Here is an 86,247-nt window from a genome sequence, read left to right on the forward strand (position 1 = left end):
CGCTACTGAGTCCGGCCAGACCATTGCGGTGACCGGTAAAGTTGGCAATGAAGTTAAAGCGGGCGATGCGGTGACGGTGAAAGTCGGCACCGAAACCTATCAAACGACGGTAAATACGGACGGCAAGACCTGGAGTGTCAATGTTCCGGGTTCTGTTCTTGCCGCGAATAGTGATGTCTCGGCGACAGTCACGACGCGCGATATCGCAGGCAATGTCACCACCGCCAATACGACTCACGCTTACGGCGTCGATACCGTTGTACCGATTGCTTCTATTTCTATCGATAATGTCACGTCGGATAACGTGATTAACGCTAATGAATCCAGACAGACAATCTCTGTTACCGGCAAGGTCGGTAATGAGGTTAGAGCGGGCGATAGCGTTACGGTAAAAATTGGCACCGAAACCTACCAGACAACGGTGAATACTGACGGCAAAACCTGGAGTGTCAACGTTCCGGGAACCGTGCTGGCGGCCAATAGTGACATTAGCGCCAGCGTGACCACACGTGATAACGCGGGGAACGCCACCACGGCGAATACTCATCATGCCTACAGTGTGGATACGACTGCCCCAGAAATTGATATTACGAATTTTGCTGGTAACGATGGGTATGTCAGCCAAAGCGAGTCGAAAAATACCGTAGTCAGCGGCACCAGCAATGAGAAGAAGGTCGATCTGGTCTTTACCGATGTGAATGGTAAGTCGGTTACGCTGCATGACGTGCCTGTGACGAACGGAAAATGGCAGACGAATGTCGATCTAAGCACGTTAGCGGAAGGCAAGATTACCGCTGGGGCGACGGCGACCGATGCGGCAGGCAATCAGGCGCATGATAACAGCCAGGCCATCATGGATATTACGCCGCCAGCCGCACACAACAACACGGTGTCGGGAACAGAAGATACACCGCTGCACATTGGCTGGAGCGATCTGGGTGTATCGAGCGATACCACAAGCATCGTGATTTCGTCTCTGCCGCCTGCTGCCGCTGGCACGCTCTATTTTAACGATAGTGGAAGTTGGAAAGCGGTCACCGCTGGCCAAACCTTTACGGCTGGCAACACCGATCTACGCTTTACGCCCGCGAGTAATGTCTCTGGTTCATCGCTGGGGGACATTGCTTACCGACCTGTCGATAGCGCAGGGAACACGGGCGATAAGGCTGCGCTGCACATTGGAATTACGCCAGTAGCCGATGCGCCAGTCGTAAGCTTGAGCACCTCCAGCGTTACCACGACGCCAGCTTCTGCGGAAGTCATTAAGGTGAATGGCGGAAGCGCGAACGGTGGTTTTGACGTGCAGAATGGAAAAATCGTCGCGGTGGGCAACGGCGTTCGCGTTTGGCTGACTGAGGGGGATCCGGTGCCTACTGTGGTCGGCAACGGGAAGGTGGCGTACTACAGTCAGGGCAATACCAGCGGGGATGGCAATTACAGCGATATCTTTGTTGTGCATTCCAACAGCGGCTATTTTTATCGTCAGAGCGACTGGGCGGCCGATCGTAAGGATCACCGCGATCTGGATTCATTCAACGGTAACCGGACTAATAACGGCAGCAACGCACATTCTGACTATGTTTTCGTCATTAAGGAAACGGGCTACACCTATAACGCAACCTACAGCACGAACAACAACGCGAATACGTCGGTCAACACGCTGGATGGGCTGAAGGTCAACTATACCGATAGCAGCGGCAAGTCGGGCTCGTTTACGCGGCAGGTCAGCAACAATATCGAAGGCGTGATCTACAGCGATGGCACGACGTATACCCCCGGCACCAATAGCGCGACGGTGGAGAAAGTCCCCGGTCAGGCGGGAAAACAGACCTATACGCTCGATGTTTCAGCGGCATTGACCGACCGTGACGGTAGCGAAACGCTGTCTGGGATTCGGTTGACGGGGATCCCGACCGGAACGGTGCTGACCGACCAAATCAATAACGTGAAGTATACCGTCGGTGCCGATGGCTCGTATCTGATTCAAAATGCGCACAATGCCCAGACGCTGGCCGGGAAGATTACGCTTGAGGTGCCGGCCGATGCGGGTAAATTGAATGTCGTGGCGCAGGCGACATCGACAGAAATGGGTAACCACGATACGGCAACCGGCTATTCGGCAGAAGGCGCTGAACAGTATGGACTGAGTGTCGGTGCGGCGGGCAATGACACGATGTCCGGCACGTATAATGATGATGTGCTGTTCGGCGATGTTGTCTCGTTCCCTAATACCGACGGAACTGGCATCGCGGCTTTGCAGAACTACATCGGCAAGCAGTTAGGCATGCAAACGGGCGTCCCGACGACGAAAGACATGCATAACTACATTGCCGCGCACAGTTCAGAGTTTGATCTGTCGTCGTCGAAGGGAGGGAATGACATACTCAATGGCGGCGACGGAGATGATATTCTCTTCGGCCAGGGAGGAAATGACACCCTCTATGGTGGGGCTGGGAATGACCTGCTCTACGGCGGTAGCGGAGACGACATCCTGATTGGCGGCGCAGGGGGCGATACGCTCATTGGCGGAGCTGGCGCGGATACCTTCAAGTGGCAGGCTGGCGATATCGGCAACGATGTGATCAAAGACTTTAACGCCAAAGAGGGCGACCGGATTGATTTAAGCGATCTGGTGGGCGAATTGGAGGAAGGAACCGATATCAGCCGCTATATTCGTATCACCGATAATCATGGTTCACCAACGATTGAAGTGAGCACCGCGGGGAACTTTACGGCGGATAAGGGCGGAACGGTTGCAGTGTCGATTACGTTGGAACATTATAACGGCGCATTACCGTCGCTTGAGAGTCTGGTCAGCAAGCCTGAATCGTCTAGCTGACAGGAAAGGGGAAAAGGAGCCGATCTGGCTCCTTTCTTTATCAAAAACTTAAAAGGTCTCCGAACATGTTTTATATCCAGCGCGACAGTGATGGTCACCTGATGAAGGTAGAAAAGAGTCCTTTTCCTGAAATGAATGGCGAACTGACGGATGATTCGCGCGAGGCGCAGGCCTGGTTCCGCAGCCATCAGGCAGCGATGTCCAGCCTCCAGCAACTGCGGCAAAGCGATCTGGAAATGGTGCGCGTGCTGGAGGATTTAATTCAGGTTTTGATTCAGAAAGGTGTGGTCAGCATTACCGATTTCCCTCAGGCGGCACAACTGAAGTTGATCAACCGTGCGCAGGCGCGTGAAGCGCTGAATGGCGGGTTAAACAAGCTGATTGGCGACGATGAAGAGACGATGTTTTGAATAAATGATGTTGTAGAGAGATGATATCTTAACGTCGATCCTCGCTTTTCAATACAACCCCAGCTTCTCAATATCGTAGCGAGAAGCCGGGGCCGTTAAACGCGGTTAGCCAAAAATAACGCCGTTAGCCAAAATAATGTCGCATCAGACTCTGACCGCTGGTGCTGGTTCACCCAGCAGCCGTCCCATCGCGCCCTGTAATCCCATCTCCTGAAGCACTTTCAGCTCACCTGCGGTTTCAACACGTTCGGCGATAAGCGGCAGGGCAATACTGTTGGTGGCGCGATACAGCGCTTCGATAAACATTTGCTTATCGTCTTCCTGATCGATGTTGCGGATGTAGCTGCCATCGACTTTCAGATAAGCCAGCCCCCATTGGGACAGGTTGCCGATCATATTAAAGCGCCCGCCAAAATGCTGTAGCCCCAGCGCACAGCCATGTTCATTCAGCAGCTTGATTAAGGCTTCCAGTTGGGCACTGTCTGGCAATTGGTTCTCATCCAGCTCCAGAATCAGTCGTCTGGCGACGTCAGGTTGATGCTTCAATGGGGCAAGCAGATCGGCGAGCAGATGAAGATTCAGTACCGTGGTGCCGGACAGGCTCAGCGCCAGATTGCCGTCGTGCTGACGGAGGTAGTCCAGCACTTCGCGCAGCATCGTTTGATCCAGACGGGTATCCCAGCCAAAGCGTTGAATCCACGGTAGGAAGCGGCCTGCGGCGATGCTGTTCCCTTGCGCATCCTGAATACGAGCCAGTACCTTGTGATGCAGCACCTGACTGGGATCGTCACACGCTACGACCGGTTGCAGGAAAAGCTGCAAGCGTTCCTGTTCCAAAATGGGATCGAGCAGGTTAAACCACATATGGCGATCGGTTTCGACCTGTTCGGCACTGACGGACGGCATCTCGTGAGGCGCGGTGGTATCGGTATCGCTTTCGGCCCGCGTGAGCGCCTGATCGCCCTGAATAAATAGGGATTGCGCGGTGTCGCCGGGGCGGAAAGGCACCATGCCGAATTGGGCGACAGGGGAGACATCGGTTTCGCCTGTCAGGTGCAAGGTTTCAATGTTGCGCGTCAGTTCGCCAATAAGCGCATAGGCTTCTTTATCGACCAGGCCTGGGCAGAACAACGCAAATTCCCCACCGCGGATACGTGCCAGAAGGCTCTCAGCATTCGTATGCTGCTTTTGCGTTTTACGCAGAATATGGCCGACGGAGGCTAATAGTGCATCGGTACGCTGACCGCCCAACCGTTGGTTCATCCCTGCCAGATCCTGAACGCGAATCATGATAAGAAAACCGGGGGCGGTTTCCTCATCGGCGAGTTTGTCGTTGAACTGCATGTCAAACGCACGGCGGTTATTCAATCCGGTTTGAGGATCCTGATAGGCTTCCTGACGTAGGCGCTCGCTCCGCTCCGCTTCCTCTTCAAACAGCGTTTTAAGCTTGCTGACCATCAGGTTCATCGCCTGCGCGACGCGGCGAAATTCGGGCGTATTGGGTAAATCTGGCTGGCTGAGGAATTCACGACGGGTAATCGCCAGCGACTGGTCGACGATATAATCGAGCGGACGTAGCTGGCGGCGCAGGAACAGCGCGCCGAGGAACACGCCCAGCGTGCCACAGCCGAGCAGCCACAGGAAGGTGGCCGTGCTGCTGCGCCACAAACGGGTGACTGCGAACATCGGGTGGCTGACCACTTCAACTTTTGCCGCCTGTTCCCAGCCGCGCATCACGATAGCTTCGCCCGCGCCGGGTTGCAGGTTCACCAACCGGACAAACCAGAGCGGGACGTCAGGGATATCCGGCGATGCGGTACGTTCCAGCGTGACGTTGCCGGTTTTTAAATCCCGCACGCGAATACTGGAAAAATAGCCGCTGTCGAAAATCGAGCTGACCATCAGCTCTACCATCGCCGGGTCATCAATATTTGGCGTCAGGGAAAGCCCCAATGCGGTAGCGGCATCCTGCGCGTGAGAGTGAAGCTGGTTATTGTACTGTTCACGCGAATTTTCCAGGCTGACGAAAAAACTCCCGCTGAAAATAATTAGCACAAACAGGCAGATGGCTATCAGTAATTGTTTGTATAGAGACATAGCCTACCCTTACTCCTCAATTGAAAACCCTTCGGCACGCATTTTGGTTAATACATCCTGCCAGCGTGAAAGTCGTTTACTGTCACCGACGCGTTTATTGCTGCCGCTCGCGCCCGGCAGCCAGAGACCACCGCCGTTAAAGGCGTACACCGGAACTAAATCGTTGCGTTCTGTCGCAGGTTGGATCTTGTCGGTCAGATTGTCCAACACCAGTGGAATCGAGGTTGGCGTGGGATAATAGGTCACTACCATGTGCGCTTTATTCAGACGCAGGGCTTTAACATAGGTAATGCGTAATTTGTCCGCTGAGACGCCTAAATGGCGCAGCGTAAAATACTTCGCAAGCGCATAATCTTCGCAGTCCCCGGCACCTTTACGCAGCGCTTCAATCGGCGTAGCCCAGTAATCTTCCTGATTCCAGACGACAATATCATCGCGAAACAGCATACGGTCATTGAAAAATTGGTTCACGCTGCTCAGCAGCGCCTTTTCCTCTTTATTGCGGGAATTGACCAACAGCGTCTGCCATTCATCTATTCGGCGGCGAGCATCAGGCGTAGCCGGACCATAAAGCTGCTCGGTTCTCTGATTAATGGTAATAAAATCCCAGTCCGCACGTAGGGAACCCGCCAGCAGAAACAGCAGACAGCTAATAAAGAAAAACCTGTAACTGGAAATTCTGAACCCGGGGAGCCGCACTGAGGTTTCTCTGTTTACCTTGCGAGATGCATGTGGAGAGTGAATTCGATGCAGAATAGCGTACTTTCATAGGTCTCAAAAGCAGTATATACCCGTCATACTTCAAGATGCATGTGCGTTGGCAATACTCGGCTCATCTCTGAGCCTCGCCCCGAAGGGCCGCCGTAAACGGCGTTCAAATTGGCTGAGCCAATTTGTCCTCGCTCACCCCAGTCACTTACTTGAGTAAGCTCCTGGGGATTCTCTGCGTTGCCGCCTTCCTGCAACTCGAATTATTTAGGGTATAGTGGTGAAAATGATTGTTTGTCATAAGCGTGTAGCGCGCTGATATAAAGCATGAGGTAGCTGAATGCGTTCAGATGTGATGGATGGAGATAATCTTAATTTAGGGAGACTGGTTTCCGAAACGCGCAATCCGGCAACGATGGCGCTGGATCAGCTCTCTACGCTGGAGATGATGCACGCGTTTAATCAGGAAGATCGGAAAGTGCCTGAAGCCATTGCGCTGGTTTTACCTGCGATTGCCGAGGCTGTCGATCTGGCTGCGGCGTCGTTGCAGGAAGGCGGGCGACTGATCTATCTGGGGGCGGGGACCAGCGGCCGTTTGGGCGTGCTGGATGCTTCGGAGTGTCCGCCGACGTTTGGTGTACCGCACGGGCTGGTTATCGGCCTGATTGCTGGTGGGCCGGGCGCACTGCTTAAAGCGGTTGAAGGCGCGGAAGACGATCCCGCACTCGGTGAGGCGGACTTAAAAGCGCTGAATTTAACCGCTGCAGATATGGTTGTCGGCCTTGCGGCATCAGGCCGGACGCCGTATGTGATTGGCGCGTTGCGCTATGCGCATGACGTTGGCTGCCGGACGGCGGCGATCTCCTGCAATCCCCATTCTCCCATCGCACAAGAAGCACAGGTGGCGATTTCTCCGGTGGTTGGTCCGGAAGCGTTAACGGGGTCGACGCGGTTGAAGTCAGGAACGGCGCAAAAATTGGTCCTAAATATGATTTCTACCGGCGCAATGGTTAAGCTGGGGAAGGTGTACCAGAATTTGATGGTGGATGTGAAGGCAACCAACGTGAAGCTGTTAGACCGGGCTTGCCGCATCGTTGTTGAAGCAACGGGAGCCGAGCGGGAGCAAGCGCAGCAGGCGCTGGTGCAGGCGGATAATGAGGTTAAGCCTGCAATTCTGATGCTTCTGGCTAATATTGACGTGGCAGCGGCGCGTGAGCGTCTGAAACAACACAACGGTTATCTGCGTGAGGCGCTAATTGGCGGATAAGATTATCTTGGTGTAAGTCGGGAGAAACGTTTTGAGTGATAAGCGAGAGCAACGCATTGTTTTTTTTGATCTGGATGGCACGTTGCATCAGCAGGACATGTTTGGCAGCTTTTTGCGTTTTTTACTTCGTCGGTTGCCGTTAAATCTCGTTCTGGTTATCCCGCTATTACCGATTATCGGGCTGGGGTTATTGATTCGCGGTCGCGCGGCCCGATGGCCGATGAGCTGGCTGCTGTGGGCGATTACGTTTGGCCGTGATGAAGACGAACTGGTGCAACTGGAAAAGCAGTTTGTCGGCGCGTTTCGTCATGATGTCATTCCGTTTCCGCAGGTTCAGCAGCGGCTGAAAACCTATCTTGAAGACAGCGAGGCTCAGGTCTGGCTGGTGACGGGATCGCCGCAGCGGCTGGTGGAACAGGTCTATCATGATTCGCCTTTTCTGCCCGGCGTGCGCCTGATGGGAAGCCAGATTACACGCCGCTATGGCGGCTGGGTATTAACGCTGCGCTGTCTGGGACATGAAAAAGTGACGCAGATGGAGCAGCGTCTGGGCGCGCCGCTCAAGCTCTACAGCGGTTACAGCGACAGCAAACAGGACAATCCGCTGCTCTATTTTTGCGAACACCGCTGGCGAGTCACCCCCGAAGGTAGCCTGCAACAGCTGGAATGATTTTTTCATTTCTTCATATAGGTATAATGCGCCGCCAAAATATGAATGTTCGAGAGAGGAAACGTGGTTAGCCTGCCTAACGATGAATACTGGATGCGCTATGCATTAACGCTGGCTCAGCGTGCTCAGGATGAAGGTGAAGTACCGGTTGGAGCGGTGCTGGTGCTGGATAATGAAGCGATCGGCGAGGGGTGGAACCGGCCGATTGGGCATCACGATCCTACCGCGCATGCTGAGATTATGGCACTGCGGCAGGGAGGGCAGGTGTTGCAGAATTACCGCCTGCTGGAGACAACGCTGTATGTCACGCTGGAGCCGTGCATCATGTGTGCGGGTGCGATGATACACAGCCGTATTGGCCGTTTGGTTTACGGTGCGTCAGATGAGAAAACGGGGGCGGCGGGCTCGCTGGTGGACATTCTGCGCCACCCCGGCATGAATCATCAGATCGTGATTGAATCGGGCATTCTGGCTGATGAATGTTCTGCAACGCTCAGCGCGTTCTTCCGTCTGCGCCGTGAACAGCATAAAGCCCGGCGTGCCGCAGAAAAAAGCGAGAAAAACGCAGCGCAGGAGTAGCAGCGTTTTATGCAGGTTTATTCCGGCACCTTATTGATAGGAACTGCCGGATAGCCTTGTGCGATCTGGATTTGTTGCTGCGCTTTGGTTTCTTTTTCTATCAGATAACCTTCCAGACTCACCATATAACGCCGAATGTTTTCCACGTAGTTATAGGCTTCATGTCCGCGCGCGTAGCCGTAGGTGGTTTGAGTGTAATAGCGCTTCTGGCTCAGCATCGGCAGGCGCATCTTCACATCGACCCAGCTGTCGGGGTTACCCTTCTGTTTTTCGGTCAATTTACGCGCATCAAGCAGATGGGCGTATCCCATGTTGTAGGACGCCAGCGCAAACCAAATTTTTTCATCTTCCGGGATGGTGTCCGGCATTTTCTGCATCATGTGCGACATATATTGCGCGCCGCCGCGGATGCTTTGCTCAGGGTCGACCCGATCGGTGACGTTCAGGCTTTCTGCCGTGTTACGCGTGAGCATCATCAGCCCGCGCACGCCGGTAGGGGACGTCGCCAGCGGGTTCCAGTGTGATTCCTGATAGGAGATGGCGGCCAGCAGCTTCCAGTCGATATCGGTGGCGTATTTTTCAAACAGCGGGCGCAGATCTGGCAGCGTTTCATCAATCGCACTCAGGAACGTGGTGGTATCGACATAGTCAAATTCGCCAACATGGCCGAGGTACTTCTCCTCCAGACGTGCGAGTGTCCCGTCTTCGACAATCTGGCTGAAGAAATCCAGCAGCGCGGCGGACAGGCTGTCATCGTGTGAGCGTCGCATATACCAGGTAACAGGTTCTTCGTCGCTGAGATCGAAGGCGACAGCGAGCTGCGGATGAATTCGCTGCATTAAGCCGATGGTGACCGAATCACCCAACGTATAGTCCAGTTTGCCGTCGGCAACCTGCTTCAGTAAGTCCTGCGTGCTCTGATCGGAAGCCGACTCCCAGCTTAGCTGCGGGTATTTTTCTGCTTTTAGATCGCGCAGGGTAGCGGCGTGGGCCGAACCTGACGTCACGACGAGGCGGCCTTGCAGTTTATCCAGCGTTTTTGGGCGAGGTGAACCGAGGCGGTACACCATCTGTTGTGAAATGGAATAGTAGGTTGGGCCGGCACGGAAGCGTTCCAGACGCTCGTGGTTGTAGATCAGCCCGGCTGCCAGCAGGTCTGCATCGTTACCGTCCAGATCGTCGAACAGTTCGTCAAGGTTCTTGCGTGACGAGACCACCAGCTTGACGCCGAGGTAATCGGCGAACCGTTTTGCCAGTTCATAGTCCAGACCTGTCGGGGATCCGTTGCTCATTGCATAGGTCAGCGGTGAGTTGACCGTGCTGATACGCAACTCACCGCGTGAGAGGATCTGCCTGAGCTGTACATCCTGACTACTGCGCCAGGGAATACTAGGCCATAGCGCTAACGCCAGCAGTAACGTGATAATCCCGATGAAAAAATAATTTAATTTTAACGGCTTCAAATAGTTATCTCTCGGCGGCCGTGTGGCCAGGCTGTCTGTAACGGCAGTTTTTTTATACGTCATTTCCCAGAGTGGGGGCATTTTGCTTAACAAAGCGCCAGTGTGCAACTTTTATTGATTTGGTCACCGATTAATCATTCGCCGGACGCGAAGTGAAATTATCGCCACGCAAACGGTTTCGTCCGAGGGAAGGATTCTCTATAATATGCGCGTTTCCCCCCTGTTGTGCCCAATGGCTGTATCGCAGCCAGTGCATCGAAGACGAGAGAACTTTAGATTATGGAAATACTGCGTGGTTCACCTGCTTTATCGGCTTTTCGTATTAATAAATTGCTGGTCCGCTGCAAAGAGCACGTTTTGCCGGTCAGCGATATCTATGCTGAATACGTACATTTCGCCGATGTCAGCGCCCCGCTGAACAACGATGAACAGGCCAAACTGACACGTTTGCTGAAGTATGGTCCTTCTCTCGCGGAGCACGAGCCGCAAGGCCATCTGTTACTGGTCACGCCGCGTCCCGGCACGATTTCACCGTGGTCTTCCAAAGCAACGGATATCGCCCATAACTGTGGGTTAAGCAAAGTACTGCGTCTGGAACGCGGTCTGGCTTTCTATATTCATGCGCCTACGCTGAGCGATGAACAGTGGCAGCAACTGGGGGCACTGCTGCATGACCGGATGATGGAAAGCGTATTTAGCGACCTGAAACAGGCCGAAGCGCTGTTCTCTCATCATCAACCTGCACCTTTCAAGCGCATCGAAATTCTGCTGCAAGGGCGTCAGGCACTGGAAGAGGCGAACGTCCGTCTGGGGCTGGCATTGGCAGAAGATGAAATTGATTATCTGCTGGAAGCCTTCACCAAACTGGGCCGTAACCCAACCGATATTGAACTGTATATGTTCGCACAGGCGAACTCTGAGCACTGCCGGCACAAGATTTTCAATGCTGATTGGGTGATTGACGGCGTCACTCAGCCGAAGTCACTGTTCAAAATGATCAAAAACACCTTTGAACACACGCCCGATCACGTTCTCTCTGCCTATAAAGATAACGCCGCCGTCATGGAAGGCTCCGCCGTCGGCCGTTTCTACACCGATCCCAACGGACAATATGATTACCATCAGGAAGACGCTCATATCCTGATGAAGGTTGAAACGCATAACCACCCAACCGCCATTTCACCGTGGCCGGGCGCAGCAACAGGATCCGGTGGTGAAATCCGTGACGAAGGCGCGACAGGCCGTGGTTCCAAACCGAAAGCGGGTCTGGTGGGCTTCTCTGTATCGAACCTGCGCATTCCTGGCTTTGTCCAGCCGTGGGAAGAAGAAGAGTTCGGCAAGCCAGAGCGTATTGTCAGCGCGCTGGATATCATGACCGAAGGCCCATTGGGCGGCGCGGCATTCAACAACGAATTCGGTCGTCCTGCGCTGACGGGCTATTTCCGTACTTATGAAGAGCGTGTTGATAGCCACAATGGCACAGAGCTGCGCGGCTACCATAAACCGATCATGCTGGCGGGCGGCATTGGTAACATCCGCGCCGATCACGTCCAAAAAGGCGAAATTATCGTCGGTGCCAAACTGATTGTACTGGGCGGACCGTCCATGAATATCGGTTTGGGCGGCGGTGCAGCCTCTTCTATGGCATCGGGTCAGTCCGATGCGGATCTGGATTTTGCTTCTGTACAGCGCGATAACCCGGAAATGGAACGTCGCTGTCAGGAAGTGATCGACCGCTGCTGGCAATTGGGTGAAGCCAACCCGATCCTGTTTATCCACGATGTTGGCGCCGGCGGTCTGTCCAACGCCATGCCGGAACTGGTGAGCGACGGTGGTCGCGGTGGTCGCTTTGAACTGCGCGATATTCTGAACGACGAACCGGGCATGAGCCCGCTGGAAGTCTGGTGTAACGAATCGCAAGAGCGCTATGTTCTGGCCGTTGCGCCAGAGCAGTTGGCACAGTTTGATGAAATTTGCCGCCGTGAACGTGCGCCTTATGCGGTGATTGGTGAGGCGACGGAAGAACTGCATCTGACGATGAACGATCGTCACTTCAACAACCAACCTATCGACTTACCGCTGGATGTGCTGCTGGGCAAAACGCCGAAGATGCTGCGTGACGTTGAGCGCAAGCAGGTTGAAGGCACGCCGCTACAGCGTGATGAAATCTATCTGGCTGAAGCGGTCGAGCGCGTGCTGCATTTGCCTGTTGTCGCCGAAAAAACCTTCCTGATCACCATTGGTGACCGCTCTGTTACCGGTATGGTGGCACGCGATCAGATGGTCGGTCCGTGGCAGGTGCCAGTGGCTGACTGCGCGGTGACCACCGCCAGCCTTGATAGCTATTACGGCGAGGCGATGTCTATCGGTGAACGTGCGCCCGTTGCGCTGCGTAACTTCGCCGCTTCTGCGCGTTTGGCTGTGGGTGAGGCGTTGACGAACATTGCGGCCACGCATATCGGCCCGCTGACTCGCGTGAAGCTGTCTGCGAACTGGATGGCAGCAGCAGGGCACCCGGGCGAAGATGCTGGGCTGTACGATGCAGTGAAAGCTGTGGGTGAAGAACTGTGCCCGGCGCTGGGTCTGACGATTCCGGTGGGTAAAGACTCCATGTCGATGAAAACCCGCTGGCAGGAAGAGGGCGAAGATCGCGCGGTAACCTCGCCGATGTCGCTGGTGATCTCTGCGTTTGCCCGCGTGGAAGACGTGCGTAACACGGTAACGCCACAACTGCGTACCGGACAGGATAATGTGCTGCTGCTCATCGATCTGGGTGCGGGTAATAAAGCACTGGGCGCGACAGCGCTGGCGCAGGTTTATCGTCAGTTGGGTCGTAAGACGGCAGATGTTCATAGCCCAGAGCAACTGGCAGGCTTCTTTAACGCCATGCAGCAACTGGTCGCGGACAAAGCGCTTCTGGCCTACCACGACCGTTCAGACGGTGGCCTGCTGGTTACGCTGGCAGAGATGGCGTTTGCTGGCTATTGCGGTGTGACTGTTGATATCGCGTCTCAGGGTGAGGATACGCTGGCGACGCTGTTTAACGAAGAGCTTGGCGCAGTCATTCAGATTCCTGCTGCCCGTCGTGCGGAAGTGGAAGCGGTTCTGGCCCTGCACGGTTTAGCGGACTGCGTGCATTACCTCGGTCATGCTGAAGAAGGCACGCGTTTCACCATCAATCAGGGTGCAGAAGCCGTCTATCAGGAAAGCCGTTCAACGCTGCGTCGCTGGTGGGCTGAAACCAGCTGGCAGATGCAGCGTCTGCGTGATAACCCGCAGTGTGCCGATCAGGAACACATCGCCAGACAGGATGATAACGATCCTGGCTTGAACGTGTCGCTGACCTTCGATCCGCAGGAAGATATCGCCGCACCTTATATCGCTAAGAATGTCCGCCCTAAAGTGGCAGTCCTGCGTGAGCAGGGTGTGAACTCTCACGTCGAAATGGCGGCGGCGTTCCACCGTGCAGGCTTTGATGCCATCGACATCCATATGAGTGACCTGCTGGCAAATCGCCGTAATTTGCAGGATTTCCAGGCGCTGGTGGCGTGTGGCGGCTTCTCTTATGGTGACGTGCTGGGCGCGGGTGAAGGTTGGGCTAAATCCATTCTGTTCAACTCTCGCGTGCGTGATGAATTCGCTGAATTCTTCCTGCGTCCACAGACGCTGGCGCTGGGCGTGTGTAACGGCTGCCAGATGATGTCTAACCTGCGTGAGCTGATTCCGGGTGCCGATCTCTGGCCGCGTTTTGTCCGCAATAAATCCGATCGCTTTGAAGCGCGCTTCAGCTTGGTCGAAGTGGAGAAAAGCCCGTCGCTGTTCATGAATGACATGGCAGGATCGCGCATGCCGATTGCGGTTTCACACGGTGAAGGGCAAGTTGAAGTCCGCGATGGTGCGCATCTGGCGGCGATTGAAGAGCACGGTCTGGTAGCGCTACGTTATATCAACCACTACGGTCAGGTAACCGAGAACTATCCGGCTAACCCGAATGGCTCGCCAAACGGTATTACGGCAGTAACCAGCACCAGCGGCCGGGCAACCGTCATGATGCCGCACCCTGAGCGTGTGTTCCGTACCGTCAGTAACTCCTGGCACCCAGAAGAATGGGGCGAGGATGGTCCGTGGATGCGTATGTTCCGCAATGCGCGTAGACAGCTGGGCTAAGTTAAGGTCAGTGAGAGAAAGGGGCTTCGGCCCCTTTTTTACGTCTTTTTTCTCAGTTTGTCGTTTTTTTGCGACGGACCTGTTTTTTGGCGTCTCTAATTGGTGACATTTAACTGTTTGATTTATATGAATGGTGTGATGGCATCATAAAGCTGTCTGTTTTTAGCGACATAAATCGTTTCTTTGGCGTGTATTTTCGTTATTCGAACTCTGGACTATGTGTTTTTTAGCGAAATTTAAATTAAAAATTATTAATAATCAGTGTATTGATTTAATTATTTCAAACTTGGCATGCTAAGTGCATTTTAATGATGGTTGCTCATTCAACTGGTTATGATTGCGTTGCTAACTGGCAAACATTTTCGCTCATAACATCTGGAATGATGCCAAAAGAAAGGGTGCCTATCGTCCACCAGACCGATAATCGGGCGTGAAAACGAACGTTATCAAGCATCGGGCGACACGTTGAGTGAGGCACCGCCTATTCAGTTACGCGGCCAGAGGGAGCGATTCTTCTGGCCGCGTGACGTTTCATACCCGCCACCTCCCCCAGAGAATCCCCCCTGATTGTTTTTTACGGTGCTACTTTTTACGACGTTACTTTTTTACGTCGTTACATGGGTATTCATGCCGTATTGCGAAGTGCTGCGCATGCCGCAAGGGAAAACATTGAAGTTTTATAAGACTCAGTTAGCATCAGAGCGGATTCGATAGGTAACGAGATGATTTCTTTGAAACGATGGCGTTTATTCCCGCGTTCCCTGCGGCAATTAGTGATTATGGCGTTCTTGCTGGTTTTGCTGCCGCTGTTGGTGCTGGCCTATCAGGCTTATCAAAGCCTGAACATGCTGAGCGAACAGGCAGCGGAGATTAACCGGACAACGCTGACGGATGCCCGCCGCAGTGAGGCGATGACCAGCGTCGCGCTGGCGATGGAGCGTAGCTACCGACAGTACTGCGTATTGGACGATCAGACGCTGGCGACGCTCTATCAAAACCAGCGTAAACAGTATTCGCAAATGCTGGACTCTCACGCGCAGGTGCTGCCCGATCCCCGCTATTACCAGACGCTGCGTCAGCTTCTTACTCAGCTTAGCGAAATACGCTGCCATAACAGCGGCCCGGAACAAACAGCATCGAGTCTGTTGGAAGGCTTCTCTCGTGCTAACGGACAGATGGTGCAGGTAACGCGTGACGTCGTTTTCTCTCGCGGACAACAGCTCCAGCAGGCTATTTCTGAACGCGGCCAGTTCTTTGGCTGGCAGGCGCTGCTCTTGTTTCTGGTCAGCGTGCTGTTGGTGGTTCTTTTTACTCGGATGATTATCGGCCCCGTTAATGGCGTCGAGCGGATGATCAACCGCCTTGGAGAAGGGCGATCGTTGGGTAACACCAGCACGTTTAAAGGGCCGCGTGAGATCCGGACGCTGGCGCAGCGCATTATCTGGCTGAGCGAGCGTCTGTCCTGGCTCGAATCACAGCGACATGAATTTTTACGCCATATCTCCCACGAACTGAAAACACCGCTGGCTAGCCTAAGGGAAGGCACCGAATTACTGGCCGATGAGGTGGTCGGTCCGCTGACTGCCGATCAGAAAGAGGTGGTCACTATTCTTGATAGCAGCAGCCGCCATCTGCTACAGCTGATCGATCAACTGTTGGACTATAATCGCAAGCTGGCGGATACACCGACCGAGCTGGAGCGGGTTGAAATCGAAGAGATCGTCGAGATTGTCGTGGCCTCTCACAGCTTGCCTGCCCGCGCCAAAATGATTCATACCGATGTGACGCTGGCCGTTGAGCACTGTTGGGCGGAGACGACACTGCTGATGCGAGTGATCGATAATCTCTATTCCAATGCGGTGCACTACGGTAAGGAATCCGGTAACATTTGGATTTATAGCCGTCAGATTGGCAATCGCGTTCAGATTGATGTCGCCAACAATGGTACGCCTATTCCCGATGCAGAGCGGAGCATGATTTTTGAGCCCTTTTATCAGGGCAGCCATCAGCGCCGTGGTGCCGTCAAGGGAAGTGGGCTGGGGTTGAGCATCGCGCGTGATTGCATTCGTCGTATGCGTGGTGAGCTTAGCCTAATTACCGTGGACTATGCTGATGTGTGTTTCCGCATCGAGCTGCCCTTATTGTCCGATAACGAATAGTCCGAGAATGAATAAATAATGAATGCAGGGTTTATGAAGGGATGGCTTGCGAATAGCGTATTTTCCCGTCTTTTGACGGCGGCGATTGTGTCGTCGCCTCTCGTTTTGGCTGCGTGTAATAGCCATGTGAGCAGCGGCACGGCGTTGCTTGAGGCAGAGGCTACACCGCCGAAAGAGCAGGTTGCCGATTTCCGTATCGCGCAATGCGAGCATCTGTGGCAAATAGACGATCGTGAATCCATGAACAACGCGCTTTATTGGCTGCGGGCGATGGACTGTGCCGGGCGTTTGACGCAGTTCCAGGCCCGTGAGGAAGCCGGGCAGGTTGCGGGAGATAGCTGGGACAGCGTGTTTAAGCAGGGCATCCTGCTGGATAATGCTGGTATCACTCAGGCGGAACGCCGTCAGGTGCTGGAACAGATCAATTTATATCGTCTGGCTTTCCCTGCGGCGTTGCGCCCGCTGATGCAAACCTGGCGTGACAGACAAACGCTGTTTCTGGCACTATCAGATGAGCGCCTGCGTTATAAGCGTTTGCAGGAATCCAGCGACAAACAGCTAGACGTCCTGCGTGTGCAGCAAAGCCACCTGCAATATCAGTTAGAAACGACCACGCAGAAACTGGAAAATTTGACGGATATTGAGCGTCAACTGTCGTCTCGTAAGCAGCTGTCGGGGGAAATGCCGGATAGCGACGGCGATCGTCGCGGTAGTTCCGGTGCGAATAGCGGTAGCGGAAACAAAGACGGTTCGCGCAATTCGGCAACGAAATCCAGAAATGAGCCAGTTGATGCGGATGATACCTATACGCCGCCGATGGAATCACATACGGACAACGCGACGAGGAAGAAGGAGTCAACAAGACAATGACAGCCCGAAAAACGGCGAATTTATTGCTCGTGGATGACGACCCCAGCCTGCTGAAACTGTTGGGTATGCGTCTGACCAGTGAAGGATTTAGCGTGATGACGGCGGAGAGCGGCCAGGAGGCGCTACGGCTGTTAACGCGCGAGATGTTCGATTTGGTGATCAGCGATCTCCGAATGGACGAAATGGATGGCATGGCGCTGTTTTCCGAAATTCAGCGCTACCAGCCGGGGATGCCGGTGATCATTTTAACCGCTCACGGTTCCATTCCCGATGCGGTTGCGGCTACGCAGCAAGGCGTATTTAGCTTTCTGACGAAGCCCGTCGACCGTGATGCGCTCTACAAAGCGATAGACGAAGCGTTGGCATTGTCCGCCCCCGCGGGCGATGAAAGCTGGCGTGAAACCATCGTGACGCGCAGCCCCATTATGCTGCGTTTGCTGGAGCAGGCCAGAATGGTCGCGCAGTCGGACGTCAGCGTGCTGATTAATGGTCAGAGCGGGACCGGGAAAGAAGTGCTGGCTCAGGCGATTCATGCGGCAAGCCCGCGTGCGAAGAAAGCCTTTATTGCGATTAACTGCGGCGCGCTGCCGGAGCCATTGCTGGAATCGGAGCTGTTCGGCCATGCGAAAGGGGCTTTTACCGGTGCGGTCAGCAGCCGTGAAGGGCTTTTTCAGGCGGCGGAAGGTGGCACGCTGTTTTTAGATGAAATCGGCGATATGCCGTTGTCTTTACAGGTTAAGCTACTGCGCGTTCTGCAGGAACGAAAAGTCCGCCCGCTGGGTAGCAACCGCGATTTGGACATTGATGTGCGGATTATTTCCGCCACGCACCGTGATTTGCCGAAGGCGATGGAGAAGAACGAATTTCGCGAAGATCTCTATTATCGGCTCAACGTGGTGAATATGAAACTGCCAGCGCTGCATGAACGTGCTGAAGATATCCCGATGCTGGCAAACCATCTGCTGCGCGAATCCGCCAATCGCCACAAGCCTTTTGTGCGCACCTTCTCAACCGATGCGATGAAGCGCTTGATGACGGCAAGCTGGCCGGGTAACGTGCGTCAACTGGTGAATGTCATCGAACAGTGTGTGGCACTGACCAGCGCGCCAGTGATCAGCGATGCGTTGGTTGAACAAGCATTGGAAGGTGAAAACACCGCGCTGCCAACGTTTGTTGAAGCACGTCATCAGTTTGAGCTTAACTATTTGCGAAAACTATTACAGATCGCAAAGGGTAACGTGACGCAGGCCGCGCGAATGGCTGGGCGTAACCGAACGGAATTTTATAAACTGTTGGGCCGCCATGAGCTGGATGCCAACGATTTTAAAGACTAGCGCAGAGAGAGCGGGTAGCACGCCTGCAGCGTGATGCCGGGTGGATATGGATGGATTGTCCGCCTGAGTTCTGACATGCTGTTCACTTGCTGATGCTCGGCTTTGGCCGCAACATAGATAACACAAAGGTTCCTCCATGAAGAAAATTGATGCGATTATTAAGCCGTTCAAACTGGACGATGTACGTGAAGCGTTAGCTGAAGTGGGCATCACAGGGATGACGGTAACGGAAGTTAAAGGCTTTGGTCGTCAGAAAGGCCACACCGAACTGTATCGTGGCGCAGAATACATGGTCGATTTTCTGCCAAAAGTAAAAATCGAAATTGTCGTGTCAGATGATATCGTCGATACCTGTGTGGAAACCATCACGCAGACCGCGCAGACGGGTAAAATCGGCGACGGTAAAATCTTTGTCTTTGATGTGGCACGCGTTGTCCGTATCCGTACCGGCGAAGAAGACGAAGAAGCGATTTAATCGTTTCGCCAGTATCGCTCTATACTCTAAATAATTCGAGTTTCAGGACAAAACGTTAACGTTTTGAATAATGCGAAGCGTCAGCCCTTTAGGACGATGCTCATTTATGAGCATCGTAACGCGGCAAGAGAGGGAATCCCGATGAGCTTACTCAGGTAAGTGATTCGGGTGACAAATCTGCCGGGAGCAGATTTGAACGCTGCTTTCAGCGGCCCTTTAGGGCGAGGCCCACGACGGGCCGAGTATTTGAACGAAGCTAACGCACATGCAACTTGAAATATGACGAGTATAGAAGCCAGCCTGATGAGGGCTGGCTTCTCCACACTTACTTCCCTTTAGGCGCAGTGGGAACCCAACCCGCCAACACCTTGTCTGCCGTATATTCTGCTGCTTCCGCGTTGCTTAGCTGACGGCGTTGATCGTTTTTCTCTGCACCTGCGCCTTTGGATTTATACTCGAAAAAGCGTGAATCCTGTGGATAGAACCAGATTGTCGCACCTTGTTTATCTTTACCGGACATTTTGTCCCAGCCATAGATGTGATCATCCATGCTGGTGTTCAGGAACACCGTTTGCCCGATGGCATTAGGGTTGGCATAACGTCCATCTGGAAAGGTCGTTGTTGGGTGCCAAGGTCGACCCAGTCCATAACTTTTCGCGGGGACGCCTTTCTCTTTAATCACCCGGCTATTGGTGATGACCAATCCATATTTTTGCTTAATATCCGTGCTGGGTGCGGTGAGATAGCCAAGCGGCTGACCTTTCACGTCGGTGCGGTTGCGTGAGACGATGTCGCAATTGTCAAATAATGCAGTGCCGTCACCAAAGATGAAGTCAACGGTGCCGCTGATTCGACATTGTGAGAAGAAGCTGCGTCCGCCTTTCACATATAACGTGTCCTGATACCCGACCAGGCTGACATCATGAAACCACGCACGATCGCTATTTTCGGCAACCAGCAGCGCAACGGCCTGCGAGTCTTTTAGTTTGGTCGGATCGTCGCTGGCTTTAGCCTGATTGGCAGGATAATCGAAATCATTGCGGATGGTCAGCGAACGGGCACTGAAATCAGGCGCATCGACTTTCACCGTGTTGCTGCCGTAAGTTCCCCATTTGCTGCCATCGGGTTTGAGCGTCCCGGCTGCGGTGGTCGCGGTGATCACGGTGCCGTTACGGCTTTCGCCCTTTAGATGAATGTTGGGGCGCGTAATCGTCAGACGCTCATGGTAGACACCATTTTTCACATAGATAACAAATGGCGAACTGTCTGCTGGGGCGCTGGCAATCGCTTCAGTAATGGTTTTGTAGGCTTTGGCGTCCCCTGATTGGGCGGAAACCAGCGCATTGTAGTCGGCTGCCTGTGCTAACGATAAAGGGGCGGAAATTAACATGGCTAAGGTCAGCGTCTTGCAGAGGTGTGAGGTGTCTATCATGTCCATAGTCCTTTAATTGGTATAGGGAAGGGTACATAACGCGCGGCGCTTAAGTACGCCGCGCGCGATTCGGTCTTATCGTTTTACCTGACTGATGACTATTTGTGCTTGCTGGTCGTTTTTTCCGCCAGCGACGCTAAAGCGGGTTCCTGCCGGATGGCATCAGCAACAATCCCTGCCACGGCGATAGCGCCTTTTTTCTGAAAATGGGTGGTATCCGGCTTGCTCAGGCTACCCGCCTGATCGCGATAAAAAGGGTATTGCTTAGGATCGATCACCAGCCAGTACTGTTTCCAGTGGTCGTTGTTGCCCTGATTCGCCAGCGCGATAGTGGCTGGCTCAACGTCCAGTAAAATCACCTTGTTATCTGCTGCCGTATTCTTGATGGTCTGGCTGTAATCGCCGATAAACGCGTAGCCGTTATCTGCATTTTGCTTGGTGAAGTGGCTATGTACGGCAGGCGTGCCATCTTTGCCTTCAGCTGTTTTCACTCGGGTGGTCGGGGTAAGCAGAACCGGTGTGAGTTTGTGCTGGCGGGCAAAAGTGATGTAGCGCTCCAGCGATGTCTGGAACGACATATCGGCTTTCCCCTGCGGGGCCTGTTTTTTCCCTGCCGCATCGTTCGGGTAAGTACAGAGGTTAGCGACATCGGCTGGGCCACGTACCGCCTTCGCCCCGTTGCAGTTTTGATCGTTATGTCCCATTTGGATAAACAGGAAATCACCTTCCTTCATCAGCGGCTGCATCTGGCGGAACCAGCCTTCGTAGAAATAGTCGCGTGAGCTACGGCCTGAACGTGCTCCATTAACGACTTTTACGCCGCTATTTTTACTGAACTGTTGTTCAAAAACCTGTCCCCAACCCATACGTGGGAAGCGCCCCTTTTCATAGGTGGCTGCAGTTGAGTCGCCGACGATAAAGATTCGAGTTTGTGCTTTCTTAATCGCATCCAGATTCTGACGTGCAGCGCGATAATCCAGCGGCTCATAGTCGCCTTTGTCGTTCAGGCCAACAATCGGGTGAAATGCGCTGTCAGTCAGCACGGTATGGCCGGAGTAACCCGTATTGTTGTGATAATTGCGGTTGTGGTTAATGACGCTGACGATTTTGGTGACCGCATCCTGCTGAGTCGCGGGGTAAGTCAGAGGATCGAAACTCTTGGGCGCACTGACACCCACCTGTTTTAGCGCGTCATTAAAGCCTGCATGAAAATCAGCGTAGGCTTTTTTCCATGCTGCGGCATCCAGTTTCGGTGATGCCGTATCGTCTGTTAGCTGCTGTGGACCAATGTAGCCTGCTGCTACTGCGATATCGGAAGTAATGCGGTCAGTCAGCGGGTTGATATTGGCAATATTCTCTTTACCGTCATGCAATGATGGGGCGACAGCGGACAGGCAGATTGCACGGGAGATATTATTCAGCAGGCAGTTATTGCCGCCAGATTCGACGGCTAAAAGACGTAATGGCGGTGTGAGGCCAGAGATATCAAGGTGATATTTTCCTTGCTCATCGGTCTGTGTCTGCCGTTTCTGGCCCTGTTGGTCTCTGATAATGATGGTGGCAGGCAGATGAATATCCCGTACCGTGACATGACCGGATAAGCCGGTTTTTTCACCCAGCGTTGAACCTGACAGTAAATTAACACTGTCCGGTGCGGCGGTCTGGTGTGCCGCGATGGGAGTTTTAGCGTGTACCAGTGTGAAAGGGGCGGAAAGTATCAGCGCTAAAGCTACACTTTCTGAAAAACGTTTTGCCATGGTCAGACATATCCCTTGTTGGTTAGTCGAAAACGGTTAATGAACCCAGGTGTTATCAAAGGAAGGTCGCTATTTTTTATCGCTCTTGTCACGGCCTTTAGCGAGAACGTCGGGATTTTATTGTGCACCCAAGCTGATTCAAGGGCGATGCCTATATCCGTCATTCTTCAAGTTGCATGTGCGTTAACTGCGTTCAAATACTTGCTTTGGTGTACCAATGCTTTGTGTTGTTCAAAACGCTAACATTTTGTCTAGCACTCGAATTATTAAGGGCATAAATGCAGGCCTGTGATGAAGTAATCACTTATTAAAAATGAAATGTTATTTTAATAATATTTACTTGTCTGTGACCCACCTCTTTTTTAGCGGAGTACTTATGTCGGGGGGATATCGAAAATTATTGTACGTCAAAGTTTTTTTTGTACTCAGGCGGATAATTTCACGCTGGTGTATAGCGATACATGCAGGGCGCACACTATGGATAAATGCCAGGGTAAATAAGCTGACTGGGGGCGGTAGCTGAAAGTACTGTACTACCTCTAGTTTAAGAAACTAAGTGTCAATTAAATGGCGAAGCCACAGGCTACAGTGCTTCGCAGGTATGCCGTATACAGACTCTCTATAAAGATGTTTTCTTGATAGCAAAACTATTTCTGTCTGACGAAAATAAGGTAACAATTTGCCATTTTAGGAAAAAATGATGTTACTTACTGACTTAACATCAGACCTCTCATCAGTCAGCATAACGTTGAAATCCACCAGTAGTCCAAGTCCGGAAGCGTCGGATAGCTGGTTTGACGCCATCGACTACATTGAGATGGAAGATACTTGGTTTGACGCCTGTGAAAGTCATCATGCTCCCCCCACAGATACCCTGATCCCATTTACTGAAGACTGTCGGCGTAGTGTTCAACAACTGATCCGCACTCTGGGGGAACACTGTGAGAGCAAAATGCTTTCCGCCTGCCTTTCGAAAATACTTCCCGGCACCCCGATTAGCCTCGTTATCGCGGCAAACAGCCTGTATACCGCCATTACAGAACAACGGAACATTGATACTGCGGTATTGCATGCCCTCGGACTGGCATCATGGTGTCTTCCTGATGATATTAATATCGTTTCCCGTCTGGCGGAGTTTATCAGAGAGACAGTCACCAGTTGGGCTGATAAGAGTTTTCTGCAACATTTTCTGGGCAACGAGGAAAATCACTTATCTACCTGTCTGTTTACAGCCCTTGCGGTTACAACCATCGTAGCCAGACGTTGGATGAAAGACGAGAGTGCTCCTCAGCGTGGTTTGCTTAAGGTTCCTGCCTTTATAGCTAATATTTTTATCCGTACGAGCCATTACTGGAATACGCTGGGAAATATGGCGCGCAGTCCTCTGTCCGGCGGTGAAATGCCAGAAAATGCCGAACCATCCCGACATGTCCCTGCTTTTGAGGTCGATACCGTGGTGGAAATGACCGAAGATGTATGCGATACGGCTGCTCTTTGTTCTTCCTCTGCACCACTGTTCACCGCATTTTTGTCAAACTCAACCACTAATCCAGGGGCTTACTTCCGAGCGACAGTGCGGGGCAACCCCGTCTCAGCATCCAGGAATAATTATCACCTTCCGGTGCCTGAACAGGCACACTTTCTGGCGATGGACAAACTCCGGCAGGAAAGCAGTCTTTCTGATCTGTTGTACTGTGCGACTCGGAAAACTAAAACCCGTCAGCAGACAAACGAAAAGATCGTCACCGCCGCGCACTTCAATACGAAATGTGACGCGATTGCTTATCCTGAGCCGCTGACTAAAAAGGCTGAGAACTTAGCTGTACATACAGATATACTTGAAATGCCAATGTCTTCACCAGCAGCAGGTCGGGATAGTGGAGATACTTTGCTCCCCTTGGTGATAACGGCAACTGCTGCTGCACCCGTGCCATACATGCAGGCTCTGAAAAGCAAAACTGTTATTGCTACTGGCCTGGCTGCCGGCCTGACTGGGCTTATCGTGGGTGGGAAATTGCTGCGGGATAGGATTTGGGGGCAACAACCTAAAACGCAGCGGGGAATCGAAAAATTATCACAATTAGCTCTTTTAACCAAAAAGAGACTCAATAAAAATTCAAGTTTGATTGACTGGTTAGTTTATAAAAATAAGATAGAGTTATATACCTTTCCCACAGAAAAACTTCCACCACTGGGAGATAATGCAGATTCAGTTATTTTAACTGACGCTTCTGTTTTAAAGACTCAGTATGGATATGTTAAAATAACGAAGCTATTCTTAAATGGTAATGCTGAGTTAAAATTTAATGCACCATGTAGACAGCACGGAAAATCAAGGATAGAAATTGATTTTGATAATAAAAAAATAATGAATCGCAGTCTTGGTTTTATTTCTGAAATTATCATTAACGATATTATTGGCTGTGATTCTAGTGAGTATTACGCCGATCTAAACGAGATTTTTTTTCGTTTGATGAGTGAGTCATTATTTAGAACTCCATCTCAAAATTATTTTGATGTTATTGCCGATTTTCATTGGAGAGTTAAAAATGTATTTATTTCAAATGACGAGAATATTATTAAAAAATTATCAGACATGGAATTTGATACATACCATAAAATCAGAGATGATTTTGATGATGAAATCGCAAGTCCATTTATTTTTACGAGAGGTCCGATAATAGGAGCATTTAATTATCTTAGTTTGAGAAGAGCCAGCGATGTCTATTTCTTTGTCAAAGAAATACTCTCTGATGGGTGGAAGGATCAGGGTTCTATCAGGGAGTTAATGACTGAAAATGAATCAATTCTGAATGTTAATGGTGAGTTTTTTTTGTGTAGAATAGACTCTGAAGGCTTTGGGGAGATTGTAAATAGAAATGAGGAGCTTTTGTCGGTTAAGTTTTATCGGAATATTGGTTGGGGGATGAGTGAGAAGGGTTTTTTTTATATTAAAAACGAAGATGGATTATTTGAACCTAGCTTGGGGAAAATTAAAAAATACTATTTTCCATTTATTGATGATATATCAGGAATAATTCCTGAATTAGATGTAATTATTGAATCGGCTTTTGTGGAAAACAGGGAAAAGACTTATGATGAATTTCTTTGTCTATTTATAAAAAAGATAAAAAAATATATCTCTAATTTGGCTTTGGATTCGGAAAAAGAGGAAGCCGTTGCACTGTTTATTCTGATGGTGTTGGGAGGTAAGTTGTCATCAATAAATTCATATGCTGGTGAAATTTGTTTCAATGGTGAAGATATAATATTTAAGCGTAAATTTGTAAACATACTAAATTTGGCTCAGGCATCTAAGGTGGATGAGTCCTTCTATAACCAGGCAATCTTAGGTGTAAAATTCATAGATAATAAAACCTCTGAAATTTCCAGAGATATTGAAAATAAAAATAAACGAATTGTATATCTGGAAAAAATGAAACGATATGAGACAAGTAGAATATCTCTTTTCATTGTTATCAGCGCTCGACCATTTCTGGTGAAAAGTAATAAGAATGCTCAGAGGGAAATATCAGAAATAAATGATAGATGGGGTGTTAAAATAAATAATGAAAGAGCTGACTTAAAGATGCTCCAATCTGAATTTGATTCATTAAAAAAAGAAAGGTCGTTAATTGAACATAACTTTAAAATTATAAACGAGGTGGTTAGTGAATTTGATAATGCACCACACCAGATAGAGGGATCAGATAGGAACAATAAGATTTCATTCGAGGCATATAGTAAACAATTTCTATCATCGAAAGGTTTAGGGAATTATACAGAGGACGATATTAAAAGGAACTCATATAGAATATTACATTGTAACTATCTTGGTTATTTAAATGAATTATATAATGTAATTCACCCTTTTATTATTGATGACGATATGTCATGGGAGGGGAGAGGGGATTTGCTTGATATAGATATAGCAATGAAAAATGCAGGTGAAATTTACGCGAGAGCTTTTCCCCAAGGAGTCGAAGATGATAGGGGTTATATTATTTATTTTATTGCTGCGTATATATTTTACAAACACGATCACAGGGAAGGAGATTATAATTTACTTGAAATGATGGAGCATTATAATAAAAAAGGAAAGGAATTTTTAGGGAGGGTTTTTTTTACTGAATTTCTAGCACCTGAAGAATACGTACCTTTGGAGGATTTTCTACCCGGGAGTTTTTTCTCCTCAAGGCGTATGTATACAGATCAATTTAGTAATTATCAGGATAATGGATCGGTTGATTATGATACGAAAATTTTTTCAAATACGATTCTACTTAACGCAAAAAACCTTCCTTTAGAAGACTTGATATTGCCACCAAAACGCGTGGCATATTATAATCATAGCGGAGGTGAGATAAAACGTAATTACGGAAAGCAAATTCACCCAGACATTGGATTTTATGGCTTCATTGAATGTCATTCTGGTAATTATCTGGTAATTAATTCTTTCTTTGGGAATATTCAGGTTCGTTATTTAAATTCAAAGGATCTAGGGGGTTATTTTTCCTTAGATGAAAATTCGCGATTTGGTTTTGAAAGACAATACGATGCTTTTGTGAATGGTGAGTATTTTGGCGAGGAGCATATAATACAAACCGATCCTAACAAGAGATATGAAAGTATTATTCATAGGGTAGACTATTTTCAAGAGTTTCATGGTAAAAATTTTATTCAACTCAGGGATGCAATATCATCACTAGTAAGGAAATATATTATCTATTCAGCAAGTAATTTTAAAGACAGCATGGATAACCCATCAGTGCTTGCTAAAGCTGCCGGTTTTACTCTCCCCTTTTTTAGTGAAATATATGGTGGTTTAACGGATAAGTATCACCAGTATGATACTGATAGTATTATAATGGATGCGTTTTGTATTACGAATCTTTTAACTAGTGCGGGTCTTAGCCTCTATAAAGTGAGTAGTCAGGGTATGAAGAGCATTGCACAAACCGCTTTTTATTATAGACGTAGTGGACTTCGAGGTATCAAGCTAGCGGAGGCTGTTTTGGCTGATAGCCAAAAAGTATGGGGTTCTATTGCGACACTATCTGCATTTCAGTTAAAAAAAATAATGATAACTATTGCTGACCCTATCGGAATTGTTGGTTTTATAAAATCAAATAAAGAAAAAATAGCGTATGATATAATCAATGATTATAATAATTCTAAAGGGTTTTATTCTGATTTGCATAACTTCGCCAAACCTGTAACTACAACTACTGATGTTATTGGTGAGGGATATAAAATAATAGATAAAAATGGTAAGTTTAAAGCAAAGTTTGATCCTATTATTGGTGCGTGGCGTCTTGTCGGTGGTTATACGTCTGATGCTCCTTTAAGGTTAAGTGAAAATAATGAATGGGAGGTTGATTATGAACTTTATTTAAAGGAAAAATTAATTTCTATCGATGAGTTAAGTGTTTTTTATTCTCGTGAAAATGGTAATGCCTTGAAAGAAAATAAGTCATACTCACTAAGGTGAGAGATATAGTCGGTTAAGAAATGATAGAGTCGAGATGTTTCATGACATAACTAGTCAGGGGGCCCTCATATGCTAATTAATGCTAAAGATGGTGCCGCCGTCACGAAAAGAGAATTTGGTGGCGATTTCAATTTATATTCATAGAGAGATGAGAATCAAGTAGTTAAGCCAGTAGAAAGAATGTTTTTTACTGCACATGGAGATGCAACAATTTTGAAAATAAAATTCACAGTTCCTGAGGGGGGTTAATTGAATTTTTGGCACCTTATGGAAAAAGGTTGGAATATCTCGGCGTGGATGTTGTTAATATTCCCTATTTGGAATTTAACTCCCAGGTTTCCCACTCTGATTTTAGTGTAGGAAGTATAAAAACGGATGGTAGCCCACACATATATACGGATGTTAAATCAATCACTAGTCTCTCTAATCCAGAAATGGGAGAGGTTAGAGATGATAACTTAAATTATTTGATGGTGATATAGAACAAGGTACAGCCATTGACTATAACCGTTCTGCGAGAAAGCATCCCTATTTTCCAATAATAGATGTTATTACTGTTAAAAATAAGCTATCTCATGAATTAGTTGATCCAATGCTAAGTAATTTAATGAGGGAATTAAAAGAGATTGAGCATCCAGTAACGGTTATTACCGTTTGCATTTGTAGAGAATCTGTATCTCAGAAGAAAATTCCCGTTGAAATTGAAATATATAATTACCATGTTGATGATGGAGTTGTGAAATTAGTATCATCAAACGTATTATATTTACGATAATTATAGACGTATTGATGATGAAGGTTTTCTAACAGTAAGTTTTTCCGAGTCTGTCAGTAATAACGTATAGTTGCTTACTTATTAAAAGTGAGCGCCCAAGCGCTCATCGAATTCGATAATAAAATGAGTTACTGCCAGTCGCCAGTGTTGGAACAGTATACTCCATTATTTCTACGTGGCCTAAATCATGCTGTTCATATATTAGATAGCGCTCGTGGTGCCGATAGTCTCGGAAGTAGCTGAGTAATGTATTGAGGTTTTTCTACTAAACCAAATTGGCAGGTTTATTTTTGACTATTTAAATGACTGCTTAACGGCATTTCCTTTTCCGTTGCGTGCTTTTAAAAAAAACTGGCTAACCGTACAATAATTTTAGGTATCCAAACTGCGCTCATGTATCAGCATATAAAATTGTGATCGATAAAGTGTTTCTGGGAAGGCACGATTATGAAAGATGAAAAAAAGGCCGCAAAAGCGACCTTTGGGTTTGATCCGTTATCAATGAGGGTTAGACAACTTTATGCGGACCAAAACATTCGTAATGCAACTGCTCAGCGGGGATGCCCATAGCCAGCAACTGCTGTGCGATAAACTGCATGAAAACCACAGGGCCGCACAGGTAATAGTGCATATCTGGCGTGGTTAATTCCTCTTTTAACGAGGCCAACTGCATCAGCCCGCTGTGATGATAATCTTCGCCCGGACGATCGGCCTGCTGCGGTTCGCGATACCAAATATGATGCTGGAACTGTGGCAGTGACTGACCTGTTTGCTCGATTTCATCCGCAAATGCATGCGCAGTGCCGTTTTCTGCCGCGTGTAGCCATAGCACCTTCGCCTGATGACCCTGCTGTTTGAGCGTATGCAACATACCTAACATTGGGGTTTGCCCCACGCCACCGGAAATCAGGGCAACGGGTGTGTCGGTTGGGATATCAAGGAAGAAATCGCCGTGCGGAGCCGCCAGATGAATGATATCGCCTTCGCGAGCGGTATCATGCAGATAGCCGGAAACGGTGCCTTGTGCTTCACGTTTAACCGCAATTCGGTAGGACTTTCCATTTGGCGCATGAGTCAGAGAATATTGGCGAATCTCCTGATTGGCAAAACTGTCATGCTTGATGTAAACCGCCAGATATTGGCCCGGCTGAAAATCAGCAATAGGCTGGCCGTCGGTAGGTTCCAGTGTGAAGCTGGTAATCACCGAGCTCTGCGGCTGCTTGTTCACAATACGGAAAGGTCGCACACCGCTCCAGCCGCCGTTTTTCGCTTCTGTGCTGCGGTAGATATCGCCTTCGCGCTGAATGAAGACATTCGCCAGCACGCCATAGGCTTTACCCCAGGCATCCAGTACGTCCTGACCTGGGCTAAACAATTCATCCAGCGTGGCTAATAAGTGATTACCCACGATCTGATACTGATCGGCCTGAATGTTAAAGCTAGCGTGCTTCTGGGCGATGCGCTCAACCGCAGGCAGCAGCGCGGCCAGGTTTTCAATATTCGTTGCATAAGCGCAAATGGCATTGAACAGCGCTTCACGCTGATCGCCATTGCGCTGGTTGCTCATGTTAAAAATATCTTTGAGCTCAGGGTTATGCGTAAACATGCGATCGTAAAAATGTGCGGTCAGTTTTGGACCGGTTTCTGCCAGCAGAGGAATGGTTGACTTAACGATGGCGATAGTTTGGTTATCCAGCATGGTGACTCCTTATTTATTGGTATGATTTATAAGTTGTATTTTATATGCATCTTATTGGGTTTGTCCGCTGCTGTAAATTACCTTTTTGGTGGTAGGGGTTTTTAGGCGGAGCCAAAGGGAATAACATGAAGAAATAGCAGGTTGAGAATGAAGAAAAATCCGTTTACCACTGCGCAACAGATGTTTGCTGAAGCCTTGTGCTGCCTGTAGCTAATCGTTTGCGTAAAAACCTCTGTCAAGACCTATCTTCATTAGGGAAAAACGGTTTACACTATACGCCATTCCCCAAAAGGGTAGCCCAATTCCCAAATGGGCCATTAATTTCCAGTATATTTATGTTAGCTGAGTCAGGAGATCCGGATGTTAAAGCGTGAAATGAACATTGCCGATTATGATGCCGACCTGTGGCAAGCAATGGAGCAAGAAGTGGTGCGTCAGGAAGAGCACATTGAACTGATTGCGTCAGAAAACTACACCAGCCCACGCGTTATGCAGGCTCAAGGGTCTCAGCTGACGAACAAGTATGCTGAAGGTTATCCGGGCAAACGTTACTACGGCGGCTGTGAGTATGTTGATATCGTTGAGCAACTGGCGATCGACCGTGCGAAAGCGCTGTTCGGTGCAGATTATGCCAACGTGCAGCCGCACTCCGGCTCTCAGGCGAACTTTGCCGTTTACACCGCGCTGCTGCAGCCGGGCGACACCATTCTGGGTATGAACCTGGCACACGGTGGTCACCTGACGCACGGTTCTCCGGTTAACCTGTCGGGCAAACTGTATAAAGTCATTCCTTACGGCATCGACGAAAGCGGCAAGATCGACTACGACGAAATGGCTGAACTGGCGCGTACGCATAAGCCAAAAATGATCGTTGGCGGTTTCTCTGCTTACTCTGGCGTGGTTGACTGGGCGAAGATGCGCGAAATCGCTGACAGCATAGGTGCTTACCTGTTTGTTGATATGGCACACGTTGCCGGTCTGATTGCCGCCGATGTTTACCCTAACCCGGTTCCTCATGCTCACATCGTGACCACCACTACGCACAAAACGCTGGCTGGCCCACGCGGTGGCCTGATTCTGGCGAAAGGCGGCGACGAAGAGCTGTACAAAAAACTGAACTCTGCTGTTTTCCCTGGCGGTCAGGGCGGCCCGTTGATGCACGTTATCGCGGGTAAAGCGGTTGCGCTGAAAGAAGCGATGGAGCCTGAATTCAAGGTTTATCAGCAGCAGGTCGCGAAAAACGCCAAAGCAATGGTTGAAGTTTTCCTGTCACGTGGTTTTAACGTCGTGTCTGGTGCAACCAGCAACCATCTGTTCCTGCTGGATCTGGTGAGCAAAAACCTGACCGGTAAAGAAGCTGATGCTGCGCTGGGCCGTGCAAACATCACCGTGAACAAAAACAGCGTGCCTAACGATCCGAAGAGCCCGTTTGTGACTTCCGGTATCCGTATCGGTACGCCAGCGGCAACTCGTCGTGGCTTTAAAGAAGCGGAAGTGCGTGAACTGGCTGGCTGGATCTGTGATGTTTTAGACAACATCAACGACGAAGCGACCATTGAACGCGTGAAACAGAAAGTTCTGGATATCTGCGCCCGCTTCCCAGTTTACGCATAATTCGGTATTTTCTCTGACATCACTGTCGGAACACTTCCCAAACGCCAGCCTGAGTGCTGGCGTTTTTTATGGCGGCCATCCCTGGCCGCCACCCTGCGGGCCGAGATCTCCGTTCGCGTTTAATGACGAATAACGCGTTGCGCCGCCGTGTGCACTCTGACACAGTAATCGGCAAAAAAGAGTAACCGGCAAAAAAGTGCCGAAGCTAGGGGAGTTCGTCACCGAAAGGGAGGAATCATGGTTTTGCAATCGACGCGCTGGTTAGCGCTGAGCTATTTCACCTACTTTTTTTGCTATGGTGTTTTCCTGCCGTTTTGGGGCGGATGGCTGAAAGGCGAGGGGCTGTCCGCTGAGTCCATCGGCATGCTGCTGGGGGCGGGGCTAGTGGCGCGCTTCGTCGGCAGTCTGGTCATCACGCCCAGCGTGAAAGATCCGTCCAAATTGATTACGGTATTACGTGGGCTGGCGTTGCTGTCACTGGCGCTGGCCGTCGGTTTCTGGCTGGGGAATGCCTGGCTGTGGCTGATGATAGTGATGATCGGGTTTAACCTGTTTTTCGCACCGCTGGTGCCGCTGACCGATGCATTAGCCGCGACCTGGCAGCGGCAGGTCGTGATGGATTATGGCAAGGTGCGCGTCTGGGGCTCGATAGCGTTTGTTATCGCTTCTGCTGCAACGGGTGAACTGGTCGCTATCTGGGGACATCCGGCGATTCTGGCAATCCTCAGCGCGGGGCTGGTTGTGATGCTATTAGGCATGCTGCTTCGTCCCAGTGTGATGCCGCAAGCGGCAACGTCGACAGCCCAATCGGTCAACGTCACGCCGTGGAAACGATTGCTGGCCGAACCTGCGGTATGGCGCTTCCTGCTTTGCGTGTCGCTGCTGCAAGGTGCGCACGCGGCTTACTATGGTTTCAGCGTCATTTATTGGCAGGATTCGGGCTATTCCGCCTCGATTATCGGCTATCTCTGGTCGTTAGGCGTGGTTGCGGAGATTGTCATCTTTACTTTCAGCCAGCGCCTGTTCCGACGCTGGAGTGCGAGACAGCTTCTTTTGCTCTCGGCCGTATGCGGCGTGGTGCGCTGGGGCTTGATGGGCGCGACAGTGGCTCTGCCGTGGCTGATTGTGATACAGATATTGCACTGCGGTACGTTCACCGTGTGCCATCTGGCGGCCATGCGCTTTATCGCTGCACGTACTGGTGGTGACATTCTGCGGCTACAGGCGGTGTATTCCGCGTTGGCAATGGGCGGGAGTATCGCGGTGATGACGATGGTGTCCGGTTTTCTGTTTGAACACCTGCAGGGCGGCACGTTCTGGGTGATGGCGCTGTTGGCGGTTCCGGCCCTGTTTATTCGGCCTTCTGTCAGCCACCATACTGCTGTCGAAAAGGCGTAAGAAATGGCGTGTACTGTCAAGATAACGTAGTGTGGTAAAAATAATGTTACATTATAACGCTTTGAAACGGTGGTGCGGACGGATAACGTTGCTGATGCCAGGTTTGGCATTCGGCCAGCCCGTTTTCGCTCACCCACACAGTTTTATTGATATGCAGACGACAGTTGAGAGCAAGAACGACAACATCACCGGTTTACGTATGCTGTGGACGATGGATCCCATCACGTCTGCCGACCTGTTATATGACGCAGGGAAAGCGAAGAAGGACTCTGAAGTCTGGAAAAAGCTGGCGGCGGAAGTGATGGCAAATGTGTTAGGGCAGCACTATTTCACCGATATTTATCGTGATGGTCAGCCCGTGAAATATGCACCGATGCCAACGGAGTATCATCTTTCCCGCAAAGGCAATCAGGCAGTACTGGAGTTTGTGCTGCCGCTGGCGCATCCACAGCCACTGGCGGGCAAGCCTTTGCTGATTTCTACTTACGATCCTACCTACTTTGTCGATATGTCCTACCAGAATGACAAGGCCGTTACGCTCGCACCTGCGCTAGCTTCACGTTGTAAAACCTCGCTCGTCACGCCGGAACCTAACGCTGAACTGCAATCCTATGCGCTGTCGCTGGATAAGAACGATGCGCCGGATGAAGACATGGAGCTGGGGAAACAGTTTGCACAGCGGGTGACGTTGCAATGTCAGTGAACCTAGGCTCGCTGCCGCGTCAGCGCCCGTTGTTGAGCCGATTGCGCGATCTGTGGCCGCTGTGGCTGTTTTTGGTATTGCTGGCCTCGGCGTTGCATTACATCGTCGGATACTGGCCGCAAATCGTGCTGCAAAGCGCGATCTGGCAGAAATCGCTGCATCAGCAGATGTCGCACCTGTTGCAGATGGTGGAACAGCAGCCGCATCAGGCGGGGCTGAGTCTGATGATGTTCAGTCTGGTCTATGGCGTGCTTCATGCCGTCGGGCCGGGGCACGGTAAAGTTGTCATCATGACCTATCTGGCGACGCACCCGTCGAAGCTGAAAAGCAGCCTGAAGTTGACGCTTGCCGCCTCGTTGGTTCAGGGGCTGATGGCAGTCGCGCTGGTGACCGTGGTATTAGGGATTTTGCAACTGTCGAGTCGAACGTTGCATAACAGCAGTTTCTGGATGGAAAAGGGGAGCTTCGTGCTCGTTGCGGGGCTGGGGCTACTGCTCTGTTTCCGCGCGTTGAAACAGCTGTATATCGCCCTTGTTTGGCAGCCTAAGCCCGCGACGATTTTGCGCGTGACGCCTTTGCACGTAGATTCTTTGAATGCAGCCCAGCTCAACGTACCGACCGATACACGTAGGGTACTTCGTCCGATGCCTGTGCTTTCCTCTTCTCCTCATCAGCACGATGCCGACTGTGGCTGCGGGCACCGCCATCTGCCGAGCAATGAGGAACTTGAGCGCGATAGCAGCTGGCGTACGCGTCTGATGATTGTGCTGGCGATGGGGATGCGCCCGTGCTCAGGCGCTATTCTGGTGCTGCTTTTCTCTAAAGTGATTGGCGTGTATTGGTGGGGCGTGGCCTCTGCGCTGGTGATGGCTGCCGGAACGGCAATCACGATCTCGGCACTGGCCGTGTTGGTTTTTTACTGCCGTCGCGTGGTTGAGCGCTTAGGCGCAAACCGTGCCTCGCCCGTGTGGCAACGTGCGGCTTTTTCTCTTCTAGCTTTTGCCGGCGGGCTGATTTTAGTTGGCTCTGGCGTCCTGCTTTACCTCAGTGCACAGCCCGCGATGATGGGCGGCATTCGGCCATTCTCCGGTTAATTTTACCTTTTATTAACGCTGCGTTAAAAACCCATTGCTTCTGTTAATCACGGCAGGATATTATTTCAATAATGATAACTATTATCATTTATAACCATAATCGCAGAAGGGAATAATAATGAAGAAATGGCTGTTTTCAGTCGTTGCTCTGTTGGGGCTGAGTGCTAGCGTTATCGCCAGCGCTAACCCGATTGTTATTGAAGACGTTAGTGGCAGGAAGGTAGAAATCAAATCCGAAGTGAAGCGGATTATCTTAGGGGAAGGTCGACAGATTTATCTGCTGGCTGCCTTTGATACCGAGGCACCGTTCCAGCGCGTCGTTGGCTGGCGTGACGATTTGCCGAAAGCCGATTACGACGGCTATCTGGCTTACGAAAAGCAATACCCGGAAATCAAAAAGCTGCCGACCTTTGGCGGAGCGAAAGACGGCACTTTCAACGTCGAGCAGGCATTGACGCTGAAGCCGGATTTGGTACTGATGAATCTGGAATCAAAAGCGGCGACGGATGAAGGCAAGTTGATTGAGAAGCTCAGTTCGCTGGGTATTCCGGTTGTGTTCATCGATTTCCGCGAGAAGCCGTTTGAGAACGCAGAAAAAAGCATTCACATCATGGGCCAACTGGTTGGCAAACCACAGCGTGCGGAAGAGATTATTAAGTTCCGTCGTGAGCAGATTGAGCTTGTCACCGATCGGTTGAAGAACTATCAGGGCCCACGTCCGAAAGTGATGATTGACCGTGCAGGCGGCTATGACGAAGAGTGCTGCATGTCATTTGGTGATGAGAACTTTGGCCGCATGGTTGAGGCCGCTGGCGGTGACAACATTGCCAAAAACATCATCCCCGGCACGTTTGGTACGCTGAACCCTGAACAAATTATCAGCTCTCGCCCGGATGTGGTGGTGGTGACTGGGGCTAACTGGAAAAACTACAACACGGCGAATGGCTGGGTTGGTGTTGGACCGGGAGCCGATCAGAAGGAAGCGCTGCAACGCTTGCAAAAACTGATGGAACGCTCAGCATTCAAAACCTTGCCGGTAGCAACCGATGGCAACGCGCATGCCATCTGGCATCAGTTCTATGACAGCCCGTATCAGTTTGTGGCGATTCAGGTATTAGCAAAATGGATGCACCCAGAACTGTTTAAGGATATCGATCCTGATGCAACGTTCCGTACCTTCCATGAGAAGTTCCTGCCGCTGCCTTATCAGCCAGGTTATTGGGTTACGCTGCCAGCGAAGAAATAATTCTGCCAGACAGTAAACCAGATAATGCAGTAAACCAGATATAGAAAAGCACTGAACCTCATCGGTCAGTGCTTTTTTTTGTGCTTTTTTCGCTGATTCTATCGTCTATCAACAGCAGCATTGGCGATGTTTATTTCACCGTATTCTTTGCCCTGCCGGAAAATAAAGCAAACGTTTCCCTTCCTACAACCTCATTACAGGATCGTTAGATGTTTATGACGATCGATTATCTTACTTTGATAGATCTTGACTATTGTTTTGAGATTATTAAGTGATTTTAATGATCAATGCTATCAAGGTGTCCGCTTCTGTGGCGATAATTGAACGTGGTAAAGGTATGTCTGATTTTTATGCAAAACGTCACGTAGGGAGGGAAATACAGGTTATTCGGCATACCGGAATCAGGAAAAAAATACGGTATAAAAATTCAAAAAATGGAGCGGTTATGAATATCACGCAACGCCTGCTGTTGACGTTTTCGCTAATGTCGCTGGCGCTTATTTCATTGGTTATTGTCACTTTATCGTTGTTATCAGGGTTCCAATCTCGTTTCGAATATGTTCAGGATAATGCGATTCCAAGCATTAAAGATTTGAACAACTTAGTAGATAAAAGCAATTCGCTGGTGCTTTTTTTGTACCGTCATCAGACCACGGATGACGATCGCAAGCTGCCCGCGATCGAGCAGGATATTAATAGAACCATCGAGGAAATAAAGGCGCTTAATGAGTATTACCTGATCAATGATGCCTCCAGCGAGGAGGATCGCCAACTGACCCATACAGCGATGGACCTGACCAAAAAATTACAGACGTCGCTACCTGTTTTTCTTAACGCATCAAAGGCGAATCAGAATGACGTCGCACTCGGCCTGCTTCAGGGAATGGACGGTCCGGGAAAGATCGTTCGTGATCTACTCGCCAATTACCGTAAGCAATTCGATCTGAATGTTAAAATGGGCGACGATCTACGTCAGGTGAATGAACAGATCTATGAACAAACGTGGGTTGGCCTGTTGTCCGGTACGTTACTGATCGTATTGTTGAGCGGCTTTTTTGCGGTGAGAACCATTCTGGGCATTAGAAAAAGTTTGAATAACATGAGTCAAACGATGGAAATCGTGAGTACTCATCTCGACCTGACGATTCAAGCGGACGATCGACGTAAGGATGAAGTGGGAAATACCGCCCGTGCCTTTAACAGCTTGATGCAGCGGGTATCCTCTGCGCTGGCTTCGGTGAGTGCTTCATCGCAGTCGGTGAGCAGCGCGGCGACGCAAATTGCGGTGGGGAATGAAGATCTGTCATCCCGCACCGAGGAACAGGCTGCTTCGCTGGAACAAACGGCGGCCAGTATGACGGAAATCAGTGAGACAGTGCGCCAGAACGCGGAGAACACGCAACAGGCGAGTCTGCTGGCAGGCAATGCCAGCAAGATTTCCATCAATAGTGCCGATTCCGTCAACACGATGCTGAATACGATGGAACACATTCGCACCAGCTCAGGCAAGATCACCGAGATCATTGCGCTCATCGAAGGTATCGCGTTTCAGACCAATATCCTTGCCTTGAATGCGGCAGTAGAAGCCGCTCGTGCCGGTGAGCAGGGGCGTGGTTTTGCGGTGGTCGCGGGAGAGGTGCGCACGCTGGCACAGCGGTCGTCTACGGCGGCGCGTGAAATCAAGGATTTGATTGATGCCTCAAACTCGCTGGTGTCGGCGGGCGTTGATCAAGCCAGCGATGTAGGGAAAAACATGTCGGCGATGAAGGATGCGATCCAGCAGGTGACGGATTTAGTCAATGAAATCGCGGCGGCGACTGAGGAACAAAGCCAGGGTATCAGCCAGGTGCATCAGGCCGTTAACCAGATGGATGATGTGACTCAGCAAAATGCCTCATTGGTGGAAGAGGCGTCTGCGGCGTCGCAGTCGTTGCAGGAACAGGCAAGTACGCTGAGCCAACTGGTGGGGCAGTTCATTGTGGGACAGGTTACTCCTCTGGCGCTGGCTTCCGCTTCTGCATCCGCGCTACCTGGAATATCCGCGCCGCGTCTTGCTCCCGTGAGGAAGAAAAGTGCCGTTGCTCAGGATGAAGCGGACTGGCAGCGTTTCTAACCTATCGCGCCGCGTGCTGCGCAGTGAAGCGGCATGCGGCCATAGGCTCGATTGACCAGTGGCGAAAGCCAAGGGAGATACGGTATGGAATCGACTGAGCACAGTGCGGAAAATCTGGGGGATTATGCGTCGTTACTGACGGAATTCGAGCATATGACCGCGTTGCTTACTCAGCTAATGAAAAGCGATTACCGCACGCTTGATCTCTATCTCAATAATTGCAGTCACCTTATTTTGCGATTTACTGCAATTTATAAACTGCTCGATAAACCAGAGTTTGAACATTATCTGAAGCATTATGACGCGGCGCTCTACTACAACGTAAACAGCGTGGGTTTGGCATTGCGTCTGTTTGAGAACATGCTGACGAATATGCGCGATATGCTCGGTTCTGAACGCTTACACTAATTGGGAGTAATTATCCTATCAGTCAGGTCGTTTTGGCCTGACTGAATTACTGAGATGCATCCTTCTTTCCACACTCTCTGGCCAGTTCTTCTGCTATTACTTGTAAGGTGCAGCTAATGGAGTGGGGAAGAAGCACCCAAAGCGAGCGTGTTGGATATCGGTAGCCTTTTGCGTTGTGGTGCAAATCTTCTAACAGGTAAATGGTGTGTGGGAGATGATGCCTGCACTGGGGCTGTTTTGTGGTAAAGCCCAGCTCAGGCTTACAGGGAGGTACTTATAGCATTTTTACGATAGTCTATTAATCGCTCAACGTACTTTGTCAGCAACAGCAGGCTGGGGAAATACGGCCTGCTTGCATGTAGAGATGATTAACGGACCAAGCTTATTGGTTGGTGAATTTATTGACTGATAGCGCTTCCTGGTGTTTCGCCACCGGTTCCCGTCACTGTTTTGTGTTTTGCTAGATATTGATGCTGGAAAATGCACATACGGATTGCATTGCGGTATTCGCCGTTGACGAAAAATTCGTGAATCAGTTTGCCTTCTACCTCAAACCCTAGTTTGCTGTAGATGTGGATCGCTTTCTTGTTTTCTTTATCCACAATTAAATACAGCTTGTAGAGATTCAATACTGAAAAACCGTAATCCATCGCCAGCTTGGCCGCCGCGCTGGCGTAGCCTTGGCCTTGATAGGCGGGATCGATAATAATCTGAAACTCCGCGCGCCGATGGATATGGTTAATTTCCACCAGCTCAACCAGACCTACCTTGGTTTGCTCGTGTTCAATAATGAAGCGCCGTTCGCTCTGGTCATGAATATGCTTGTCGTACAAATCGCTGAGTTCGACAAAGGCCTCGTAGGGCTCTTCAAACCAATAACGCATCACACTGGCGTTGTTATCCAATTGATGCACAAAAGTGAGATCGTCTCGCTCCAGCGGTCGTAGCCGAACGGAACTGCTCGTACCGGACATAGTGAATCCTTAATTGATAAGAGAGACGTGAAACGGCATCGCCGAGATCACGCAGGCATGAATATGCCAACGTTAGTATAACAGCGAAGCGTTCTGTGTCTCATATTCAATGAGAAATGGCGAATATTTAAAGCGTAAAGAGGGAGAAAATAAATGGTGATGATTTGCGAGTAGGTGTCGAAAGTAAGAAGCAAGTGAATAAGGAATGAGCAGTAAGGCTCCACGGGAGAGCCTTACTATTATGACGAACTAACAGTATTACTCGGCGGCATAACCTTGTGGGGGAATACGCACGCTGTCCAGCCAGGCTTCATTATCACGCATCACCAGTCTGCCGTTCAGGAACCAGTTGATGACCATCGGATAAATCGTGTGTTCGTGCGTTTTAACACGCTCACTCAGGCTCTCTTCCGTGTCGTCACTGAACACAGGCACTTTCGCTTGCAGAACCAGTGGGCCGCCGTCCAGTTCATCGGTGACAAAATGAACGGATGTCCCATGCTCCCGATCGCCATTTTCCAGCGCCTTGCGGTGCGTGTGCAGGCCGGGATATTTGGGCAGCAGAGAAGGGTGAATGTTCAGCATTTTGCCGGCAAACTGGGCAACAAATTCTGGGCTAAGAATCCGCATGTAACCTGCTAAGATCACCAGCGCGGGTTCATATTGCTCAATTTCGTTTGCCAGTGCGGCATCAAATGCAGCACGGTCGGCAAAGTCTTCAGGGTTCAGGACGCACGTAGGAATATTCGCGTTCTGTGCGCGTTCTAGCCCGTAAGCTTCCGCATTATTACTGAATACGGCGACGATCTTTCCTTTAAGGCGTCCGTTCTTACAGGCGTCGATTAACGCCTGTAAGTTGCTTCCATGACCTGAAATCAGCACAACGATGTTTTTCATCAGTTAATAACCACTGCGTCTCCGGCATCGGTTTGAGTAATGACGCCGATTTTCCATGCGTTTTCGCCGCTGCTGTTGAGTAATGCAACGGCCTCGTCTGCCTGTTCGGCTGGCAGTGCGATGATCATACCAACACCGCAGTTGAAAGTACGATACATTTCGTGGCGGCTGACATTACCGGCCTGTTGCAGCCAGTTGAAAACAGCAGGCCATTGCCAGCTGGATTCGTCGATCGTCGCCTGCATGCCTTCTGGCAGCACGCGCGGGATATTTTCCCAGAAGCCGCCGCCGGTCAGGTGAGAAATTGCGTGGACATCGACTTTCTCAATCAGGGAAAGTATGGACTTCACGTAGATTTTGGTCGGGGCCAGCAGGTGGTCGGCCAGCGATTTGCCTTCCAGCTCGAACTGCTCTGGATCGGTCTTGCTGACTTCAAGCACTTTGCGCACCAGCGAATAGCCGTTTGAGTGCGGGCCGCTAGAAGCGAGGGCAACCAGAACATCGCCGTTCTGAACTTTACTGCCGTCAATAATTTCTGATTTTTCTACCACACCGACGCAGAAGCCAGCAACGTCGTAGTCTTCGCCGTGATACATGCCCGGCATTTCGGCGGTTTCGCCACCGACCAGCGCACAGCCTGATTGCTTACAGCCTTCCGCGATACCGGTAATTACGCTGGCAGCGGTGTCGACATCCAGCTTGCCCGTGGCGTAGTAGTCGAGGAAGAACAGCGGCTCAGCGCCCTGAACGACCAGATCGTTCACGCACATCGCAACCAGATCGATACCAATGGTATCGTGGCGTTTCAGGTCCATCGCCAGGCGCAGTTTGGTGCCGACTCCGTCAGTGCCGGAAACCAGAATCGGTTCGCGGTATTTTTGCGGTAAGGCGCACAAGGCACCGAAACCACCCAATCCACCCATAACTTCCGGGCGACGGGTCTGTTTCACTACACCTTTGATACGGTCTACCAATGCATTACCCGCATCGATATCCACGCCTGCGTCTTTATAGCTGAGAGAGGTTTTGTCGGTCACTGCTGAGTCCCCACGAAGGTTACGGGTCGTATTCAGAAAACACGGTATTTAGAAAACATACTGTGGTAAAAATAATGCGCGCTAATTCTAACAGTGTAGGCAATCGTTTGCGAGTGATGAGTCATCGGCTGGCTATTTTTCGTCAATGGCGACAATTTCTCTCCTCGGTTGATCTGGATCAGGCTTAATCATATGGCGCTAAGTAAAAAAGGCGGTATAATCCCGCGATTTTTTTTACGACGGGCTCTCATGCCCGCCGCCCTGCGGGCCGCCGCAAGCGGTGTTTAAAAACGCGTTTGGCGTTTTTGTCCGTCCACTAGCCGATGGGGAGATAATGATGAAGATCGTCGAGGTGAAACACCCACTCGTCAAACACAAACTAGGTTTGATGCGTGAGAACGATATTAGTACGAAGCGTTTTCGTGAGCTGGCTTCCGAAGTGGGAAGTTTGCTGACTTACGAAGCGACGGCTGACCTGGCAACCGAAAAAGTCACCATTGATGGCTGGTGCGGTCCGGTTGAAGTCGATCAGATCAAAGGCAAGAAAATTACCGTCGTACCGATTCTGCGTGCAGGATTGGGGATGATGGACGGCGTGCTGGAAAATGTGCCTAGCGCGCGTATCAGCGTTGTCGGCATCTACCGTGATGAAGAGACGCTGGAGCCTGTTCCTTATTTCCAGAAGCTGGTTTCCAATATCGAAGAGCGCATGGCGCTGGTGGTTGACCCCATGCTGGCAACCGGTGGCTCAATGATCGCGACGATCGACCTGCTGAAAAAAGCGGGTTGTCACAGCATTAAGGTACTGGTGTTGGTCGCGGCGCCAGAAGGGATTGCCGCACTGGAAAAAGCCCACCCCGATGTCGAGCTTTACACGGCATCCATCGATAAAGGCCTCAACGAGCAGGGTTACATCATGCCGGGCCTCGGTGATGCGGGCGATAAAATATTTGGTACGAAATAACAGGTAAGCCGACTTGATAGTCGGCTTTTTTTTGGCGTAAACCTCAGTATTTCCTATGGTGCGCCAGAGCCTGTGTTTCGTCACATGCGGTGCTTTATTACATCAGCAGTCAACCTTTTCTTGCTTCATCACCGCTGTGGGGCGGGATAAGTCTGGCTGCCATAAGAAGACACATAAATAGCAACACTACAGAGGATATTGAAGATGACTCGTCGCGCCATCGGGGTAAGTGAACGACCACCCTTGTTACAAACCATCCCGTTGAGTTTCCAGCATCTGTTTGCGATGTTTGGCGCTACCGTTCTGGTACCCATTCTGTTCAAGATCAATCCAGCCACCGTACTGTTATTCAACGGTGTGGGGACGCTGCTTTATTTATTCATATGTAAGGGCAAAATCCCAGCGTATTTAGGATCGAGCTTCGCGTTTATTTCCCCAGTTTTACTGCTGTTGCCGCTGGGGTATGAAGTCGCTCTGGGTGGTTTTATTATGTGCGGCGTGTTGTTCTGTCTGGTGGCGCTGATTGTTAAGAAAGCGGGTACCGGCTGGCTGAATGTGCTGTTCCCGCCTGCGGCGATGGGGGCGATTGTCGCCGTTATCGGCCTTGAACTGGCGGGTGTCGCGGCAGGAATGGCCGGGTTGCTGCCTGCCGATGGCGCTTCTGTCGATTCCACTGCGGTGACGATTTCACTGGCGACGCTGGCGATCACCATTCTGGGTTCGGTGCTGTTTCGCGGCTTCCTGGCGATTATCCCGATTCTGATTGGGGTACTCGCTGGCTATGCGCTGTCGTTCGCGCTGGGTGTGGTCGATTTGACCCCGATTCGTGAAGCGCACTGGTTTGCGATGCCAACATTCTATACGCCACGCTTTGAGTGGTTTGCCATTCTGGCGATTCTGCCTGCGGCGCTGGTGGTGATTGCGGAACACGTCGGCCATCTGGTGGTAACGGCGAATATCGTGAAGAAAGACCTGATGCGTGAGCCGGGGCTGCACCGCTCCATGTTCGCCAACGGGATTTCTACCGTGCTGTCCGGCTTCTTTGGTTCTACGCCGAACACGACCTACGGCGAAAATATCGGCGTGCTGGCGATTACCAAAGTGTACAGCACCTGGGTCATCGGCGGTGCGGCGATCCTCGCGATTCTGCTCTCCTGCGTGGGCAAACTGGCCGCGGCGATTCAGGCTGTACCGGTTCCGGTCATGGGCGGCGTGTCGCTGCTGCTGTACGGCGTAATTGGTGCGTCCGGTATTCGCGTGCTGATTGAATCCAAAGTGGATTACAACAAAGCACAAAACCTGATCCTGACCTCCGTGATTCTGATCATCGGCGTCAGTGGTGCGAAAGTGCATCTGGGCTCGACCGAACTGAAAGGCATGGCGCTGGCGACAGTTGTCGGTATCGGCATGAGTCTGGTGTTTAAGGTCATCAGCCTGTTCCGCAAAGAGGAAGAGATCCTCGATGCGCCGGAAGAGAACGACGCGCGTTCATAGCCGCATCATTCCCCCTGTTGAGGCCGTGAGTATCGCGTCCTCAACAGGGCTCGGTTTCTGTGATAAACTCGATCCGTTTCCTGCCCGTTTTGCTTGAGGTGATTCTGAACACGCCGGCACAGCTTTCATTGCCACTCTACTTACCCGATGACGAAACATTTGCCAGTTTCTATCCGGGTGAAAACGCGTCTCTTCTTGCCGCCGTCAATAATGCTTTGTATCAAGAGCATGGTAGCTATATCTATTTCTGGTCACGCGAAGGGGGCGGGCGCAGCCATCTGCTGCATGCTGCCTGCGCCGAATTGTCGCGTCAGGAGCGTGCGGTGGGCTATGTGCCGCTGGATAAACGTGCCTACTTTGTGCCGGATGTGCTGGAAGGGATGGAGCAACTGGCGCTGGTGTGCATCGATAACATCGAATCTATCGCGGGCGATGAAGAGTGGGAAATGGCGGTGTTTAATCTGTATAACCGCGTTCAGGAAACAGGGCGTGCCCGGCTGTTGATTACCGGCGATCGTCCGCCGCGTCAGCTGAATTTACGTCTGCCCGATCTGGCTTCTCGTCTCGATTGGGGACAAATCTACAAGCTACAGCCGCTGTCGGATGACGAAAAAGGGGAAGCACTACAGCTGCGTGCCAGACTGCGCGGGTTCGAATTGCCGGAAGACGTCAGCCGTTTTCTGCTTAAGCGCCTGGATCGCGAAATGCGCACGTTATTTATGACGCTCGATCAGCTTGACCACGCTTCCATAACTGCCCAGCGTAAGCTGACCATTCCTTTTGTGAAAGAGATCCTCGGACTGTAATTGACGATCGCTTCCGGCTACAGTATTTCCAGCACCTGCTCTGGCGGACGGCCGATACGTGCCTGACCTTGTGCCACGACGATGGGGCGCTCGATGAGCTTCGGATTGTCGATCATCGCCTGAATCAGCTGCGCTTCCGTTAGTGCGGCATCTGACAGCCCCAACTGCTGATAAATTTCTTCTTTGGTTCTCATCAATTCGCGTGCGCTAGTAAAGCCCAACTGTTTGACCAACTGAGACAGTGTCGCGGCATCGGGCGGCGTGTCGAGATAGAGCACGACGTCAGGCGTAATATTGTGTTCTTGTAACAGCGCCAGCGTTTCACGGCTCTTGGAGCAGCGCGGGTTGTGGTAAATCGTCACGGATGTTTTGATTGGAGACGGTGTCATCGTCATGCTCCTTATCAGGATTTTTGGTACTGGCGGAAGCGCTGCTGCAACTGGCGGAGCTGGTCGATACGGGCATCGTAACGCGCCTGTTCCAGACTCCCCAATTTGACCAGTGAACTTGCGTTGCTCAGTAACCGAATAGATTGATCGAGCTGGCCGCTGAGTGCCAGACTCTCCGCTCGTGCGGCCAGTTCTTCTGCCCGCTGTCCTTGTGCAGCAGCGGCTTGTGCCAGCAGATCCCAGCCGTTCGAATCATCAGGGTGTGCGTAGGTATAGCGATACAGTATTTTGCTGGCAGCAGCAGGTTGTTTCCCTTCCACATAGGCATTCGCCAGATTAAGCTGAAGTACCGGATTCGCCTGCATTCCAGGCACGTTTTGTAAGCGGGCGATAGCCTGCGTCGCGCGGCTTTGTCCCAAATCGATGTCCGTCATCATATCCAGAAACCACGGATTTTCAGGCGCGCTGCTTAGCAGCGGTTGCAGCACATTACGTGCTTCATCGTACTTCTTCGCCTGATAAAGCTGGATCGCGCGGCCATACTTCGCGGCTAACTGCTCTCGTACGTTACCCTTTTCCCATTGCACCAGCAGATCGTCGCTCAGCGGACGCTCCGGTGAGCCATACATACCAAAGGTGCGTATTTTGGCGAACAAGAAATCCTGAGAGGATTGTACCGGCGTTGAACGCATCTGGTTGGCGCGGTTGCGTGCATCGGACAGGCGACTTTCCGGCAAGGGGTGAGTCAGCAACATTTCTGGCGGTCTGGACGCATAGCGTGATTGATCGGCCAGCTTTTGCAGGAAATTCGGCATGGCCTGTGGATCAAAGCCTGCGCGCTGCAACACCTGAATACCGATGCGATCTGCTTCTTGTTCATTCGACTGCGTGAACGTAATCATGCCCTGCTGCGCACCCGCCAGCGTGCCGCTGAGCGCCGCCATCCCCAACTGCGGGTTGGCCATTGCCAGCAGAATAGAACCGAGCGCGCCGACCCAGGTAAGCGGGGCGCTACGCTGCTGCGATTCCATGCTGCGCGCCAGATGGCGCTGGGTAACGTGAGAGATTTCATGCGCTAGCACCGAGGCCAACTCGCTTTCGCTGTCGGCATAGCGGAACAGCGCGGAATGCAGCACCACGTTGCCGCCGAAGAAGGCGAAGGCATTGATGTCGTCATTGCGGATCAGGTAAAAATGGAACGGCGTACGCACCGAATCAGCCTGTTTGACCAATCTGTTGCCGAGCTGATTAATATAATTGGATAACAGCGGATCGTTGATAAGCGGCGCACCGGCCCGCAGCTGGCGGACGTAAAAATCGCCCATCGCCAGTTCCTGATTGATACTGAGCGTACCGCCTGCGGTGGTGCCGATATCCGGCAGCCGATCCTGCGTGTCGGCCTGAGCAGGAAGCAGGTTGCCAGCCAGTAATGTCCCAAACAGGACGGACATGACCGTTTTTCTTAACCGAATAGACATAACGGAAGATAACCTTATCAACAGCTAACGTGAAAGCATTCTGCTGACTATCTTAGCCAGCGATGGCAGACAAAGAAATGCCCGAGCGGGAAAAACGTGGTGAAGGTGGAAATCAGCATGGAAGAAATTTCATCTTACAGAGATAAATTCATCAGGACTGAAGCGGTTTCAATGCTTCCAGACGCTGTAGCCAGCCTTCAAAGTGAGGACATTGCCGACGTATCGTATCCAACCCGATATCAGCAGCAATCAGTGGCCCATGTAGTGTCTTTTGATATTCTGGTATTGCCGCAAGAATACGTTTTGACGGAGCCGTTTGTGGACTATTGTTAATGCATTCAGGAGAATCAAAAGTGAGTTTAATATTGTTAAGTTCTGTTACCCGTCTTTTGTCCTCAAGCCAGTCTGCGAATTTTTCTGGTTCGCAAAATAGCAACGCTTCAAATTCATGCAATAAAAAATTGGCGATAAAATTAGGTTGAGCGACATCATCATGAAAGGCATTTTCTAAATTCGAAATCCATGAGTAAATATCGCCGTTAGTTGATTTTCCCTGTGTAAGCAAAGGGAAATCAGTTGGTAAACCATAATAATCAATTAATGTTGTCACCCAGGCTTTCTTATCTTGCTGACAAAGTTGGGTAATTTGATGTTTCACTTTCCCATAGCTGACAATTCCACCTTTATGTCCCCGGCTGGTTTGTGCCAGAATCGCATTAAGGTAAATACCTTGTCGCACAAAATAAGGGGCCAATGTATCGCGAACAAATGTTTCTTCCGTTTGTCCTTCAACAAAAATATTAATCCTCGTCATGATTATCGCTGCGGCCTCCCGCCGAGTATATTTTTCTTCCACAGTTCCCCTAAGCTGTAATCTTCCAGCCAGTCTTGCAGTGTGTTCTGATCCAAACGTTTAAATGTGGATGCGCCAAGATGCTTATCCACGACGATCAAATCTTCGGCTTCAAATTCGTTAACCAGCTCTACGGATTGTGTTGAAACAATGAGTTGATGCTGTTTGCTGGCACTTCTGATGAGTGCGGCGAGTACGCTGATGGCATAGGGGTGCAGGCCTAGTTCTGGCTCATCAATGATAATGGCGCTGGGCATATAGGATTCTGGCTGTAGAAGCAACGTCGCTAGCATAACAAAGCGCAGTGTGCCATCGGACAGGTCATGCGCTTTAAAAGGAATATCCTGATCTTTTTCAACCCATTCGAGCTGAATGCTTTCCTGATTATCCGGTGTTGGACGGAGATAAAAATCGCCAAAGAAAGGGGCAACCATCTGAATGGTTTTAACAATGCGCTGATAATGTTCGGTATGGTTTTTTTGTAAGCGGAATAGAAATGCTGCCAGATTTGCACCGTCTTCTCGTAAATAATCATTATCATTAATGCGATGAATTTGTTTTATTTTTGCACTGTCACTTGTGTCATTTAAATGATAAACCTTCAATGCCTCTAGCAGAGGAAGAACGTCATCAAATTTATTTGTACCATCATTGGTACGATATATTTTATGCTGCGATTCAAAATGTCCACGCGTTGCTACGGTTCCCGCTTTAGCTAATATATCTTCGTATTGAAACATCATCCGATTATCGTTCGTGGGTTCCAGAGAAAAATGATAGTTTGTTTCTGTAAAGAATATTTCTCCTGCCAGATAAGGACTTTTTTTACGGCCAAAGTGAAGCAGGGCATCTGGTCCCCCGTTTTTGCCAACAAAAAGTTGCAGTCGCTGAGCTAGCAAATTCGTTATCAGACGAAAAAATCCAATAAAGTTGGATTTTCCTGCGCCATTTGCGCCGATCAAAATGTTTAACGTGCGAATTTCCACATCACAGGCGGCAATGGATTTATATCCTTCAATCACTATGCGGCTTAGATGATCGCTTTTGATTACCGTTTTCATGATGGTGTTGTTGCCTTATGTGACTGAGTTACTCGCATTTCACGATGACGTTGCATGTTGGTCTACGTGATATAGCAGAAAGAAGAGGTGAGGTCTTGTATTGCGAATCCGTTTAACGAACTATTGTGAGTCTTTTCCCAGAATCAGGAAAAACCGGCACGTATGACGGTGCCGGTGGAAAATCTGAAAGCGGTGAATCAGGCGCTTTTCAGATAATCGAGAACGATGTCGTGGTGGTTGCTGGTTTTGAAGTCGTCAAACACCTTCTCCACCTTGCCGTTTTCATCGATCAGGAAGCTGATGCGATGAATACCGTCATAGGTTTTCCCCATGAAGGTTTTTTCTCCCCAAACACCAAATCCTTCTGAAACCTGATGATCCTCATCAGAAAGCAGCGTGAAATTTAAGACTTCTTTCTCGACAAAGCGGGACAGTTTTTCTGATTTGTCCGTGCTAATACCGAGAACTTCAACGCCATGTTTTTTCAAATCGTCCATATTATCGCGCAGGCCGCAAGCCTGAACGGTGCATCCTGGCGTCATCGCTTTAGGGTAGAAATACACCAACACTTTCTGTCCCTGGAAGTCGGTTAAATTTACTTGTTCGCCATCTTGGTCGGGCAAGCTAAATTTCGGTGCAATATCACCGGCTTTCAGTGTGTTCATCACGACTCTCCGTCTTGTTTCTCTTCATGCTGTGGATATACCCATGCTATTTGCAATAATAATGGCAACGTTATGCTATTGGGCATAGTTAACGACGCTAATACTGCCTTGTGCGTGCAATTCTGTACATAGCTGATGAAAGGCTGGCTCAATAATTGAGCTATCAAGCGTGGCCGAACTGTGTGCGGCAATCTGAATATACAGCTGCGGCGGCTTGTCACCTTCTGCGGGCTGGGTTTTTGAAACCAGCTCAGCAATGTTTAACTGGTGAGAATCGAACAAATCGGTAAAACGCTCGATGATGTGAGGGGAGTCGGCAACGTCAACCTTCACCCAGACAGTTGAGGGCGTCGGCTGGCTGGCCTGTGACTCCGTTCGTTTCATCACGATCAGCAAATCCATCTCTGCGCCTTTCAGCGGCAGGGTCGATTCAATCAGCGTTATCGCGTTCCAACTGCCGGACAGCAGCATAATGAAAGTGAACTCTTTGCCCAGCATAGCAAGACGGCTATCTTCGATGTTGCAGCCACAGCTACTGACGTGGCGGGTAATCGCATTGACAATACCGGGGCGATCAACCCCCAGCGCGGTAATAACCAGATAGTGTTCTTGTGAGCTTGGCAACATCGTGCTTCCTGTCTTTTTTCCCATTAATCACATGGTAAACATAAAAAATTGCCTGGAGCAATTTTTAACGCCGCTTGCGGCGGCCCGAAGGGTGGTGGACAGGGATAGCCCGCCATAAAAAACTGGAGCAATTTTAGCTATCCTTGCCAGCCTATTTCCCCAAAACATCAGAAGCATTTTTAATTTCGTTTACTGCGTCATAAAAAAACCTGCGTCAGGCACCTACAACGCCCTTGTCTGCTTGCTTTTGCATAGAAGTCAAAAGTACCATGAAGCACTTGTTTGTGGAGGGGATGGCCAATGTTTACGGGAAGTATTGTTGCGCTAGTTACGCCGATGGACGCCAAAGGCGCCGTCGATCGGGCGAGCTTGAAAAAACTGATTGATTATCATGTCGCTAGCGGTACATCGGCGATTGTCTCTGTCGGCACAACGGGGGAATCCGCCACGCTGAGCCACGACGAGCATGGCGATGTCGTGCTGCTGACGCTGGAACTGAGCGACGGACGTATTCCTGTCATCGCTGGAACCGGTGCGAATGCTACCGCTGAAGGCGTTTCACTGACCAAACGCTTTCATGGCACCGGTGTTGTTGGCTGCCTGACGGTCACACCGTACTACAATAAACCGACGCAGGAAGGTCTGTACCAGCACTTCAAAGCGATTGCCGAGCATACCGATCTGCCGCAAATCCTGTATAACGTACCTTCCCGCACCGGCTGCGACATGCTGCCGGAAACCGTTGCCCGTTTGTCCGAAGTGAAAAATATTGTCGCAATTAAAGAAGCGACGGGGAACTTAAGTCGGGTAAGCCAGATCCAAGAGCTGGTTAGTGAAGACTTCATTTTGCTGAGCGGCGATGACGCTAGCGGTCTGGACTTTATGCAACTCGGCGGTAACGGTGTGATTTCCGTAACGGCGAACATTGCTGCACGCGAAATGGCGGAACTTTGCAAGCTGGCGGCGCAGGGCAATTTTGTCGAAGCGCGCCGTTTAAATCAGCGCCTGATGCCACTGCATCAGAAATTATTTGTTGAACCCAATCCTATTCCGGTGAAGTGGGCCTGTAAGGAATTGGGACTCATGGCGACCGATACGCTGCGCCTGCCGATGACACCGCTGACTGATTCTGGCCGTACGGTGATGGGGCAAGCACTTAAGCAAGCGGGTTTGCTGTAATCGTTAGGGAGATTTAATGAGTTATTCATTACAAAAGTCGATGGTGGCGAAAGTTGTTGGCATATCACTCGTGATGTTGCTTGCGGCTTGTTCCAGCGATCAGCGCTATAAACGTCAGGTCAGTGGCGATGAATCCTATCTGAAGGCACCAGCGCTGCACGCGCTGAATACGCCTGCCGGGATGATTTTACCGGTGCAGAACGGGGATTATGATATACCGCCAGTTACCCTGAATGGTGCGGTCGGCAAGGAGCTGGATATTCGCCCTCCTGTGCAACCATTGGCTTTGTTGAATGGTTCCCGCACCCAGATCTCAGGAGATACGGCAACGCTGTTGTTAGAAAACAGTGCGCAAAACAGCAAGCTCTGGTCTCAGGTTATCCGCGTGCTGCAAGACAAAGCGTTTACCATTGCCAGCCGTCAGGATGCCAGCCAAACGCTGACGACCGACTGGATCTCATGGCCGCGTGAAGATGAAGACGTCCCGTATCAAGGGCGTTATCAGATTTCCGTGCAGCAGCAGGGGTATCAGGTCGCACTGGTCGTGAAACTGCTGGGATTACAGCTGAACGGTCAGCCGGTGACGGCGGGCGATCAGGCTCAGCGCTACACCGGCTTGATGCTGAATGCGCTTAGCAATGGTCTGGATTCTCAGGCAACCGCACGCGAAAACGCACTGGCAAACCGCACCATCGGTTCGCTGGATGTGCAGAGCGGGGCGGATGACACTGGCTTGCCACTGCTGATTGTGCGCGGCCCGTATACCGTTGTATGGGATCGTCTGCCTGTCGCGTTGGACAAGATCGGCATGAAGATTAACGATCGCAGCCGTCCGCAGGGCTCTGTCTCCGTGACGTATCGTGCGCCAAGCGGCGGAACCTGGGATGACCTGGGCGCGAAAAATCCTGAACTGCCTAACGGTGATTACAAATTGCAGGTCGGCGATTTAGACAACCGCAGCAGTCTGCAATTTATCGACTCCAAAGGGCATACGCTAACCCAGTCTCAGAATGATGCACTGGTGGCCGTATTCCAGGCTGCGTTCAGTAAATAACGCATAAACCAAGGGCCGGATTATCCGGCCCTTCTTCATTCAACAATCTCTACCCGAATTGACGGGCGCTATCGGCAACCGTTCGGGGAAGCGTTAAATATCGGGTCGTACTTGTTGACCCTCACTGTGTGGAGTAATTAAAGATGCAAAAGCTAGCTGAGCTGTATCGTGGAAAGGCGAAAACCGTCTACACCACCGAAGATCCCGATCTACTGGTGCTGGAGTTCCGCAATGATACATCAGCAGGAGACGGTGCACGCATTGAGCAGTTTGACCGTAAAGGAATGGTGAATAACAAATTCAACCATTTCATCATGAGCAAACTGGAAGAAGCTGGAATCCCAACCCAAATGGTGAGCCTGCTGTCTGACAATGAAGTGCTGGTGAAAAAGCTGGAGATGGTGCCGGTCGAGTGTGTCGTGCGCAACCGCGCGGCGGGATCGCTGGTAAAACGTCTGGGTATCGAAGAAGGCATCGAGCTGAACCCGCCGTTGTTCGATCTGTTCCTGAAAAACGATGAGATGCATGACCCGATGGTGAACGAATCTTACTGCAAGACGTTCGGCTGGGTGAATGAAGAGAATCTGGCTCGCATGAAAGAGCTGAGCTACAAGGCGAACGACGTGCTGAGCAAACTGTTTGGCGACGCTGGACTGATTCTGGTCGATTTCAAGCTGGAGTTTGGTCTGTTCAAAGGTGAAGTCGTGCTGGGTGATGAGTTTTCACCAGACGGTAGCCGCCTGTGGGATAAAGAAACGCTGAACAAAATGGATAAAGACCGTTTCCGTCAGAGCCTCGGTGGCTTGATTGAAGCGTATGAAGAAGTTGCGCACCGTATCGGCGTAAAATTAGACTAACTGCGCAATCGTTTACGTTTAATACGCGGAGCTAATGATGCTCCGCGTATATTGGTGAGAGAATGCTTCTAAAGCTGAGGTGGCCCAGTTTAAAATATGTGGGTAAACACTTTGGATAATCTTACTTCGTTGCGATCCTTGATATGCCACAGATAAAAAGTATCGCTTTTCCCCGCAGGCTTTTTCCACACTTCGGAATCACCAAATCGTTTGATTTCTTTCTCGTAGCCGAGTTTTTTAAGATAGTCCCGCAACGGGGCTAGGTCACTGGCATCGCTGAAGATAATTTCATTCATCGGTGCGTAGCCATCGCCAATATGATATTCAAAATAATAACGCTCTGAAATTTTTGGCACGCCTGCGATATCTGTATCGGTAAAATATCGATAAACCACCATGTCGCTTTTTTCGTAGGCTGGATTGTCGCTGATTCTCTTATCAAGCCAACTTTCCAGACTGAAAACACCTATGGTGTAAAGAACCAGCGCAATCAAGAGCCATTTTAAATATTTTTTCAAACTTAACATTGTCCTGGATACACTCGTTTTTTGGCTGAAAACTTAGTGCCATTATTTGTGAAGACTTCAACCTCACCGGAAGTGAAATCATTCCAGGGAGTTATCCACGTAATGAAATGCGGTAGTCTCCCCTTATATGGAATATGACGAGCACATAAATCTTGTGGATCGGGGTAGAGCGTTGGGACAAATCCCCTATTTTTGTTCGCCCCAACTGGACCATAGTGATCCCAACGTCGGAGTGCGGATGCATAGCTGACAGGTTGGACTTGATAGGCGTAGTGGCCTGGTATCAACGTCCTATAAAAACCAAACAGGTTAGAGACTAAATCCTCACCACTAAACCCGCTATCGGTATACCAGGAGAACTGTGGTAGAGATTGTAAGCCTTCAAAATTGGATGCCGTATTCATCATCATTGCCAGCATGATTCGATTTATTTCATCGCGAGTTTTCCCTTTACGAATAACCCATGTTGAATATTTCCCTATTCCCAAACAACGGTTAAAGCGATTTATATACATACTCTGGTCATACATAATCGTGTAATAGGGATCGTTATTAGCTTCACCAGCCTGAAATTGGAGTTGAAGCGCTCTTATGTCGTCGCCCCTTGCATGTCCCATGTCGAGCCAACCTAAGATTTTGGTATAAACCAATCCATTGCGAAGTGAATCAAATAGAGCGCCATCTTTAATATCTTGTCTGCTACTCATAAACTATCCCTGTTTATCCGTCATCTTTCATTCTATTGGCGAGGGGAATGTGGGTCAAGTTGATGTTTCATATGAAATATTAAAAATAAAATCAATTTAAGTATTAATGAAATAATATCATTCGATGATATTTACTATGCATAAATAATATATTTCACTTTTTTGTTATTAATCATTGGTCGTTTATATTGAGCAATTATCGTGAGAACGCTCTCCAGATTGCGCAGGTAATACGAAGGCGAACCGGAAATTTTTATAGGAGAGAATCGACGGTCGGTTCATTAATGCTATCATCGTGGTTTGCTTAGTGCGCAACCTGACTACTTTCGACAGACTCGCATCCATGACCTATCTCGATCCGACATTGTTAATTCTGCTCGTCCTGGCGGGGCTGGGTATCATCAGCCACAACATGACCGTCACGCTGGCGATTCTGGTTTTGCTGGCGATACGCATCACCCCCTTGAACAGCTATTTCCCATGGGTAGAAAAATACGGCCTGAGCATCGGTATCGTCGTTCTGACGATTGGCGTGATGGCACCGATTGCCAGCGGAAAAATTACCGCCAGTGAAGTCATGCATTCCTTCCTGCACTGGAAATCCCTGCTGGCGATCCTCATTGGTGTTGTCGTGTCCTGGCTTGGCGGACGCGGCGTGTCGCTGATGAGCAACCAGCCCTCCGTTGTGGCCGGACTGCTGGTGGGGACGGTCATGGGCGTGGCGCTGTTTCGCGGTGTTCCGGTTGGGCCGCTGATCGCCGCAGGGCTGCTTTCTCTGCTGATCGGCAAGACCTGATTGATTCGGCGCGTGTGATGATGTTGCGTGATTTTCTCCACAGCCAACGCCAGCAGCAGCGCTATGGTGTCCGGCGATTGCTGGTGCTGAGCGGTGAAGCGAACTGGTGTGAAGAGCAGGCGTTGGCGCTCAGTGGCCAATTGTCCGGCGACTGGCTGTGGGTTAGCGAATCCGCACCTGATTCCGTCACCGCACTGCCAGCCAGTCGAGTGCGGACGCTGCTGGGGCGGGAGTTTCTCCACGCGGTGTTTGATGCACGTAGCGGCGTGGATGTCGAAGCGCTGGCAATGCTGTCAGGCACGCTACAGGCCGGTAGCTGGCTGATTATGCTGGTGCCGTCGTGGCAGGCATGGCCGACACAGCCGGATCAAGACAGCCTGCGTTGGAGCGAACAAGAACAGCCGATTGCTACCCCGCACTTTATTCAACATTTCCAGCGCCAACTGTTATCCGATGAGGACGTCGTTCTCTGGCAGCAGGATCAGGCGTTCGTGATTCGGCCACTGGCCGCGCGATCGGACTGGCAGCCAGCTAGCGGTGAGCCGACCGCGCAACAGCAGCATATTCTGCATGAATTGAATGCCACCGAGTCCGGCGTATTGGTGATTACCGCCCCGCGCGGACGAGGGAAATCGGCGCTGGCGGGAATGCTGACGCAGCGGAGTCTCGGTGCCTGCTGGATCACCGCACCTTCCCGCGCGGCGGCGGATATCCTGCAACAGCACGCGCGTGCCGATGTGCCATTCTGGGCACCGGATGCGCTGCTGGAACACTGCCGCCTTCATGGTGCACCCAATGTCGACTGGTTGTTAATTGATGAAGCTGCGGCGATCCCGTCTTCCGTGCTCTCCGCGCTGTTACCGTATTTTCCCCGCATTCTGATGATCACGACGGTACAGGGATATGAAGGTACTGGACGGGGATTTTTGCTGAAATTTTGCGCGACGCTACCGCAGTGGCGGGCATTTACGCTGGACGAACCTTTGCGCTGGGCTGTTAACGATCCGCTGGAGCGGGTGTTGGATCAGGCACTGCTATTTAACGAACCCGAAGCGTTTCATTCCCCGCAGCAGCCCGATCGACCTATTCCCTTTTCTGCGCTGGAAAGTCGAATCGAACGTGCTGACGACTGGCTGACACATCCTGACCGCCTGATGTGGTGCTATGCGCTCTTGTGCAGTGCGCATTACCGTACCTCGCCGCTGGATCTGCGCCGTCTGATGGATGCGCCGGGCATGCATATTGCCAGCGCACAGGTGGCGGGTGAGATTGGTGGCGTACTGTGGCTGGTTGAGGAGGGTGGATTGTCTGCCTCACTGGCGCATGAGGTGTGGGCTGGACGGCGACGCCCGCGTGGTAATCTTGTGGCGCAGTCGTTGGCGGCACACGCTGGGCTATGGTATGCACCGATGCTACGTGCTCGCCGTGTGAGTCGGATTGCGGTGGCATCGTTATATCGCCGACAGGGGATGGGTCGCGCGTTAATTGCTGAACAGGTGCGTGAGGCACAGCGACAGGCACTGGATTACCTGTCGGTTAGCTTTGGCTATCAGACAGAGCTGTGGGCATTCTGGCAGTCGTGTGGGTTTCAACTGGTGCGTATCGGCAGCCATCTTGAAGCCAGTAGCGGCTGTTACAGTGCGATGGCGATACTGCCGCTGAGTGAAGCGGGGCACAAACTGGCGGAGCAGGGAAGTCAGCAATTGACGCGCGACTGGTTTTGGTTACAGCGCCTGATTCCGTTGGATATCTCGTTGCCGCCGACGAAACATATTGAACTAGATGCAGAAAGTATTGAACTGAATGAAGATGACTGGCGTGAGCTGGCGGGTTTTGCGTTTGCACATCGGCCAATGGAAGCCAGCTTTGCCGCGATCTGTCGCCTGCTGGTTCACACTACGTTGCCGCTGCCAGCGTTGCGCTTATTCATGGAAAAATTGGGGGAAGGTGAACGGATAGCAACGATGCTGGGGCTAACTGGTAAGAAAGCGCTTCTGAAACGCTGGCGAGAAGAAACCGCCAGCGTTCTACATCACTATAATAAAAACGTTGCTATCGTTGGCGTCAGTAGACGTTACAGTATTTAACTGTAGAATAATAAATAGGGTGTTCTTTAATCCTTTTCTTTCGTCTTTTCTTTTTCCCTTGACTTAATAATATATAAGAAGGCGATGATGAAGATGCCAATATCTTTCAAAATCCAGAAAGGCAGTGTATTCGAAAAAATTCTCTTTCCGAGTACCAAAAATGGAAGGTTTAGCGCTGCCTGAGAGAGAGAACCAAATGCAATCGCTATTAACCCAACTTTATACCATCCCGATAGTGAATATACGCTCCTATTTAGTGCTCCTGTAAAAATAAAAAAAGAAATAATTACATCGATCAGTGTTAGTGCTAAAAAACCCCACCATTCTATGCTCATGTTAGTTTTCCTCCTTTGGTGGATTTGTCTGTGAATCATCAGATGAATTATTGCGAGATGGGTTTCCTTTCGTTGCTTGCTTCAATTCACTTGCAACGTCCAGAATATCTTTGTTTTCTCTATTGCTGAAAAAATTAGCTAAAAAAGCGATGAGGCCGACGCTTATTGCTCCAACGAGATAGCCTAGCCCCATTGCAGTATCTATATCACTGGCGTTCATACGGAGTATCTTTGCCGTCATACCTACAAGTGCAAAGGTGGCTGTGATGCTTATACAGCATATAATAACAGCAGCAATAATTGTTCCATATTTATATAATTTTTTTGGCTGCCAAAAAAATGCGATACTCAGCCCACCAAATAAACCTGAAATTGCTGCTAGTAGCTCACTAATAATAAAATTATAAGTGTCTATTGTTACAGTGGAATCCATTTTTCCTCCTTGTTTTTCATTTTTTAGTTGAAATGAATTTTAGTGTTTTATTTGTTTTATTTGGTAAGTTACATTTTTTATTTCTGTGTCTGCAAAGATTTGTATTTTACATCCAATCTTATTTTCGCTGGAAATTTTTCGTTATTTTCATCTTTCTGTAATTATTTTCTAGTTCATTAGTTTTAATGTACTTTGTTTTTTGAAATGGAAGTTTTTTTACTCAGTAATTTAGATGTTAAAAGTTAATGCGTAACAATGCGGAAATCAATTTTTTAATGCCAATAAAAAAATTTTCTCTTGTGAGTTTTATGAATGATTTTTTCATATCCAGGTATGAGCTTTTTTGAAATATCTTTGGAAGATTTTATCAAGTGAACATACTCTAAAATTTATTTTCTGATCGAATTGTGATTCTTATCTAGGTTTATCCTTGCCAATTGTTTATCAATCAATGCTTGCTATGCGTAAGATCATGCAAAAATCGTTACGTATCATCTTCTCTATAATGTGATCCTAGTCATGTTTTTTTATCTATTTTATTGATTTATAAAAATAATTATGGATCTAAGTATTATATCTTTATTTTTTGGTGGCAGAGGTATGCTATAGATATCAATTAATTTAGAGATAGTGGATAAAAAAAACATCGGCCATTTGGCTGGCATTAGGGAATAAATAGGCCTAGGCTGTATTTTTTTATTTTAATTTTGTTATTTTTCATATGGATAGGTTTGTTTTTCGCTACGAATCTCCTGACACCGAATGGTTACTGATTTCACTTCTGCTTCCCCTATACACTTGCAAAAAAATCGTCGTACTTATGTGCAATACTGCAAGGTTATCAACGGGATATTTTTGGGTGCTCTGGCTCAGATAAGCAGTATTGGCGGAACCTGTAATGGTAGCTATCTCAAACGTCGTTACTGATAAGGATCTTCCTCCCACTTTTACATAATGTGTTCAAAAAGCAACGAATAAAATTTTTATTCCCTATAAAATCAATGAGAAAGAAGAAAATAATAAAAAAATGATATGGAGTCATACAAATCCGCAATATTTTTGAAATATCTTTTGATTTTTTTAAAATTCTTCTGGTCGTCATCCATGATGAGAAAGCCGCCAAAAATTATCTTTCGATGATGATATGAGGCTGCATCCATATTTTATCAGAAGATTATGTAATTGAGGGGACCCCGAGTCTACATGGTTAAATTTGATCAGTGACTATATGTTTTTAATATTGTCTTATCGATAGTGAAAATGAATTAATGTGAAATAAAAACGTACAAAATATAACTTTTTTTTGTCGTTGTCTATATGCCGAATGTCATATGCCGAATGTCGTTTTATGATTTTCCATTATCGTTAATACTCTTTAAGGTAGTTAAGCTAAATGTGGATTTAATTCAATAGACACATGTTTGTCGGGAGAGATGTATGAATGTGATCGTTGACGATAAGTTATCAATATTTATTCAGGGTATGTCTTTTAGATTGAACAAAATCATGCCTGAAATAAAAATGAAAGTTGCAGACGATCTGTATGGTATATGGAGGGCGATGGAAAGCATGCCGGATGCCGTGTTATTGCTTGATGGTGATGTTGACTCAAAGGTTTTTGTGTCAACGCTAGACGAACTTTCATTAGCTAATCCTAACAACCACATTGTTGTTATGATGAATAGTGTAAATAAGAAGCAGTTGGAGCTGTACCTAGCGCACCGTGCGGTGGCCATTGTTCCCAAAAACCTTCCTGCCGAAATGGTCATTCAAGTCTTGAGAATGGCAGCAGCAGGAATGGTTTGCTTTCCTGAACGCACTTTTATCAATAAGGATGATAATAAGTGCGATGTTAATAAGGTTGCTAACCTTAGCGACCGACAATTAGAGGTTCTGGAACTCATTGCAGCTGGGAAATCAAATAAACAGATTAGCCGCTCGCTTAATATCAGTGCCGGTACAGTTAAATCCCATCTTGAGTCAATATTTAGACGATTAAATGTTAATAATCGTACACAAGCTGCAATGATTTTCTCTAGTAATGATTAGTCTATAATTTATTATATTCAGTATTATTTTTTTTGAAAAAGTCTTCTTTCATTACTGATGCCAGGGATGTCCAATTTTTTTGGTAAATTTCATATCTATCTTAATAATGTATGTTCATACTATTAACTTTTGTTATGTTTATCTTGCTTGTAATTATATATGACTGGTTTTGTGCGGTTAATTTTCATACTGGTGTATTTTGTTTTTGAGCGATCGAATTTACAGCAATATATTAATTTCACTACAGTGTCATGGGGAGGGGTTCTTAATTTTTCCTAAAAAAAGATATTATGTTTTTATGAAATGAGAGGCTATAAAATAAGATGCATATCTATTGTAGGTAAATTTTAATTCTCTTATAAATGTGTGTTGCATATTTTAAATAAATTTATTTTCGTGTTTTTATGGAAACTATATGTCCAAGCCATAGAGTTATAAAACTTAAGAATGAGTGTTGTAAATAAGGTTCATTTGCGTGAAAGGTGATTCTACTGGCTTTAAATGGACACAGTCCTAAGTGAGGTTATGGTTTTGTAGCTGTTCCAAGCTAAAGCCACCCCATGCACTGTGATGATACCTGTGGTTATAATCACCCTCTATATAATTAAACACTATCATTCCCATCATTTCTCGGCTGGCAAAACGTTCAGCATGGGGCATTTTTTCAAAAAATGAGAAAGAGCTTTCCATGCAGCATTGTTACAATCGCTGCTTTTACACTCATACTACCACGCAGATAGTACCTCTTTGGCGGCTACGGATGAGGGCAGCACACTATTGGCACAGCGAGACAACGCTATAAAGCCGCGAGGGCAGTAAGACCCAAAGAGAGGTCACGGCAGACACGATGCTGGCAATCGTAGGATAGCGTCACGTTAAGTCCAGTGTGAGAAAAGCAGGTAGCATAAATTAACTTGGAGCGATAACTACCTTGATGTTTACTTGGCTTTCCGGCAGAAAAGCGCGCCTGAAGCGTTGGCGGCAGTGGGTGCGTCCTGCCCATTCGATGTAGTCTACGCCTCATCCCTGAGATGAAGACCAGAGTGTTAACTCAACTGTGCTTTGAAGGCGGGAGCATGACGCAGTAATTCCCACAGCATTTCCTGCAAGGGAATTCTCTGTTCCTCTAACAGCTGCGGATAGCGCTGATAAAACGCGTCCTCTTTCGCAGAAAAATCCGGGTTTTCCTGAAGCCATTGTCCACGTAGCGCGGTAATTTGCTCATCCGTTAGCTGTTGGCTGGACGTGGCTGCTTCCTGTTCTTTAAACCAGTGGAAGCGTTTATCCGGCATTGCGCGTTCTTCTCTGCTCCATCCGTCGTTAATTTGCAGGATCTGCGCCAGCGCGAAGCCGAGAGTGATACTGATACCCCGCCAGCTATCCACATCCGATGCGGCAGGCGGCGGCGATAGGCGGGCGACGATTGCCGCAATATTTTTTTCCAATCCGAGTTCGCCTGAAGCGTGTTCTTCCCAGCTTATGGCCTGCTGATGCAACGCCGTCCATTCACTTTCCGCTACGGTTTCACTTGCTAACCGCCGCGAAATAGCCTGTTGCCACTGTTGGCACAAATCGTTGACGGTGCTGTCTGTCAGCCAGTCAGACCAAGGGTTTCTCTCGGGGCTTAACCACTGATGCAGCCATTGCAGTGCCACGCTCTCTACGGTTTTCCCCGGAGAGAGTGCAGCAAAGAGAGCGTCAACCTGTGTGGATGTGGTGCTCGGCAGTTTTTCCAGCAGCAGGCCGAGCGCGGCCGGCAGCCCAGTGACGCGTTCAAAGACGCGAATGTCCTCGCTGTGTGCCAGCACAGCAGAGACAGAGCCTTTGTTGTCCTGCCAGTAGGGTGAAAATGCGTGTTCGATATCACCATCCGCGGCATGCTGGCGCAAACGCTGGTGTAGAAACGCGTGCAGTGATGCATCACCATAGAATGCGCCCCACGTCACACGGGTGTCTGCCAGAGGCTGGGCGGTGTTCTGTATTGCAATCTGATGCGATTCCAGCCAGCCACGTAGCTGCGCCAGCGTTTTCACGCCGATCTGCCGTGAAATCTCCTGTCCGTTTTTAAACAGCAGCAGCGTAGGAATACCGCGAACGCTAAATCGCTGCATGAATGCTGGATATTGTTCGACATCCAGCTTGGCGACGGTCAGGTTGTCTGGGGTATTGTCGGCAATGGTGTTCAGCAAAGGCGCCAGCGTTTTACACGGCTGGCACCAGGGTGCCCACAGGTCAAGCAAAACGGGCTTGTCGCTATGAGTAAGTAACGCATCCAGCGAGGTGTCGCTGGCAGTGATAATGGCATCTGACATGGTGTCTCCGTTCAGAGAAAATCGTAAGTAAATTGAGTCGGGGCGGGCGATGCACCGTAACGATACGGCTTACTGCGAGCCGCCTACGGTCATGTTGTCGATGCGAAGCGTTGGCTGGCCGACGCTGACGGGCAGGGATTGGCCTTCTTTGGTACATGCGATATTGCCGTCATCTAAAGCCAGATCGTTGCCTACCATTGCGACGTGCAGCAGTGCTTCTGGCCCGTGACCAATCAGCGTCGCGCCCTTCACGGGGCGGGTGACGCGCCCGTTTTCAATCAGATAGGCTTCCGTGGTGGAAAAGACATATTTCCCGCTGCTGATATCAACCTGCCCACCGCCGAAGCCGACGGCGTAGAGTCCGTTTTTGACCGATGCGATCACCTCTTCTGCGGGATACTGTCCGGCCAGCATGTAGGTATTGGTCATGCGTGGCAGCGGCAGCGCAGAGTAGGAAGCCCGACGTGCGTTGCCTGTAAGTGCGGTGTTCATCAGTCTGGCATTGAGGCTATCTTGCAAATAGCCGCGCAGTATGCCGTCTTCGATTAACGTCGTGCACTGCGACGGCGTGCCTTCATCATCTACATGGAGTGAACCCCGTCGGTTGGCGAGTGTGCCGTCATCCACGACGGTGATGCCCGGTGCGGCGATGCGCTCTCCCAATAGGCTGGAGAATGCGGAACTGCCTTTGCGGTTAAAATCGCCTTCCAGCCCGTGTCCGATGGCTTCGTGTAGCAAAATTCCGGGTGAACCAGCACCAAGGATCACGCTATAGGTGCCTGCTGGCACCGGACTGGCGTCCAGATTATTCAGTGCCTGATCGACGGCCTGATTGACCCAATGGCTGACCGTCTCGTCATCAAAGAATCGGTAGTCGAGACGCCGCCCGCCACCGCTGGAACCCTTCTCCCGACGGCCCTGCTGCTCAACGACGACATGGATGATCAGATTCACCAGTGGGCGAACGTCGGTGGCGAGCCGACCGTCATGTCGGGCGATCAGAATGGTTTCATGTGAGGCATTCAAGTAGGCCGTTACCTGCGTCACACGGGGATCGCGCGCGCGCGCCTGACGATCGATAGAAAGCAGTAACTGGCGTTTTTGTTCTTCCGTGGCGGCAAGCAGCGGATTGTCTGACGGGTAGAGCGCGGTAGTGCCGTGCGGTAGCGATGCGGGTAATGCCACGCTAGCGCTTTGCCCCTGACGGCTGATTTCTCTTACGGTGCTGGCGGCTTGCAGAATAGCCTGCGGGCGGAGGTCATTGGTGTAGGAGAAAGCGGTCTTTTCACCGCTGACGGCGCGGACGCCAACGCCCTGATCGCGGCTGAAGCCGGTAGGACGCACAATGCCGTTTTCGATCTGCCAGCCTTCCTGCTGACGGCGTTGAAAATAGAGATCGGCATAGTCTACCTGACGCTGCATGATGTGGTTCAGCGCGTGCGTTATCTCCGTCGTTTCCAGCGAAAATGCCGACAGCGCAGGGGAGACTGGCGCTATGGAAGCGTGTATTGCCATGATGGTGATCCTGTTTCTGTGACGCGATGTGGGATTACTGCCCAGCGATCTGCATCTCTTCAATCAATAGGGAACCGCAGGAGAGGTTGCCCTGCGTGTGGATATCCGCACCGAGCGCGATGCATCGCAGGAGCAGCGTTTTCAGGTTGCCCGCAATCGTGATCTCTTCGACTGGATACTGAATCTCGCCGTTTTCGACCCAAAAACCTGCAACGCCTTGGGAGTAGTCGCCTGTCATCGGATTCAGCCCACTTCCCAGCAGCGTGGTCACCAGCAGCCCTTTTTGCATGCTGCGCAGCAGCGCCGGCAAACCATCATCGGAGCGGCTCTGGCTGCTGCTAACGGTCAGGTTATAGGTACCACCCGCATGTCCCGTGGGAGATAACCCCAGCCGTCGTGCGCTGTAGCTTGATAAAAAATAGCCTTGTGCGATGCCGTCGTGAATAACGTGGCGGCGAGAGGCGGCGACGCCTTCGGCATCAAAGCAGGCGCTAGCCAGCGCGCCGGGAATAAACGGGTTTTCGTGCAGGCTCAGGTGTGGTGCGGTGATTGCCTCACCGAGGCACTGCCCCAGAAATGACGTGGAGCGATAAAGTGCCGCGCCGCTCAGCGCGTTGACCAGGTGGTGAATCAGGCTGTGTGCCACGGGCGCATCAAACAAGACTGGGCAGCGGCAGGTTGAGAGTTTTCGCGCCCCTAACTGCGCTACCGCACGTTGCGCAGCGGTATGTCCGATAGCCTCTGGTGGAGCCAGCAGCGACGGTGCTCTGACGGTGGTGTGCCAAAACCCCTGCTGGCGCTGTGTATCATTACGGGCAATTGTATGGCTCCACAGTGTGTGCAGCGACGTAGGGTAGCCTGCCGAAAAACCTGCTGAGTTCGCCAGAATAAAGTCTCCCTGCTGCGAGGTGATTTCCGTACTCTCGCTATAGCCATACTCATGTGCAGTATTGGCGGCCTGCTCGGCGCGTAGCGCCAGCGACAGCGCTTGTTCAACCGTCAGCGTATCTGTGTTATGCAGTGCAAGATCGTAAATATCACGGGCGAAATACTGCGCTTCCGGCAGGCCGCTACAAGGATCCTCATCGGCGTATTTTGCCAGCGTACTGGCGGCGTCAACGGCATCCTGCAACGCTTCCTTGCTGAACAAGGTAGAGGAAACGGTGCCTGCGCGCTGGCCGAAATAGACTGTAACGGACAGAAAGCGGCTTTGGTTTTGCGTCAGTGTATCAATATCTCCGTTCCTGACGCGGATCGTGCGGCGGTTTCCCTGCGAGACGCTAACGACTGCCTGACTCGCGCCTTTGGCGGCGGCGAAGTCCAGTACGTCTCCGGCCAACGACTGAAGCGTATCGGTCTGCGGCGTAGCAAGAACGGGGGATTCATCAAGAGAAGGCATTATTCGGTATCCATGCGTGACAGTGTTCTACTCATGATGTGCAACGAAGAAAGAAAAACGTCACCGTGCGACGAAATTTTTTACGCTGGGGGGGATGAGGGAGAGATGGTAGACCTTGGATGATGTGCCCTGATGCTGGCGAGGCTGTCGGCATCAGAGCAAAAGAGGATATCAGGGCGTTTTGACGGGTTGCAGGACGAAATCGATTTTGCTCAGGCCGCGCTGTTGGGCGTTAGTCATCACATACGCTACCCGGCCATACTCGACGGCCTGATCGGCAAACAGCCGTATATTCGGGTGAGTGCCGTCGGCTGAGGCCGCATCGAGTTTGGCGATCAACTGGGCATCATCAATCGCTTCTTTATTCCAGTTAATCTGCCCCGTCGCGGTAATCGCGATATCCACGGCCTGCGGATCTTTCTTGATTTTCTCGATGCTGGTGCGCGGCAGCTCCACTTTAACGGCGTGGTTAATAACCGGCAGGGTAATCATAAACACGATCAGCAGCACCAGCATGACGTCGATAAACGGCGTCATGTTGATGTCGTTAAGCAGCGCGTCTTCCTGACTTTCAAACGGGGATGACATACTCATTGCGGTGTTCCTCTTCAGGCGGAGCGTTCAACGGGGTGAGCCGCTTCATACCGCGCGGGGCTATTCAGGTCGGTAAGGCTGGTATCTACGCGCGCGCCCGTCAGTAGGTAAGCGTGGAGATCGTGTGCAAAGCGGTTCATGGCATGCAGGACGATACGGTTGCGGCGGTTAATGGCGTTGAACCCTAATACGGCGGGAATCGCCACGAACAGGCCAAATGCCGTCATGATCAGCGCTTCGCCGACTGGGCCAGCCACCTGAGCCAGATCGGGCTGGCCGATGGTGCTGATGGTTTGCAACGCGTGAAAAATGCCCCATACAGTGCCCAACAGGCCGATAAACGGTGCGGTGCTGCCGATAGAGGCCAGCGTTCCGAGGCCGGATTGCAGTTTCCCAGAGTTGGTGTCCAGCGTGTTGCTCAGGCCGCGCACCAGCCAGTCGCTGAGATCGACGTGTCCGCCCAGCGTGGAAGAGAATTTGTGCGGGTGTTTCAGCAGCGCATGTCCTTCGATCACCAGATCGCGGAACGGATTAAAACGCTGTTTGCCGAATTTCTCGACGCTTTCTTGCAGGCTGGTCGCCTGCCAAAAGGTATTGCGGCTGTATTGCACGCTCTTGTTCAATGCAAACAGCTGCCGTGCTTTGAGCAGCATGACCGTCCATGACAGCAGCGACATGATGAGCAGAATGATGGCTACCGAGTGGGTGACAAGATCGCCCTGCTGCCAAAAATGGTGGATATCTAACGTGTTCATGTGTGACCTCTTATGCAATAACCTGATTCGGGCGTGTCTGCGAAACGGCGGATGCGCTATTTCAACGCGGATTCTTTCTTAATGAGTTAGCCGGAAATTGACTGGCTGAACCGTCATGACGGTAATGGCCTGTCCGTTTTCGCGGTAAGGCGTACAGCGTGCCTGCGCTACGGCGTCAATCGCGGCCTGATCGAGGGCGTCATAGCCGCTGCTGCGGGCAATGTCGTGCCGAATCAAGCGTCCCTCTGGGCTAATGACCAGACGAACCAGCACGTTACCTTCCTGCTGGAGACGCTTGGCGCGGCGAGGGTAGTCAGGCTGCGGAACGACACAGCCGACGGAAGCGACCTGCTTGGGCTGTGCACCCAGACTGTTCTGCATCAGGTTGCCTTTGCTGGCGGTAGTCAGCGGGCCTGGTGTCGCTTCCGGTGCAGCGGGGGAAGGCTCCGGTGTAGAACGAGCCGCAGGCTGACGCTCGGCGATGGTTTTAGGTCGGACGGGCTGCGGTTTGACTACTGGCTTCACCGGCGGCTGGTGAACTTCTTTTTTGACCGTCGGGGGCGGCGTCTGCTGCTCCTCAACGATGGGCTTTTCAGGAACGGGTGCAATTTCACGTTCACCCTGTTCTGACGTCAGCACGGGCGGTTCCGGCGACGGCTCGGGAATCGGTTCGGGTTCTGGCGCTTCAACCATCGTAGCCTGAATGCTGATGCTGGCTGCCGGATTAAGCAGATTGATCGGTGTGTATTCGGTGGTACGCGTGATGAGCAACGCGGCGACACCCGCATGGATCAGCGCGACCGTCAGAAAGCTGAGCGCGATCTTCCCCATTTCTCCCCGAACGGGCGCAACCATCGTCACACTTCGCGACGGCTGTGCGGGGGCGACGTCACGCCGTGCGGCGGGAGCCGCGTCGACGCGCGCGTTTAACGAAAGGTGTTGCACGGATGCCTGTTGCACGTTTTCCTCTGCTGCTCTGGCTTACGGTGTCGGACGTTTCATCCAGTCCTGAACACGGAACTATGATGACCTCTATTAACGATGTGCAACGAGGCTGAAAAAGTGTCACCACGCGCGCGAAATTTTTTTGTGGTAACCGTCCTTGGTTGCCACCCTGACGAGCCGTCACGTCGTGACGTCAAAAAACGCTCCCAGCGTTTTTTTGTGGCTTACCGTTTATGTCGGTCTGGCGGCGCGGATATGTATCCAGTAATCGGTGGTATGCACAATCGCGATAGGCATGGTTTGCGCCAGCGAATCCAGCGTGTAGTTCAGATTATCGAGCGGGAAATTCCCGCTGACGCGCAGATCGGCGATAGCGGGATCCAGCCGGATGATGCCGGGGGTGTAATCACGTAGCGTACTGATGACGGAAGCCAACGAACGATCGCGTACTTCCAGCCGGCCGTGTAACCAGTCTGTTTCTGATTCTGGCGTAACGGCGACTTGATAGAGCGTGGAACGATCGAACCAGACACCCTGACCCGCGTGAAGGCGCAGGCTTTGTCCGGCGTGGTTGGTTATTTTGGCGATGTTGTCCAGCACGCCGACATGGATGCCACCGCTTTCATAACGCACGTTCACATTGGCCTGAAGGGCGACGATATCGCCCATACCTGTGGCGATCACGAAGGGGCGCTGCGTATCTGGCTGAATATTGGCGAAGATACCGCCGTTATGTAGCGCAACCTGGCGCACTGGCGTTTCTGGGTGCACATTGATATCGACTGCAGTACGCGCGTTCAACATGAGCATACTGCCGTCACTGAGTGGAACCTGCTGGCGCTGTGCCGTTGCGGTTTTTACGTCGGACACAAGCGGTGACAGAGGGTAGTGCTGATTAAGCAGCAGGCTGCTTAGCGACGCGACAGCCACCATCCCCAGCCCATATTGCAGGACTTTCCGTCGGCCTGATGGTGCTAAGAGCGCCTGACGAATCGGCTCATGAGGCAGCACGGCAAGCAGCGGCTGGAATTTCCCCAGCGTTCGCTCAATGCGTTGGCAGGCTCGCTCGTGCAGCGGGTTTTCGTATCGCCAGCGGCGGTACTCATCGTAATCGGTCTGGGTTGCTTCACCGGAGCGCAGCAGCACCATCCATTCAATTGCCTCTTCGGCAATCGGGTCGTCCATGTGTCGTCTTGCCATGCGGTTCACCTATAAGTCACTGCTGTCCTGCGTGGCCAGATAGCAGTTGGTCAGCGCTTTGGCGATATACTTCCTCACCATACTGGCGGAGACATCGAGCTGTACGGCAATGTCGGCATAGGTCATGCCATCAAGCTGGCTGAACAGAAAGGCCTGTCGTGCTTTGATGGATAGCCCATCCAGCGCCTGATCGATCGTGAGCAGCGCTTCCATCAAAAGCTGTTGCTCTTCCGGCGACGGATGGTGAAATTCAGGTTTACTTGCCAGCGCCGTGAGATAGGCTTTTTCCAGATCGCGACGACGCCAGTTTTCATACAGTACGCGTTTGGCGAGCGTAGTGAGCATCGCACGCGGTTCTTGTACGTTGGCGAGATTCGGCAGAGACGCTAAACGTAAAAATGCCTCGGAGGCGACATCTTCCGCTTCACAGCCGTAGGCAATACGGCGGCGTAATTTTTCCGTTAGCCAGCGATAATCGCTGCGAAATATCAGCGACAGCAAGTCGGGTTTTTTAACAGCCTCTGTGTACATGGGCATCCTTAAATAGCGTAAATCACAACAATGCTTGAGCCGGGATACCCCAGGGCCGCAGAACAAAAGGAACGATGCGTCCTGTGCTGTTTTTAAGTCAAAATTTGCAGGAGTCAAACCACGTTTTTTTTCTATGGTTAGTTAGAAATGTTCTGTTATTGCCTGAAATGGGTAAATGGCTATTTCCGGATATGTCTGTGAAAGGAAATAAAAAGAAGGCGGATTGGATAACGGTATTTCACAGAGTAAAAAAATACAGAGAAAAAGTATTTTCCAAATCAATATGTTTGCTGCCGCAAAAAAATAATTACGGGAAAAAATGACTTCCTGCTGTCACTTTTTCATCGTCATTGCACAACTCATACGAAGACCAATAAAAACTGATTTGTTGAAGCAATTGACGAGGGAAAAATGAAAAAACGTAATGCAGCCTCTCCCGCTCTGGGGTTAAGTTTTAAGAAACGCTTATTTTTCACGAATATGTTGGCGATTCATTCTGCGTTATTCGTGGGGGCAACGGCTGTTCCTATGGCTGTCTACGCGGCGGGTGAAAATGACACCGTGGCATTTTCTATTCCTGCGGGCGACCTGCAAAAAGGGTTATTGGCTATCGCCAATCAAAGCAAACAAACGCTCTCTTTTAATCCCGCGCTGGTAGCGAATTACCAGAGTCCGGCGCTGAATGGCAACTATTCAACGCGTCAGGCGATACTGCGTTTATTACAAGGCACGCCGTTATTACTGACGACGACGGACAATGGCACGCTAACCATTGTTTCTTCCCGCGCCAATGATGCAGAAGTGGCGCAGGCCAGCGATAAAACGCTGCCAGCAATTACGGTAAATGCAGGCAGTGAAGATGAAACGGTATTAAACCCCAGCACGTCGTCTTCGGCATTACGCACCAGTACATCGTTGCAGCAAACGGCGCAGTCGGTTCAGGTTATCAGTAATAAGCTGATTAATGCGCGTCAGGCTACATCGCTGGAAGAAGCGTTAAAAAACTCGGGCAGCGTCGTTACCATACAATCAAACCGCGGTACGCCTACATTCTGGATGCGTGGCTATGCTGTGACGTCCGGCGCGACGGATGGCCTCTCTGGCTCCAGCAACGCGGGGATCGGTCAGGGTACGTCAATTGAAGGTATCGAACGTGTCGAGGTGTTGAAGGGGCCACAGTCGGTGCTGGCGGGGAGCAGTTCCGCCGCAGGGACGATTAACGTCGTGCGTAAAAAGCCGGTCACAGAGCCATTGCATGTTCTCAAGGTAGAAGCGGCGCGTTACGGAGAATTCAAAACGGCTATCGATCTGGGCGGCGCGATTACGGATGACAAATCGCTTAGCTACCGTTTGAATGCCTCAACCATGAAATCCCAGCATTCCTTTCCTGATTACAACGGCAACCACGGCGATTATTTAGCCCCCGCGTTGACCTGGCAGAATGACAAGACGCGGATCACGGTTGGCGCAGAAGTGAATCAGGCGCGTAAGTCGGGGCCAGCCGGGACGATTTACGCCAACGGGAGAATACAGAAGCTGCCGGAATATCGTCTGGGCGATAAAGACGATCATAACAAGACAAAAACGACGAATGCGTATTATGAGCTGGAGCAAAAGCTCGTCGGCGATTGGACGTTCAATAGCAAAGCCGGTTTTCAGAGCGCCGCGTCTCAGATGAAGATGAACGAAACGCTGCTGATTGCCGCTAATGGCGACAAAACCAGCCACCCGCTGGCTTATAAATCCACCAATCAGACGTGGAGCCAACAAAATGACATTCGGGGAAAAATCGAAACCGGGCCAGTCACCCAGACGCTGCTGTTCGGTCATGACTATAAGCATGAACGTTATGCCAGCTATGACGGCAACTTCATTCTGATGACCAATGGCAATGTCTATAACCCGGATTCATTAGTGTTCCCCGGCATCGGTGAACCGAACAGCCGGACGTATACCTCCAAACTGATTCAAAGCGGTTTCTTGTTCCAGGATCAGATTGACGTCTTTGACCGCCTGCATTTCCAACTGGCCGTTAAACGTTCGACATGGGACAACAGCTATCTGGTGGGATCGCGTGCCTCGACGTATACCGCAACCAAATGGATCCCCAACTATGGCGTCAGCTTCGATATCACACCGGACGTGACGATTTACGCCAACTTGCTGAATAGCTTTAGCGGCAGTGCGCAGGTCTCGCGCTCTGGTGTCCAGCTCCCGCCAACGACGGGGCAGTCTAAAGAGGCCGGACTGAAATTCAACCTGCTCGACGATAACCTGACGCTGACGACAGCCGTATTCAGCATTGAGCAAAAAAACCTGACGGTAACGGATAGTAGTGGTTTCCCGATTGCGACAACGGGACGCAAAAGTGAAGGCTTTGACGTGGATCTGAACGGCTCTTTGCTGCCGGGATGGGACGTCACGGCCAGCTATACCTACTCGGATAATAAAGATCCTACCACCGTTCGCAGCACGATTACGCCGCGCCACTCTGGAAACGTGTGGACGTCTTATGAAGTGCAGTCTGGGCGCTATCAGGGGGCGGGTGCCTCAGTCGGTATCAGCGGTTCATCGAAAACGCAGAACGGTCCGAGCAATAACGCCTTCAGTATCGGCAGCTCGGCGTCAACCGATGCATCGGTGTTCTATCGCCAGCCTGACTGGTCGCTGACGCTGGGGGTTAATAACGTCTTCGATCGCGATATCTACTACACCAGCACCACGCCGCTGTATATCGGGGTGAAAGAAGGGCGGACGTGGCGTCTCACCGGGACGTATTCGTTTTGATCATCCGTTCGACAAATGACGAGAACGGTCATTCACACGAATCAGCAGGTAGAAACGGCGCATGAACGCAAGTGAGACGAGTACGACAAGACCGGGCATCGGTCAGATTCTGATGCCCTATTGGCAGACGCCAGAGAAGTATCTGGCGCTGTTTATTCTGGTGGTGATTATTAGCATCAATCTGGGTACGGCCTACATCAGCGTGGAGGCGAACCGCATATCGGGGAAATTCACCGACGCGCTGATTGGGCTGGATTGGGAGCAAATAAAGCCACTGTTTATCTTCAGTTTCATCCTCGGTTTGAGTGCGATGATGCTGAGATGGGTAAACGTACTCGGTCAAGGCTATCTGGCGTTGCGCTGGCGTACCTGGATGACGCTCCACTATATCCGGCGCTGGACGGGGACATCGGCTTATTACGAAATAGAACGGGACGGTGCGCTGTCGAATATCGATCAGCGTATTGCCGATGACGTTAACGAGCTGGTGTCCGCCTCGCTGAATTTTTTTCTCAGTCTTATCTCGGTCATCATCAGTACCGTAACGTACACGGCACTGCTGTGGTCGGTGTCTGGGGTGCTGCGCTTCTCGTTTATGGGCAGCGACTGGGCGATATCCGGCTATATGGTCTATGCCCTTTATATCGAATACTTTCTCCAGATTTTGCTGTCGCACTGGCTCGGTAAGGCTTTGATCAAGCTGAACATGAACCAGCAGAATGCGGAAGGTGACTTCCGCTTTCTGGGCGTTCAATTACGTGAAAATGCCGAACAGATTGCTTTCTATCAGGGAGGGCCGCGCGAAGGCGAACGGCTTGCCCAGCGGTTTGCGCGCGTGCGTGACAATGCGCTGTCCGTGCTGCTACGCGGCTTTAAGGTGTCGTTTGGTCAGAGCCTGTTTAGCCATTTCCTCTCGCCATTACCGACGCTTCTGGCGCTGCCGCTCTTATTAAGCGGTGAAATTACCTTTGGCGATATGACGCGGATTCAGATGGCTTACGGCTCTCTTGGTGCGACGCTGAGCTATTTTATGCAGGCGTATCAGGCCTTCACACGCTGGCTGGCGCTGACCAAGCGTTTGCAGGATATGGAAGAAGCGCTGAATAAAAGCGAACAGTCGCCATCGCCTATTCGGGTGACGGAACACGATGGATCTGAATTTTCCTGTCAGGGTTTACGGCTGCTCACGCCGGATGGTCGTGCGCTGACGGCATTACACGACTGGCAGGTTTTACCCAGTGAACGCTGGATGATTAACGGCGCGTCCGGCGTGGGTAAAAGCACGTTGCTGCGCGCCTGTGCCGGGCTATGGCATCACGGTAGCGGGGCGATTGCGCGTCCTCGCCGCTGCCGCTATCTGTTTTTACCGCAAAAAAGCTACCTTCCAACGGGATCGCTGAAAGCCGCGCTGTGCTACCCCGCTAACGAGCAGGACTTCACCGACGAGCAGTGTCGTCAGGTACTGATTGACAGCGAATTACCGGACATGGCCTCGCAACTGAATGTCGAAGATCGCTGGCAGCAGCGGTTATCCGGCGGCGAGCAGCAGCGAGTGGCGATCGCCCGGACATTGCTGCATCGTCCCGACTTTCTTTTCCTGGATGAAGCGACGAGCGCGCTCGATCCTGAGACCGAGCAGCGGGTTTATCAGACACTGGTCACCGGCTTGCCTGACAGCGCCATTATCAGCGTGGTGCATCGGGAAGCGCTGACTGCCTTGCATACTCATCACCTGCATCTGACACCGTTAGCTGAAAGTGACAGCCGTCATGAACGCGAGACGGCAACGGGTGATGACGCGCCGCCGCCTCAAAACGCCGATAGGTTTTTTGCTGAGCGCAGCCTTGCCTGGCGTGGCGAGTGATATTTTTAGGGCCCCCTGTCCGATCGGTTAATGCCTGTGGTTTATCCACATGGCTACAGGACGCCCGATCGGCGTACCCAATAGGGATTGGATTACTGCGTCTCCAAGAGTCGGAAAACCAGAGGCACTTTCTTCTGTTGATCTGGGTAATCGGCAATGAGTATGAGGTCGGTTTTTTTCTTTCCAGACCATAACTGGCAATCGACTCTCTTTCGCAGAGGGTCGGTGTTAATCTCGTAACTGCATAGGGGTATCCTGCCCGTTTTATCAGCGGTAAAAGCAACGCCATAAGGTGGAAGTGTCAAATCTGCCAGATTTTCTTGCGCACTATCCAGTTCTTCAAGAATCTCTTCGTAAATCGTGGGGCTTACGCCAAAAGCGAATAGAGCAACGGGATCGCCATGTTGGATGCCCCTCAACAGCTCGCCCACGAGCTGATAAATTTCATCTCTGTCACGTGTCATCTCGCTCTTCCTTATCTTACCCAGATCATCACACTTTACATTCTCGGGTGCGACCTACGAATTTTTGCAGCACATTATCAAAAAACCAAGCGGTATTCTTCCCCTCAAAAAGACGCCGACGGATGATGCCATCGGCGTCATGCGTTATCAGAAGGAAACGTCGACGCCGCCGCGCAGCACTTCTTCGTTACCACGATCGGCAAAATGTTTGTCAGCACGCAGGAAGAAACGGGCATCCGCCGCTTTACCGACGTCCAGTCTCACGCCCGCCCACTGCGAGTCTTTATCCAGTCGAATGCCCGGAATATCGAGGCGTTCTCCTTCGCGGCCCAGTCCGCTCCAGCGGGCGGAGACATCAAGCGATGGGTTGGTGAACGCATGCTGATACTCGCCGCTCACGCCGACGCTGCTCCACCATCCCTGATCCCATTGCAACAGGGCGCGTAGGTTAAGCCCTGTCAGACCTACGGTACGGGAATAATCGTTGCCTTCGCCTGTCAGACCCAATGCGCTGTCGGTATCCGTAAAACCTCCAGTGGACAGGTAGCTGTACTTGAGTCCTGCATAGGGCTGTACGCTAAAGATATCGTTGAGCGCCAACTCGTAGCCGGTTTTGAGCAGGCTCTGCCAGCTATCGCTTGAAGTGCTGCTGGAAACGGCTTCGACATTGTTCAGCAGAATAGAGCGCTTCAGCTTATCGCGGCCGTGCTGATAGCTCAGGTTGCCCTGAACGTACCATTCTGGTGTGAGGTTATAGCGCGCATAGGTCATCACCCCATGCAGTTCATTCTCACTGCTGCCGCCGCTACCGTCGTAGTCTGCTTTGATCTGGCTGTTGGTATAGGCAATCCCAGCGCGCAGCCCCGGTGTGTTGAAGTCGGTGTCCGTACCGATGGCGGTCAGGGTGATATCGTAATGGCTGCCCAGATAGCCTGATTGATTCAGGTCGCCGCGCAGCTTGCCGGTTTCAATCCACAGCCCGTAGTTTTTCCCGCTTCCTAACAGATCCAGTCGGTTGTTCAGGAGCTGGTTCTGATAATCCAGACTGTTAAACAAAATGGCGTTGCTGGAGGCGTGTGCCTGACCGGATAGCGAATCCAGCGCGGTAGCGGCGGCACTCGCGCTGCCTAACTGCTGGAAGGCGGCAGCTTTCGCCAGCAAACTGGATTGCTGTTCGTTGGTTGAGGACAAGGTTGACCAGCGGTCGGCAACCTGTAGCGCCGATTCGATATTGGCGGCGGTCTGCAACTGTGCGGCGCTGTGCAAGCCGCTGCTGGTGGCTGCCTCTACGGTGTTCAGGCGGCTGAATGCGCCTGTGACATCGTTGCTGCCGTAAGTCAGGTTTCCCGTCAGGAATAACCCCAGATCGGTAGTGCGAAACGTGCCGCTGATACCCTGATTGCTGTGCAGCAGTGTTTCCTGCGTTTGGACAATGTAGGTATTGCTGGGCAGGCCAACGCGCAATGTGCCATCCAGTGCTGCACTGCCTTCCACGGTGAACGGATTCGCTAGCGTCACGCTCAGCAGGCCGTTGCTGCCCTGAGTGTAATTACCGGCGACGGTCAGCCCACCGTCTGCGGTGGTGGCAACAAGGCCCGTGTTACTCACATTGCCGCCAATGCGGCCTTTTCCTGCCAGCGTGCCAGAGCCGGATACGCTGGCGTTACCCGCAATGGAGCCGTCAACGTACAGGCTGTTAGCGGTGATTTGCGTATCGCCTTTATAGGTGTTGTTGCCAGTCAAATGCAGAACGCCTCCCGCATTGCTGTCACCGTTAACGATCAGGCCGTAATCGCCGCTGATATCGTTAGCGAACGTGTAGTCGCCTGCGGTTAAACGCGCGGTGAAGTTATCGGCATAAAACATGGCCGGGCCTTTTACCGCTTTTTCGACGTTCAGATCGCCCCAGCCAAAGGTATCGTTATAAGGGCGTCCGTTGGCGGTGTCGGCTACCGAAATATAGGCCGGATGGAAAACACTTCCTGTGACGTTGCCGTCGCTGTCTCGGATGATTTCGTAGTAAGAATTCTCTGCGTCGTAGCGAGTATACCCATCGGTGTGGTAGGTCGCGGTAGTGAGCAACGTCTGTTGCAGGTTATATCCGGTCATCCACGGGTAGACGGCCTGTACCCGCGAAGCACCGCCTGCAACGCGTGGAGCCGCGAAGGAGGTACCGTGAGCTCGTTCTGAAGAACTGCTGTCCGAAACGGGATAATCAACATAGCCTGGCGCACTCATGCAATAGGCGGCAGCATTGCCACACTTATCAAAAAGATAAAGTTCAGCAGGGCGTTCAGTGCCTTCCTGCCCGACCCATTCGGGGATGTAGCCCGTAACGGCCAAAATGCCTTTTTGCAGCGAGGTCTCGCCAAAAATCAGTGGGATCTGGACATTGGGTGACGGCGTGGAGGTGGCATTGTTCCCCGTGGCGACAATGCTTAGCGCTTCCGCATCGACGATGCTTTTCAATTCGTTACGGATTAAAAGATAGCCAAAATTGTTTCTGGCGTTGCCCAGTTGTTCGGCGGTTGTCAGACGCTCATCGTTCGCATAGGACATGTTGATGATTTTCACGCCTGAATTGAGCAGCCAATTCACGGCGGAGGTAGTGTTTTGATAGTCAAAGCGGTTGTTCAACGATGTTTGCGCAATATAGAGTTCGCTGTCCGGTGCGACGCCTCCCGCATAGCTTTCCGTCGCCAGACCTGCCAGCGCCAGTGCCACCAGTGTGCCGTGGCCGTTAACGCCCTGATTATCGTTAAGCTGTGAACCGCCGACAAAAGAGGTGAAATGGAGATTGCTGTAATTAAATTCTGGGCGAGCCGCTTCCAGCCCGGAATCAATAATCCCGACTTTAACGGCGGATGCTGTCGGCGTTTCCGGCGTCGTAGGTGTGGTTGGCGTAGTCGGCGTAGTCGGTGTCGTTGTGGGCGGCGATGTTGGCGCGACGCTGGCGGTTTCACCGCCGCCACCTCCACCACTGCCGCAGCCTGCCAACATCAGCAATGCGAGACTGATATTGGCCGCGATGATTGATTGCCTGAATACGTGATTTTTTAATGAAACGGTTCTTTTTAATGAGAATCGCCGCGCTGCTGTCATTTTATTTTCCCTGTATTTTTAGAACATGGAACCGCCTCCCAAAGAAACAGGGATTTGGAAAGCCAATTGCCGCTAATGAGAGGCGTTATTCTGGTGAATAAACGTTATTTGCATGAAGGGCAGTTTCTGGTAGAAAAGAACTTCATTCCCCTTCACTGATCTTTGTGCAATAACCACAGGAAAGTGACAGCGAGAAACCCATTATTTTTGCTGAGTCAGGATAAGCCGATGCTGGAATTACGCCCTAACTGTGAGCACTGCGATTGTGATTTGCCGCCGGATGCCGAAACGTATATCTGTTCCTATGAGTGTACGTTCTGTCCTGACTGTGCGGATTCCGTCTTTCACCACGCCTGCCCGAACTGCGGTGGAGAACTGGTTAAACGGCCGGTACGCCCGGCCCGCTGTCTGGCGAACGATCCGGCGTCAACGATCCGGATTATCAAACCGCATTGACAGGGAGGGGCGAGCATCTCTGTCTGTCGTTGCAAAAAATGGAACATCTCGTTCAGTAATTCCCGATTTCTCCTGTTAGTGCACGGCGTATAGTGAGGATTAACCGTACCTTATGACGAATATCGGCAGGTGACGCCTTCGGCGCATGCCTTCAGGAGAGAAACGTGAGTCAAGATTATGTTGTTGTTCAGCAGCCTTCGGAAGCAAATCGGTTAATCCTGCTGTTTCATGGTGTGGGCGATACCGCGGCAGGCATGGCGCAGATTGGGCGCTATTTTGCTGCCGCGTTGCCGCAGGCAACGGTGGTCAGCATTGCTGGACCGTTCAGCAGCGGCTATGGCGACGGGCGGCAGTGGTTCTCTGTTCAGGGAATCACGGAAGAGAATCGTTTCTCCCGTATTGAAGCAAACCTGCCGCGTTTTATTGATACCGTACGCCACTGGCAGGAGCAAAGTGGTATGAGTGCGGAACACACCGTGCTGGTGGGTTTTTCGCAGGGCAGTATTATGTCGCTGGAGGCGTTGAAGTCTGAATCCTCGCTGGCTGGGCACATTATCGCGTTCAGCGGTCGCTTTGCTGTGTTGCCAGAAAAGGCATTTGCCGATGTCGCGGTACACCTGATTCACGGTGAAGCGGACGGCGTGATTGTGGTTGGACATGCTCACGCTGCCGCTCAGCGCTTTCAGGAGCTGGGGACGTCGTTTACGTTGGATGTTGCTCCCGCTGTCGGACACGGCATTGATGAACGGATGTTGAAACAGGCGTTGTCTTACCTCAAATAAAAATCTATCCCGCTATACCCGCCATACTTCAAACTGCATGTGCGTTGGTTCCCTTAAATGCTCGGTTCTTTATGGGCTGGCTTTAAAGGATCAACGCCTTACGCTGTTCAACCCGTTCACGCTTTATCATTCCACTCGAATGACCTAATCTTTATTCCATCAAATTATCTTATTGCTCATTCTTTCACTTCTTCTATTCAAAATGGAGACTCTATTTTTAGAGATGAGGTTTTATCCATATTAAAAATAATATAGTCCATATTGGGATGTTAAATAATATAGGCAATATTTTTATTTGTGTTGAGTGTTCAATATTTATCTTATTTTTTCAGATATAAATATCACATCCTTATGGAAAAAGAGGGTGTGCCATGTTTAAGCGTATTAAAGTCATTACCATCCTTGTTATCTTATTGTTTGTTTTGGGGATATCTCAATTCTTAACCGGTGCGCTATCCGTTCGCGCACTGATTAACGACAGAGAGGGATTCCTTGTCTCCCAACGCTCTAACCAGAATGTAGCCGCCTTTACTGATGCATGGATTATGATGAATCAGACGCGCATCACTATCGGTTCTATTATACAAAACATGATGATGGGGAATGCGGACAAAGAGGCTATGCAGGCTTTCTTACAGCAAGCAAAATCGCAATTGGCCGCCTCAGAGAGTAGTTATAAACACTATTTGTCTCTGCCTAATACGCCCGGGTTGGATGACGCGTTATCCAAAAAGCTTGAGGCGAGCTATACTGCTTACGACAAGCTACTGAATGATATTGTGGATTCGCTTTCCGGTGGGTTAGCGGGGGCGGCGATGAAATTGAGTAGCGGTGCGACGCCGCTTAACGTGGCTATGCAGGACGCCTATATTACGTGGCGAGCGGCACAAAACCAGCTGTCGGATGATGGGCTACAGGAAAACCACGCGGCATTTGAAACGATGCTGTGGCTTCTGGGTGCACTCTCTGTGGTCGTCGTGCTGGTGATTATCCTCAGTTGGATCGGGTTGCAGCGTATTCTTTTGCATCCGTTGCGTACGCTCATGCGGCATATCAGCGCGATTGCCGAGGGCAATCTGACACATCCTATTGATGCGACCGGGCGCAATGAGATGAGCCAGCTTGCGGCAGGGCTACATCATATGCAGCAGTCATTAATCCGCACCGTCAGTCTGGTGCGCGACAGCTCCCACTCCATCCATGCTGGGGCCAGTGAAATTTCGGTGGGCAGTAACGATCTGTCTTCGCGCACGGAGCAACAAGCTGCATCGCTACAGGAAACCGCGGCTAGCATGGAGCAACTGACCTCAACGGTGAAGCAGAACTCAGACAACGCGCGTCAGGCTACGCTGCTGGCAAAAAATGCGTCGGAAACAGCCAATAAAGGCGGCACTGTCGTCGATAATGTTGTGAAAACGATGAATGAGATCGCCGACAGTTCACAAAAAATCGCCCACATCACCAGCGTGATTGATAGCATCGCCTTCCAAACCAATATCCTGGCGCTGAATGCGGCGGTAGAAGCGGCGCGTGCCGGGGAGCAAGGGCGAGGCTTTGCCGTGGTGGCGGGCGAAGTACGAACGCTGGCGCAGCGCAGTGCCCAGGCTGCCAAAGAAATCAAAACGCTGATTGATGATTCGGTGAGCCGCGCCAATACCGGGTCTTTGCAGGTGAAAGACGCGGGTGACACGATGAAAGAAATCGTCGGCGCGGTGAGTCGGGTAACGGATATTATGGGGGAAATTTCGTCGGCATCCGATGAGCAAAGCCGTGGGATCGATCAGGTTGGGCAGGCGGTCAATGAAATGGATCGTGTTACCCAGCAGAACGCCTCGCTGGTGGAAGAATCCGCGTCTGCTGCGGCGGCATTGGAAGAGCAGGCCAGATATTTACAGAACGCGGTAGCGGTGTTCAAGATTGATCAGGCAGCAGCGCAGGAACATCGTGCCGAGCGCGCGCCTTCGCTTGCTGCATTACCAAAGTCACTGTTACCTAAACCCGCCCATGCCGAGTCATCGAATGCGAATTGGGAAACGTTTTAGCAGACGTGAGCGTTTTAACGGAAGTAACCGCCTGCCGCGCGGGGCTTAGCTCGCGCGCAGGCGGTTTGGCGATGATCGGTGTCAGGGTTTTTTCTTCGGCCAGTCTTCGTCTTCTTCCTTGTCCCACTTGTCGTTGTTGTCACGATGCGGGGGCAATTTCGGTTTGTTGAGTAGAAAACGCGTATGGTCAACGTTGCGCAATTCTTTGATGCCGTTAATCAGCATGCCTATCAGGACAATCAGAATTATCCACCAGTAATCAGCCAGCCACGCCATGGTTACGCCTCATCAACATTATGAATATAACGGGTAAACAGCTGCGGCAAGTTCTGGCAAAGCCAGTGGTAGCCAGCAATGTCTTCATTTTGCCAGGCGGCAAGAATGAGGTCGGGTGTAAGCTGTTCTTCCGCATACTGTGCTAGTGGATAATAGCTGATATGCCAGAGTTCGGCTGCGACACCGCCGAGATCGTGCGCATAAGGCCGATAAAAACCGTATTCATGCATGTGTGCACTCAGCCACGCGTTCAGTGCGGCAAAGTAACCGCCTTCTTCATATTCCCACGGCTCCAACTGGAGCGAACGGCCTGCGGGTAATAAATCGGGATCGTAGATATCGAGATCGCTGCCCCAATGGTGGCGGCTGGAACCGGGCATGGCAGACCAGCGCAGAATCGCTTCACAGCGCTCGCCTTCATCCAGAGATAACACGTCCAGCGGCTGACTGTTGGCATCCATAACGGGACGCTTGCCGCGAAATTTGCCATTCCAGATCTGACGCTGGCGCTCGAAATCACGAAACGTACTGGCGGGCTGTAGGTTAAATCCCGCCGCTTTTGCCGCCTGCTGTAGCGCCAGAAACGCGGTTACCGCCTCCGGCTGAAGACGATGATGGCCGTGTAAAGCGACCAGATGCTGGTCGCTTTTACCGGTTAACGTAGCTGGCGTCATCATGCGATGAGCTGCTCCATAATGCGCTGATACATGCGGCTCAGTAGCTGTAGGTCTGCTGCGCTGACGCATTCATCGACTTTGTGGATCGTGGCATTGACGGGGCCCAGTTCAACGACCTGCGCGCCCATACGAGCGATGAAACGGCCATCGGAGGTGCCGCCGGTGGTCAGCAGCTCTGGGGTGACCTCGTTGTAATGCGTGACGGCATTCACTACGGCATCGACCAGTTCGCCGCGTGCGGTCAGGAATGGCTGGCCGGAGAGCTTCCAGTCGATGGTGTAGTTAAGCTGATGGCGATCCAATAATTCAGCCACGCGCTGCTGGATTAAGACATCCGTCAATTCGGTGCTGAAACGGAAATTGAACTGCACAGACAGCTCGCCGGGGATGACGTTATTGCTGCCAGTGCCTGCCTGAATATTGGCGATTTGCATGGTGGTTGGCGGGAAGAAAGCGTTGCCCTGATCCCACTCGGTGGCGATCAGTTCGTTAAGCACCGGGGCTGCACGGTGAACGGGGTTGTCCGCCAGATGAGGATAGGCAACGTGCCCTTGCACGCCGTGTACGCGCAGATTCGCGGTGATAGAACCACGACGGCCGTTTTTTACCACATCGCCCACAACATGTGTACTGGACGGCTCGCCGACCAGACAGTAGTCCAACTGCTCGTTGCGTGCCATCAGCGCCTCAACCACTTTTACGGTGCCGTTAACGGCGCTGGCTTCTTCGTCCGAGGTAATCAGGAACGCCAGACGCCCCTGATGATTAGGATGGGCGGCGACAAAGCGCTCGGCGGCAATCACCATTGCAGCCAGTGAACCTTTCATGTCCGCTGCGCCGCGACCGTACAGCATGCCGTCACGAATGATGGGTTCAAACGGTGGATGCTGCCAGTGACTTTCATCACCGCTGGGAACCACATCGGTGTGTCCGGCGAAGGCCAGCGTTTTCCCTGTGCCGCGCCATGCCCAGAAATTCTGGGTATCGCCAAAATCCATCGCTTCGACGGTAAAGCCAATCGCCGTCAGGCGTTCAATCATGAGCGCCTGGCAACCCTCGTCATGCGGGCTGAGGGAAGGGCGTTTAATTAACTGTTGAGCGAGTTCTATGACTGGGCAAGACACGTTATTTGTTCTCCGCAATAAATTTCTGGTAGCTGTCGATACTGAAACCAAGCAGCGCGTGGCCGTCATCGGTCATCAGCAACGGCCGTTTAATCACTGCTGGCTGCTCCAGCATCAGGTTTTTGGCGGCCTCTGCGCTGTCGCGGGTATCGCTGGTGATCTGTTCACGCCATTCTTCGCTGAGCTTACGCCATGTCGTTCCGCGCGTGTTGAGTAAGGCCTGAAACCCCAGTTGGTCGATAAAACGCTGTAGCTGCTGTTCATCCAGACCGTCGGCACGGTAGTCATGGAAGCGATACGCCACCTCTTGATCGTCCAGCCAGCGGCGCGCTTTCTTTATAGTGTCACAGTTTTTGATGCCGTACATGGTCAGCGCCATAGGGATAAAATCCTTTCTGCTTATTGGGTTGCATGACGATTGCTGTTCAGGACAGCACGCCCTGACTGAGCCTAATCGTGCGATAGCCCAGCATGCCGAAAAAAGGCGGGGAGATCTACTGTGAACTGTGTTGCAGAAATGTGAGGAAGTATGATTTTTATACTTTCACAACACTTTTGCCTGATTAAAAAGTGTGCATATAATGCGTCGCCGTTAATCACCAAGAGGTTCGCATGGTAGAAGTAGAAGTGAGTACTTGGAAAGATTTTATTGAAGCAATGTTACGTAAATAATAACGAGAAGTACTGTTAGTCATTGCATACCATACCAGGAATAAAATCATACGAATAAAGCAGTGTTGAGTCTCTCAATACTGCTTTTTTTCTTTGTGAAAAGGGGAAACCTGAGTAAATAAAAGAGGCTATTATTAGTCTGCGTATGAGTTTTATTTTATCTAGTTAATTCATGATGATGACTGGCTAAGCGCAAATTTCGCAGCGGCAATCGCGTGGAGCCTGCTGGTATCAAAAAGAGGAACCTTCGCATCCTGGGCACTGATTAATAGCGGGATCTCCGTACAACCCAGAATGATGCCTTCCGCGCCTTGCTGTTCAAGCTGCTCGATAATGTCCCGATAGACCTGCCTTGATGCGTCGTTGATGTTTCCCAGACACAGCTCGTCGTAAATGATGCGATTAACGGCTTCTTTACCCTCATGGTCAGGAACCATCACCTCCACACCAAATCGTTCCTGGATGCGCTGGCGATAAAAATCCTGCTCCATTGTGTAGCGGGTTCCAAGCAAACCGACTTTCTTCAATCCATGTTGTTTCAGACTGGTACCGGTGGCATCGGCAATATGCAAAAGGGGAAGCTTGCAGGCCCGTTCAACGTCATCGGCCACTTTATGCATGGTGTTGGTGCAGATGACGATCGCCTCTGCGCCTGCCTGACGTAATCCCACCGCAATATTGCCGAGTACGGCGGCTGCTTGCTCCCAATCACCTTGTGACTGCAACCGTTCGATCTCGTGGAAATCGACGCTGTGCAGGATGATTTTGGCGGAGTGCAGGCCGCCAAGTTGATTCTTCACATATTCGTTGATAATGCGGTAATACGGAATCGTGGATTCCCAACTCATGCCCCCGATCAGACCCAGCGTTTTGTTTACCATGGTGCCTTCCTTCATATCGTAAAAAGTGATGAATCGGCCAGAACTGAACTCTCTGCGTTCTGCATCGGGTTAAAATAGGACAGCGGAGTTGCGCGGTATACATTTTTAGCGACTTTTATCGCTTTTTATCCAACTTCAACTGGACAAAAGGCCAATCTATTGTTGTACTGTACCTGACACAGATTTTGTGTCTTTCATTCATGTAAAGGTAAGTTTGATGTCTAAGATTAAAGGTAGTGTTAAGTGGTTCAATGAGTCTAAAGGCTTCGGTTTCATCACTCCTGAAGATGGTAGCAAAGACGTGTTCGTACACTTCTCTGCCATCCAGAGCAATGGTTTCAAAACTCTGGCTGAAGGTCAGCGTGTAGAGTTCGAAATCACTGACGGTGCCAAAGGTCCTTCAGCTGCTAACGTTAACGCTATTTAATTATACCGATTTCGTGAAAAACCCGCCGATGGCGGGTTTTTTTTGCTTCATTTTCCACGTGCTATCAATTTCCACATGACCTCAGTGTGTTGTCACCCACGTGACCAGAGTAAACGCCAGTGCGGTCATGAGCAACGAACCCGCCAGATTCAACAACACATGTAACCCCGCCGCCGCTAGCTGCCCGCTTTGTAGGAACATGACGACTTCAGCAGAAAAGGTCGAAAACGTCGTTAATCCGCCGCACAGTCCGGTGGTAATCAATATTTTCCAGTCTTGATCGAGATGAGGATGGCGCAGGAAGAAGGCTAACGCGCCGCCAATAACGAAAGCCCCAATCAGGTTGGCAAGCAGCGTGCCCAAAGGCAGTGACGGGTACAGATTGTTAAACTTCATTCCCAACTGCCAACGCGCCACGCTACCGACTCCGCCACCAATAAATACCGCGAGTAATGTACTAAACATAGAAACCTTTCTTGGGTTGTTTTTGCTGGATTGCTTTTACATCGATTATTTTTACGATCTCGGAGAGTATTGGGCAAGACGCTACGCCCTCTCTGCGAGGTGGACGTAGACATCATTAGCCGAGTGGCGGTTGTACCCTATTTTTAAGGCTGCCAGCGTTTTGGCTGCGCGAGGGTAGGGAGGAATGTCATCTCCGCTTTAGTGAGGAAAGTGTACGCCGTCAGACGGGATTTTTGTAGTGATGTCGGGGCGAAAGTTGTAAAGCAATCTGAATGCGGGCGAAAGCACTTTTGCAGCGTCTTACTTTGTTACAGATGGAGATTGTATCGTGCTGCATAAGGTTTTACATATACTCGTCATACTTCAAGCTGCATGTGCGTTGGCTGCATTCACTCACCCGAATCACTTACTTGAGTAAGCTCATCGGGATGAAATGAGAGACATCCTGTCTCTCACCGGAGGTCAGCCGTTGGCTGGACAAATTCGTTCCCGACGAATTTGTCCTTCTCTTGCCGCGTGATTCGGCCTTGTGGCCTCACCCCTTTGGGGTCAGCGCAAGCGCTGTTCAAAACGTTAACGTTTTGTCCTGCAACTCGAATTATTTAGAGTATAAAGCACTGAAGATTTTTTCTACAGCGTGCTTTGTAGAGAAGAAAATAGTCTCGTTTGCTGGCGTCTCCAGCCTCTGTAAATCAGGTAGGTTTGTATGGAAGGTATCAGTATTGCCAAGCTGTTGGTGATTGGCGCATTAATCATTCTGCTGTTCGGTACGAATAAACTTCGTAGCCTCGGCGGTGATTTGGGCGCGGCGATTAAAGGCTTCAAGAAGGCGATGAATGACGATCAACCGGCGAAGACGGATGATACGACAGCGCTGAATGATTCTTCTCGTAAAGAATCCTGATCGCATCTCACACAGCAAAACGGACGGCAATAGCCG

The 86,247-nt window shown here is 50.8% G+C and carries 70 protein-coding genes and 1 riboswitch; of the genes, 35 read left to right on the forward strand and 35 right to left on the reverse strand.

Annotated elements, in window-relative coordinates; genetic code table 11:
* Positions 1 to 2,839, forward strand: a 2,839-nt coding sequence (locus K7X24_RS16505; protein ID WP_224555908.1) for an Ig-like domain-containing protein, incomplete at its 5' end; no start/stop codon positions are given.
* A 65-nt stretch (positions 2,840 to 2,904) separates the two neighbouring features.
* On the forward strand, positions 2,905 to 3,249 hold the full coding sequence (locus K7X24_RS16510) for a tryptophan synthase subunit beta (RefSeq protein ID WP_103862561.1): 345 nt from the start codon (positions 2,905 to 2,907) through the stop codon (positions 3,247 to 3,249).
* 144 nt (positions 3,250 to 3,393) lie between these two features.
* Here K7X24_RS16510 and lapD read toward each other — a convergent pair whose 3' ends face one another.
* Together lapD and lapG are read right to left on the reverse strand one after the other, a co-directional pair.
* Complete coding sequence (gene lapD, locus K7X24_RS16515) at positions 3,394 to 5,346, reverse strand: cyclic di-GMP receptor LapD (protein ID WP_039508036.1); 1,953 nt, start codon at positions 5,344 to 5,346, stop codon at positions 3,394 to 3,396.
* A gap of 9 nt (positions 5,347 to 5,355) precedes the next feature.
* Positions 5,356 to 6,045, reverse strand: coding sequence for a cysteine protease LapG (lapG, locus tag K7X24_RS16520; RefSeq protein ID WP_039532622.1), 690 nt, complete (start codon positions 6,043 to 6,045; stop codon positions 5,356 to 5,358).
* Positions 6,046 to 6,394: 349 nt separating this feature from the next.
* Here lapG and murQ point away from each other — a divergent pair, with 349 nt between their 5' ends.
* The 3 genes from murQ to tadA are packed head-to-tail and all read left to right on the forward strand — an operon-like array spanning position 6,395 to position 8,570.
* Positions 6,395 to 7,321, forward strand: coding sequence for an N-acetylmuramic acid 6-phosphate etherase (gene murQ / locus K7X24_RS16525; RefSeq protein WP_224555911.1), 927 nt, complete (start codon positions 6,395 to 6,397; stop codon positions 7,319 to 7,321).
* 31 nt (positions 7,322 to 7,352) lie between these two features.
* A complete protein-coding gene (gene yfhb, locus K7X24_RS16530) occupies positions 7,353 to 7,991 on the forward strand; it encodes a phosphatidylglycerophosphatase C (RefSeq protein WP_010301173.1) in 639 nt (212 codons plus the stop codon).
* 45 nt (positions 7,992 to 8,036) lie between these two features.
* Positions 8,037 to 8,570, forward strand: coding sequence for a tRNA adenosine(34) deaminase TadA (gene tadA, locus K7X24_RS16535; RefSeq protein WP_039545495.1), 534 nt, complete (start codon positions 8,037 to 8,039; stop codon positions 8,568 to 8,570).
* A 17-nt stretch (positions 8,571 to 8,587) separates the two neighbouring features.
* Here the strand turns inward: tadA and mltF are convergent, their stop codons facing one another.
* Complete coding sequence (gene mltF, locus K7X24_RS16540) at positions 8,588 to 10,096, reverse strand: membrane-bound lytic murein transglycosylase MltF (protein ID WP_224555913.1); 1,509 nt, start codon at positions 10,094 to 10,096, stop codon at positions 8,588 to 8,590.
* 216 nt (positions 10,097 to 10,312) lie between these two features.
* On the opposite strand from mltF, the gene purL reads away from it, so the two are divergent.
* The 5 genes from purL to glnB all read left to right on the forward strand — a co-directional run bounded on the left by purL (position 10,313) and on the right by glnB (position 19,038).
* Positions 10,313 to 14,200: a phosphoribosylformylglycinamidine synthase gene (purL, locus tag K7X24_RS16545; RefSeq protein ID WP_224555916.1), complete on the forward strand. Its 3,888-nt coding sequence runs from the start codon at positions 10,313 to 10,315 to the stop codon at positions 14,198 to 14,200.
* Positions 14,201 to 14,922: 722 nt separating this feature from the next.
* Entirely contained in the window at positions 14,923 to 16,359 is a 1,437-nt protein-coding gene (locus K7X24_RS16550; RefSeq protein WP_224555918.1) for a sensor histidine kinase, read from the forward strand.
* 18 nt (positions 16,360 to 16,377) lie between these two features.
* On the forward strand, positions 16,378 to 17,229 hold the full coding sequence (gene qseG, locus K7X24_RS16555; RefSeq protein WP_224555929.1) for a two-component system QseEF-associated lipoprotein QseG: 852 nt from the start codon (positions 16,378 to 16,380) through the stop codon (positions 17,227 to 17,229).
* Positions 17,226 to 18,563: a two-component system response regulator GlrR gene (gene glrR / locus K7X24_RS16560; RefSeq protein ID WP_224555931.1), complete on the forward strand. Its 1,338-nt coding sequence runs from the start codon at positions 17,226 to 17,228 to the stop codon at positions 18,561 to 18,563. The genes qseG and glrR overlap by 4 nt, the downstream gene beginning before the upstream one ends.
* A gap of 136 nt (positions 18,564 to 18,699) precedes the next feature.
* Complete coding sequence (glnB, locus tag K7X24_RS16565) at positions 18,700 to 19,038, forward strand: nitrogen regulatory protein P-II (protein WP_005970202.1); 339 nt, start codon at positions 18,700 to 18,702, stop codon at positions 19,036 to 19,038.
* 325 nt (positions 19,039 to 19,363) lie between these two features.
* Here the strand turns inward: glnB and pemA are convergent, their stop codons facing one another.
* Both pemA and paeY read right to left on the reverse strand, forming a co-directional pair.
* Complete coding sequence (gene pemA / locus K7X24_RS16570; protein WP_039475135.1) at positions 19,364 to 20,470, reverse strand: pectinesterase PemA; 1,107 nt, start codon at positions 20,468 to 20,470, stop codon at positions 19,364 to 19,366.
* Positions 20,471 to 20,568: 98 nt separating this feature from the next.
* A complete protein-coding gene (gene paeY, locus K7X24_RS16575; RefSeq protein ID WP_224555933.1) occupies positions 20,569 to 22,227 on the reverse strand; it encodes a pectin acetylesterase PaeY in 1,659 nt (552 codons plus the stop codon).
* A gap of 700 nt (positions 22,228 to 22,927) precedes the next feature.
* Between paeY and K7X24_RS16580 the strand changes: the two genes are divergently transcribed.
* Positions 22,928 to 27,718 carry a hypothetical protein gene (locus K7X24_RS16580; RefSeq protein WP_224555935.1) on the forward strand — a complete coding sequence of 1,597 codons (4,791 nt, stop codon included), beginning with the start codon at positions 22,928 to 22,930 and terminating at the stop codon, positions 27,716 to 27,718.
* A gap of 1,283 nt (positions 27,719 to 29,001) precedes the next feature.
* On the opposite strand, the gene hmpA is transcribed toward K7X24_RS16580, so the two are convergent.
* A complete protein-coding gene (gene hmpA, locus K7X24_RS16585) occupies positions 29,002 to 30,192 on the reverse strand; it encodes an NO-inducible flavohemoprotein (RefSeq protein ID WP_039508024.1) in 1,191 nt (396 codons plus the stop codon).
* A 360-nt stretch (positions 30,193 to 30,552) separates the two neighbouring features.
* Here hmpA and glyA point away from each other — a divergent pair, with 360 nt between their 5' ends.
* The 7 genes from glyA (at position 30,553) to K7X24_RS16620 (ending at position 38,768) form a co-directional block, all read left to right on the forward strand.
* Entirely contained in the window at positions 30,553 to 31,806 is a 1,254-nt protein-coding gene (gene glyA, locus K7X24_RS16590) for a serine hydroxymethyltransferase (RefSeq protein WP_039508020.1), read from the forward strand.
* Positions 31,807 to 32,043: 237 nt separating this feature from the next.
* The gene (locus K7X24_RS16595) at positions 32,044 to 33,204 is read left to right on the forward strand and encodes a 3-phenylpropionate MFS transporter (RefSeq protein WP_224555937.1); all 1,161 of its coding nucleotides are present in this window, start codon (positions 32,044 to 32,046) and stop codon (positions 33,202 to 33,204) included.
* A 43-nt stretch (positions 33,205 to 33,247) separates the two neighbouring features.
* Positions 33,248 to 33,907: a DUF1007 family protein gene (locus K7X24_RS16600; protein ID WP_411961354.1), complete on the forward strand. Its 660-nt coding sequence runs from the start codon at positions 33,248 to 33,250 to the stop codon at positions 33,905 to 33,907.
* A complete protein-coding gene (locus K7X24_RS16605; protein ID WP_224555940.1) occupies positions 33,898 to 35,001 on the forward strand; it encodes a nickel/cobalt transporter in 1,104 nt (367 codons plus the stop codon). The genes K7X24_RS16600 and K7X24_RS16605 overlap by 10 nt, the downstream gene beginning before the upstream one ends.
* Positions 35,002 to 35,119: 118 nt before the next feature.
* Positions 35,120 to 36,247: an ABC transporter substrate-binding protein gene (locus K7X24_RS16610; RefSeq protein ID WP_039493546.1), complete on the forward strand. Its 1,128-nt coding sequence runs from the start codon at positions 35,120 to 35,122 to the stop codon at positions 36,245 to 36,247.
* Positions 36,248 to 36,692: 445 nt separating this feature from the next.
* Entirely contained in the window at positions 36,693 to 38,360 is a 1,668-nt protein-coding gene (locus tag K7X24_RS16615; protein ID WP_224555946.1) for a methyl-accepting chemotaxis protein, read from the forward strand.
* 84 nt (positions 38,361 to 38,444) lie between these two features.
* Positions 38,445 to 38,768 carry a hypothetical protein gene (locus K7X24_RS16620; protein WP_224555948.1) on the forward strand — a complete coding sequence of 108 codons (324 nt, stop codon included), beginning with the start codon at positions 38,445 to 38,447 and terminating at the stop codon, positions 38,766 to 38,768.
* A gap of 398 nt (positions 38,769 to 39,166) precedes the next feature.
* Here the strand turns inward: K7X24_RS16620 and speG are convergent, their stop codons facing one another.
* The 3 genes from speG to purM all read right to left on the reverse strand — a co-directional run bounded on the left by speG (position 39,167) and on the right by purM (position 41,676).
* Positions 39,167 to 39,742: a spermidine N1-acetyltransferase gene (gene speG, locus K7X24_RS16625; protein WP_224555949.1), complete on the reverse strand. Its 576-nt coding sequence runs from the start codon at positions 39,740 to 39,742 to the stop codon at positions 39,167 to 39,169.
* Positions 39,743 to 40,000: 258 nt separating this feature from the next.
* On the reverse strand, positions 40,001 to 40,639 hold the full coding sequence (purN, locus tag K7X24_RS16630; protein ID WP_224555950.1) for a phosphoribosylglycinamide formyltransferase: 639 nt from the start codon (positions 40,637 to 40,639) through the stop codon (positions 40,001 to 40,003).
* Positions 40,639 to 41,676: a phosphoribosylformylglycinamidine cyclo-ligase gene (gene purM, locus K7X24_RS16635; RefSeq protein WP_010286490.1), complete on the reverse strand. Its 1,038-nt coding sequence runs from the start codon at positions 41,674 to 41,676 to the stop codon at positions 40,639 to 40,641. Before purM ends, purN begins: the two co-directional genes overlap by 1 nt.
* Before the next feature lie 337 nt (positions 41,677 to 42,013).
* On the opposite strand from purM, the gene upp reads away from it, so the two are divergent.
* The 3 genes from upp to hda all read left to right on the forward strand — a co-directional run bounded on the left by upp (position 42,014) and on the right by hda (position 44,940).
* Positions 42,014 to 42,640 (forward strand): uracil phosphoribosyltransferase, encoded by a 627-nt coding sequence (gene upp / locus K7X24_RS16640; RefSeq protein ID WP_010307474.1) that lies wholly within the window; start codon positions 42,014 to 42,016, stop codon positions 42,638 to 42,640.
* 204 nt (positions 42,641 to 42,844) lie between these two features.
* Positions 42,845 to 44,134 carry a uracil permease gene (uraA, locus tag K7X24_RS16645; protein ID WP_039287998.1) on the forward strand — a complete coding sequence of 430 codons (1,290 nt, stop codon included), beginning with the start codon at positions 42,845 to 42,847 and terminating at the stop codon, positions 44,132 to 44,134.
* A gap of 98 nt (positions 44,135 to 44,232) precedes the next feature.
* Positions 44,233 to 44,940, forward strand: coding sequence for a DnaA inactivator Hda (gene hda, locus K7X24_RS16650; RefSeq protein ID WP_039302852.1), 708 nt, complete (start codon positions 44,233 to 44,235; stop codon positions 44,938 to 44,940).
* Between the two features lie 17 nt (positions 44,941 to 44,957).
* On the opposite strand, the gene arsC is transcribed toward hda, so the two are convergent.
* From arsC to K7X24_RS16680, 6 genes are all read right to left on the reverse strand, one after another.
* A complete protein-coding gene (arsC, locus tag K7X24_RS16655; RefSeq protein ID WP_224555954.1) occupies positions 44,958 to 45,329 on the reverse strand; it encodes an arsenate reductase (glutaredoxin) in 372 nt (123 codons plus the stop codon).
* A 14-nt stretch (positions 45,330 to 45,343) separates the two neighbouring features.
* A complete protein-coding gene (locus K7X24_RS16660; protein ID WP_370529523.1) occupies positions 45,344 to 46,780 on the reverse strand; it encodes a tetratricopeptide repeat protein in 1,437 nt (478 codons plus the stop codon).
* A 178-nt stretch (positions 46,781 to 46,958) separates the two neighbouring features.
* The gene (locus K7X24_RS16665; protein WP_224556034.1) at positions 46,959 to 47,621 is read right to left on the reverse strand and encodes a DUF4276 family protein; all 663 of its coding nucleotides are present in this window, start codon (positions 47,619 to 47,621) and stop codon (positions 46,959 to 46,961) included.
* 2 nt (positions 47,622 to 47,623) lie between these two features.
* Positions 47,624 to 48,721, reverse strand: coding sequence for an AAA family ATPase (locus K7X24_RS16670; protein WP_224555955.1), 1,098 nt, complete (start codon positions 48,719 to 48,721; stop codon positions 47,624 to 47,626).
* Between the two features lie 197 nt (positions 48,722 to 48,918).
* Positions 48,919 to 49,386: a thioredoxin-dependent thiol peroxidase gene (bcp, locus tag K7X24_RS16675; RefSeq protein ID WP_039356343.1), complete on the reverse strand. Its 468-nt coding sequence runs from the start codon at positions 49,384 to 49,386 to the stop codon at positions 48,919 to 48,921.
* 75 nt (positions 49,387 to 49,461) lie between these two features.
* Positions 49,462 to 50,013, reverse strand: a complete 552-nt coding sequence (locus K7X24_RS16680) for a glycine cleavage system transcriptional repressor (protein WP_010286503.1) — start codon at positions 50,011 to 50,013, stop codon at positions 49,462 to 49,464.
* Between the two features lie 300 nt (positions 50,014 to 50,313).
* Between K7X24_RS16680 and dapA the strand changes: the two genes are divergently transcribed.
* The 3 genes from dapA (at position 50,314) to purC (ending at position 53,103) form a co-directional block, all read left to right on the forward strand.
* Complete coding sequence (gene dapA, locus K7X24_RS16685) at positions 50,314 to 51,192, forward strand: 4-hydroxy-tetrahydrodipicolinate synthase (protein WP_010286511.1); 879 nt, start codon at positions 50,314 to 50,316, stop codon at positions 51,190 to 51,192.
* Positions 51,193 to 51,208: 16 nt separating this feature from the next.
* Positions 51,209 to 52,246 (forward strand): outer membrane protein assembly factor BamC, encoded by a 1,038-nt coding sequence (bamC, locus tag K7X24_RS16690; protein WP_224555960.1) that lies wholly within the window; start codon positions 51,209 to 51,211, stop codon positions 52,244 to 52,246.
* A gap of 143 nt (positions 52,247 to 52,389) precedes the next feature.
* Positions 52,390 to 53,103 (forward strand): phosphoribosylaminoimidazolesuccinocarboxamide synthase, encoded by a 714-nt coding sequence (purC, locus tag K7X24_RS16695; protein ID WP_010301568.1) that lies wholly within the window; start codon positions 52,390 to 52,392, stop codon positions 53,101 to 53,103.
* Between the two features lie 89 nt (positions 53,104 to 53,192).
* Here purC and K7X24_RS16700 read toward each other — a convergent pair whose 3' ends face one another.
* Complete coding sequence (locus K7X24_RS16700) at positions 53,193 to 53,621, reverse strand: hypothetical protein (RefSeq protein ID WP_127030905.1); 429 nt, start codon at positions 53,619 to 53,621, stop codon at positions 53,193 to 53,195.
* Between the two features lie 2 nt (positions 53,622 to 53,623).
* Positions 53,624 to 54,337, reverse strand: a complete 714-nt coding sequence (locus K7X24_RS16705) for a hypothetical protein (RefSeq protein WP_180744080.1) — start codon at positions 54,335 to 54,337, stop codon at positions 53,624 to 53,626.
* Positions 54,338 to 54,680: 343 nt separating this feature from the next.
* Here K7X24_RS16705 and K7X24_RS16710 point away from each other — a divergent pair, with 343 nt between their 5' ends.
* Both K7X24_RS16710 and K7X24_RS16715 read left to right on the forward strand, forming a co-directional pair.
* A complete protein-coding gene (locus K7X24_RS16710) occupies positions 54,681 to 55,133 on the forward strand; it encodes a DUF441 domain-containing protein (RefSeq protein ID WP_224556036.1) in 453 nt (150 codons plus the stop codon).
* A gap of 17 nt (positions 55,134 to 55,150) precedes the next feature.
* Positions 55,151 to 57,220, forward strand: coding sequence for a tRNA(Met) cytidine acetyltransferase TmcA (locus tag K7X24_RS16715; RefSeq protein WP_224555971.1), 2,070 nt, complete (start codon positions 55,151 to 55,153; stop codon positions 57,218 to 57,220).
* Between the two features lie 26 nt (positions 57,221 to 57,246).
* On the opposite strand, the gene K7X24_RS16720 is transcribed toward K7X24_RS16715, so the two are convergent.
* The gene (locus tag K7X24_RS16720) at positions 57,247 to 57,555 is read right to left on the reverse strand and encodes a hypothetical protein (RefSeq protein ID WP_224555974.1); all 309 of its coding nucleotides are present in this window, start codon (positions 57,553 to 57,555) and stop codon (positions 57,247 to 57,249) included.
* A gap of 1 nt (position 57,556) precedes the next feature.
* Positions 57,557 to 57,988 (reverse strand): hypothetical protein, encoded by a 432-nt coding sequence (locus K7X24_RS16725; protein WP_224555975.1) that lies wholly within the window; start codon positions 57,986 to 57,988, stop codon positions 57,557 to 57,559.
* Positions 57,989 to 59,425: 1,437 nt separating this feature from the next.
* Here K7X24_RS16725 and K7X24_RS16730 point away from each other — a divergent pair.
* Positions 59,426 to 60,037 (forward strand): response regulator transcription factor, encoded by a 612-nt coding sequence (locus tag K7X24_RS16730; protein ID WP_224555976.1) that lies wholly within the window; start codon positions 59,426 to 59,428, stop codon positions 60,035 to 60,037.
* A gap of 1,046 nt (positions 60,038 to 61,083) precedes the next feature.
* On the opposite strand, the gene trxA is transcribed toward K7X24_RS16730, so the two are convergent.
* The 8 genes from trxA to K7X24_RS16775 form a co-directional block, all read right to left on the reverse strand.
* Positions 61,084 to 62,349 carry a thioredoxin gene (gene trxA, locus K7X24_RS16740; protein ID WP_224555979.1) on the reverse strand — a complete coding sequence of 422 codons (1,266 nt, stop codon included), beginning with the start codon at positions 62,347 to 62,349 and terminating at the stop codon, positions 61,084 to 61,086.
* A 69-nt stretch (positions 62,350 to 62,418) separates the two neighbouring features.
* On the reverse strand, positions 62,419 to 63,864 hold the full coding sequence (gene tldD, locus K7X24_RS16745; protein WP_224555984.1) for a metalloprotease TldD: 1,446 nt from the start codon (positions 63,862 to 63,864) through the stop codon (positions 62,419 to 62,421).
* Positions 63,865 to 63,898: 34 nt separating this feature from the next.
* On the reverse strand, positions 63,899 to 65,263 hold the full coding sequence (locus K7X24_RS16750; RefSeq protein ID WP_224555987.1) for a TldD/PmbA family protein: 1,365 nt from the start codon (positions 65,261 to 65,263) through the stop codon (positions 63,899 to 63,901).
* A gap of 171 nt (positions 65,264 to 65,434) precedes the next feature.
* Positions 65,435 to 65,857 carry an ExbD/TolR family protein gene (locus K7X24_RS16755; protein ID WP_224555989.1) on the reverse strand — a complete coding sequence of 141 codons (423 nt, stop codon included), beginning with the start codon at positions 65,855 to 65,857 and terminating at the stop codon, positions 65,435 to 65,437.
* 14 nt (positions 65,858 to 65,871) lie between these two features.
* Positions 65,872 to 66,612: a MotA/TolQ/ExbB proton channel family protein gene (locus K7X24_RS16760; protein WP_039488842.1), complete on the reverse strand. Its 741-nt coding sequence runs from the start codon at positions 66,610 to 66,612 to the stop codon at positions 65,872 to 65,874.
* A 78-nt stretch (positions 66,613 to 66,690) separates the two neighbouring features.
* A complete protein-coding gene (locus K7X24_RS22110; RefSeq protein ID WP_224555992.1) occupies positions 66,691 to 67,572 on the reverse strand; it encodes an energy transducer TonB in 882 nt (293 codons plus the stop codon).
* Between the two features lie 216 nt (positions 67,573 to 67,788).
* Complete coding sequence (locus K7X24_RS16770; RefSeq protein WP_224555994.1) at positions 67,789 to 68,757, reverse strand: FecR family protein; 969 nt, start codon at positions 68,755 to 68,757, stop codon at positions 67,789 to 67,791.
* A gap of 9 nt (positions 68,758 to 68,766) precedes the next feature.
* On the reverse strand, positions 68,767 to 69,288 hold the full coding sequence (locus K7X24_RS16775) for a sigma-70 family RNA polymerase sigma factor (protein WP_010301596.1): 522 nt from the start codon (positions 69,286 to 69,288) through the stop codon (positions 68,767 to 68,769).
* A gap of 411 nt (positions 69,289 to 69,699) precedes the next feature.
* Between K7X24_RS16775 and K7X24_RS16780 the strand changes: the two genes are divergently transcribed.
* The gene (locus K7X24_RS16780; RefSeq protein ID WP_224555996.1) at positions 69,700 to 72,075 is read left to right on the forward strand and encodes a TonB-dependent siderophore receptor; all 2,376 of its coding nucleotides are present in this window, start codon (positions 69,700 to 69,702) and stop codon (positions 72,073 to 72,075) included.
* Between the two features lie 61 nt (positions 72,076 to 72,136).
* Complete coding sequence (locus K7X24_RS16785) at positions 72,137 to 73,939, forward strand: ABC transporter ATP-binding protein/permease (protein ID WP_224556007.1); 1,803 nt, start codon at positions 72,137 to 72,139, stop codon at positions 73,937 to 73,939.
* Positions 73,940 to 74,031: 92 nt separating this feature from the next.
* Here the strand turns inward: K7X24_RS16785 and K7X24_RS16790 are convergent, their stop codons facing one another.
* The gene (locus tag K7X24_RS16790) at positions 74,032 to 74,403 is read right to left on the reverse strand and encodes a hypothetical protein (RefSeq protein ID WP_224556009.1); all 372 of its coding nucleotides are present in this window, start codon (positions 74,401 to 74,403) and stop codon (positions 74,032 to 74,034) included.
* Positions 74,404 to 74,550: 147 nt separating this feature from the next.
* Positions 74,551 to 77,505 carry an autotransporter domain-containing protein gene (locus K7X24_RS16795; protein ID WP_224556013.1) on the reverse strand — a complete coding sequence of 985 codons (2,955 nt, stop codon included), beginning with the start codon at positions 77,503 to 77,505 and terminating at the stop codon, positions 74,551 to 74,553.
* A gap of 228 nt (positions 77,506 to 77,733) precedes the next feature.
* Between K7X24_RS16795 and K7X24_RS16800 the strand changes: the two genes are divergently transcribed.
* The 3 genes from K7X24_RS16800 to K7X24_RS16810 all read left to right on the forward strand — a co-directional run bounded on the left by K7X24_RS16800 (position 77,734) and on the right by K7X24_RS16810 (position 80,785).
* Complete coding sequence (locus tag K7X24_RS16800; RefSeq protein ID WP_039488856.1) at positions 77,734 to 77,961, forward strand: DUF1272 domain-containing protein; 228 nt, start codon at positions 77,734 to 77,736, stop codon at positions 77,959 to 77,961.
* Positions 77,962 to 78,125: 164 nt separating this feature from the next.
* A complete protein-coding gene (gene ypfH / locus K7X24_RS16805) occupies positions 78,126 to 78,743 on the forward strand; it encodes an esterase (protein WP_224556014.1) in 618 nt (205 codons plus the stop codon).
* 371 nt (positions 78,744 to 79,114) lie between these two features.
* The gene (locus K7X24_RS16810; protein WP_224556018.1) at positions 79,115 to 80,785 is read left to right on the forward strand and encodes a methyl-accepting chemotaxis protein; all 1,671 of its coding nucleotides are present in this window, start codon (positions 79,115 to 79,117) and stop codon (positions 80,783 to 80,785) included.
* 81 nt (positions 80,786 to 80,866) lie between these two features.
* Here K7X24_RS16810 and K7X24_RS16815 read toward each other — a convergent pair whose 3' ends face one another.
* Genes K7X24_RS16815 through K7X24_RS16830 form a run of 4 tightly spaced genes read right to left on the reverse strand, consistent with a single transcriptional unit; the run spans position 80,867 to position 83,241 of the window.
* Positions 80,867 to 81,061 carry a YpfN family protein gene (locus tag K7X24_RS16815; RefSeq protein ID WP_010309028.1) on the reverse strand — a complete coding sequence of 65 codons (195 nt, stop codon included), beginning with the start codon at positions 81,059 to 81,061 and terminating at the stop codon, positions 80,867 to 80,869.
* A 2-nt stretch (positions 81,062 to 81,063) separates the two neighbouring features.
* Positions 81,064 to 81,738 (reverse strand): M15 family metallopeptidase, encoded by a 675-nt coding sequence (locus tag K7X24_RS16820; protein ID WP_224556022.1) that lies wholly within the window; start codon positions 81,736 to 81,738, stop codon positions 81,064 to 81,066.
* Positions 81,735 to 82,862 (reverse strand): succinyl-diaminopimelate desuccinylase, encoded by a 1,128-nt coding sequence (dapE, locus tag K7X24_RS16825; protein WP_224556029.1) that lies wholly within the window; start codon positions 82,860 to 82,862, stop codon positions 81,735 to 81,737. The genes K7X24_RS16820 and dapE overlap by 4 nt, the downstream gene beginning before the upstream one ends.
* 1 nt (position 82,863) lies before the next feature.
* Positions 82,864 to 83,241, reverse strand: coding sequence for an ArsC family reductase (locus K7X24_RS16830; protein WP_224556031.1), 378 nt, complete (start codon positions 83,239 to 83,241; stop codon positions 82,864 to 82,866).
* 233 nt (positions 83,242 to 83,474) lie between these two features.
* Between K7X24_RS16830 and ypfM the strand changes: the two genes are divergently transcribed.
* Entirely contained in the window at positions 83,475 to 83,534 is a 60-nt protein-coding gene (gene ypfM / locus K7X24_RS22200; RefSeq protein WP_137739554.1) for a protein YpfM, read from the forward strand.
* 170 nt (positions 83,535 to 83,704) lie between these two features.
* On the opposite strand, the gene K7X24_RS16840 is transcribed toward ypfM, so the two are convergent.
* Positions 83,705 to 84,415: an aspartate/glutamate racemase family protein gene (locus K7X24_RS16840; protein ID WP_224556033.1), complete on the reverse strand. Its 711-nt coding sequence runs from the start codon at positions 84,413 to 84,415 to the stop codon at positions 83,705 to 83,707.
* Positions 84,416 to 84,632: 217 nt separating this feature from the next.
* On the opposite strand from K7X24_RS16840, the gene cspE reads away from it, so the two are divergent.
* Positions 84,633 to 84,842 carry a transcription antiterminator/RNA stability regulator CspE gene (cspE, locus tag K7X24_RS16845; protein ID WP_005976270.1) on the forward strand — a complete coding sequence of 70 codons (210 nt, stop codon included), beginning with the start codon at positions 84,633 to 84,635 and terminating at the stop codon, positions 84,840 to 84,842.
* Between the two features lie 81 nt (positions 84,843 to 84,923).
* Here the strand turns inward: cspE and crcB are convergent, their stop codons facing one another.
* Entirely contained in the window at positions 84,924 to 85,307 is a 384-nt protein-coding gene (gene crcB / locus K7X24_RS16850) for a fluoride efflux transporter CrcB (protein ID WP_107332534.1), read from the reverse strand.
* 99 nt (positions 85,308 to 85,406) lie between these two features.
* Positions 85,407 to 85,511: riboswitch (Fluoride riboswitch) on the reverse strand.
* 502 nt (positions 85,512 to 86,013) lie between these two features.
* On the opposite strand from crcB, the gene tatA reads away from it, so the two are divergent.
* A complete protein-coding gene (tatA, locus tag K7X24_RS16855) occupies positions 86,014 to 86,211 on the forward strand; it encodes a Sec-independent protein translocase subunit TatA (protein WP_010298753.1) in 198 nt (65 codons plus the stop codon).
* The last annotated feature ends 36 nt before the right edge of the window (positions 86,212 to 86,247 follow it).

It is taken from the genome of Pectobacterium versatile, from assembly GCF_020166435.1.
Taxonomy (GTDB): Bacteria; Pseudomonadota; Gammaproteobacteria; order Enterobacterales; family Enterobacteriaceae; genus Pectobacterium; species Pectobacterium versatile.

What these genes read in the sequence shown, in the direction of transcription:
- K7X24_RS16775 (WP_010301596.1), bottom strand. Translation starts at nt 69,288, where the DNA reads ATGTACACAGAGGCTGTTAAAAAACCCGACTTGCTGTCGCTGATATTT.
- mltF (WP_224555913.1), bottom strand. Translation starts at nt 10,096, where the DNA reads ATGACGTATAAAAAAACTGCCGTTACAGACAGCCTGGCCACACGGCCG.
- hmpA (WP_039508024.1), bottom strand. Translation starts at nt 30,192, where the DNA reads ATGCTGGATAACCAAACTATCGCCATCGTTAAGTCAACCATTCCTCTG.
- K7X24_RS16785 (WP_224556007.1), top strand. Translation starts at nt 72,137, where the DNA reads ATGAACGCAAGTGAGACGAGTACGACAAGACCGGGCATCGGTCAGATT.
- K7X24_RS16760 (WP_039488842.1), bottom strand. Translation starts at nt 66,612, where the DNA reads ATGAACACGTTAGATATCCACCATTTTTGGCAGCAGGGCGATCTTGTC.
- K7X24_RS16660 (WP_370529523.1), bottom strand. Translation starts at nt 46,780, where the DNA reads ATGTCCGTCCTGTTTGGGACATTACTGGCTGGCAACCTGCTTCCTGCT.
- tldD (WP_224555984.1), bottom strand. Translation starts at nt 63,864, where the DNA reads ATGGCAATACACGCTTCCATAGCGCCAGTCTCCCCTGCGCTGTCGGCA.
- K7X24_RS16665 (WP_224556034.1), bottom strand. Translation starts at nt 47,621, where the DNA reads ATGACGAGGATTAATATTTTTGTTGAAGGACAAACGGAAGAAACATTT.
- K7X24_RS16830 (WP_224556031.1), bottom strand. Translation starts at nt 83,241, where the DNA reads ATGGCGCTGACCATGTACGGCATCAAAAACTGTGACACTATAAAGAAA.
- lapD (WP_039508036.1), bottom strand. Translation starts at nt 5,346, where the DNA reads ATGTCTCTATACAAACAATTACTGATAGCCATCTGCCTGTTTGTGCTA.
- K7X24_RS16620 (WP_224555948.1), top strand. Translation starts at nt 38,445, where the DNA reads ATGGAATCGACTGAGCACAGTGCGGAAAATCTGGGGGATTATGCGTCG.
- speG (WP_224555949.1), bottom strand. Translation starts at nt 39,742, where the DNA reads ATGTCCGGTACGAGCAGTTCCGTTCGGCTACGACCGCTGGAGCGAGAC.
- K7X24_RS16790 (WP_224556009.1), bottom strand. Translation starts at nt 74,403, where the DNA reads ATGACACGTGACAGAGATGAAATTTATCAGCTCGTGGGCGAGCTGTTG.
- K7X24_RS16605 (WP_224555940.1), top strand. Translation starts at nt 33,898, where the DNA reads ATGTCAGTGAACCTAGGCTCGCTGCCGCGTCAGCGCCCGTTGTTGAGC.
- K7X24_RS16730 (WP_224555976.1), top strand. Translation starts at nt 59,426, where the DNA reads ATGAATGTGATCGTTGACGATAAGTTATCAATATTTATTCAGGGTATG.
- purL (WP_224555916.1), top strand. Translation starts at nt 10,313, where the DNA reads ATGGAAATACTGCGTGGTTCACCTGCTTTATCGGCTTTTCGTATTAAT.
- K7X24_RS16510 (WP_103862561.1), top strand. Translation starts at nt 2,905, where the DNA reads ATGTTTTATATCCAGCGCGACAGTGATGGTCACCTGATGAAGGTAGAA.
- K7X24_RS16815 (WP_010309028.1), bottom strand. Translation starts at nt 81,061, where the DNA reads ATGGCGTGGCTGGCTGATTACTGGTGGATAATTCTGATTGTCCTGATA.
- purC (WP_010301568.1), top strand. Translation starts at nt 52,390, where the DNA reads ATGCAAAAGCTAGCTGAGCTGTATCGTGGAAAGGCGAAAACCGTCTAC.
- K7X24_RS16595 (WP_224555937.1), top strand. Translation starts at nt 32,044, where the DNA reads ATGGTTTTGCAATCGACGCGCTGGTTAGCGCTGAGCTATTTCACCTAC.
- K7X24_RS16780 (WP_224555996.1), top strand. Translation starts at nt 69,700, where the DNA reads ATGAAAAAACGTAATGCAGCCTCTCCCGCTCTGGGGTTAAGTTTTAAG.
- glyA (WP_039508020.1), top strand. Translation starts at nt 30,553, where the DNA reads ATGTTAAAGCGTGAAATGAACATTGCCGATTATGATGCCGACCTGTGG.
- K7X24_RS16615 (WP_224555946.1), top strand. Translation starts at nt 36,693, where the DNA reads ATGAATATCACGCAACGCCTGCTGTTGACGTTTTCGCTAATGTCGCTG.
- K7X24_RS16705 (WP_180744080.1), bottom strand. Translation starts at nt 54,337, where the DNA reads ATGAGTAGCAGACAAGATATTAAAGATGGCGCTCTATTTGATTCACTT.
- glnB (WP_005970202.1), top strand. Translation starts at nt 18,700, where the DNA reads ATGAAGAAAATTGATGCGATTATTAAGCCGTTCAAACTGGACGATGTA.
- K7X24_RS16720 (WP_224555974.1), bottom strand. Translation starts at nt 57,555, where the DNA reads ATGAGCATAGAATGGTGGGGTTTTTTAGCACTAACACTGATCGATGTA.
- K7X24_RS16820 (WP_224556022.1), bottom strand. Translation starts at nt 81,738, where the DNA reads ATGATGACGCCAGCTACGTTAACCGGTAAAAGCGACCAGCATCTGGTC.
- upp (WP_010307474.1), top strand. Translation starts at nt 42,014, where the DNA reads ATGAAGATCGTCGAGGTGAAACACCCACTCGTCAAACACAAACTAGGT.
- K7X24_RS16600 (WP_411961354.1), top strand. Translation starts at nt 33,248, where the DNA reads ATGTTACATTATAACGCTTTGAAACGGTGGTGCGGACGGATAACGTTG.
- arsC (WP_224555954.1), bottom strand. Translation starts at nt 45,329, where the DNA reads ATGACACCGTCTCCAATCAAAACATCCGTGACGATTTACCACAACCCG.
- murQ (WP_224555911.1), top strand. Translation starts at nt 6,395, where the DNA reads ATGCGTTCAGATGTGATGGATGGAGATAATCTTAATTTAGGGAGACTG.
- bamC (WP_224555960.1), top strand. Translation starts at nt 51,209, where the DNA reads ATGAGTTATTCATTACAAAAGTCGATGGTGGCGAAAGTTGTTGGCATA.
- K7X24_RS16795 (WP_224556013.1), bottom strand. Translation starts at nt 77,505, where the DNA reads ATGACAGCAGCGCGGCGATTCTCATTAAAAAGAACCGTTTCATTAAAA.
- K7X24_RS16550 (WP_224555918.1), top strand. Translation starts at nt 14,923, where the DNA reads ATGATTTCTTTGAAACGATGGCGTTTATTCCCGCGTTCCCTGCGGCAA.
- K7X24_RS16610 (WP_039493546.1), top strand. Translation starts at nt 35,120, where the DNA reads ATGAAGAAATGGCTGTTTTCAGTCGTTGCTCTGTTGGGGCTGAGTGCT.
- K7X24_RS16580 (WP_224555935.1), top strand. Translation starts at nt 22,928, where the DNA reads ATGTTACTTACTGACTTAACATCAGACCTCTCATCAGTCAGCATAACG.
- qseG (WP_224555929.1), top strand. Translation starts at nt 16,378, where the DNA reads ATGAATGCAGGGTTTATGAAGGGATGGCTTGCGAATAGCGTATTTTCC.
- pemA (WP_039475135.1), bottom strand. Translation starts at nt 20,470, where the DNA reads ATGATAGACACCTCACACCTCTGCAAGACGCTGACCTTAGCCATGTTA.
- dapA (WP_010286511.1), top strand. Translation starts at nt 50,314, where the DNA reads ATGTTTACGGGAAGTATTGTTGCGCTAGTTACGCCGATGGACGCCAAA.
- uraA (WP_039287998.1), top strand. Translation starts at nt 42,845, where the DNA reads ATGACTCGTCGCGCCATCGGGGTAAGTGAACGACCACCCTTGTTACAA.
- glrR (WP_224555931.1), top strand. Translation starts at nt 17,226, where the DNA reads ATGACAGCCCGAAAAACGGCGAATTTATTGCTCGTGGATGACGACCCC.
- K7X24_RS16840 (WP_224556033.1), bottom strand. Translation starts at nt 84,415, where the DNA reads ATGGTAAACAAAACGCTGGGTCTGATCGGGGGCATGAGTTGGGAATCC.
- K7X24_RS16710 (WP_224556036.1), top strand. Translation starts at nt 54,681, where the DNA reads ATGACCTATCTCGATCCGACATTGTTAATTCTGCTCGTCCTGGCGGGG.
- K7X24_RS16715 (WP_224555971.1), top strand. Translation starts at nt 55,151, where the DNA reads ATGATGTTGCGTGATTTTCTCCACAGCCAACGCCAGCAGCAGCGCTAT.
- K7X24_RS16810 (WP_224556018.1), top strand. Translation starts at nt 79,115, where the DNA reads ATGTTTAAGCGTATTAAAGTCATTACCATCCTTGTTATCTTATTGTTT.
- bcp (WP_039356343.1), bottom strand. Translation starts at nt 49,386, where the DNA reads ATGAACACACTGAAAGCCGGTGATATTGCACCGAAATTTAGCTTGCCC.
- K7X24_RS16680 (WP_010286503.1), bottom strand. Translation starts at nt 50,013, where the DNA reads ATGTTGCCAAGCTCACAAGAACACTATCTGGTTATTACCGCGCTGGGG.
- K7X24_RS16800 (WP_039488856.1), top strand. Translation starts at nt 77,734, where the DNA reads ATGCTGGAATTACGCCCTAACTGTGAGCACTGCGATTGTGATTTGCCG.
- K7X24_RS16770 (WP_224555994.1), bottom strand. Translation starts at nt 68,757, where the DNA reads ATGGCAAGACGACACATGGACGACCCGATTGCCGAAGAGGCAATTGAA.
- K7X24_RS16670 (WP_224555955.1), bottom strand. Translation starts at nt 48,721, where the DNA reads ATGAAAACGGTAATCAAAAGCGATCATCTAAGCCGCATAGTGATTGAA.
- tadA (WP_039545495.1), top strand. Translation starts at nt 8,037, where the DNA reads ATGTTCGAGAGAGGAAACGTGGTTAGCCTGCCTAACGATGAATACTGG.
- crcB (WP_107332534.1), bottom strand. Translation starts at nt 85,307, where the DNA reads ATGTTTAGTACATTACTCGCGGTATTTATTGGTGGCGGAGTCGGTAGC.
- K7X24_RS16755 (WP_224555989.1), bottom strand. Translation starts at nt 65,857, where the DNA reads ATGAGTATGTCATCCCCGTTTGAAAGTCAGGAAGACGCGCTGCTTAAC.
- K7X24_RS16750 (WP_224555987.1), bottom strand. Translation starts at nt 65,263, where the DNA reads ATGCCTTCTCTTGATGAATCCCCCGTTCTTGCTACGCCGCAGACCGAT.
- trxA (WP_224555979.1), bottom strand. Translation starts at nt 62,349, where the DNA reads ATGTCAGATGCCATTATCACTGCCAGCGACACCTCGCTGGATGCGTTA.
- paeY (WP_224555933.1), bottom strand. Translation starts at nt 22,227, where the DNA reads ATGGCAAAACGTTTTTCAGAAAGTGTAGCTTTAGCGCTGATACTTTCC.
- cspE (WP_005976270.1), top strand. Translation starts at nt 84,633, where the DNA reads ATGTCTAAGATTAAAGGTAGTGTTAAGTGGTTCAATGAGTCTAAAGGC.
- tatA (WP_010298753.1), top strand. Translation starts at nt 86,014, where the DNA reads ATGGAAGGTATCAGTATTGCCAAGCTGTTGGTGATTGGCGCATTAATC.
- K7X24_RS16725 (WP_224555975.1), bottom strand. Translation starts at nt 57,988, where the DNA reads ATGGATTCCACTGTAACAATAGACACTTATAATTTTATTATTAGTGAG.
- purN (WP_224555950.1), bottom strand. Translation starts at nt 40,639, where the DNA reads ATGAAAAACATCGTTGTGCTGATTTCAGGTCATGGAAGCAACTTACAG.